This window comes from Cupriavidus sp. 01L415 (genome assembly GCF_056400065.1).
The window spans coordinates 1-101,475 of sequence record NZ_JBFTSP010000019.1 but is presented as its reverse complement, the minus strand read 5'-3'; the positions used below and the strand labels follow the sequence as shown (position 1 = coordinate 101,475).

Genomic DNA, 101,475 nt, shown 5'->3' with positions numbered 1-101,475 from the left:
CTGATACTGTGCTTCCGACTCAGCGACATGACCCCTCCAAAGCCGGACAAATACTCCTGGACCACTTGACGTTTGAACGCCTCATCGTACTTCGTCATGAAAAACACCCCAAAGGTTGGATGTATGTCCAACTTTTGGGGTGCAGTTCACAGTGCCCCCTTGTTTCATCGTTGTTCGCTCCGACTCCGCTGCGTGGACGCCGCCGCTCCAGCCCTCGCCAGAGCGACCGTGCCTCTGATCACCAGCGCCTCAGATCACCAGCCGGGCTTCCTGACGCGCGTTGGCCGCGCGCAGCTTCTGCACCCAGTCTTTCGCCGGCAGCGTCGTCGCGGCTTCCACGACCGCGGCCCTTGCCTCCACCGTTTCCCAGGACACATCGATCGCCGGCCCATTGAAGGCCATCGCGATGATATTGCCGTCGTGCACCTCCGGGAACACCAGCACGCGATTGTCGAATGCGTCGCAGATCCGCACGATGTTCTTCGGAAAACTCTCGTGGTCGCCGAACAGGTTGATCGTCATCACACCGGGCGACTTCAGCACGCGGCGGCAGGCGCGATAGAACGCCGTGGTGTCGAGCACCGGACCCCGCGCCGTGGCGTCGTACAGGTCCACCTGCAGCGCGTCCACGGATGCCGTGGTCGCGCCATCCATCACGTAGTCCCAGGCGTCCTGCTCCCGCACCGTCAGGCGGGCGTCGTCATTGCGCAGGCCGAACATGCTGCGGCCCGCCACGATCACCGCCGGATTCAACTCCACAGCAGTCACCTTCGCGCGCGCGAAATGACGATGGCAGAACTTGGTCAGCGCGGCGGCACCCAGCCCCAGCTGCACCACATGGAAGTCACCATCGGAGGGCGACTGGAACAGCAGCCACGCCATCATCTGCTGCGCGTACTCCAGTTCGATGGCATCGGGCTTGCGCAGCCGCATCGCACCCTGGACCCATTCGGTTCCGAAGTGCAGGTAGCGCACGCCGTCCATCTCGGAAAACGTCACCGGCGCGAAGCGCGGCTTCATGCGCACTTCCTTGCCGGCGTCCTTTTGAGTCGCCTTGCCGGCGCCCTTGCCGCCATCTTTGCCAGTTTCCTTGCCGCTGTGTTTGCCGGCATCCTCCCCCTCATCCCAGAGGTTGTTGCGAGAGGATTCGCGATGACCCCGTGCCGGGCGGCGCGAGGCGACTGCCTCGATCGATTTGCGTTTCAGAAGCGTCATAGAACAGAAAAAAGCGCCCAGGGCGCGGATCATTGGGCCAGCGCCGTCTGCGCGCGCTGCAGCCATTCGCGATTGTGTTCGCGGGCATGGCGCGGCCAGTGGCGGGCGTCATGAACAATTTCGGTGTAGAGCGCCCTCGCGCGTTCGCGGTCCGCGGCGTCGGGCTGAGCGGCCAGCCAGTCGGCAAACAGGCAGCGCGGCGCGGCATCGCTGGCACACGCCAGCGCCTGCTCGAACGCCGCACGCGTATCCGGGGACCCGACGGCAGCCAGCGCGCGAGCATACAGCAATGCCGGATCCGCCTGTTCCCGCGCCTGCGGCGTGGCCGCGAACAGACGCTCGAGCGTGGCCTGCGCGGCCGCATGCTGGCCTGTGGCGACCTGCGCCCGGGCCAGGCCCTGCAGCAACGCCGGATCGGAGGCAAATGGCCCGTTGGCAGCAGCCTGATAGTGTTCCAGCGCCTCAACGGCGTTGCCGGCATCGAGCAATGCCGCGCCCAGGCGCATGCGGTGATCGACCGTTGGCGCGCGATCAAACGCGTCGCGCGCCTCACGCACGGCGCGGTTCGGATCGACGATCTGCTTGATGGCGCGTGTGGCCGCCCGCGCGCCGCGCGTCTGGCGCAGGCTGGGCAGGTAGACCGCGAAGAAATACACCACGCTGCCCAGGCCGGGGAAGATAAACAGCAGCAGGAGCCAGTACATGTTCTGGTGGCTGCGCACCGCATGGATCGCGAAGAAGATCGCGACGATCACGTGCAGGCCGATGCCGCCGATGCCGAAAGAGGACATATGCAATGAACCCGGAAAAATGCCGCCGGCTCCACCGGAGCCGGTCATGGCCGCGATTGTGACAGAAGCCGGTAAGACCGCCCCCGTCGCCCTAAAGTTTTCCGGGACGGTGCCGATGACGGGGTACGCTCTCCCGTCGATCGGATTTACGCATGACAATCCTCAGCAGCGTTACCCCCCAGATCATCACGCCCAGTGACGTCACCGTAACCAGGGCCAACCGCTTCACCCAACCCGCTGATGCCGAAACCCAGGCAACCGACAGCAAGGCAGGCGACAGCCAGGGGAGCGTCACGGGCCCGGCTTCGGGCTCGGCCCGCGCCAGCGGCTCGATCACCGGCCCGTCCGGCCTCGGCCGTGCAGGCAAGGCCGGCGGCGCAGGCGCCACCGACAGCAGCAGCGAAGACAGCGAATCGGCCGTCATCAAGGCCCTGAAGCAGCAGATCGAGGCGTTGCAGAAGCAGCTCGCCGCCCAGATGCAGCAACTGCAGGCGGCGCAGAACAGCAACACTGACGACAGCGCCAAGGCCAGCACCGTGGCGGCCCTGCAAGCCGGCGTGACGGCGACGTCCGCCGCCCTGCAGGAGGCCGTCTCCAAGCTGGCCGAAGCGATTCAGGAAGCCGGCGGCAGCACCTCGGGCAATATCGTCGACACAACGGCCTGACTTGCCTCACGGCTGCGGCCATTGTATTGAGACATACCGCGGATACATACCGCGATACTCTGCCTGCCCGGCCTGCCCAGGCCAGCCGGGCGCGCCGCACCACCTGCCCCGCCCGCCTGAACAGACGGGCCGGAACCCGATGCGGCCAGTGCCTAGCGCCGCGTCTTCTGCGACCCGGGCATCTGACCCGAGTCCGCCAGGGTCGACTCGATACGGCGAATTTCCTGCCGGAGCTTTTCCAGCTGAGTGCGCGCGGCGCGGTTATCGACTTCGGCGGCCTGCACTTCCATGCGGGATGCCTGCCGGGTCTCCGTCAGGCGCTGGCGCTGCGCCTGGATCACGCTCAAGTCATTGGTGAGGGCACTGGCCCGCGCTTCCGCGTCTTGAATCGCACGATCATATTGGCGCTGCTGCGTGGCCAGCAATTGCCGCCGGATCTCATCGTCAGCCATGGCTGCGCTTTGCTTGCTGGCCGTACGGTAAGCCGACTCGGCCGCCGCCAACGAATGAAAGCGCGATACATTCCAGAGCTTGTTCTGGTAAGAGAGCCCGACGTAGCAAAGCACCTGATCATCGGCAAGCATCAGGGTCGCGCCGTAGTCGCCATTGACGCTTGCGCGCAATTCACGGACGGACTTGTCTCGCATACGCTGCTGCAGTTCAGCGACGAGGCTCGTCGAAGATGGCTCGGCCGGCGTACCGGACTCGACCGAAGTGTCGACGGCGGGCGCCGGATTGGCTTGCGCGAAAACAGCGGACGCGCCCATCGACAACTGCATCGCAATGACGCAGGCGAACAACCGGGGATGGCAAAATTTGTCAAACATGCTTTTTAGTATGTAGTGGCAGTTTGTTTGGCAAGGCAGCCAGACTGCAACAACACGGCTGCAGGAGGACGGACATCAACAACATGGCTGAAAGCAGCTGGTTCTTGATCCCGGCTCTCCACCATGGAGCGTCGGTGATCTGGGATTACGGCTACTTCCGGAAAAACTTGACCCCTGATCTTGATGCAGCCGCACAGGATAATCCATGCCGCAGGTCTTGCCGAGAATATCGCCCATCAGCGGCCAGAACCGGTTGTTATTTTGTCTAATTTGACACCACCAGGCAGTTGGCCGCGCGGATGCAGCCGTTGCAGGCGGCGCAGAACAGCGGCGCGGATGACAGCGCCAAGGCTGGCACCGTGGCCGGCCTGCAAGCCCAGGTCACCGCCACGTTGGCGGCCCTGACACGACGACCTGAGCGGCACTTCCCTCCCCTGCCCTTTGAGCCGGCTGGACCTCCACTGGCCGGCGCGTATCCCCCCTCCCGGATCGCCTGCGCCCCGAACCATCGGATGTAACAGAGCTTGATCTTCATTTAACCAATGAGTTAAATGACCTCATGCCAAATACCGGCGACCCCCTCTCCACCATCTTTGCTGCCCTGGCCGACCCGACGCGCCGCGCGATTCTTGCGCGGTTGTCCGAGGGCGACGCCCCGGTCAGCGAACTGGCGCGCCCGTTCGATATATCCGCCCCGGCCATCTCCCGGCATCTGCGTGTGCTGGCCGACGCAGGACTAATCGAGCGGGAAGTCAACGCACGCTGGCGTATCTGCCATTTGCGCCCTGGCGCATTGCGCGATGCGCATGGCTGGCTGGAGACCTATCGCCGGCTTTGGGATGGCAATCTCGACAGGCTGGTGGCCTTTGTCGAGCAGACACAAAGCGAGCCCGCTGTCACCCACCGGAAAAAGGGGATCAAGTCATGACCGAAGCTGCAACGTTTCATCTGGAGATGACCCGCCAGATCCGCGCGCCGCGCGAGCGGGTGTTTGATGCATTTACCGACCAGGCCGCCCTGGCCGTCTGGCATTGCCCGCGTGGCATGCAGGTATTGGAAGCCAGCGCCGATGCGCGCGTGGGCGGCCGCTATCGACTTGTGATGGGCGCAAAGGACGGCGAGCAACACGTTGTCGGTGGCGAGTATCAGAAGATCGATCGCGCTGACTTTCTGGCCTACACGTGGCAGTGGGAAGGGAGCGAGCCACCCGCCGGCGTGCGCACGCTCATCGAGATCACACTGACCGACAAGGATGGCGGCACGCACCTGCACATGCGCCATAGTGGCTTCCCCGACACCGCCACGCGCGATTCGCACGCCGGCGGCTGGCAATCGGTCTTCAACAACCTTAGCGACTATGTGGATGCCGAAGGCAGCGCCGGCACGCTGACCGTCTACGGCGATGCGCGCAGCACCTACGTTCGCACGGTGCGCCTGGCGCTCGAAGAGAAAGGCGTGCCCTACAAGCTCAAGCCACTTGCGCCGCACAACGACGAACTGTTGGCCCACAACCCGTTTGGCCGCATTCCGGCATTCGCCGACGGTCCGATCGAATTCTACGAAACGCGCGCCATCCTGAGCTATATCAACGACGTCTTTGGCGGCCCAAACCTGATTCCGCAAACCGGCCCCACTGCCCGCGCACGCTGCGAGCAGTGGATCAGCCTGATCAACTGCCACGGCTACGATGCGATGGTGCGCCGCTACGTGCTGCACTACGTGTTCCCGAAGGGCCAGGACGGCCAGCCTGATCGTGCCACCATCGAGGCGGCCCTGCCCGAGATCGCGAGGCAGCTCGATGCATTGGAGCAGGCATACGGCGGGCGCGATTTCCTGGTCGGGAATACGTTGTCGATGGCCGACCTGTTCTTCGCCCCGATCGTCGAGTATCTGGCGCGATTCCCGGAAAGCGCGGCGATGTTGGAAACACGGGCGAACATCCGGCGTGGTCACGCAGTCATGCGTGCGCGGCCAAGCTACGCAGCCACGCAGCCGGACTTCGGCTGAACGAACTATGCCAGGCGCGGCTTCACAGGCAGCCATGGCCGCAATGTCTGCCAGGCGCGCAGCTTTTCCGCGTACGACAATGTGTAGGCAGGGCTGCTGGAGGGAAGCATGACGATCCGATGCCGATCCGCATGATCCGAGAGCGCTTTCTTGCCGATACGCGCCGCCGTACCACCATTGAACGCGATTACCTTGAGACCGGGCAACGCTTCGATCAGACCGATCAGGTCGTTGCCCGCATGGTCGCGGATATTGCTGTCGAGGCCGCCATCGCGGCGCGCTTCGGCCACCACGTCCCACAAGCCGATCCGATGCGCAAGCAGCGCCTGCAGGCGCGCGTCGTAGTCCAGCGACGGCAGATCCACGCCGATCGTCTCGCCAACCAGGCGCCAGAACTGATTGTTGTCTTGGCTAATTTGACATCGTGTACGGGTGCGGTGGCCCTCCAAGCCAGGCGTCACAGACGCCTGGCGACTACGGCCAACTTGGCTTCAACCGATGCACCGGCACGACAAAAGGCATCAAACGATGCTATTATAGGTGCTCCAACTTGTGGAGCCGTCCATGCGTACTACCATCGCTCTCGATGACGAATTGATCGCCAAGGCTCAAGCCTATACAGGTTTGGAGGAAAAGTCGGCGCTTGTGCGTGAAGCTCTCAAAGCATTGATCCAACGTGAGGCCGGGAGGCGGCTCGCGAACCTTGGCGGTAGTCAACCCGGCATACAGGGGGCGCCGCGTCGCCGGCAGGACGTCGAATGATTCTTGTCGACACGTCAGTCTGGATAGACCACATTAACGCGTCCGATCCTTTGCTGRTTAGTTTGCTTTCCGAGGAGCGTGTCCTGGCTCATTCATTCGTGATTGGAGAGATATCGCTGGGCAGTCTACGCAACCGAGACGTTGTGCTCGGTGCTTTACTCGATCTGCCCCGGGCACCGATTGCAACGCCGGAAGAGACGTTCTATTTGATCGAACGAGAAGGGTTATTCAATCGTGGGATCGGATATGTCGATACATCACTGCTGGCATCCGCACGTCTGCATCCCGGCGTCACCATCTGGACTCGCGACAAGCGATTAAAGAAGGTTGCCGACGAACTCGACTTGGGCGCGATGCTTGAGCATTAGCCGAGGGTCGGCTACGGAGTTTCGGCATTCGACCAAGGCCAGTGTTCTTCAGACCGACCTCGCGCTTCCGTGTTCAGCCAGCTATTGGTGGCCGACAGCCCGCTCCAGAAGCGAATGTGGCAAGAGTCAGTCACTATTAGCGTCGGCCTCAGTCCCCCAGCCACCTTCGCAACTCCTGCCAGGCACGCAATTTTTCCGCGTAGGACAGGGTATGAGCCGGGCTACTGGAAGGCAACCTGACCAGGTGATGACCGCCGGCGGCCCGCCCAAGGGCCTTCAATCCAATACGTTCAGCGGTACCGCCATTGAACGCAATCACTGTCAGATTCGGTAGCGATTCGATCAATCCCACAAGATCATTGCCGGCATGATCACGGATGTTGCTGTCCAAGCTCCCATCGCGCTTCGCTTCCGCCACCACATCCCATAAGCCAATGTTGTGGGCCAGCAGCGTTTGCAGTCGTTCGGCGTATCCCATCGCGACGAGATCCTCGCCCGTAATATCGCCAACCAACCGCCAAAATTGATTCTGCTTGTGCGCGTAATACTGGCTTTGCGCGAGCGAGACCTCGCCCGGCAGGCTGCCGAGCACGAGCACGCGGGTGTGGGCATCGACGACCGGAGGAAAGCAGCGTTTGGTGGTCATTGCCGGGGCCTCATGACGGCAAAACGGGGCGGCCGTCGCCGGCCACCCCGCCCTGCCGGTGCGTCACGCCGTCAGGCCAGCAGACGGTTGACACGCTGCACATAGGCCGCCGGGTCCTCGAGCATGCCGCCTTCGGCCAGCAGGGCCTGGTCGAACAGCACGCGCACGCGGTCGCCAAACGCGTCGCCGTCCGGCACGTCACGCAGCTTTTTCACCAGTGCGTGCTCCGGATTCAGCTCCAGGATCGGCTGGGCGTCCGGCGCCTTCTGGCCGGCCTGCTTCAGCAGGCGCTGCAGATAGCCGCTCATGTCGCCGTCATCGGACACCAGGCACGACGCCGATTCCGTCAGGCGCAGCGTCACGCGCACGTCCTTGGCCTTGCCTTCCAGCACGGCCTTGGCGCGGTCGACCACTTCCTTCCAGTCGGTTTCGGCCTTTTCCTGCTCGGCCTTCTCGGCTTCATCGGCCAGGCTGCCCAGATCCAGGTCGCCACGCGCCACGGACATCAGCTCCTTGCCCTCGAACTCGCGCAGGTAGGACAGCATCCACTCGTCCACGCGCTCCGTGAGCAGCAGCACTTCGATGCCCTTCTTGCGGAACACTTCCAGATGCGGGCTCGATTTCGCCGCGGCCCAGGTGTCGGCCGTGACGTAGTAGATCTTGTCCTGCCCATCCTTCATGCGGCCCACGTACGCCGCCAGCGAGACCGATTGCCCGGCCGTGTCGTCTTGCGTCGACGCAAAGCGCAGCAGCTTCGCGATGCGTTCGGCATTGGCCTGATCCTCGCCCAGGCCTTCCTTGAGCACCTGGCCAAACTGCTCCCAGAAGGTCGCATACTTGTTGCGCTCGGCTTCGTCCTCGCTGTCAGCCAGCGATTCCAGCATCGACAGCACGCGCTTGGCGCAGCCTTCGCGAATCGCACGCACATCGCGGCTTTCCTGCAGCAGTTCACGCGACACGTTCAGCGGCAGGTCCGCCGAGTCCACCACGCCCTTGACCCAGCGCAGGTACGACGGCAGCAGCTGATCCGCATCGTCCATGATGAACACGCGCTTCACGTACAGCTTCAGGCCGGCCTTGTGATTGCGGTCCCAGAGGTCGAACGGCGCGCGCGCCGGGATGTACAGCAGCTGGGTATATTCGCTGCGCCCTTCCACGCGGTTGTGGGTCCAGGCCAGCGGCGCCTCGTGATCGTGGGCGATGTGCTGGTAGAACGCCTGGTACTGCTCGTCGGTGATATCGGACTTGGCACGCGTCCACAGGGCGCTGGCCTGGTTCACGCTTTCCCACTCGCCGGTGCGCTTGTGCGCGCTGGCCTCGGCATCCCACTCCTCCTTGGGCATGCGGATCGGCAGCGAGATATGGTCCGAGTACTTCTGGATGATGTGGCGCAGGCGGTAGGCCGACAGGAAATCGTCCTCGCCCTCGCGCAGGTGCAGCGTGATGGTGCTGCCGCGCTCGGTGCGGGTGATGGCATCCACGGAGAACTCGCCGTCGCCGGCGCTTTCCCAGCGCACGGCCTCGTCGGCGGGGAGGCCCGCGCGGCGGGTTTCCACCGTGACCTTGTCGGCAACGATAAAGGCCGAGTAGAAGCCCACGCCAAACTGGCCGATCAGCGCCGCATCCTTCTGCTGGTCACCGGACAGTTGCTGGAAGAATTCCTTGGTGCCCGACCGGGCGATGGTGCCGAGGTTGCGGATCGCCTCGTCACGGCTCATGCCGATGCCGTTGTCGGTGATCTTCAGCGTGCGGGTGGCGGCATCCGCTTCGATCCGGATGGCCAGGTCGGCGTCGTTCTCGAGCAGCGCGGGGTTCGCGATCGCCTCGAAGCGCAGCTTGTCGGTAGCGTCCGAAGCATTCGAAACCAGCTCGCGCAGGAAAATTTCCTTGTTGCTGTACAGCGAGTGGATCATCAGGTGCAGCAGTTGCTTCACTTCCGCCTGGAAGCTCATCGTCTCGTGCGGTGCGGTCATGGTTCTCCTCTTAAAAACAGGCAAACGGAACATGCCCGGCCCGTGGGTCCGGGCCGGCGTCGATGGGGCAGCAAATCGGGACTGGCCGGCGATTTTTCAAGCCCCCGGGGCGGCTGACTGGCCCGACAGGCGATCCATCTGCCCGGCCAGGAAGCGCAGCATGCCGGGGTCACTGCTGCTGGCGATGTTGAAGCGCGTCCAGCTGGACGGCATCTGCGACGGCGAGAACAGGCTGCCCGGCGCGAACAGGTAGCCTTCCTCATGCCCCGCCGTGGCGATGGCGTTGGTATCCACGCCCGTATCCGCCCACAGGTACATGCCGGCATGCTGGCCGGGGAACATGCGCAAACCCAGCCGTTCCAGCCGGTGGCGCGTCTCGTCGCGGGCGCGGTCCAGCCTGGCGCGCACCCGCTCCACGTGCTTGCGGTAGTGCCCTTCGGTCAGCACTTTGTAGACCACGCGTTCGTTGATCTCCGGAGTCGCCATGCCGGTCACCAGCTTGCTGTCGGTCAGCGTCACGGCCAGGTCCGGGCTGGCGGCGATAAACCCGACCCGCAGGTTGGCGGCGAGCGTCTTGGAGAAGCTACCCAGGTAGATCACGCGCCTCAGCTGGTCCAGGCTGGCCAGCCGCGTCGCGGCGTGGCCGGGCGGGCACAGATCGCAATAGATGTCGTCCTCGATGATCAGGAAGTCGTACTGCTCGGCCAGCTGCAGCAGCCGATGCGCGCGCGCCGCGGAGAGCGAGGTGCCGGTCGGGTTGTGCAGCACGGAATTGACGACGAAGAACCTGGGCCGGTGGGCCTGGACGATCCGCTCCAGCGCCTCCAGGTCCGGGCCGTCCGCCGTGTAGGGCACGCCGATCACGTTGGCACCCTGCGTCGCAAAGCGGGCGAACATCACGAACCAGGCCGGATCGCCAACCAGCACGGTGTCGCCGGGATGCAGGAATTCCCGGGCGATCAGGTCCAGTGCCTGGGTGATACCGGACGTCATCACGATCTGATCCGGCGTGACGCCGATCTCCAACTCCTCCAGGCGCGTCCGCAGCTGCTGGCGCAGCGGCAGGAAGCCTTGCGGCGTGCCGCTGGCGAGGAAGTGGTTGCCCGGCTGGCGGCCCAGGCTGCGCAGCGCGCCGGAAACCAGCTCGCCGTCGAGCCATTCATTGGGCAGGAAGCCCCAGCCCGGCGCCTTGTGGCTTTCTGCCGAGTGGAACATGCTGCGCAGCAGCCAGGTGACGTCGATATTGCGGATGGCATTCGAGGGCGGCGGGACGACCGCGGCGGAATGACTGACGCGCTCGCGCACATAAAAACCCGAGCCGCGCCGGGATTCCAGGTAGCCCAGCGCCACCAGCCGCTCGTAGGCCTCCACCACGGTGAAGCGCGAAATCCCTTTCTCCGTGGCCAGTTGCCGGATCGATGGCATTCGCATCCCGGCCCGGAACACGCGCTCGTCGATCCGCAATCGCGCCCATTCGGTCAGTTGCTCGACCAGCGTCATCTGGGCGGACGGAATGGGGTCCGGCAGCCGCTCATGGCCCGCCGCCGGCATCACCAGCCGCAATGCGCGTGTGCCGCCCACCGCACTGGCGTCGCCTCCGCTATTCTTGCGAGCTGGCGTCTTGGGCGGGTTTCCGTCCTCCTGGCTGCCTTCCATGTGGTGCTCCCGAAACTGTACTGAATACGATCCGCTGAACTGTATCGGTACTGTACCGCCAACCTTGACTACCATCAACCGACGATGAAGCTAGCCATTGACCACCTCGTGATTGCCGCGCCCGACCTGGATTCAGGGGTCGACTACGTGGCCGGCGTGCTCGGTGTCGCCCCGCAAAGCGGCGGCGCGCACCCGGGCATGGGCACGCACAACCGCGTAATGGGCCTGTTTGGCGGCCTGTACCTGGAAGTCATGGCGATCGACCCGGCGGCGCCGGCGCCCGACCGGCCGCGCTGGTTCGGACTGGACAGCGATCTGATGCAGCAGCGCCTGCGCGACGGCCCGTTCCTGGCGCACTGGGCGGCCCGCGTGGAGCGCCCCGCCGACCTGTCGCGCTGGCAGGCGCAATACCCGGACCGCATCGCCCCGGCCATCCCGATGACGCGCGGCGACCTGCACTGGCGGCTGACGGTGCCCGAGGACGGCAGCCTGCCCGCGTGGCGGGGTGAAGGAGCCAGCGCCGGCGACGGCCTGTTCCCCACGCTGATCCAGTGGGATGTGGCCAATCATCCGGCGGTCAGCCTGCCGCGCCAGGACATGGCGCTGCGCAGGCTGCGGGGGCGGCACCCGCATGCGGAACTGCTGCGACAGGGGCTGGCCTGGCTGGGCGCCGACCACCTGATCGAGATCGAACAGGCCGATGGCGCGCCGGGGCTCGCCGCCGAGATCGAAACGCCGACGGGCATCAAGACCCTGGGCTGAATCCCCGATACGACAACACAACAACAAGCCCCACACACCGAAGGAGCCCCCGCGATGTCCGCCACGACTCACAAGCGTTTCGACGACGACGCCTACCTCGACCACTGCAGCGCCACGGTCGTGGCCGTGAGCGAAGGCGGCATCGAGCTGGACCAGACCGTCTGCTACGCGCGCAGCGGCGGACAGGCGGGAGACACCGGCACGCTGACCTTGGCCGATGGCCGCGTGATCGTGCTGACCGACACGGTCTATGGCGACGACCGCACGCGCATCCTGCATGTGCCCGCCCCGGATGCCCCGGCTGTGCAGGCCGGCGATCGCGTGGAGGTGAGGATCGACTGGGCGCGCCGCCACAAGCTGATGCGGCTGCACACCTGCCTGCATCTGCTCGGATCCCTGATCCCGGTGCCGGTAACGGGCTGCAGCATCTCGCCGGACTCGGCCCGCATCGACTTCGACTTGCCCGAATCCACGCTCGAAAAGTCCGAACTGACCGCGCAGCTGAACGCGCTGATCGGTGCGAAGACCGAGGTGCGGATCGACCGCATCACGCCCGAACAACTGGCGGCCCAGCCGGACCTCGTGCGCACCGTGGGCGCGGCGCCGCCGGCCGGCACTTCGACCATCCGCATCATCGAGATCCCCGGCGTGGACCGCCAGCCCTGCGGCGGCACCCATGTGGCCAACACGGGCGAGATCGGCCCCGTGGCCGTGACCAAGATCGAAAAGAAAAGCCGCACCAACCGGCGCGTTGTCGTCAACTTCGCCTGAGGCGCCACCGTCATGGATAGCAGCTGGCTGACGGGCCTGTCGATGGCCCAGTTCCTCGCGTTGGTGACGCTGCTCGCCGTCGGCGCCTTCACGCCCGGCCCCAACACCACCATCGCCGCCGTGACCGGCGCCAACTTCGGCCTGCGCGCCACCCTGCCGCATTGCGTCGGCGTGGCCTTCGGCTTTGCCAGCATCGTGGCCCTGTGCGCCTCGGGCGTGGGTGCGCTGATCCTGGCCAGCCCGGTGCTGGCCACGGTGATCCACGTGATTGGCGTGGCCTACCTGCTGTGGCTCGCATGGAAGATCGCGCGCAGCACATCCCTCGCGGAAAAAACCGTGCTCAAGCCGATGAACGTCTGGCAGTCGGTCGCGCTGCAGTACGCCAATATCAAGGCGTGGATGCTGGCGCTGGCCGTGGCGGCGTCCTACATGGCCGGCGCGCCTTCGCCCGCCCAGCGTATCGCGCTGGTCAGCGCGGTGTTTGCGCTGTTCGGCTTCTGCAGCAACGGTGCCTATGGCGTGCTGGGCGCATCGCTGCGCCAGTGGCTGGCGCACGGCAATCGCGTGCGCTGGTTCAACGGCGCGATGGGCCTGGCGCTGGCGCTGACGGCGGCATGGATCGCCGTCGCTGGCCAGCCGCATTGATGTTCCGGAATTGATGATGACCTCCCGCAATCCTTCCTCCCCACCGTCCGGCGGCATGCTGCTGGGCTTTATCGGCGTGGCGATCTTCAGCCAGACGCTGCCCTTCACGCGGATGGCCGTGGCGGAGCTCGACCCCATCTTCGTCGCGCTGGCCCGCGCCGTGATCGCGGCCATGCTGGCGATCGTGCTGCTGGCCGCACGCGGCGCGCTGGCTGCGCATCGGCGGCCGCGCGGCGGCCAATGGTGGCGCCTTGCCGTGACCGCGCTCGGCGTGGTGGTGGGATTTCCGCTGTTCTCTTCGCTGGCCATGCGCGAGGTGCCGGCCGGGCACGGCGCCATCGTGATCGGCCTGTTGCCGCTGGCCACGGCCGTATTCGCGGCGTGGTTCGGCAACGAGCGCCCCTCCGCGGCGTTCTGGCTGTCGGCGATGGCCGGCAGCGCGCTGGTGGTCGGCTTTGCCCTCTGGCAAGGCGCGGGCGGCCTGCAGCATGCGGACTGGTTCCTCTTCCTGGCCGTGGTGCTCGGCGCGCTGGGCTACGCCGAAGGCGGCAAGCTATCGCGCGAGCTCGGTGGACTGGAAACCATCAGCTGGGCGCTGGTGGCCTCGCTGCCGGTGCTGGCGCCCGTGGTGGGCTGGCTGGCCTGGATGCACGCCCCCGCCATTGCCGCGGCCTCCCCGCGCGCGTGGCTCGGCATGGCCTATGTTTCGGTATTCTCGATGTTCATCGGCTTCCTGTTCTGGTACGCCGGGCTCGCAAAAGGCGGCGTGGCACGCGTAGGCCAGATACAATTGCTGCAGCCGTTCCTCACGCTGGCGGGCGGCGCCCTGATCCTGGCCGAGCCGCTCGACGCCCCCACCCTCGCTTTCGCAGTGGCGGTGATCGCCATCGTGGCCCTTGGCCGGCGCGCCGCCGTGCGCAACACCGCACCCGCCACGCCACCGGCCGCCGCCGGAGAGACGCCCCCCATCGTTCCAGGACGAATTCACTGACAGGAGAAACGCATGTCCGTCTACGACACCCTTGCCCGCCTCGGCGTGGAACTGCCCACCGCCAATGCCCCCGCCGCCGCCTATGTGATGGCGGCCACCACCGGCAACACCGTCTTCCTGTCGGGCCACATCGCCCGCAAGGATGGCAAGCCCTGGGCCGGCAAGCTCGGCAAGGACATTGACACGGAAACCGGCAAGGCCGCTGCCCGCGGCATCGCCATCGACCTGCTGGCCACGCTGCACGCCCATATCGGCGACCTGAACCGCGTCAAGCGCATCGTCAAGGTGATGAGCCTGGTGAACTCCACGTTCGAATTCACCGAGCAGCACCTGGTGACCAACGGCGCGTCCGAGTTCCTGGTCGAAGTGTTCGGCGACAAGGGCCGTCACGCCCGCAGCGCGTTTGGCGTGGCGCAGATCCCGATGGGCGCCTGCGTCGAAATCGAAATGATCGTGGAAATCGCCTGAGTCGAATCGACCGGGACATTCCGATGCGCATCGACAACCTGCCCTTTGGCACCACCGACTGGTCCGACGTCGCCCCCACCCGGCATCCCGGGGAGACCGGCGAAGCGCTCTGGCGCACACGCCAGTTTGGCGATATCCGCGTACGCATGGTCGAATACACGGCCGGCTACCTGGCGGATCATTGGTGTACCAAGGGGCATATCCTGTTCGTCCTCGACGGCGAACTCCATACCGAACTGGAAGACGGCCGCCAGTTCGTGCTCCGCGCGGGCACGAGCTACCAGGTCGCCGACCATGCCGAGCCGCACCGTTCCTCCACACCGACCGGTGCGCGGCTGTTCATCGTTGACTGAGCAGCACAACGACTCAACTCCCACAAGAGACAAATCATGAAATGGGCCATCTCCCGCCGGGCGCAGCAACTGACCAGCTCGGCCATCCGCGAAATCCTGAAAGTCACCGAGCGTCCGGAAGTCATTTCGTTCGCCGGCGGCCTGCCCTCGCCGGCGTCGTTCCCGGTAGCGGCGATGGAAGCGGCAGTGGCCCGCGTATTTGCCGATAACCCCCAGGGCGCGCTGCAGTACGCCGCCACCGAGGGTTATCTGCCGCTGCGCGAATTCGTCGCCAAACGCTACAACGTGGGCGTCGAGCGCGTGCTGATCACCACCGGTTCCCAGCAGGCGCTGGACCTGATCGCCAAGGTGATGATCGATCCGGGCAGCCCGGTGCTGGTGGAAACGCCGAGCTACCTGGGCGCGCTGCAGGCGTTCTCGCTGTTCGAACCCGAGTTCGTGTCGATCCCGACCGATGAACGCGGCCTGATCCCGGAAGCCCTGACGCCCGAGCTGACCGCCGGCGCGCGCTTCCTGTACGCGCTGCCGAACTTCCAGAACCCGACCGGCCGCCGCCTGCCGCTGGAGCGCCGCCAGTCGCTGGTCAAGCGCGCGCAGGAACTGGGCGTGCTGCTGGTGGAAGACGATCCTTACGGCGAACTGAGCTACACCGGCGACCAGTTGCCGTCGCTGCTGTCGATGAATCCGGACGGCGTGATCTACATGGGATCGTTCTCCAAGATCCTGGCGCCGGGCCTGCGCCTGGGCTTCGTGATCGCCCCGCCCGAATTGCACTTCAAGCTGTGCCAGGCCAAGCAGGCGTCCGACCTGCACACGCCGAGCTTCACCCAGCGCCTGGCGTACGAGACCGTGCGCGACGGCCTGCTGGAGCGCCACATCCCGAGCATCCGCGAGCTCTACGGCAAGCAGTGCAACGTGATGCTGGACGCCCTCAAGCGCCATATGCCGGCCGGCGTGAGCTGGAACCAGCCCGAAGGCGGCATGTTCATCTGGGTGGAGCTGCCGGAAGGCCTGGACAGCATGAAGATCCTGGAAGAAGCCGTGCGCCGCAACGTGGCCTACGTGCCGGGCGCCCCGTTCTATGCGGGCAACCCGCGCACCAACACGCTGCGCCTGGCGTTCGTGACGGTGTCGCCGGAGCGGATCGAGCAGGGCGTGACGATCCTGGGCGAGGTGTTCCGCGAGGCCATCGCGAAAGCTGCGCCGCAGCCGCGCGCGGCCTGAGGAGCGACGACAGCCATGAAGCGCGATGAGCCGCAAAGCATGCTGCGCATCTGGGGCCGGCTGTCGTCGATCAACGTCCAGAAAGTGGTCTGGTGCGCGCGCGAGCTGCACCTGGACCACGAGCGGATCGACATCGGCAATTACCAGGGCGAGCTGGACACCGAAGCCTATGTCCGCCTGAACCCCAACCGCCAGATTCCCGTGATCGAGGATTTCCGCGATACGGACGTCGCCGGCGAGCCCTTCGTGCTGTGGGAATCCAACGCCATCGTGCGCTACCTCTGCGCGCGCTACGGCGAGGGCACGCTATGGCCTTCGGACGTCAAGGCGCGAGCCTCGGCGGATCGCTGGATGGACTGGCAGACCACGGCATTCAGTCCGGCGATGGTGCAGGCGTTCCTGCAATGCGTCCGCGTGCCGGCCGAACAGCGCGACGAGGCGGTGGTTGCCAAGTCCTGCGCGCGGACCGAGCCGCTGGCCGCGATGCTCGATGCAGCCCTGGCTGGCCGCGAATTCATCGGCGGCGACCGCTTCACCATGGCCGACATCTCACTGGCATGCGCCGCGCATCGCTGGATGGGCACGCCGGTTACCCACGCGCCGCGCCCCCACCTGGAGCGCTGGCTGACGGAGATGCGGGCCCGCCCCGCCGCCACCGGCATCCTGATCCTGCCGCTGCGCTAAGAGGCGCCATGTGCCGCCACGGCGGCGCATGGTCTGCTCCAACGCATTCCCATCGCACCCCCTCGCACCCCCGGTTCTCCCCCTCTCCCGCACCGCTCTCCCGCCCGCCTGCCATGTGGCGCAGGCGCGACTGTCTGCCTCGTCAGGGTTCTTTCGAACGCTCGTTTAAAGGAGTACCCTCGCCCGATAGCGTGAGGTGCACAAGCCTGCCCCCGAGCAAACCCTGATCCCTGAATCCGGCTCACGACGACGATGACCGGATTTAAGGCGGATCGCCCGGAACCGCTCCTTACAATCCCTTTTCTGTCCGTCCGCGCGGCGATCTCGCCGCTTGCCCGGACAACAGTAGTCCGGCAGTCCAGGCCCGTCAGAGGCACGGCTGCCGCATCAACCAGAGGAGGATTCAATCGTGTGGAGTCAAGTCTATGACCCGCTCGGCAATATGGCGCTGTCCACTATTGCCGCCGGGGTTCCGGTCGCCGTGCTGCTGGCAGCGCTGGCGTTCTTTCACATGCAGGCCCACCTGGCGGCCGGTCTGGCGCTGGTCGTCGGCATCGTCGTCGCCTCGTTCGTGTTCGGCATGCCGGCGGCCATGGCCGGCAAGGCGGCTGGGCTGGGCGTGGTCTCTGGCTTGTTCCCGATCGGCTGGATCGTTCTCAACATCATCTTCCTGCACCGGCTGACCACGATAAACGGGTCATTCAAGGTGCTGCAAAACTCGATCTCCGGCGTGACCGAAGACCGTCGCCTGCAGCTGCTGCTGGTGGCGTTCAGCTTCGGCGCGTTCTTCGAGGGCGCGGCCGGCTTCGGCACGCCGGTGGCCGTGACCGGCGCCATCCTGATCGGGCTGGGATTCTCGCCGCTGGCCGCATCGGGCCTGGCGCTGATCGCCAACACCGCGCCCGTGGCCTTCGGCGCGCTGGGTGCGCCGATCATCGGCCTGTCCTCGGTGACCGGCATCGACCAGGTGCTGCTGTCCGCGATGATCGGCCGCCAGTTGCCGTTCTTCTCGGTGCTGGTGCCGTTCTGGCTGATCTGGGCGTTCGCGGGCTTCCGCGGCATGCTCGCCATCTGGCCCGCCATCCTGGTGGCCGGCGTCAGCTTTGCCATTCCGCAGTTCCTCGTATCGAACTTCCACGGCCCGTGGCTGGTGGACGTGATCTCGGCCCTGATCTCGATGGGCTGCCTGACGGCCTTCCTGAAGATCTGGCACCCGAAGGAAATCTGGACCTCCACCCGCATCCTGGGCCGCCATGACGACTCCAAGGTCGACCATCCGGAAGCGCTCGAAGCCGACGCCCGCGCCAACGCCGCATCGGCGGGCATCTCGGTGGTCAAGGCCTGGATGCCGTGGGTGATCCTGACCGTCTTCGTGTTCGTCTGGGGCATCCCCGAGTTCAAGAAGTTCATGGACGCCATCTGGCAGTTCAAATTCCCGATTCCGGGCCTCGACAAGGCCGTGATCAAGGGCCCGCCGGTGGTGCCGAAGGAGATCGCCGAAGGCGCCGTGTTCACGTTCAACGTGCTGTCGATGGCGGGCACCGGCATCTTCGTGTCGGCGATCGTGGGCGGCCTGCTGATGGGCTATTCGATCCCGCGCCTGATCAAGGAGTACTTCGAGACCATCAAGCTCGTGCGCTTCTCCCTGCTGACGATCTGCGCGATGTTCGGCATCGGCTACCTGACCCGCTACTCGGGCCTGGATGCCACGCTGGGGCTGGCGTTTGCACAGACCGGCGTGTTCTACCCGCTGTTCGGCACCATGCTGGGCTGGCTGGGCGTGGCGCTGACCGGTTCCGACACGGCGTCGAACGTGCTGTTTGGCGGCCTGCAGAAGACCACGGCCGAACAGCTGGGTCTGTCGCCGATCCTGATGTCCGCGGCCAACAGCTCGGGTGGCGTGATGGGCAAGATGATCGACGCGCAGTCCATCGTCGTCGCATCCACCGCGACCAAGTGGTACGGCCACGAGGGCGAGATCCTGCGCTATGTGTTCTGGCACTCGATCGTGCTGGCCGTGCTGGTGGGCCTGTTCGTGACGCTGCAGGCCTATGTGCCGCCGTTCACGCACATGGTCATCCACTGACGCGCATCGCAGGCGACGGGGCGTTCGTTCCATCCTCCCCCGCCTCGCAAGCCTCGCACAAGCCCCGCCTCCCGGCGGGGCTTTTTCTTTGGGCCCTGCCCCGGCCTCCGCACGCGCGTATGATGACCGGTTCACTCCCACGGACGAGATGAGGGTCGCCGCATGCCGATTCGCCGCCTGGAAAGACTGATCGATCCCTTCCGCCGGATGCCCGATACGCAACCGCCAGGCAACGTCTGGCAGTTCTATGTGCATTTCCTGCGCGAGGTGCGGGGGGTGTTTGTCGCGCTGCTGGTGGTCGGCCTGATCGGCGCGCTGATCGAGGTGGCGCTGTTCAGCTTCCTCGGCCGGCTGGTGGATCTTGCGAGGGAAGCGCCGGATGGCAACTTCTTCGTCCGTCACCGCAACGAGTTGCTGTGGATGGCCTTCGTGGCGCTGATCCTGCGTCCGGTCTTCTTCGGCCTGCACGACATCCTGGTGCATCAGGTCATCAACCCGAGCCTGGCCAACCTGATCCGCTGGCAGAACCATCGCTACGTGCTCAAGCAAAGCCTGTCGTTCTTCCAGAACGACTTTGCGGGCCGCATCGCGCAACGGATCATGCAGACGGGTTTCTCGCTGCGCGACTCGGCGGTGCAGGCCGTGGATGCCCTGTGGCACGTCATCATCTATGCCGTCAGCTCGCTGATCCTGTTTGCCGAGGCCGACTGGCGCCTGATGATCCCGCTGCTGCTGTGGATCGCGGGCTATATCGCCGCCCTCGCCTGGTTCACGCCCCGCGTGAAGGAACGCTCGGTGGTCGCCACCGATGCGCGGTCCCGCCTGATGGGCCGGATCGTCGACGGCTACACCAATATCACCACGCTCAAGCTCTTCGCCCATACGCAGCAGGAGGAAAGCTATGCTCGCGATGCCATGGCCGAGCAGACCGACAAGGTGCGGCTGGCCGGCCGCATGGTCAGCGCGATGGACGTCACGATCACCACCATGAACGGCGCGTTGATTGCCGGCACCACCGGGCTGGCGCTCTGGCTGTGGAACCAGGGCCTGGTGTCCACGGGTGCCATTGCGCTGACGACCGGGCTGGTGATTCGCATCAACAACATGTCCGGCTGGATCATGTGGGTGGTCAACGGCATCTTCGAAAACGTCGGGCAAGTGCAGGACGGCATGAAGACCATCGCCGTGCCGCGCCACGTGGTGGACCGGCCCGATGCCAGGCCGCTGGAGATCGGGCGCGGCGAGGTGACGTTCGAGAACGTGGGCTTCCACTATGGCAAGGGCGCCGGCGTCATCGAGAACGTGGGCCTCGTCGTGCGGCCCGGCGAAAAGATCGGGCTGGTGGGCCCTTCCGGCGCGGGCAAGTCAACGCTGGTCAACCTGCTGCTGCGGCTGTACGACGTGGAAACCGGCCGCATCCTGATCGACGGGCACGACGTGGCTGGCGTGACGCAGGAAAGCCTGCGCGCGCAGATCGGCATGGTCACGCAGGACACCTCGCTGCTGCACCGGTCGATCCGCGACAACCTGCTCTACGGCAAGCCGGACAGCACCGAGGCCGACCTGCATGAGGCGCTGCGGCGCGCGCGGGCCGATGACTTTATCGGCGAACTGGCCGACTCGCACGGCAACAAGGGGCTCGATGCGCTGGTGGGCGAGCGCGGCGTCAAGCTGTCGGGCGGGCAGCGCCAACGCATCGCGATTGCGCGCGTGCTGCTCAAGGATGCGCCGATCCTGATCCTGGACGAGGCCACCTCGGCGCTGGACTCCGAGGTGGAGGCGGCGATTCAGGAAAGCCTGGAGGAGCTGATGCAGGGCAAGACGGTCATCGCCATTGCTCACCGGCTGTCGACGATCGCCCGGATGGACCGGCTGGTGGTGCTGGACGGCGGGCACATCGTCGAAACCGGCACGCACGCGGAACTGCTGGCGCGCGGCGGGCTATATGCGCGACTGTGGGCGCATCAGACTGGAGGCTTCGTCGGAGTCGACTGAGAGGCGCTATCAAAATGATTCTGGCGTCGTTGCGCGGCCTTGCCGTACTACTTGTACTGTCTGCGGCCGCGCGCCTAGCCAGAACCGCTGGCGCTTCATTTTGATAGCGCCTCTAGAGGTCGTTTCAGAAAGATCCCGGCGCCGATCAAACCAAACCCAGCAAACCAGCCCCTGCGCCCAGCGCCACCAGCGCCAGCGGATGCACCTTCGTCTTCAGCATCAGGCCGATCGTCACCAGTGTCACGGCCACGGCGGTCCAGCTATGGTCGACGCTGCTGGCCAGCACCCACCCGGTCGACATCAGCAAGCCAATCGTCAGCGCCGACAGTCCGCGCTTGATCAGCCCCGGCCACCGGGCATGGGGCGAGCGCCCCGCGAAATACTCGAAGCCCAGCGCGATGAGGCTGGATGGGCCGCACATGCCGACCATCGACGCGAATGTCCCCGCCGCGCCAGCCACCTGCCAGCCGAACAACGCCACGAACAGGATGTTCGGCCCCGGCGAGGCCTGCGAGATCGCGTACAACGCGGCAAACTGCGCATCGGTCATCCAGCCGTTGGCTTCCACCAGATAGCGATGCATGTCCGGTATCACCGTCCCGCCGCCACCGACGGCCAGCAGGGACAGCATGCTGAAATGCCCCAGCAGGCTGCGCAGGACCTCGGGCGAACTCATGCGCCCTCCTTGCGGCTGGCGCGGTGCTCGAGGATCAGGGCCACCGGCACTAGCACCGCCATGACCGGCAGCAGCGGCCAGCGCATCAGGCCGATCAGCACAAAGGCGGCTACGCCGATGAAGATGGCGCGCACGGAGCGCGGCTGACTCTGCGCCAGCTTGAAGCCGGTGGAGAGCACCAGCCCCGCTGACACGGCCGTCATGCCGGCGAGCATCTGCCGTACGGCGGTCACGTCCTGATACCGCAGGTACAACGCCATCGCGCAGAGCACGACGACCATCGGCACCAGCACCAGGCCGCAGAACGCGGCCACCGCGCCGCGCAGGCCTGCAAAGCGCAGGCCCAGCATGAGTGCGAGGTTGATGACGTTCGGGCCGGGCAGGACTTGCCCGAGGCTGAGGATTTCGACGAAGTCGCGGTCATTGAGCCAGCGATTGCGCTCCACGACCGAGCGCCGGACGAACGGGAGCACACCGCCAAACCCTGACAGGCCCATGCGGGCAAATTCGAAGAACAAGGCGCGGGCGTTGGGCGGGGGAGCGAGTTCGGGCTCGGAGACTGCGGGCAGCGGCGTGGAGGACATGACGGGGCGATAAGAGGCGCCTGCGCAAATGGATGACACGCGGCGCGCGCGGGCTGCCGACATACTACGGCAAACCCACCGCCGGGCACACGGCCGGGGTCATCACGAATACGCAAGAGGGGGTCATGCCATGTGAAAGCGGCGCGCCGGGATGCCCCGGACGCGCGCTTTCCGCTCCGTGCGATGGGCCGACGATCGGTCGACGACCACTCGCCAACCACTCGCCAACCAATCACCGACCGGTCATCAACCGATCGTTACGATGCCGGCGTCAGCCTGCCGGCTCCGTCGGTACCGGCTCGATCTTCACGTCCTTCAGGCGCGGCTCGATCTGCTTGCCCTTGCGTGCGCGCTTGCCCACGTACGGCAGCAGCGTCTTGCCCGCCAGCTTCTGCGGTGGCACCTTGCCGCCACGGACGCCGGTGCCGGAGATCAGCAACCCCGGAGCACCCACGGCTACCGCCTGCGTCAGCGTCTCCTTCGGCTCCAGTTCCATCAGGATCACGCCTCGGCCACCGGCAGACAGCACCTTGACCTCATCGAGCCCGACCAGCAACAGGCGGCCGTTGGCCGAGAAGCAGGCCACATGCGTGGCCTCGTCGCCGATCGGTGCCGGCGGCAGCGCCGTGTCGCCCTCGTCGAGCGTCAGGAACGACTTGCCACCCTTCTGGCGGCCCGTCATGTCGCCAACCTTGGTGACAAAGCCGTTGCCGCTGGCCGTGGCGATCAGCATGCGTTGCTCCGCCGCACCCGCGAACGTGTGCGCAATCTGCGTGCCGGGTGCCAGGTCGATCAGCGTCGTCACCGGCACGCCGTCACCGCGGCCGCCCGGCAGGCCCGCCACCGGCACCGAGTACACGCGGCCGTTGCTGCCGAATGCCAGCAGCGTGTCCACGGTGCGGCATTCGAACGTGCCGTACAGGTTGTCGCCCGCCTTGAACGTGAACTGCTGCGACTCGTGCCCGTGGCCCTGGCGCGTGCGCACCCAGCCCTTGCCGGACACGATCACCGTCACCGGCTCGTCCACCACGCGCACCTCGGCGGCGGCGCGGCGTTCTTCCTGAATCAGCGTGCGGCGCGGGTCCTTGTCTTCCGGGCTGTACTGCTTGGCGTCCTGCTCGATCTCCTTGATGATGCGACGACGCATCATCGTCTCGGACTTCAGCAGCACGTCCAGCTCGGCCTGCTCGTCGCGCAGCTTCGCCAGCTCCTGCTCGATCCGGATCGCCTCCAGCCGCGCCAGCTGGCGCAGCCGGATTTCCAGGATGTCCTCGGCCTGGCGGTCGGACAGGCGGAACGCCTCGATCAGCGCGGGCTTGGGCTCGTCGCTCTCGCGGATGATGCGGATCACCTCTTCGATGTTCAGCAGCACCAGCATCCGGCCTTCCAGGATGTGGATGCGGTCTTCCACCTTGGTCAGCTGGAAGCGCGTGCGCCGGGTCACCGTCTCGAAGCGGAAAGCGATCCACTCGCGCAGGATCTCCTGCAGGCCCTTCTGGCGCGGCCGGCCGTCGGTGCCGATCATCACCAGGTTGATCGGCGCGCCGGATTCCAGGCTGGTGTGCGCCAGCAGCGTCTGGACGAATTCCTGCTGGCCGATGTTCTTGCTCTTGGGCTCGAACACCAGGCGCACCGGCGCATCCTTGCCCGACTCGTCGCGCACGGCGTCCAGCACGGCCAGCATCGTGGTCTTGAGCTGGGTCTGTTCCGGGGTCAGCGCCTTCTTGCCGGTGCGGATCTTCGGATTGGTGATCTCCTCGATCTCCTCGAGCACCTTCTGCGCGGACGTGCTCGGCGGCAGCTCCGTCACCACGATCTGCCACTGGCCCCGCGCCATCTCCTCCACGGTCCAGCGCGCGCGCACCTTCAGGCTGCCACGTCCGCCCTCGTAGATCTGGGCGATGTCGCTGGCCGGCGAAATGATCTGGCCGCCGCCCGGATAGTCCGGGCCGGGCATCAGCGCCAGCAGCTCGGCCAGCGAGATATTCGGATTGCGGATCATCGCCACGGTGGCCGCGGCGACTTCGCGCAGGTTGTGCGGCGGGATCTCCGTCGCCATGCCCACCGCGATGCCCGAAGCGCCATTCAGCAGCACGAACGGCAGGCGTGCCGGCAGCAGCTTCGGCTCTTCCTCCGATCCGTCATAGTTGGGCAGGAAGTCCACCGTGCCCTGCTCGATTTCATCGAGCAGCAGCCGCGAGATCGGCGTCAGGCGCGCTTCCGTGTAGCGCATGGCCGCCGCGCCGTCGCCGTCGCGCGAGCCAAAGTTGCCCTGGCCATCGATCAGCGGATAGCGCAGCGAAAAATCCTGCGCCAGGCGCACCAGCGCGTCATACGCGGACTGGTCGCCGTGCGGGTGGAACTTGCCGAGCACCTCGCCGACCACGCGGGCGGACTTCACGGGCTTGGCATCGGCGCGCAGCCCCATGGCCTGCATGGCAAACAGGATGCGGCGCTGCACCGGCTTCTGGCCATCGGCCACCTCCGGGAGGGCGCGGCCCTTGACCACGCTGACGGCGTAGTCGAGATAGGCCCGCTCCGCATAGCGCGCGAGCGTCAGCGAATCGGCCGGCTCTTCGGGTTGAAACGAAATGTCTGGTTGATCCATGGTTGGCAAGAATTCGGCATGCGGGGCGCAACTTGCGCCCCGGCGGCCGGGTAGCGTGGGTACCGCGACGAACGGGCGATCCGGTCAGCGTGGGATTCTAACGAACTGGGGCGATGGCAGGCAGTTTTGCGCGGCAGCCCCTCAGGGCATGTTGCGCCGGCCGCCAATCACCATCTTGACGCGCCCCGGCTCATGGCCGGCGCGCACCACCGAAATGCCGGCGGGCTGGTAGATGCGGTAGAACTCCATGACGGTGCTGACATACTGCCGGGTCTCGGGGAAAGGCGGAATCTGGTTGTTGTAGCGCTGCACCGCGCCCTCGCCGGCGTTGTAGGCCGCCAGCACCAGTTCCAGGTTGTCGGGAAACAGCTCCATCAGCCAGCGCAGGTATCGCACGCCGACCGAGATGTTCAGGCGTGGGTCGGCCAGCTTTTGCTCCACGGTACGGCGCTTGTCCGCGGCGATGCCGAAGCGCGCGCCCGTGTCCGGGATCACCTGCATGAGGCCGATGGCGCCCTTGGGCGACACCGCGCCGGGATTGAAGCCGCTCTCCACCGCCATCACCGCCTTGACCAGCGCCGGGTCCACGCTCTGGGCCGCGGCGATCTGGTGGATCATCGGGTCGACGGCGGCGATGTTCGGATGGTTGAGCACGTAGCGAAACAGCTTGTCGCGATCCGGGTCGGCCTTGCCCGTCGCCATCGTGGCAGTACTGCGTGGCATGGCGGCGGAGTCGAGCCTGCCGCCGTCCTTCATGAACAGCTTGTAGCGGCCGTCGAGCTTCTCGTCGGCAAAGTGGGCCACGCCCTCCTCGTCGATATAGCCGTACAGGGCGGCATGGGCCGCGCCGGCGGCGCACAGGCCGGCCAGTGCCAGCGCGAGACGCGCCGCAAGCCTTGCCAGTCGCGCCCGCATGGCGCGTCGATTGCCCGTGATCCCCATCGCTTTCTCTCCTTCGCCGACCGCCTGCCCACCCGGGGACGATCAGATATCGGCCTCCACCTCGTTGCCCTTTTCTTCCAGCCAGGTGCGGCGCTGGGATGCCTCGCCCTTGCCCATCAGCATGTTCATCATGCTCACGGTCTGCGGCAGGTCGTACTCGCCCAGCGATACCGGCAGCAGCCGGCGCGTGTCCGGATTCATCGTGGTTTCCCAGAGCTGCTCGGCATTCATTTCGCCCAAGCCCTTGAAGCGGGAAATCTGCCACGCGCCTTCCTTGACGCCGTCCTTCATCAGCTTGTCCTGGATGGCCTCCAGCTCGCCTTCGTCCAGCGCGTAGAGCTTCTGCGCCGCCTTCTTGCCGCGCGCAGGCGCATCCACACGGAACAACGGCGGGCGGGCCACGCAGACGTTGCCGTTGTCGATCAGCTTGGGGAAATGGCGGAAGAACAATGTCAGCAGTAGCACCTGGATGTGCGAGCCGTCCACGTCCGCATCGGACAGGATGCAGATCTTGCCGTAGCGCAGGTTGGACAGGTCGGGCTCGTCATCCGGGCCGTGCGGGTCCACGCCGATCGCCACCGCGATGTCGTGCACCTCGTTGTTCGCGAACAGGCGGTCGCGCTCGGTCTCCCAGGTGTTCAGCACCTTGCCGCGCAGCGGCAGGATGGCCTGGAACTCCTTGTCGCGGCCCATCTTGGCGGAGCCACCGGCGGAGTCGCCCTCCACCAGGAAGATCTCGTTGTGGTTGACGTCGGTCGATTCGCAGTCGGTCAGCTTGCCGGGCAGCACGGCCACGCCGGAGCCCTTCTTCTTTTCCACCTTCTGCGCGGCGCGCGTGCGCGCCTGGGCCTGGCGGATCACCAGTTCGGCCAGCTTCTTGCCGTAGTCCACATGGTGGTTCAGCCAGAGTTCCAGCGCGGGGCGGCTGAACGTGGACACCAGGCGCACCGCGTCGCGGCTGTTCAGGCGCTCCTTGATCTGGCCCTGGAACTGCGGGTCCAGCACCTTGGCCGACAGCACGAACGAGGCGCGCGCAAACACGTCTTCGCTCATCAGCTTCACGCCCTTGGGCTGCAGCGAGTGCATCTCGATGAAGCTCTTCACGGCCAGGAACAGGCCTTCGCGCAGGCCGGACTCATGCGTGCCGCCGGCCGGCGTGGGAATCAGGTTGACGTAGGACTCGCGCACCGGCGCGCCCTCTTCGGTCCAGGCCACCACCCACGATGCGCCTTCGCCTTCGGCAAAGCCTTCCTCGCCGGGATTTGCGTCCGGATCGGCGAAATGCTCGCCCTCGAACATCGGGATGACCAGCTCGGCGCCGCTGCCCTGGGCCAGTGCCTCCACCAGGTAGCCCTTCAGGCCCTGGTCGTACTGCCAGACCTGGCGTTCGCCGGTCTTCTCGATCTCGAGCGTGACCTTCACGCCCGGCAGCAGCACGGCCTTGCTGCGCAGCAGCCGTTGCAGTTCCGCCTGCGGGATCGTGGCGGAGTCGAAATAGCTGGCGTCCGGCCACACCTGGACCCGCGTGCCGTTCTTCTTCTCGCCGCGTTCCAGCTTGCGAGTGGCCAGCGGCCGGGTGACATCGCCGCCGGAGAACGTCAGCGTGGACAGCGAGCCATCGCGCCACACGGTGACGTCGAGCTGCGTGGACAGCGCATTGGTCACGGACACGCCCACACCATGCAGGCCGCCGGAGAACGCGTAGGCGCCGCCCTTGCCCTTGTCGAACTTGCCGCCCGCGTGCAGGCGGGTGAACACGATCTCCACCACGGGGACCTGCTCCTCCGGGTGGATGCCCACCGGGATGCCGCGGCCGTCGTCTTCCACGCTGACACTGCCGTCGCGGTGCAGCGTCACGAGGATCTCGGAGCCGTGGCCGCCGAGCGCTTCGTCGGACGCGTTATCGATCACCTCCTGCACGATATGCAGGGGGTTGTCGGTACGGGTGTACATGCCGGGCCGTTGCTTGACCGGCTCCAGGCCCTTCAGGACCCGGATGGAAGATTCGCTGTACTGACTGGTTTTGCTCGCCATGGAGTCGCTACGGATAGTGGGATCTCCCGACCGCCGACGGCCGGGCTGCGCAGCATTGTAATGGAAGGCCGGGTCGCCAATCCGATTGGCACGGCCCCAATTCGCCCGATGCTTTGCCGCCACGCCCACGGCACATTCGGGACGGCGGCCCCCGGCAGGAACGGCCGGGGCAGAGTAAACTCCACGACCACTAACCGCCGGCGCCGCCCGCCTGCCCGCGCGCCCTCGCAGGGACGCCGGCCTACGCGTCGCCGGTGTCGCCGTCATAACAATAGAGACAATCGCACCGAGCCCGACGACATGACCGACCGCAAACTTTCCCTGACCACCGTACTCGTGTGCGGCGGGCTGCTCGTAACCCTCTCAATGGGGATCCGGCATGGCTTCGGCCTGTTCAACCTGCCGATCACCCAGACGCACGGCTGGAACCGCGAGACCTTTGCCTTCGCGCTGGCATTGCAGAACCTGATGTGGGGCGTCAGCCAGCCGATCGCGGGCGCGCTGGCGGACAAGTTCGGCGCGCTGCGCATCATGGTGATCGGCGTGGCGCTCTACGTCGGCGGGCTGATCATCATGGCGCTGGCCAGCAGCGGTACGGCGTTCGCCTCCGGCGCCGGCGTAATGATCGGCATTGCGCAGGCCGGCACGACCTACAGCGTGGTCTACGGCGTGATCGGCCGCGTCGCCAGCGCGGAAAAGCGCGTCTGGGCGATGGGCATTGCCGCGGCGGCAGGCTCGTTTGGCCAGTTCCTGATGATTCCGGTGGAGCAAACGCTGATTTCCACCGTCGGCTGGCAGAACGCGCTGTTCGTCATGGCCGTGATGGCGTGCTTCATGCTGCCACTGGCCTTCACGCTGCGTGAACCGAAGTCGATGGCGGCCAGCGGCGGCCATCACCAGACCATTGGCGAGGCCGCGCGCGAGGCGTTCGGCAACCGCAACTTCCAGCTGCTGACGCTGGGCTACTTTGTCTGCGGCTTCCAGGTGGTGTTTATCGGCGTGCACCTGGCGCCGTACCTCAAGGACCGCGGCTTCACCGATCCGAAGATCGCCACCGTGGCGCTGGCGCTGATCGGCCTGTTCAACGTGTTCGGTACCTACACGGCAGGGGCGATGGGACAGCGCGTGCCAAAGCGCTACCTGCTGTCGTTCATCTACCTGGCGCGATCCGTGGTGATTGCCGGCTACCTGCTGCTGCCGCTGACCGCCGCGAGCACCTGGGTGTTTGCGGCATTGATGGGGTTGCTGTGGCTGTCCACGGTGCCGCTAACCAACGGCATCATCGCGCAGGTGTTTGGCGTGAAATACCTGTCGATGCTGTCAGGCGTGGTGTTCTTCTCGCACCAGATCGGCAGCTTCCTGGGCGCGTGGCTCGGCGGCTTCCTGTTCGACCGTACCGGCAGCTACAGCCTGGTATGGCTGATCGCGATCGGCCTGGGCGTGCTGGCCGCGCTGGTCAACCTGCCGATCCGCGAGCAGGCGCTGTCGCGCCCGCAACCGGTGGCGGTCTGACCATGATCGCGGCGCGGCAGCGTTGGCTGAAGGGACTGGGCCTGCTGGCGCTGGCGGTGGTGCTGACGCTCGGCTTCCTGGCCTACCTGCGGCCGGCGTTCATGGTCGACCTGACCAATATGGTGCTGGCGTGGTGCGGGTAAGTGGGTCCCGCCGAAGGGGCGGGGTTACTGCGCCTCGCCCTTGGTTTTAGCTTCGAGCACTTCCCAGCGTTCCAGCGCCTCCAGCAGTTCCATCTCGATCTCATCATGCCGGCTGGCCAGTTGCGCGGCCTTGCCCGGATCGGTCGCGTACAGCGAACCATCCGCAAGCTGCGCGCCGAGGGTTTTCTGCTCGGCCTCCAGCGCGTTGATGCGCTCGGGCAGGCCATCCAGTTCGCGCTGCTCCTTGTACGACAGTTTCACCGTGCGATTGGCGCCGCGGGATTCGCGCGTGGCCTGGGCCTTTGACGCCTCGGCCGGCTTCTGCTCGGCCTGCCGGGCCGCCTGCAACGCTTCGGCACGGGCCGACTGGGCCAGCCAGTCCGAATAGCCGCCCACGGATTCCCGCCACTGGCCGTCGCCCTCGGCGGCGATCGTCGATGTCACCACGTTGTCCAGGAATGCCCGGTCGTGCGAGACGAGGAACACGGTGCCGCTGTAGTCCTGCAGCAGCTCCTCCAGCAGTTCCAGCGTGTCGATGTCGAGGTCATTGGTCGGCTCGTCCAGCACCAGCACGTTGGCCGGCCGGGCGAACAGGCGCGCCAGCAGCAGGCGGTTGCGCTCGCCACCGGACAGCGACTTGACCGGCGACCGCGCGCGTTCCGGCGCAAACAGGAAGTCGCCCAGGTAGCTCATCACGTGCTTGCGCTGGCCGTTGACCTCCACCCAGTCGCTGCCCGGGCTGATGGTGTCCGCCAGCGACTTCTCCAGGTCCAGCGCCGTGCGCATCTGGTCGAAGTACGCTACCTGCAGGTTGCTGCCATTGCGCACGGTGCCGCTGTCCGCGGCCAGCTCGCCCAGGATCAGCCGCAGCAGCGTGGTCTTGCCCGCACCGTTAGGGCCGATCAGGCCGACCTTGTCGCCGCGCATGATCGTGCCGGTGAAATCGCGCACGACCACCTTGTCGCCGTACGACTTGGAGACATCGATCAGTTCCGCCACGATCTTGCCGGAGCGATCCGCCTGGGAGACCTCCAGCTTCACGTTGCCCTGCACCTCGCGGCGCGCGGCGCGCTCGTTGCGCATGGTGACCAGTCGCTGGATGCGCGCCACGCTGCGGGTCCGGCGCGCTTCCACGCCCTTGCGGATCCACACCTCTTCCTGTGCCAGCAGCTTGTCGAACTTGGCCTGCTCCACGGCCTCGGCGGCCAGCAGGTCCGCCTTGCGTGCCTGATAGGCGGCGAAATTGCCCGGGAACGACACCAGCCGGCCACGGTCGAGTTCGACGATGCGCGTCGCCACGCGATCCAGGAAGGCGCGGTCGTGGGTCACCAGCAGCACGCTGCCACGGAAGCCCAGCAGCAGGTCTTCCAGCCAGCGGATGGCTTCCACATCCAGGTGGTTGGTCGGCTCGTCGAGCAGCAGGATGTCCGGCTCCGCCACCAGCCCCTGGGCCAGCGCCACGCGCTTCTGCAAGCCGCCGGACAGCGCATCCACGTGGACGTGCGGGTCCAGCCCCAGCTTTGCCAGCGTGGACTCCACGCGGGTACGCAGCTGCCAGGCGTCGGCGGCGTCGAGTTCCGCCTGCACGCGATGGAGTTCGGCCAGCGTGGCCTCGTCGTGATGGGTTTCGAGCCTGGCGAGCGCGGCGTCGTAGCGGATCAGCAGGTCGTGGGCCTCGCCCATGCCCTGGCTGACCGCATCGAACACGGTCAGGCCCGGCTCGAATTGTGGCTCCTGCGCCACATATGCAGAAGTAACGCCACTTTGGCGCGCGATCAGCCCGTCGTCGGGCGCGGACATGCCGGCCACGATCCGCAGCAGCGACGACTTGCCCGTGCCGTTGCGGCCGATCAGGCCAACGCGTTCACCGGCTTCCAGCGAGAAATCGGTGTGGTCAAGCAATGCCACATGCCCGAAGGCAAGCTGGGCATCGGAAATGGAAAACAGGGCCATGGTGCGGAGACGGGTAACGTGCGGCGCGCGTCAGTCGGGGATCGCGGGTCGATCCCGGCGCGCAAGGCAGCCCCGAATTGTAGACGAGTCGGCGGCCCGGCCACGGGCACCGGCGCCCAAAAAAAAGAAGGGCCCGTTTGCACACGGGCCCAAGAGTCTCTCCTCGGTGCCCTGCTCGCAAGGCACGATTGAAGGATACGCATAGGCGTCGCGCACCAGAAGTCGGAGAAATCCGTAAGGGAAAGTCCCCGTCAACCGCCGGATGGGGGAACGTTGCAAGCGAGCACGACTACTATCGCGGCGGTTGTGTCTCAGCCGTTCGCCGTGGAACAATCAGCGCCATCGGATTTCTCCGAAAGCACAACAGCGGTATCAGAAGAAGGCAGTACGAGAGAGCCGGACCCATCCGGCCATCGGGTGGCTATCCGCCACCAGGGGTTTTTTCCTGACAATTTTCGGACGGGTGTCTTTCATGACCAATTCTGGCCTGCCGCGCCGTGCCTCGCTCAAGAGGCTGGCGCCTGTCGTACTTTCCCTTGCCGCCCTGCTATCCCTGCCGGCCATGCCGCCGGCGCAGGCAGCTTCCAACTCAGTGGTCCAGCGCATCCAGCAGACCGGCGCGATCCGCATCGCCCACCGCGAAAGCTCGGTGCCGTTTTCCTTCGTGGTCGACGGCAAGCCGATGGGCTACGCCGTGGACCTGTGCCTGAAGGTGGCCGAAGCGGTGCGCACACAGCTCAAGATGCCGCAATTGCGCGTGGATTGGGTGCCGGTGACGCCGGCCTCGCGCATCCCCGCCATCGTCGACGGCAAGGCCGACCTGGAGTGCGGGTCCACCACCAACAACCGCGAGCGCCGCGACCAGGTGGCATTTACCATTCCGCACTACATCGCCGGCAGCCGCATGCTGGTGAAGGCGGACTCCGGCATCCGGAAATGGAGCGACCTGCGCAGCAAGACGGTGGTGTCGACCACCGGCACCACGCCGCTGGCCATGGCTCGCAAGATGGATGAATCCGGCACCCTGAGCCTGAAGGTGGTGGAGGCGAAGGACCATGCGGAAGCGTTCGCGATGGTGGAATCCGGCCGCGCGGACGCCTTCGTGATGGATGACGTGCTGCTGTTCGGCCTGCGCGCCAATGCGAAGAATCCGGCGACGCTGGCCGTGACCGGCGAGCTGCTGACGATCGAGCCGTACGCGATCATGCTGTCGAAGCACGACGCCGAGTTCAAGAAGCTGGTGGACAAGGCGATGGTGGCAGCGATCTACGACCAGGAAACCCAGAAGCTCTACCGCAAGTGGTTCCTGGCACCGATCCCGCCGAACGGCATCACGCTCGACATCCCGATGAGCTACCTGCTGCGGGATTCGTTCAAGTTCCCGAGCGACAAGGTCGCGGACTGACCTCCCCGGGGCGGCGACCGTTCGCCCCGCCTCCCTGCTGCCGCCGCGCGGAAGCGTGTTCCGCGCCGGCGCGCGCCCGTGCGAAGATGTCGGCCACGCCGCACAGCCCCTCCCCGCACAAGACGCCATGACCGCCGCCTCCCCAAAACTGTCCGACCTGTCCGTCTCCACGACGGTGGCCGGGCTGATCGCCCTGCTGACCGGCTACACCAGCTCGCTGGTGCTGATGATCCAGGCCGGGCAGGCGGCGCATCTCAGCGACGCTCAGATTTCGTCGTGGATCTGGGCGCTGTCCATCGGGATGGGGATCACCACGCTGGGGTTGTCGCTGGCGATGCGGGCACCGGTCGTCACCGCGTGGTCCACGCCCGGCGCGGCACTGCTGATTGCCAGCCTACCAGGCGTGCCGTACCCGGAAGCTGTCGGCGCCTTCCTGCTGGCGGCGTTGCTGATGACCGCGGCAGGACTGACCGGCTGGTTCGACAAGCTCATGAAAGTGTTACCCGCCAGCATCGCCTCCGCCCTGCTGGCCGGCATCCTGTTCCGGATCAGCGTGGATGTCTTCGTGCAGGCCCAGCACCAGACCTTACTGCTGCTGGTGATGTTCGCCGCCTACCTGGTCGGGCGGCGCGGGTGGCCACGCTACGCGGTGCCGGGCGTGCTGGGGATCGGCGTGACGCTGGCCGGCGCGCTGGGCCAGCTGCACTTCGAGCACCTCCGCCTTGCCGTGACCTTGCCCGTGTGGACCACGCCGGCGTTCTCGCTGTCCGCATTCGTCAGCATTGCGGTGCCGCTGTTTATCGTCGCGCTGGCGTCGCAGAACGTCCCCGGACTGGCCGTACTGCGCGCGGACGGGTACCACGTACCGGCCAGCCCGCTGATCACTATCACGGGCGTGGCGTCCGCCATCCTGGCGCCGTTCGGGTCGCACGGCATCAACCTGGCCGCGATTACCGCCGCCATCTGCACCGGTCCGCAGGCCGACGCCGATCCGCACCGGCGCTACATGGCCGCCGTGGTTTGCGGCATTGGCTATCTGGCAATGGGCGTGATGGCGGCCAGCATCGCGGCGCTGTTCGCGGCGTTTCCGAAGGCGCTGGTGGTGGCGGTGGCCGCGTTTGCGCTGCTGGGATCGATCGCCAACGGGCTCACGGTGGCCATGCAGGCGCCGGCCGAGCGCGAATCGGCGCTGCTGACGTTCATGATCACGGCCTCGGGGATGACGCTGGCCGGCGTGGGCTCAGCGTTCTGGGGGGTGGTGGGCGGGATGCTGGCACTGGCGGTGCTCAGGCCGCGGCAATCCGCCACCTGAGCCCGGACCCCCTCCAGCACCTACAACAACAGGAAGGCCACGTCGGCGGCGCAGATCTGCGTCACCGGCACACCCTTGCGACGCTGGAACAGCACGTGTTCCAGCACGCGGTCGCGGTGTTCGGCGAAGACGGCCGGATCAAAGCTCAGCGCGGCCGTGGCGTAGTGTTCGGACAGCAACTTGTAGACGCGATGGCGGACCAGCAGCATCTCGTTGTCCGCCTGCAGGCGGGACAATTCCACGCTGTTGTCTTCCTCGAGCTGGCGCATGCCGACCACCACGCGCGCGTGCATGCCGCGATAGCGATCGATCTCCGCGTGCGCCTTGCGCAACTCCTCGCGCAGCGCCCGCACTTCCTGCATCAACTTGAGATTTTGCTGGACGCCCCGCTGAATGCGGGACGCTTCTTCCAGCGCATGATCGGCGGCGGCAATCGTGTTCTGCCACACGCCCTCGCCGGTGTCCTCGTGGTGCGCCGGGTCCGATGCGCCCTCGATTTCGGCGAAGCGCGGTTTTGGCCAGGCCGTTGCCGTCTCCAGATTGTTGCTCATACCGCTCCCCTTTATCCCTACAGCAACCTACCTGCCACCAGCTTTGTTATGGTGCCGGCATGGTCAGGCGAACACCGCGACATACCTGAGTCGCCTCTTTTGTCTTCCCGAGCGACCCTTGCGTCATGCGCATACCTGCATTCAAGACCTCAATGCGACGTAATACAACCACCGCAAGGGGGTAATCCACCTGCCTGAAACCCGCATGGTGCTTGGGCTTACGGCAATTCAGACCCGGCTTTGCAGCCCCATTTGGGGCATGCCGCCGCATAATATCGCGTCCGGAGCGCCTTACTCGCCGCTTTCGCCCCAACCCAAGTGACACGCATCAAGGTTATGAACGGATACGTACTCCTCGCCCTGGCCATCGTCGCCGAAGTCATCGCCACCAGCAGCCTGAAGGCTGCGGAGAATTTCACGCGGTTGTGGCCCAGCGTGCTGGTCGTCACTGGATATGTCGCGGCCTTCTGGCTGCTGATGCAGGTCATGAAGACCGTGCCGGTGGGGGTGGCCTACGCGATCTGGTGCGGTGCCGGCATCGTGCTGGTCACGCTGATCGCCGGCGTGCTGTACCGGCAGGTGCCGGACCTGGCCGCATGGATCGGCATCGCGCTGATCATTGCGGGCGTGGCGGTCATCCAGCTGTTCTCGAAGATGACGCACTGAGTCGTGGAATGGGGAATGGCCGGCTGCTCCGCTGGTGGCCGGTCAGCTCTTGGGCGGCAGGGTGCGGAGCAGGCGGTTGACCTGCACCAGCGTCTCGCACTCGTCGGCATTGCGCTTGCGGCGCTGGTCGATGATCTCCAGCAACGCGCGGATCTGGCCGTTCTTGACTTCGCAAGCGGCCTTGCCAGCTTCCACGCAGGCCACGTCGATCTCGCCGCGCAAGCTTTCCTGGACGATATCGATCAGCGCGGTGCAGCCGGACGTATCCGCCAATGCGGGATCAGGCGTCGCCGCCATGGCATGGGTAGCGCCAAGCATGGCAAGCGCCGGTAGCCAGCGGTGAATCGTCCTGACAGGGAGCATGTGCGCGGTGATGAAGATAGGACCGCATCCGGCGGCATCGGGCGCCCTTGCGGCGCGCAGCCGACATCATAGCGGTTTGGCCCGGCGCCGAGGCCGCGGGATGTTGGGGACCGCGCAGAACCGGCTCGGCAATTTCTTGGCGGGATGAAGTCGGGACCGGCATCTGGTGGCATCGGGCGCGCTTGCAACCCAGCCGCAAGTTCCCGCGTCCCCGCACATTGTGTGCGCCAGCCGACCAAAGCAATTTGCCCGAATTGGTAAGGTGCGGTTCCATCTCGCTTCCGGACGGCAAAGGAATGTGCACGTGATGAATCCATTCGACAGCACCATCGTTCACTTCCTGAACCAGTTCGCATTCCGCTCGGAATTCTTCGACCGCGCCGCCCTGGCCATGACCCAGTTGTATATGCTGCGCGGCGTGCCGATGATTGCCCTGCTTTGGTGGATCTGGTTTCGCGATGGCGACAGTGCGACTAAGCAGCGAGATCGGGAAATCATCGTCACGACCATTTTTGCCGGCCTTTGCGCGCTGGCTCTGGGCCGGTTTCTGGCGCACTGGGTACCGTTTCGCATTCGGCCTTTCGCAAACCGCGAGTTGGGGTTGCATTTCCCCATGTCCTCGGAAGATCGCATTCGTACCTGGAGCGCCTTCCCGAGCGACCACGCGATGCTGTGGGTAGCCGTGGCGACCGGCATCCTGCTGGCCTCCTGGCGGGCGGGTATTGTCGCGCTGGCGTACGCGCTTCTGGGCATCTGCCTGACGCGTGTTTATGTCGGACTGCATCACCCGACGGACGTGCTTGGGGGCGCCGCCATCGGCGCCTCACTGTGCCTGCTACTGAACCTGACGCCGTGCCGTCAATGGATAGCCGCGCCGGTCCTGTACGTTTCCAGGCGCTACCAGGCCCTGTTCCATATGGGCATGTTCTTACTGAGCTTTGGACTGGCGACCCATTTCGACGAGTTGCTGATGATGAGTTCGGCGCTGCTGAAGCACGCCTGAAGTCGTTGTGGCAGCGGCGAGTCTGTTGAGCGCGTGCAACACGGTGCAACCGATACGTTGCAATGCGAATTTCCACGGTCTGTCATGTGGCCGATTGGCTGGCCAGATCACCAGGTACCCAGGCTCAAAGGAACCGGTGCCAGAAGGTGCGCGGGCAATTGACGGGGAAACCGTAGGTCTTGGCAGTGAATCCGCACCGACTGACATCGCTGATGCGGTCCAAGGCGTAGGCATAGCCAAACAAGGCAACGAGAAGTAGCGCCAGGACATACGTCGGGATGGCACCACACAGGGTACGCAATAGCTTCATAGTCAGGCTCACAAAGGTTAGCTACATCGGAAAACGAAGTGCCCTACCGGTGACCCGTGCCAGTTCTCTGAGTGACTGGCTTGAAAACTAAACGCCGTGCTGGACAACCATACCAAGACTTGGCCAAAAACTGAATGCCGTGAATACCACTAGCCAATTTAAGGACCCGCGTTGAAACACGGCGTATTTCCAGGCCCGCCGACAATCGGACGCAACCAGGGCGGTTTGCAAGGCAATTGGAAATGAGAGGTTCGACCGTACGGGCATCGCCTAGGGGCACCGAGAGTCGGGGCATCGAGTGATGCCCCAGGGAAACCCCGAAAATGATGGATGCCAGCGGGTCGCGGCGAACCGTGGCGATCTCTAGCGAACCAGTTCAGACCGAAAGGCCTTGTATTGGCATGGCCGGGTGAGCGTGCAAGGGCTTCCGCGGCCTTGATGATGATCCCGGCATGAGGCTACAAGCCCGTCTTGGTGTTCTCCACGCTAGCCTTTGCGTATGCAATTGCTTCAGTCATCGCCTCTTCCTCGCTATTGAACGTGGCTTTGATCTTGTGTCGCAAGCCTGGAACAAGCTCGTTTGCGTGATCAATTCTTCGCTCGAACAATACCGATGCCTCCCAGGCCCCAGATTTCGACTTCCAGACCGTGCAGTGGCAGTAGTACTCCCCTTCTTCCACCCAGACATGGCTCGACATGGCGACCTCCCATCGTTTCGAGGAAGCCTAGCATGAGATAGGAGCGTCATCCGGACGGCCGGAGGCCACAGGCGCGGCGGGTATGTCAACGGCTCCGGCGCGTGGGAGACGAACCCGTGGGTGTGGGTGGTGGAGTTCCGGAGGGTTCAGCGTTGATCCTCAATCCACGCTTTCGCCCATGCGATGCCTGCCGCGACGGCAAATTCGAATGTTGCATAGGAGCCCAGAGGCTCAGACGCCTCCAGAACGAGATGGTTTTTTTGCACCGTGCCAAAGGCTTCGAACGAACCATCAGCCAGTTGCTTCGCAAAGCCACGAACTGTGTAGTCCTTGTAGCTCTCAATGCCCATGGTAGCCCCCTGTTTCGGAGGATCGTAGCATGCTCACCAACCACTGTTACCAAGGCGAATGCCGCGCGCTGATGCGCGACCTGATCGCCAACGGCGCGCGTGCGATGCATGAAATCAGCTCTCCACCTCATGCCAGCCGGCGAAGCTGTCGTTCGTATTGTTCTCGTATGTCCATTTCGTCCCGCACGTCGAGCAAGTAAACGACGTCTTGATAATGGCCCCTTTCCCGAATGGACGAATCTTCTCACTGCCCGTTTCAACAAGGGCGTCGTGACCCCGTTCCCCTCGCCTGTCTGGGACGATCGAAAAGCAAGCATCGCACTTCGCCATGGCCGTCTCCCAAGAATCCAAGAATGGAACGGACTAGTCCGGACTTCTTTCAATTCGAACCTTTGCATCACGTATCGCATCGGCCATCGCAAGTTCACGCGTGGGAAAGGCTCTGCCTGGGCTCTCAAATCTCGCTTGCCCATCGATGGTGTATGTCCAATGCCACGCCCCGAATGTCCACTCGGTCAATTCAAAGCTCACGTGCCGACCCATGTACATGAGGCTCTCAACCATGGCTACTCCCTCCATTGCGCCGTGACTTCAGCCCAGATCCAGCAATACGTCGATCGCCAGCTGGCCATAGTGGATAGCCGCCTGCTCAGCAGCCTCACGGGTGAAGTAGTCGCTGCGGTCGCTTGCCGGGCCGTAATCCAAGTCGTCGTCATGCTCGGCGGTGTATCGAATTGCGACGGCATAGCCCCATTTTTGACCCGGCGGCGGCTCCGTGCGCCCCAGCTCAGCAATTTCAAAGGCGATGGCGTGGATGTACATGCCGCAGTACGGCTCAATGATCCAACGCAGCTTTTCGCTCATGGACACCTCCATACTGTTCCAGGAATCCTAGCATGCCGATAAAGCCTGAGAATCGCCACCGCTACCCGGCCAACTGGAAGGAGATCCGCGCCCAGATACTCGAGCGTGCCGAGCACCGCTGGCGAGCAGTGCAAGTCGCCGAACGGAGTGCTGATCGCGCGCGGCGCCGGGCGTGACGTGGACACCTACATGACCAACGACGCCGAGGTCTTTCATGCCGGCTCCGGCGAGCACCTCGGCCGCAAGCGGATGAGCGACTACGAGGTGGGTCGGATGGTCAAGATCGTGCTCACAATCTCCCACCTGGAACACACACCGGAGAACTGTGATCCGGCGAACCTGCGCGCCTGGTGCCAGCGGTGCCACCTGCGCTACGACGCGCGGCACCACGCCGAGAATGCGCAGCGCACGCGGCGCGATCGAAAAGCCATTGGAGACCTGTTCGCATGAAACACCTGATTGAGACCACCCTCGACGGCCAGGCCGGCTGCATCCTGTCCGACTGCGAGCAATACCGATATCGCCTGTGGCGCGAGTGGGACCGCGGCCGCCCGGGCCTGGGCTTCATCATGCTCAACCCGTCGACCGCTGACCACCAGGTGAACGACCCAACCATCACCCGATGCTTGCAGCGCGCGCTTGCCGGCAAATACGGGCGCTTGGAGGTGGCAAACCTGTTCCCGCTGCGCTCGACCGACCCGGGCGGCCTGCTGACCCACCCGGCTCCGCTGGGCGACCGGGCTGACTGGAACGACGGAGGGATCATGGACGCGATCGATCGATGCTCGATGGTCATCTGCGCCTGGGGCGCGCACAAAGCGGCGCCCGACCGGGCTGCCGAGGTGCTACGCATCATCCGCAAGTGCGGCCGCGCCACGCTGCTCTACCACCTCGGTCTGAACAAGGACGGCAGCCCCAAGCATCCGTTATACGTGCCGGCTGCGACGAAACCGTCCTCGTTTGCGCTCCACCGCTAGACCTTTACATCGGTTTCCTGCTCAATCTCGACCGCTGCGTGTTTAGCCCGCGCTTTTGTGCGGTCATAGTAGGCAAGAAGTTCGAGGCCCCTCTTCGAAACAAAGCTCCTACGATATCTCACGCCAGCTATCTTCTCGTTTTCCATCAACCCGTGCGCCGCCAGCTTAGGTGCCATGTTGTGATACATGAATGCTGCGGCAGCGCTATTGTTAGATTGATTGGTAACGCCGGTGGTCAGCGGATCTCGCATCGAGATGAATAGCATCAGCAGGTTGGAGGTGAAACCTTTACCGCCGGCGGCCTCATCCGGCACCGGCGCGCGGATGTCGGAAATGGGGGTGCTGCCCAGTATGGGGAAGACGTCGTTTTCGAGCGAGGCGAGCACCTTGCCGGCGTAGACCTCGTTCCAGCTTTCCTTCTGGGTAGCAAGCGCCAGAGCTTGCGTCCGTCTGGCATTACCTCCAGAAACAGACCGCCACCATCGGCCAGCTAGTACGGCTTGTCCTTGGCCTTTGCGTTACGGAGTTTCGTGTCTGATAGCGGCTCGACGCGGATGGGCATTTTTTCGTGGCACCGAAAATCGTGGCATTACTGGCGCCACGAATGATGCCTCGAAAAATGCGGGATGCCAACGATTCGTCACGAACACTGACGAACGTCGAAAGGCTTGGAAGCCTTGATTTGTCGCGGCGCGGAGAACGTTGAAGAACGTCCGCGGCCTTGATGATGGTCCCGCCGACAGGAATCGAACCTGTATCTAGCGCTTAGGAGGCGCTCGTTCTATCCATTGAACTACGGCGAGCGGACCGTCTGCACGTTGCTTGTGCCGCGCTGGGGCGGCCAAGCCGGAAGACGGGGCGGAGTATAACAAACTCCGCCCGCGCCCGGCCTCTTCTGCCGGTTGTTTCACGTATCCCGCGGCCGGTGCCTCGCGCGCTCGCCCTGCCCTGTCCGCATCCACGATGGCAGGCGCGTCCGCTGCGGCTATCGCAGCGTTCCCAGTCGATCAGTCCGGTCATGGCAGGCTCCTTGGGGTTGTAAGGGTCAGGCGGGTAAATCAGGCGGCATGCAGGCCGGAGCCCGTGCCGGTCGACGACAGGAAGGCGCGGACCATTTGCAGCACCGTATGCACGGCGGCACGCGGGTGGCGCAGGCAGGTTTCCACTTGCTCGCTGCGGCCTTCGCCCAGCAGGCACCACGTGCAGAAGTGCTCGCAGTTGTTGGTCAGCAGGTGGTAGTGGCTTTCTCCCAGGCGGGTGCGGGCACGTTCCACGGCTTCCACGCCGATGTAGCGGGCGCAGGGTTCGGGCTTGACCGCCACGCCATGGCCGTGGGCGAACTGTTCGAGCGAGGTTTCTTCCACCGGGGCGGCGTGCAGCGTGTGGCAGAAGCCGGCGTAGTGGATCACGCGGCCGTGGCCAACGTAGATGCCGTGGTGGATGTAGCCATTGCGTTCCGTGACCAGATGCGCGCCAGGCAGATAGTCGTCGTCGGCCAGCGCGATCGGGGCGCTTTGGCGTGCGGCTTGTTGTTGGTCTTGGGCGTTCATGGCAGGTCTCGGTTCGGTGTCTGTTGGCTGCAGCCAGTGCTGCGTCGTTGCCAACCAACCGCATCAAGCGTGCCAATGACACCGATCGACGGCGCCACAAGGCTTTCCGGGGAATCCGGCCAGAATCGGGCACCGGAGTCGTCAGCGAGCATCCAACACCTTTTGGCTCACTGTGTTGGCGCCCTACCACCAGCAAGGTCCCGCCAGCAGGCTTTCACGGCGGGAACAGGCCGACGGCCGACTGGTGGGCAAAATCCACCACCGCAGGCGAGCCTGTTGGACGGCCCCCAACGCCGCAAGCGTCGCAAGCCGCATATCCCGGGCGGAATCGTGCCCGGACGCCACGTCCACGCCACCATGGCGGCGGTGGCACACCGCTTGCTCTTATCAGGCATCGCGCAATGCGCAGCCCGGGCCGGACGGCCCCGACTCAGGAGACCACCATGGCCACCCTTATCATCAAGGACCTCGACACCCACCGGGAGCTGGATTTCCGCTCGATGGCCTGCATTCGCGGCGGCGGCGCCCCGTGGGTGTTCGGCTGGATCCAGCCTTACTTGCCGTCCCGGCCCAGCGCGTCTCCCGTCGTGAACTTTTACGAGATCAATTACAGCTTCTATGCTGATCAGATGAACAACCAGTTCCAGAACATCGACGTCCACAACAACGCGCCGAATTCGACCATCACCGTCGACGCCAACCTGGACGCCCGCAACAAGGGACGGCTGGTCTGAGTCCTGCCGGTAGCCGGCGGGACTCGCTGGCTACCATTTGACGGCTGCCCCAGGGGGCGGCGCTTGCGCGGAGCCGCACCGATCCGCGCCGGAGCACAACGTGACCTGCGCATCGCAATTCCGCTGGACCTCCGCCGCCTGTACAGATGTCGGACTGGTGCGGGAACGCAATGAAGACGCCTGCCTGGATGTCCCCGAACGCGGCGTCTGGGCGGTGGCCGACGGCATGGGTGGCCATGCCGTCGGCGACTTTGCGAGCCGGGCCATCGTCCAGGCCCTGTCGGCAATGGCACCCGGGGACAGCCTGGAGTCCACGCTGGACGGCGCGCGCGCGGCCATGCAGGCGGTCAACCAGGCGCTGATCGACGAAGCCCTGCGGATGAAGGTGCGGGTGATCGGCAGCACCGTGGTGACGCTGGTGGCCTGCGAGCGCCGCTGCGGCTGCCTCTGGGCCGGCGACAGCCGGCTTTATCTATTCCGCGCGGGTCATCTGAAGCAGCTCACCCGCGACCACAGCCAGGTGGAGCGGCTCCGCGCGCGCGGGCTGATCACGGCCGAGGAAGCCAAGCACCATCCCGCGCACAACACCATCACGCGCGCCGTGGGCGCGGCATCCACGCTCGACCTTGAGCAGCTGACGCTGGAAATTGGCGACGGCGACATCTTCCTGCTTTGCAGCGACGGACTCAGCAACGAGGTCGAGGACCCCGAGATCGCAGATGTGCTGGCGGGTGGCGATGCCGAGTGGGCTGCGAAGAAGCTGGTCGAGCTAGCGCTTGCGCATGGCGGGCACGACAACGTATCCGTGGTGGTGATCCGCGCCGAGGATATCGGCGGAGGATCGGACATGACGCTGCTGAATCCGGAGGTTTGACGCCTCCGGTTTGACTTCACACGATTCCCGGATACGTTGGCGAATTTCACGCCAGGGTCTGGGGCCGACGCCTCGTTCTCCGCCGCGCTCGTTGAACGGAATGGCAGGCACGAAGTCAGGCGCCCCGCCCGGCTCACGGGCACTGCAGTGCCCCATACGTCACCATGGCCTTGAATTCGGGGCCCACGAGAATGACGATCTCAATCCCTCCCGATGGACTCCAGGTCAATACCGTGACCTGCCAGACACCGGATGTTTTGGTCAACCTCGGCAACCACACCACTTCCGAGCTGGGCGCCATCAACGCATTTTCAGCGTCGACCAACTTCGAGATTGCCCTGAACAATTGCCCCGGCGGCATCAAGGCCATCAAATACGAGGTGGATGCGGCCACCTCGATTCTGGATGCCGACAGGGCCGTCGTTGCGCTGGATGCCGCCTCCACGGCCAAGGAGGGAGTTGGCGTGCAACTTTTGGACGGCGCAGGAAACCCGCACAAGCTGGGGGTTTCCAATACGCTGAGCGGCGTCGATCCCAACGGCGGCAACTACAAAATCCCCTTGCGCGCGCGGTACTTCCGAACAGGAGCAGGCATTGGCGCCGGTAGCGCGAACACCTCCATGACTTTCACCATGTCGTACGAATAGAACGAACCAGGTGGCATTTGCCAAAAGCCAGCTACTTCCCCCCCTCCGCCTGCCGGTTGTTCCTGAAATCCTTTGAATGAATCCCGTGCTTCTTCAGCAGCATCTGCACGTGGGAGCGATTCATGTCGAAGCGGCGCGCCAGTTCGGCGACGGTGCCGCCTACCTCCTGCAAGCCGCGCTCCAAGAACGCGCGTTCGGCCTCGTCGCTGGCCGCGCGTTTTGCCTCGCTTAGCGATGTGGCGGTGCTGCTCAGGTCAGTTACCGTGGCCTTTCCTCCTGCGATGGCCACCGCCTGCAGTCCGGCGGGCTTCGGCCGGATGTCCTGCGGCAGGTGCGCGAAGTCCGCCGTATCGCCCGCCAGGCATGACAGCCGGTACATCAGGTTGCGCAGCTCGCGGATATTGCCCGGGTAGTCGTAGTGGAGCAGGAAGTCCCGCAGCCGGGGCGTCAGCTTGATGGGCCTGCGCTTGAGCAGCCCTGCCGCTTCGTCGCCAAAGTACGCCACCAGCAGCGGGATTTCGTCGCGCCGTTCGCGCAACGCCGGCAGCGTCACGTGGATCACGCTGAGCCGGTAGAACAGGTCTTCGCGGAACGTGCCCTCCTGGCTCATCCTGCGCAGGTCCTTGTTGGTCGCCGCGACGATGCGCGTGTCCACGGCAATCACCTCGTCCGACCCCACGCGCTGAATCTCGTGCGCTTCCAGCACGCGCAGCAGCTTCACCTGCCCCGTCAGCGGCAATTCGCCGATTTCGTCGAGGAAAATCGTGCCGGTATGGGCGCTTTCGAACTTGCCGCGCCGGTCGTTGGACGCGCCCGTGAACGCGCCCTTCTTGTGGCCGAACAGTTCCGACTCCAGCAAGCTGTCCGGGATGGCGCCGCAGTTGACCGAGATGAACGGCTTGTCGGTGCGCGCGCCATTGGCGTGGATCACCTTGGCCATCAGCTCCTTGCCGGTACCGCTCTCGCCGTCGATCAGCACCGGGAGGTCGGTCGGCGCCGCCTTCTCGGCAATCTCCAGCGCCTCCAGCAACTTGGGGTTGTCGCCGAACGTCCCTTCGAACACAAAGCTGCGCTCGAGCAATGCCTGCCGGCGCTCGCGCGAGGACATGTCCACGGGCTCCACCTCGGGCACTTCGGGCTCGCCCGTGGCAGACGCCGCCGCGACAAAGCGCTCCTTGTGCGACAGCCCCATCACCTCGTCGCGCAAGGTCGTGGCCTGCTTGAGCAGCTTCTCGATCTCGGGCCGCTCCAGCCGCGACGCCCAGCGCAAGGTGGAGCGCAGGATCTCGATCTTCTCCATCAGGCCGGCAAACGACACCGCGGACGTGACAGGCGTTGGGTTGTATAGCTTCATGCCGCGCTCAGCTGTTTCTGGACCAACTGGTAGTACATGCCGCGGCGCGCGAGGAGCTCCTCGTGCCGCCCCTGTTCCACGATCCCGCCTTCGTACAGCACCAGGATCGTGTCTGCCTGCATGATCGTGCTGAGCCGGTGCGCGATGATGACCGCCGTGCGGCCGCGCAGGATGTCCTGCATGTTTGCCAGGATGTTGCTCTCCGACTGCGTATCGAGTGCCGACGTGGCCTCGTCGAACACCAGCAGCCGCGGATCGTGATACAGCGCGCGGGCGATGCACAGCCGCTGGATCTGCCCGCCCGACAGCCCGATGCCTCGTTCGCCCACCACCTGCTCGTAGCCCAGCGGCAGCTTGGAGATGAACGGATGGGCGTCCGCCATCTTGGCGACTTCCTCGATCCGCCGGCGATCGGGACTGTCGTCGCCACAGGCGATGTTCTCGGCGATGCTCCCCGAGAACAGCAGGTTGGTCTGCATCACATAGCCCACCTGCGCCCGGAAGAACTCGGTGTCGATCACGCCGACGTCGTAGCCATCCACGGTCATCGATCCTTCCGTCGGCTTGTAGAAGCCCACCAGCAGCTTGGCCAGCGTGGTCTTGCCCGACCCGCTGCGCCCCACGATGGCCACCATTTCGCCCGGCCGCATGTGGAAGCTGATGTTCTCCAGCACGTAGGGCGTGTCCTCGCCGCCATAGCGGAAGTAGACGCCGTCAAAGCGGATCTCGCCCTGCAGGTCCGGCAGCATCACGCGCGACAGCACGTCCTGCGGCTTCTGCTCGGGCTCCAGGTCCAGCACGTCGCCCAGCCGCTCCATCGCCACGCCGGCATCGTTCAGCTGCCCCCACAACGACACCAGCCCCATCAGCGGCGCCAGCACGCTGCCCATGAACGCGTTGAACGCGATCAGCTGGCCGATGGTCAGCTCCCGCTCCAGCACCAGCGTGGCGCCGACCCAGAGCACGGCGATGGTCGTCGCCGCGTTGAGGACCTGGCTGACCAGGCCGACGAGGATATGGAACGACTGCGCGTGATACTGCCGATCCAGCGCCTTGGCATACTTGCGCTCCCAGCGCAGCCGCACGGGCCGCTCGATGCCCATGCCTTTCACCGTCTCCGCGCCGCCCAGCGTTTCCATCAGGTAGGCCTTGGCATCGGTCGACGCGGTGAAGACCTCGCGCGCGTAGTTCTTCACCTTCGGCGTCACCACCACGGTCAGCCCCGCGATGGGAATCACAAACGCGATCAGCAGCAACGTCAGCTTGACGTTGTAGAGGAACATGATGGTGAAGTAGATGAACACCATCAGCAGGTTCAGCGCCGTGGTCACCGTGGACTCGGTCAGGAAGGCGCGGATGGTCTGGTTTTCCTGGAAGCGCGCGAAGATGTCCCCGGTCTTGCGTTTGGCGAAGAACGACAGCGGCAGCGACAGCGTGTGCTTGAAGAAGTGCGACATCATGGCGAAGTCCATGTTGCGCACCATGAAGTTCGCCAGGTAGGCGCGAATGGTCACCATCAGCTGCGTGAAGACGTTGGAGATGACCAGCCCCAGGATCAGCAGGTGCAGCAGCCCGACGTTCTGGTGCACCACCACGCCATCCAGGATGTTCTGGATGATCAGCGGCGGCACCACGCCCAGCATCTGGATCACGAACGTCGCCAGGAACAGGTGCGCGAGGATCTTCTTGTAGGGGGCCAGGTAGCTGATGAAGCGCAGCCACGGCGACCGCGCCACGGCCAGCTGCGTCATCGTCTCGCCCGCCGTGAACAGCAGGCAGGTGCCGCTCCAGCCGCGCTCGAATTCCTCCGTGCTCATCTTGCGGAAGCCGAGGGCCGGGTCGGCCACCCAGACCCAGCGCGCGGAGATCCCGTAGACCACCACGTAGTGGTAGCCCTCCCAGTGGACGATGAACGGCAGCTCGAACCCGAGCAACGCATCGCGCGTACATTGCACGCCGCGCGCGGTAAAACCAAGCGATTCGCCGGCGCGGGCCAGGCTGTCGAGCGTGGCGCCGGCCGTGGTCACATTGGCCAGCTCCCGCAATTTTCCCAGCGTCATCGGAATGCCGTAGTGGCGGCAGATCATCGCCAGGCAGGCCGCGCCGCAATCCATCTCCTCGGCCTGCTCCACCAGTGCGAAGCGGCGGATCAGGCGTTCACCGAACTCCGGCTTGGAATGCAGGTCCAGCAGCACGGGCCGCTTGCGCCGTTCGGCCAGCTTCTTCTGCCGATGCAGCTCGCGATCCACCACGCGGATGCGCTCCTCCATCACCTCGCGCAGCCGTGCATTGCGTTCCAGGATCAACTGGACGGTTTTCTCGGGGATCACCAACAGCCGCGTGTCGGTTTCCGCGATCGCCGAGGCCACCTGCTCCTGCCGCATCACGCAGGCGCGCTCACCGAAGATGTCGCCCTGACCGAGCGTGGCAAGCTGGAACGTGTCGCCGTCGTCTTCGCGCACGATGCGCACCGTACCCTGCCGCACCACGTAGAGCCGGCGGTCATCGCGGCCATCCTGCTGCAGGATCGTCTTGCCGGCGGCCACGCGCTTCACGCCGACGCTGCGCACGGCTTCTTCCAGCTCGGTCTTGTCGAGCTTGCCACGGAGGTCGAACAACCGCGCCACAAAGCCGCCAGCCGAACTGATCGCCACATAGCTGGTGATGAACGCCAGTGCGGCGGGATTGCCCGCCACCACGGGTTCGCTCACGCTGCGCGGGATGGTGATCAGCTCCGTCTTGCCCGATGCGCGCACCGACGACTCGTGCCGGTATTCGCGCAGCAGGGCGATATCCGCGAAGACCTCGCCGGTCTTGCGCACGCCCATGCTGATTTCCTTGCCGTGCTCCTCGTTGAACACGCGGACGGAGCCCGTACGGACGATGACGATGCCGTCGGCCGGATCGCCGGCATTGCACACGGTGTCGCCAAAACCGAACGTCAGCGTCCTTGCGCTGGCCGCCAGCCGCTCGATCTCTTCGCGCGACAGCGGCGTCAGGATCTCCACGGTCGCCAGGAAATCGGCCAGCGCGGACTGGCCGGTCGGCGACGATGCGCCAGGCGACGGCGGCTCACCGGCTGCCGGCGCGCCCGCCGCGACGGTCGATGCAGATTCGCTAGCGGGCTTCGATGACATGTTCCTGCGCCCTCGCCATCAACCAGTCTTCGCGCAGCCGCCGCTTGACCTCCATCGTCACGTCGGCGTCCAGTCGGGCGGGATGCTTGGCCCGCACGAGAAAGACCTCGAAGAAGGAGCGATCCGGCGCCGGAAACGGCCCCAGCAGATCGCCCGGCTCCGCATTGAACACCTTGGCCTCAATATCGCCCTTGAGCGATCCGCGCAGCACCTTGCCGATGTCCCCGCCCTGCTCGCGCGTGTCGGCGATGGAGTGTTCGCGTGCCATCTCGGCAAAGCTGTCCGGGTCATCCTGCAGGTACGACACCAGTTCGCGCGCCTTGCCTTCCGTGTCCACCACGATATGGCTGACCTCGATGCTGTCGAACTTCGGCGAATTCAGCTGGAAGTACTCTTCCACCGCCTCGTCGTTGCAGACGCTCGCCAGCATCTTCTCCTGGTAGAGGCTGTCCGTGACGAACGCCTCGAACTCGTCCAGGGTGATGTTGAGCGCGTCGAGATAGTGGTTCATGTCCGCCGCGCGATGCAGGCCCTGCACGCGCCGGAACTGGTCGGCGCGCTCCTGGATCTCCTCTGGCGTCAGCTTGATGCCGTGGCGCCGGGCCGCGTGCGCAGTCAGCTTGTCGCGCACCAGTTGCTCGACCAGCCCTTCGAACTGGCCGGTCAGCTTCAGCACCCTCACGAATTCTTCGACGCCGATCACTTCCTCGTCGATTCGCACGATGGCTGTCATCGCCCTCTCCTCTTGCGTTGTTAGCCCGCGACCTGGCGGAACGGATCCAGCCCCAGGTCGATCAGGCGCCGCTCGCGCACCACAATTTCCGCCGTGGCAGTCATGCCGTAGCGCAGCGGGTACTTGTTGTTGGCCACGGCGTAGTAGTCCTGCGCCAGTCGCACGCGACCTTCGTAGACGGGCTGCTTGTCCGGCCCCGACGGCTTGGTGGCCGGCGAGATGTATTCGAGCGTCCCCGCGATCAGGCCGTATCGCTGGAACGGAAACGCGTTGAACTTGAGCTTGACGGGCAAGCCTTCGCGCAGGAACGCGCGATCACGCTCGGCGATCTCGATCCGCAGCATCGGCCGCGCATCCTTGGGGGCGATGCCGCCCAGCGGTGCGTTGGCCTGAACCTTGTCGCCGCGCTGCGTCGACGTGACGTCCGTGATCACACCCGACACCGGCGCGAGGATCAGCAGGAAGTTGTCCTTGTCGATGTTCTCGAACTTGATGCGTGCGGCGGCCTCTGCCACCAGCCGCGCGGTCTGCACCTGCAGCCGCAGCTTGTCTTCGGTGTTGCTGATCTCACGCATTGCCGCGTCATACTGGATCCGCAGGTTCGCCAGCTCCTGCCCGCTGCCCTCCAGTTGCGCGCTAGCCTGCGTGTATTCCTGCGATAGCCGCGCATCGAGTTCCGCCAGCCGCGATTGCGCGACGCGCAGGTTGTTCTCGGCCTCCTGCGTGGTGGCGCGTTTGGACTCCACCTGCGATTGCGACACGCCGCCGCCGGCCGGCAGCGCGAACAGCCGTGCGTAACGGTCCTGCTCCTGGCGGGCAAAGTCGCGCGCGCGGCGCGCGTTCTCGAGGTTGCTGCGCGCTTCCGCAAGCTGTGCACGCTGCTGCTCCGCCAGCCGCGTGGTGCCCTCGGCCATGCGGTTCTCGTGCTGGCGCGATGACAGCTCGATCTGCTGCTTGAGCGCCGCCGCCTTGCGCTCCATCAGCACCTTGCGCTCGGGAAACTGCTTCCACTCGCGCTCGGAGTCCTCCAGCTTCAGTTGCGCCTCCAGCGCGTTGGCGGCCGCCTCGATGGCGCCGCGCGCATTCAGGCGCGCCACGACGTCGTCCTTCGACACCGGCTGGCCCTCGGCGACATAGAGGTCGGCGAGTTCGCCATCGACGGGGGCATAGAAGCGACGCACCTCGGATTCGGGTGCCAGCGTGCCCTGCGCGCTGACGATGACATCGGCGTGCCCAAAGAACGACCAGATCAGCGCGCAGACCACCAGCGCGCATGTGGTGATGACCGTCAACATCGACAGCTTCCACGGCTCCGCGCTGAGGATGGAGATGCCCTCCGCGCTGTGATCCTCCAGCGCCTCGGTGAGCGGGCGCAGGCGGTTATCGCGGTTGTCGTCCTTCATCGCGCACCTCCCGATGCCGTCTGCGCCGGGGCGCTCGTGCCGCTGTCGCCAGCCTTGTTCGCGTCGACCTTGTTCGCGTCAGCCGTGCTGGTTGCATCGACCTTGGCTCGCTCTGCCTTGGTCGTATCAGCCTTGGTCGCTGCGTCCTTGCCAGCGCTGTCGCCGGTCCCACCGTCCTTCGACCCAAGCTCCTTGCTGCCCTCTCCAACCAGTGCGAGCTTGGCCTTGAGCACGGCCGGGTCGAGCACCATGCGCAGGTCGTTCAGCGAGCGGCGCTGCAGGTCGACCTCGGCCTGGATCTCGTCGCGCACCTTGCTCCACTGTGCCGAGTCTTCGGCCTTGAGTTGCGCGTAGATGCGCAACCCCTGCCGTGCGTCATCCTGCGCATCGGCCAGCAGCTTGGCCTGCGAGCGGAACTTGGCGGAGATGCCAGATTCCAGCCGCTGCTCGCCGGCAATCAGTCCGTTGTTGCGATACTGCCGCCAACTGGTGGCCGCACGATTGAGCAGCGCATTCGCGCGGCGCAGCGCCGCTTCGCGAATGCCGTTGACGTCAGCATCGACGGCTTTCACGTAGTAGGCGTCGGCCTCCGGATCCAGCGACGCGTAGAACGCCAGCAACTGGTCCTCATAGCCACTGCCGCCGCGCGCGGCCTTGACCGCGGCAAACTGCGCGGCCACCTGCTGCTTGTGGACGACGTCCTTTGCGACGTCGCTGGCCCACGGCCCGCTGGTGACCTGCCGCAGCGCGTCGATGGCGGCGGCGCTGTCGCCCTGGCCCCACGCCTTGGCCGCCAGCGCGTACTGCCGCTGCACATCGGCGTCCGGCAGCCGGCTCGCCAGCAGCTTCTGGTATTGCGCCTGGAACGGCGGCGTGACAAAGCTGGCCTTGCCCATCTGCGCGACCAGTGGCCCCGTGGCGCGGTCACGCAGCGCGCGGATGAGTCCCGTGTATTGCTTCAGATCGCTTTCCACACGATCGAGGCCGGCGAGCCGCGGATACTTGTCCTTGTAGTCGGCCAGCATCGACTGGAGGGCCTCGGGCTGGTCGCGCCCGAGTTCGGTGGCAATCGCCGCGTTCAGCCGGTCAATGGCGGCCAGGAAGACCGAATCGTCGTTCTGCAACTTGCGCAGGTAGCTCAGGGCCTCGGCGTAGGTATCGCGGAAGGCGGGCACGTAGTTGGCGATGCGGCCCAGCGCTCGCTGGTGCGATGCCGTATCGGCATCCCAGCGCGAGACCAGCGCGCGAATCTTGCCCTCGTCGGCGTACATCCGAATCGGCGCGKCGGCGCCGCCGCGCCCCACGACGAAGCGCTCCAGGTTGCCTACCCAGTCGAGTTCGTCGATCAGCCCGCGCCCGTCGGCGTTGTGGCGGCTATGCGCGCGCATGTCGGCCACCACCGCGTCCGCGCCGCTGAAGTCTTTCGCCTGCAGCCGGGCCGTCCACGGCGGCACGTAGGCGTGCATCAGCGCCTCCGTGCCGAGGGCCTGGTACTGCGCGCTGTCCGGGTGGCGGCTCAGGTAGTCGTCGGCGACGGCCGCGGCCCGCACGTACTGCCCTTCCTGCATCAGGTCCTTGAGCGTCCGGTCTGCCGCGCCGCGCCAGTACAGGTAGCCTCCGCCGACAGCCACCAGGATCGCGCCCACCGCAGCCCAGCGGCCCACGCGCTCCAGTTGCTTGCGGTCCTGGAGGCCGAAGCTGCGGGCCGCTTCCGACAGCAGCATGGCCACCTTGCCGCGTGGCGCCGGCTTGTGTGCGGCATGTTGCGCGGCGTCGGGCATTTCCTCCGGATTGACCTCGTCCTCCTGCGCGGCGCTGTAGTCCATGCAGAAGATATCGAGGAAGGAATCGGCCGCGCCGACGAACGTGGTCTTGTCGGCATCGCCGTCCGCCGGCAGCGCAGCCGGCGTGTCCATGCCGCCTGGGGCAACACCGGGGCCAGCGGATCCACCCGCGCCACCCACACCAGTTGCGCCGGCCGCGGTCTGCGGTGGCGATTCCGGCGGTGGCTCGAAGATCATTGACTTCGTCGCCGTGATATCGGCATCGGCCTCGCGCTCGATATCCACGCGATACACGAAGTGGCTGCCGCCTAGCGCGATCACATCGCCCGGCTCCAGCCGGATCGACTGGTCGTCCAGCTTCACGCCATTGACGAAGGTGCCGTTGGTGCTGCCAAGGTCTTCGATCCACGGCGCGCCGGCCTTGATGTAGATATGGGCATGGCGGCGCGACAGGTAGTTGACCTGGTGCGGATAGTCGTTCTTGTAGCGCGCAAAGGTATCGTCGGCCTTGCTGAAGAGAAACGGAAACCCGGTGACGATAACCGGTTGTAGCCCCAGGTCCTCGCGCACGGGCGCCAGCGTGACGGCCACGCGCGGCGCCTCCGGCGTCGGCGGGCGCGGATACAGCCGCACGCGATACGACAACGCCGCGCCAAAGCTGACCTCGTCACCATCGCGCAGCACGGCGGGCTGCTGCGCCACCGTGTCGCCGTTGACGCGCGTGCCGTTCTTGCTGCCCAGGTCCGCCACGTAGACCGCGCCATCCTCCGAGAAGATGCGCGCGTGGCGGCGCGAAAGTACCGAGATCGCCTCCGAGGGATACGCGACGAACGGGGCCTCGCCGCGACCGATGGCGAACAGGTCTTCGCCAATGCGGATCTCGCCCAGCTCGGGACGCGATACGGGCATCAGCAGGACGTCGAAGGCCTGACCCGCACTCACCGGCATTTCCATGATCAGGGCATCGTCGCGCGTCATGTTTCAACGGAACCAACAGTCGGGCCTGTGGCGCAGCGCAGTGTGTCGGTCTGCTGGCAGCCGACGAAGAGACGGCAGGTCACGGGTAAGAACATAGTAGGCCACGCATTACGGGAGTCAATCCGCTGCGCCGCAGCGTTGCGCAAACGCATGGCGCAGGCGGGTTTCAAGGTTGAAACGCTTTGGTCGCGAGAGCGCCTAAGGCGCCGCGTTCGCGCTGGTCTTGAGGCCGTAGCCGCCCGGTGCGTTGCGCACATCGGCCGACGGCCATCCGCCGCCCAGTGCCTTGTAAAGCGTGACGGTATCGGACAGGATTTGTTGGTGGACCGCCAACAACGCCAGTTGCGCCTGCAGCAGCGAACGCTCGGTCTCGAAGACCTCCAGCTGCGATGCAATGCCTTCCTTGGCCTGGGCCTCGATCTGGCTGGAGACCACGCGGAGCTGGTCCACCTGCTGCTGCAGCTCGATGCGCTGCTTCTTGTGTGCGTCCACGTTCACGAGCGAGCTTTCCACTTCCTCGAAAGCGGTCATCACGGTGCGGCCGTACTCGTTCTCGACCACGCCGATATTGGCCTCGGTGGTCTTCACGCGGGCCCGCACGTTGGGGTCCAGCATCGGCAGGTTGATGCTGGGCATGAAGCCGAACGTGAACGACTTGAGCAAATCGGACAGCGCGAAGCTGGCAGTGCCCCCGCGTGCGGTGAGGCTGACGCTGGGCAGTTGCGCCAGCCGGGCCTGGCCGACCAGGTTGTACGCAGCCAGCACGCGGTATTCGGCGGCCACGATGTCCGGGCGCCGCGCGAGCAGCTGCGACGGCAGCCCGGCCGGCACCACCGGCAGCTTCACGCGGTCCTGCAGCCGGCCCGGCGGCACCTTGAAGTCGCCCGCGGGCGCGCCGACGAGCGTGGCCAGTGCGTTCTCGCCCACGTCGCGAGAACGGCGCAACTCGATCAGGTCCTTGTTCAGGCGGTTGATTTCCGCCTGTTGCTGCATCACGCGGATCTGCGGCAGCAGACCATTGGCCAGCATTGCCTTGTAGGTCGTCAGGATCTGGTTGTTGCGTTCGATCGTGTGGCGCTGCTGCGCGATCTGCTCGTCGAGCTGCAGGATCGTGAAGTACGTGACGGAGACATCGGACACCAGCGAAAGGTAGCCGGCGCGCCAGTCGGCTTCCGTGGCGCGGAATTCCGCGGTCTGGGCCTGTACGCCTTTCTCCACCTTGCCCCAGATGTCGATATCCCAGTTGACCGTGCCGCCCAGGTTATAGGTGCGCGACACCGGCTGGCCGGTGGTCTTCGAGATGTCCACGCCGGCGCCGATGTCAAACACCGGCAGTGCGCCCGCCTTGGCCTCGGCAATCTGCGCGTTCGCCACGCGAATGCGCGCCGCCAGCACCTTGATGTCGTAGTTGCCGGACAACGCCCGGGCCACCAGTTGGTCGAGGTATGGGTCCTGGAAACCTTGCCACCAGTTGGGGACGATGGTTTCCGTGGGCGACACGCTCACCGATTCCTCACGCGACCACGACGCCTTGGCTGGCGTTTCTGGACGCTTGTACTCGGGTGGCCGGAAATCGGCGCAGCCGGCGAGCAGCGTGGCACATAGCGCAGCCCCCAGGGCCAGACGCGGGGTCAGGCGGCGGACGGCGATGGCAGGGAGGAAAGCGATCACGATGACATCCTGCTTGGAACGCCATCGGACCCTGACTGCAAGTCCCGGCGCTCGATCTGTATTGTGGTGCGCGGCGAAGCGAGCTCCAACCTCAAAATGCGCGAAGTCGAAGGATCAAAAAAAGCGCCGGGGCGGAGGTGTCCCGGCGCAAGCTCCCCGTGCGGTTTGAGGCGCCGCGCGCGGCGGCGCCCTACCGTTCTGAACCGGCGTTATCAGTAGATGTTGTTGTGTGCATCTTGCGACGTATGCACATCGTTCTTCATATGGTCCTGGAAGGCCGAACCATTGCCGAAGTAGCTGGCGACCTGCTGCATTTGCTGGTTGCTCTGGTTGATCGTGGTGGTCTTCTCGAACGACAGCTTCACCGGCGTGTAGATCGAGGTGTAGGGGGCGAAGAGGCCCAGGCCGCCGCGAACAGCGCGCAGGCCTTTGGCGTCGAGGGTTTCGGTCGAGGACAGGTCGATGATGGTCAGGGTGCTCATGGCAGTCTCCAGGGTGTGCGAAGTGGGGTGATCGTCGGTCAGGCGGTGCGCGGGTCAGGCGGCGTGGCCGTACACGTTGTTGGTGGCCGTTTGCGACGTGTGCACGTCGTTTTTCATGTGGTCCTGGAAGGCCGAGCCATTGCCGAAGTAGCTGGCGACCTCTTGCATTTGCTGGTTGCTCTGGTTGATCGTGGTGGTCTTGTCGAACGACAGCTTGAACGGGCTGTAGACCGAGGTGTACGGGGCGAAGAGGCCCAGGCCGCCGGTAACGGCGCTCATCTTCTTGGCGTCCAGGGTTTCGGCGGAGGTCAGGTCCTTGATGGTCAGCGTGGTCATTTCAATCTCCTTGAGAGGAAGGTCAGGCTTTGGTTGGTTGAGCATCGGGTTGGTGTCGCGCTCGGTTGGGATATCGCAGGGAGCGTGCCAGCGCCGGCCAGCGCGACGAAAAAAAGTCGCCAAGCCTTGTCGGACAAGGGGTTGCGGACGATGGCACGATGCCGCGCGCCGTACCGGGGTGGCATGGGCGGGCAGAGAGTGACGGGGGTTGGCCGACAGATGTCAGCGGGTGTGTTGGCGGCGCGGCGACACATGTCCATGCCGGGCGCCAGCTGGCAAAAACAGGCGAAAAAAAACGGCGCACATCGCTGCGCGCCGTGTCGGAGGTGGGCGGACCGCCCCGCCCTACCTCACATAGATCGTGATTTTCTTGGAATAGACCGGCGGATTCGTCGGCACGTGCTTCTCGTCGCCCATCAGCAGTTGCAACGTATGCTTGCCCGGCGCCAGTTCAATCGTGGTCTCGGTCTCCCCGGCGCCGAAGTGCAGGTGATTGCGATCGTTGGGGATCTCTTTGTCCATCGGCGGCAGGTCCACGTCGATCAGCAAGTGATGGTGGCCCGTGTTCGGATACCTGACGTCCTTGGGCGCCACGCCCATGTTGCGCAGCCCGAACCAGACCTTGACCGGCTTGCCGGCCGGCAACGTCTGATTGTTGTTTGGATAGCCGATATAGAGATAGGCGTTCTTCGGCGCCGGCGTGGGTCCGCTTGCAGCGGCGGGAGCTGCGGCGGGCGCGGCGGGTGCGGCGGCGGGCGCGGAAGCATCCGCGGCCCAGGCTGTGCCAGCAAGCCCCGCAGCCAGCGCGCTGGCTGCAAGCAGGGTGACGACGGCGGTGACGGACTTGGTCATGGCTTCTCTCCCCTACGCGCGACGAACTCCCGAACGAGCGCGGAACGTGCGCAATGTGCGTCAGCGCACGGTGATCGTGATCTTCTTGGAGTAGATGGGCGGATCGAACGGCACGTGCTTGCTGTCACCCAGCAACAACTGCAGCGTGTGCTTGCCCGGCGGCAGCTCGATGCGCGCGTCCGTCTCGCCCGCGCCAAAGTGCAGGTGGTTGCGATCGTTGGGGATCTCCTTATCCATCGCCGGCAGGTCCACATCGATCAGCAAGTGATGGTGGCCGCAGTTGGGACGTTCGATACCCTTCGGGCAAACGCCCATGCCTTTCAGCCCCATGCGCACCCAGAGCTTGCCGCCTTCGATGACGGTGCCGTCCGCGGGCCAGATGATGTAGACCTCGGCGTTCTTTGGGGCGGGTGTGGGATTGGCCAGGGTGGCGTACGCGGCCACGGACATGGCCGCCAGCGCGCGGAGCAAGGATCGTCTGGACATACGCGGCTCCTCCCGGAGAACTGTCCACGCGCTCCCTTCCCGTGCGGGACGGCAAGCGAGGTGAGCAGGCAGCGGTTCTTGATTGGTGTTGTCTGTCGTGCAATGCGCTCGGCGATGTGTCCTCAAGCGTAGGTCGGAAGCCTGGAAAAAGCGAACCCGGCACGACGCCACCACGGGTTGCGGAGACCTTTCACGCCACACGTGCTGTGCTATCTTGGAACGAGCCGGTACCGCGTCACGGCAACTCCACACCGCGCGTTGCGCCGAACCCAGGGGCCTGAATATGTGGCGGAAACTCCTCGTCGTGTCATTGGTCGGGATTGGAGCGCTGCAAGCGGGGGCCGTGCTCGTCGGCGCCCGCCCCCTCGGTGCCTGCTTCCTCGGCACCTGCTTCATTGCACCGGCCGCCGCCGGCATCCTGCCCAAGAACAGCGACGAGCAATATGAGTTGTCGTTCTGGGATTCCATCAAGAACAGCAATTACGCGAGCGACTACGAGGCCTATCTGAAGGCCTACCCCAACGGCCGCTTCGCGGCGCTGGCCAAGGCACGTATCGAGCGCATCCGCGCCGCTGGCCCCGCCACGCCGGCGGCCCCGGCCGCAAAGCCCGAGCCGAAGGCGGAGTCGAAGCCGGCGCCCGCTCCCACCCAGCCACCTCCCGCTGCACGCACAACGCCCCCGCCAAGTGCTCCGGCACCCGCGCCGGCCCAGCCACGTTCGCGCACGGGCGGTCCCATCGCGCAGGGCACCGTCACGTATCCCACCGAAGGCAAGGAGGCCGCCAGCAACGGCGGCGCGAAGCCGTCCGAGGTCAAGGGTGGCGAGATCCGGGACTGCCCGGCGTGCCCCGTGCTGATCAGCCTGAATCCGGGCAGTTTCACGATGGGCAGCGCCACGAGCGATCCCGCCGAGCGGCCTCCGCATCGCGTCAACATCCCCCAGTCGTTTGCGATCGGCAAATACGAAGTGACGAACGAGCAATGGAATGCCTGCGCCGACGCCAACGCCTGCCCACGCATCGGCACCAATCCGGCGGACGCGAAGAACGCACCGGTGCGTGACGTGAGCTGGGACGACGCGCAGCAGTACCTGGCATGGTTGTCCAAGACCACCGGCAAGACCTACCGGCTGCCGAGCGAAGCCGAGTGGGAATACGCGGCGCGCGGCGGCACGGCGTCGGCGTATTGGTGGGGCGACCAGATGCGCAAGGGCAACGCCAACTGCAAGGACTGTGGCGACCCGTGGAGCGACGCCGCGCCGGCCAACGTGGGATCGTTCGCGGCCAATCCCTATGGGCTCCATGACATGAATGGCAGCGTCTGGGAATGGGTGGCCGATTGCTGGCACAGCTCGTACAAGAACGCACCGGTCGACGGCCGCGTCTGGGACGAAGCCGCCTGCACCGCGCGCGTGATTCGCGGGGGGTCATGGCGCGAAGGCGCGAACTACATGGTGTCTTCCACGCGCTTCAAATACAGCACGAGCGTGCGGCAATCGCAGAACGGCTTCCGCGTGGCACGGGACATGAAGTAGAAAGAAGCAGGAACGAAGACGCGCGCCAGCTAGCGCGCCCGGGTCGAGATCTGCACGAGGTCCGCGCTGATGCGGTCCTGGCCGTACTTGCCAGCCATCTGCGCCAGCGGCCGCTCCAGCGCGCGCAGGTATTCCTGGCGTGTCTCAAATTCCGGCCGGCGCGCCTCGAACAACGGCGCCGGCGTGGTCAGCAGGACCACCAGTTCCGTGCCGAATGGCTTGGACACCACCCAGTCGCCGCTGTCGCCGATCGTCGCGCTATAGCCGGCGGGGGCCTGGTTGCCCTGGATGCGCTTGCTGGGAACCAGGTGCGCCACCTTGCCGTCCACGACGAAGTAATCGACATAGACGTAGGAATCGTGCGCCGGCGTGGTGAGGTCCAGCACCAGGGGCGTACCCTCGGTGAGCTGGGTGCCATTGCCGCGCGTGCGCAGCACGGCTGTGCCTGGCTTGTGGCCCGACCAGTACGGCGCGACCGCCTTCACCACGTCGCATTTGTCGGCGCTGAGCGGCTGGGCATCGAACTTCAATGACTTCACGCCGGGGATGGCGGCAAGGCGGTCGCGCAGCGTCTGCGCGCCGGCTTCCGAGACATAGCCGCTGACCTGCAAGGCATTGCCATCGACGTTCGCCGTCAGCAACGAGCATGGCGCGGCGGCCAGCACCGGCGCAACCGCCTGCAGCGTCAGCTTCGGCTCGGGCTTCGGTTCCGGTTTGGCTTCGGCCTTGGCTTCCACTTTCGGCGCGGGCTTCGCCTCCGGCCCGGATTCGGGCCCCGCTTCGGGCTTCGACCCCGCCACGCTTCCCGGCGAGGCCGCGCTCTCAGGCGCGCTTGCCTGCGTGGCCTCCCTTGGCGTTTCGCCCAGGTGCCAGACGTAATAGCCCAGCCCCGCCACGATGGCCGCCCCGGCCGCGACACCGCCCAGCACCATCGGCAGCTTCGACGTACCGTGCTGTGGCTCGGCGCCGAGCCCCTCGAGGAACTTCGTCACCGTGGGGGTGCGCGTGGCGCGGTCCAGCGACAGCGCCTGCCGCAGCGTCTTCCACTGGACGCGGTTGAGCGACTTAGGCGGCGCCGGCTTCAGGTTCGATGCGCGCGCCTGGTTGGCGGACAAGCGGTCGTACGGATGCCGGCCCGTCATCAGTTCGTAGGTGACGCAAGCCAGCGCATAGATATCGTCACGCGGATCGGGCTCGCGGTGCTCGAACATTTCCGGGCTCGCATAGGCGGGCGTCATGCCGCCCAGCGATCCCGGATCGAACACGGTCTGGTCGGCGTCGTCGGTCGGTTGCACGAAGCCGCGCGCGATACCGAAGTCGATCACCTTCACTTCGCCGCGATCGGTCAGGAAGACGTTGGCCGGCTTGAAGTCGCAATGGACAAAGCCGCGCTCGTGCGCATAGGCCAGCGCGCGGCCCATGCCGAGGATGATCGGCATCGCCTTGGCGTAGGGCATGCCGGTGAAGTCCGGCGCGCGCAGCACGCGGCTCAGCGGCTTGCCGGACAGGTATTCCATGGTCAGGAAGACCGTGGGGCCGTCGCGATCGAAGTCGTACACCGTGACGATATTCCGGTGCGCCAGCTGCTGCGCCTTGCGCGCTTCGCGCTGCAACGCCATCAGGGACTTCGGGTGCGCGCTGAACTGCAGATTGAGCACCTTGATCGCGATATAGGGCTTGCGGTCGGATGCCTCCAGCTTGCGCAGGTCGAGCGCCTTGTAGACCGTGCCCATGCCGCCCACACCCAGGCATTCCTCCAGCACGAAGCGGCCATTGAGCGTGTCGCCAACCCCCTTGGTGGGCCCCGATGCGATGTATCCGCCCGTGATGCTGCTACCTGTATTGGCGCCACCGGTATTGCTGCCCGTATTGCCACCGATCGTGTTGCCGCCACCGGGCGGGCGATAGGTCGGCGATGCGGGCGCGGACGGTCCGCTGCGGTCAGCCGGATCGGCCTCCACGCGGGTTTCCTCGCCGATGGGATCGAACTGTGTGGCCACGCGGGATTCGATGCGCCGCATTACCTCGGCATAGACGCCGGGTGGCAGCGGGAACCGCGTGTGCTCTTCACTGAGCACGCGGGCCAGCTGGCTGGAATGCGTATGGTCTTCCTGCAGGGCCATATCGACCGACGCAAGGAATTCGTCACGCGAGAGGCCCCCGCGCTGGAAGTTGCGTATCAGGTCGGTCAGGCTAGACATCAGATGCAATCCCGACGAGTGGTTGCGGACCGGGCGAAACCGTTGCGTCACGAACCATCGCCCACGATGGATACTAGTGCGCACTCAGGCCATTCGCAAACCCCGACTCACCCGGGTGGTTGCCTGGCCACCAACACCCACCGCCAATCTGTTGGCGACAGCCCGTCAGTCCCGCCCCACTTGGCATGGCGCGCACCGCCTCCGCCCCTCTCCTTTCTACCCGCCAGCCCAATCCCGACAAGGCTTTGCGACTCTTTTTCGTCGCGCTGGCCGGCGCTGGCACGCTCCCTGCGATATCTCAACCGAGCGCGACACCAACCCGATGCTCAACCAACCAAAGCCTGACCTTCCTCTCAAGGAGATTGAAATGACCACGCTGACCATCAAGGACCTGACCTCCGCCGAAACCCTGGACGCCAAGAAGATGAGCGCCGTTACCGGCGGCCTCGGCCTCTTCGCACCCTACACCTCGGTCTACAGCCCCGTGAAGCTGTCGTTCGACAAGACCACGACGATCAACCAGAGCAACCAGCAAATGCAGCAAGTCGCCAGCTACTTCGGCAATGGTTCGGCCTTCCAGGACCACATGAAGAACGACGTGCATACGTCGCAAACGGCCACCAACAACGTGTACGGCCACGCCGCCTGACCCGCGCACAGCCCGCCTGACCGACGATCACCCTACTTCGCACACCCTGGAGACTGCCATGAGCACCCTGACCATCATCGACCTGTCCTCGACCGAAACCCTCGACGCCAAAGGCCTGCGCGCTGTTCGCGGCGGCCTGGGCCTCTTCGCCCCCTACACCTCGGTCTACAGCCCCGTGAAGCTGTCGTTCGAGAAGACCACCACGATCAACCAGAGCAACCAGCAAATGCAGCAGGTCGCCAGCTACTTCGGCAATGGTTCGGCCTTCCAGGACCACATGAAGAACGACGTGCATACGTCCCAGACGGCCACGAACAACATCTACTGATACGGCAACACGGGGGCGCCACCACCCGGCGCCCCGCCGATACCCAGCATCGAACCCAAGGAGTCCACCATGTCATCGATCATCGTCCGCGACCTTGCCGCCAGCAAGGACCTCGACCGCAAATCCCTGTGCGCCATCCGCGGCGGCACAGACTGGCTGAACAAGGTTGCCAACGTCGGCCCGCTGGCCAACGTCAACATCAACATCAATCAGAGCGTCCAGCAGTTCCAGCAAGTCAACGTGGCCGCGCTCAACAACAACACGCTGATTGGCGCCGACCTCGGCCACGTCAAGATCGGCGTGAACCCCTCGCAATGGGGCGGCAACTGGGCGGCGGCCTGACCGGCCGGCGTCCGGGGGCGGTCCCGCCACAATCGCGGGACCGCTCGCCTATACTGAATCGGGCCCGCGCCTGCCCCGGCGCTGCCCGGCCGGCCCCTAGCAGGACCGCCACGGCAAGGCCCGCATGCTGGAGAACGCCATGGCAGTGATCGTCATCAAGGATTTGTCGGAGAACGTCGACCTCGACCGCGAGGCCATGACCGCCATCACAGGCGGCGCACGTACTTCCGGCAGTCAGCATGGATTCGCACGCCGACGCGCGCAGCTCGCGCGCCTCATCCAGTATCCGGGGGGTATTCCCGGCGAGCCACAGGTTGCAGGGCAGGAACGGGTGAGCGGCAAGCTGCCGCGCAAATGACCGCGCGGCATAGGCCTGCCGACCAATAGAAAAGAAAAGCCCGCCAAGCAATTGGCGGGCTTTGGTTGCGGACGGGCCCGGACCTCCTGGGTCAGCGTCGCCGGCGAATTCCGGTCATTCCTGTGCCAAGCACGCTTCCCATGATTCCGCCCATGACGCGGACGCCCATCCGGACCACCCGGATAGTCGGAGGAAACCTGGCAGTGGCATCAATGACCGCAATGCCGGGGGCGAGCGGCAAGCGAACCTTGCCGTAGGCAGATCATCGGATTCGTAGGTGTCCGCCCCATGCGGGCATGCAATGCTCGCGCTCTGAGTATAGGCAGGGAGCCCCCGCTTTCAAGACGCCCCGCGCCGCCCGACAATCGGAAAATGCCTGAAATTGCCCGGAAAGCGGCGTGGTTGACACATTCGCTTACTTTTCGCGCTGCAACATAATAATCGTTGTTCTGTTATACTCCGGCCCGTGAGTTTCGCACTGTGAGATCCGCTCCGCGCCCCCGGCACCACGCCATGGCGTATCCGCTGCCTCCCAAGCTCTGCTCCCTGCCTCTGTCTCCTCTTAAGCCGTTTCTGATGACAGGTGTTGGCCAGAACGCTCCGCTCACCTGACGTCGCCTCGTCTCCGATCCTGATGAACAGCCTGAATCTCTGCGCTGTTTGCCTGCCAGGGAACAACGGCCGGTTGATGCACTGACCTGTCGCCCCTGCCTGCCGCCGTATTGCCAGCTGAGTCTGTCGTACGGCCTACCGATTGGCGCCGAAGCCTTTTTTAAAGACTTTGCACTGCGCCCGCCCCTTTGCGCACACATGCCCTGGGGTGCCATGCATTTTTATACCTACGACATGACCCAGCACGATTTCCGTGCGGAGCAATCTTTTGCCTCCGCCAGCGATTCTTTTGCCCCCGCTACCGACGCAACCGCCACGCCCGCTGCCGCCACGAGCCCGCTTGACAAGCTCGACGCCATGCTTAACGGCGACGCCGCGCCGGCCGTGACCGAAGCGACGGAAAATGGCTTCGCACACCTTGGCCTGGACGCTGCCATCCTGCGCGCCCTTTCCGAAGTGAACTACAACACGCCGACGCCCGTCCAGGCGCAGGCCATCCCCGCCTTCCTGGCCGGCCGCGACCTGCTGGTATCCAGCCAGACCGGTTCGGGCAAGACCGCGGCGTTCATGCTGCCCGCGATCCAGCGCATTTCCGAGAAGCCGGCCCCGAACCGTCCGCGTGCCGACGAACCCGTCAAGCGCATGAAGGGCAAGCGCCCCCGTCCGGCTCCGGCCCAGCCGTCGCTGCTGGTGCTGACGCCGACGCGCGAACTGGCCCTGCAAGTGACCGAGGCCGCCGCCAAGTACGGCCGCCACCTGCGCCGCATCGTGTGCGCTAGCATCCTGGGCGGCATGCCCTACCCGAAGCAGCTGGCCATGCTGGCCAAGATGCCGGACATCCTGGTTGCTACGCCGGGCCGTCTGCTCGACCACATCGACGCTGGCCGCATCGACCTGTCCGCGCTGGACATGCTGGTGTTCGACGAAGCCGACCGCATGCTGGACATGGGCTTTGCCGATGACATCGACGCGATCGTTGCCGCCACGCCGGCCACGCGCCAGACGCTGATGTTCTCCGCAACGCTCGACGCCCGCATCGCCCAACTGGCTTCGCGCCAGCTGCGCGACCCGCAACGCATCGAGATCGCCGCCGCGCGCGCCGACCAGAGCCACATCGAACAGCGCCTGCACTTCACCGACGACATGTCGCACAAGGAGCGTCTGCTGGACCACCTGCTGCGCGACGCCACGCTCAAGCAAGCCATCGTCTTCACCGCCACCAAGCGCGATGCGGATTCGCTGGCCGAGCGCCTGTCGGACACCGGCTTCTCCGCCGGCGCGCTGCATGGCGACATGACCCAGGGCGCGCGCAACCGCACCCTGACGGCCCTGCGCCGCGGCAATCTGCGCGTGCTGGTGGCCACGGACGTGGCCGCTCGCGGCATCGACGTGCCGGACATCACCCACGTGGTGAACTTCGACCTGCCGAAGCAAGCCGAGGACTACGTGCACCGTATCGGCCGTACCGGTCGTGCCGGCCGCTCGGGTATCGCCATCAACCTGGTGAACCACGGCGACATGTTCCAGTGGAAGCGCATCGAGCGCTTCACCAACAACCGCCTGGACGCATCGGTGATCGAAGGCCTGGAGCCGCGCCGTACGCCCAAGCCGCGCTCGAACTTCGGCGGCAAGCCGGGCGGCCGTGATGGCTTCCGCGGCAACAGTGGTGGTGGCTATCGTGGCAACAATGGCGGCGGCTACCGTGGCAACACCGGCGGCAGCGGCGAACGCACCTTTGGCGATCGCAAGTTTGGCGGCGGCGAAAGCCGTGGCTTCGGCGACCGTGGTGGCTTTGGCGATCGTGGCGGCTTCGGCAACCGCGAAGGCGGCCGCACCTTCGGCGACGACAACCGTGGCTTCGGTGACCGTGGCAATGCTGGCTTCGGCGACCGTGGCAATGGCGGCAATGGTGGCTATCGCGGCCAGACGCAAGGCCAGGGCCAAGGCCAGCAACGCGGCTTCGGCGGCGAGCGCAGCGCCGGCGATCGTGGTGGTTTCGGCAACCGCGACGGCGCGCGTGGCTTTGGCAACCGTGAAGGCGGCCAGGGCGCCCAGGGCGGTCAGCGCGATGGCAACCGCGGCTTCGGCGATCGTGGCGAGCGCACCTTCGGCAACCGCGAAGGCTACGGCGCCCAGCGCAACAGCCGTTCGCGCTACGAGCGCTAATCGCCAGGCAGCATAGACAAAGGGCACCCTCGGGTGCCCTTTTCTTTTGCCTGCAGCCTTGTCAGCAAGATTGACATCGGTGCCCGGCGCAGCGGGATTTACAGTGGAAAGCCGCCCGCGCCACTAGCCGAAATAGCCGCCGCCGCGTTCCTCGATGTCCGCTGCCGGTGACCGCCGCCCGCCAGCTCAGACCGCGCAGGACCGGAAGCCCACAAACGAGACATCGTCCTCCGGCAGCAATGCCATACGCGCCCGCGTATGCCGCTGACGCGCCGGACTTGCGAACGACACGCCTCGCACCGCCTGATGGGTGCCGAAGCGCCCCACAATCTCGGCATCCGCCGGCTGCGCGACAAACCCTGCGTAGGGCTCGTACGGCGTGGCGGTCCATTCTCGCAACGCGCCCCAGTTCAGGCCGCGATTCTGCGTGGCCGCGAGCTCCCATTCCACTTCCTGAGGCAGCCGTCGCCCGGCCCACACGCACCACGCTTGCGCCTCGAACAACGTCACGTGGCGCACGGGCTCGTCCGGATTGAGCGTACGCTCCGCACCGAAGCGAGAGACCATCCACGTCCGGTTGACCGGATGACGGGACCAGTAGCGCGGCGCCGAGCGCTCCTGCGTCATCAGCCACTGGCGGCCGGCAGCCGACCACCATGCGGGATGCTCGTAGCCGCGGTCTTCCACGAACTCCAGGAACTGCGCGTTGGTGACCAGCGCCGCGTCCATTTCGAACGCCGGCACATAGGTCGGCTGCGGCGGCACTTCATCGGGCAGCGCGAAGCCATCGGCATCGGACCAGCCCTGCATGAAGCGGCCGCCCGGGAAATGCAGCGTGCCGGCGTTGACCACCGAGACCGACGGCCCCACCGATGCGGGCTCCGCTGGCACCATGCCCAGCGACTGCAGCAGCGTGGCGATGGTTTCGCCCTGCGCGTCTTCATGGAACAGCGCGCGACGGAAGGGATAGAGCGTGGCGTCGCCGTCGTCCGGTAGCAGCGCGATGCGACGCAGCAGGCCGTCGAGCACCTGCGCGGCGTATTGCTTGACGCGCCCGACATCAGGCAGCGCGATCTCCCAGCGCTCGTCCGGTCCGATACGCTCCGGGTCGAACCATTCATCCGCACCGTCGAGCAGCGATGGCTCGCTGGCCACCGGCAGCCGCAGGCCGCCCCGTTCGAGGTGTCTCACACCGCGCAGGCACCACCATTCGGCATGCCATGCAATATGACCGAGCGTCCACAACGGAGGATTGCAGTCGTACTGGCGCGTCACGGTCCAGCCGCGCCGCGTCTGGCCAAATGCGGCCAGCCAGGCAAGCGTGCGGTTGCGCGACTCCACCAGTGCCTGCGCCAGCCCCTCGCGCGGCAGGCGGCGCGCATCGGCCCACGATGCCTTGCCGCCTGTGAAGTGAAGATCGGGAAGCATGGAGAAGCCGCTCATCGAAGATTCCGTGAGAGAGGGTGGAAGGGAAGCCGGGGTCACCGGCTGCGCGCATTATGACACCTGCGCGACGATGGCCTCTTCCCCCTGCCGGCCCTGCGGACTCTCCGTGCCGGCTCAGCCCCGCGCGTGAAATACTGCGAACCACCCTTGCGGATCCGTCCAGCAGACCGGGTCCGTGAAGCCGGCCGATTCCAGCAGCAGCGAAAAATCCCCAGGCCGGTACTTGTACGAATCCTCGGTGTGGATCCGGTCGCCGGCGGCAAAGCGACGCTCGCCACCGGGCCAGCGCACGGTCACGTCACGCGTGGCCTCCAGATGCATCTGGATGCGCGACGCCTGCCTGTCGAAGCTGGCCGCGTGACGCCAGTCCTCGAGCGCGAAGTCACTGCCGACGATGCGATTGAGGTTGCGCAGCACATTGCGGTTAAAGGCCGCGGTCACACCCAGTGCATCGTCATAGGCGGCCACGAGCGTGTCGGCATCCTTGTAAAGATCCACGCCGATCAGCACGCCGTCGCCGCGCCCCGCTGCCGCGCGCAGACGCTGAAGCAGGCCCAGCGCGTCTACCGGCGCGAAGTTACCGATGCTGGAACCGGGATAGAAGAACAGCTTGCGGCCGCGCCTGACGCGGTTGGGCAAATCGAGCGGACCGCAAAGATCGGCCCCCAGCCCGAGCATCGGAATTTGCGGGTTCTGCTGCTGCAGGCACGACAGCGTGCCGCGCAGAAACTCCACCGAGATATCGAGCGCCACGTACTGCGCCGGCTGCAGGCTCGGGAACAGGCGCGATGCCTTCTCGCAATTGCCTGCGCCCAGGTCGATCAGCACGCAGCCGCTGCCGGCGCGGGCGGCGATGGCCTGCGCCGCGCTAGCGAAGATCGACGCCTCCGTGCGGGTCGGGTAGTACTCGGGCAGGTCCGTGATGGCTTCGAACAGGCGCGAGCCCAGCACATCGTAGAAAAACTTGGGGCTGATGCCCGGTTCGGGCCGTGTCAGTCCCGCCACGATCTCGGCCCGCAGCGCACCGCTGTCCTCGTGGTATTGCTGCACGAACTCCGGCTGCGGCGCTGTTCCGGCGGCCGGCGCATAACCGTTGCCAACGACGATGCCGGCGGTCGGCTCGGGCGTCAGTTCCAGGGAGGCGTCGTGGTGGTTGTGATTGGGTTGGTTTCGGGGGCGGGATGGGTTCAGCGGTGTCGTAACGGCCGGCATGACGTTTCCTTGTTGTCGATGGGCACTACGTGAATCCCCAATGACCGCCCGCGGCTGCGTCGGGCGGCTGGCGGCGGGGTGCATTCCTGTCCTGTCCGAAGCACACCGGCCGGCGCCAATCCAACTAGCATAGGAGGATAAATTTATGCGTGCAGGATGCTTTGCATCGGCTTACAAACTCCCCCGGGCCTCATCGCAACGTCATTTGTTTCATACATTTGAACGCGATGATGGCGATGCAACATTTCTTCTCGCACTTCGCTTATAATCCGCCCCAGCGCGACCGCCACCCGATATTGCGGCAGTCGCGTCCCTTCAAAGGGGAGTAGCTTGGGGGCCCATGCCCTTAGCACAATCGTCATTCCGAGACGCTCGCTCGTCTCCGGTTGTGCTGACCCTGGCGCGCATTCCGCGCCAGTGTGTCGAGCAAGACCTTTGCAACCTGGTTTCACGGTTTGCAAAGGACGCCCCAAACCTCCGGTGCTCCGCGATCCCAGGCGAAACAAAAGCCCCTTGCAGGCCAGATCGGCCCGCAGCTATTCGCACTTGAGGAGAGTTCATGGAGTGGTTCACCGATTTGTTCACGATGCAGTTCCTGACGGCGCTGCTGGCGATCGTCGTCATCGATCTGGTCCTGGCTGGCGACAATGCCATCGTGATCGCCCTGGCGGCACGCAGCCTGCCCCAGCACCTGCAGAAGAAAGCCATCATCTGGGGTACCGTAGGTGCCGTGGTCGTACGCTCGGCAATGACCGTCGGCGTGGTCTGGCTGCTCAAGATCCCCGGGCTGCTGCTCATCGGCGGCGTGGCGCTGGTCTGGATCGCCTACAAGCTGCTGGCGGCCGAGGAAGACGGTGACGAGCACGGCGCGGGCGCCAGCACGCTGGTCGGCGCGATGAAGACCATCATCATCGCCGACGCCGTCATGGGCGTGGACAACGTGCTGGCCGTGGCCGGTGCCGCGCACGGCAGCTTCCTGCTGGTGGTGCTGGGCCTGCTGATCAGCATCCCGATCGTGGTCTGGGGCTCGAGCCTGGTCCTCAAGCTGATGGGCCGCTTCCCGGTCATCATCTACCTGGGTGCCGGCGTGCTGGCCTTCACGGCGGTGAAAATGATCGTCAGCGAGCCGCTGGTGAAGGAATTCTTCGCCAGCCAGCCCGTGATCTACTGGGGCCTGTATGTGCTGATCGTCGGCGGTGTGCTGGGCGCCGGCTACCTGACGCAGAAGCGTCGCACGCCGGCCACGCAGGAAAGCCACTGATGCCGGACTGCCAAGCAGTCCGCATGACGCAACAGCCGCCCTTCGGGGCGGTTTTTGCTTTTCGGGCAAGGTCTGTCTTTCAGGCTAAAATCCCCGCTTGCGGCCCAAGCGCCAACATCACTTTCCCCCATCCGCGCCGATGAAACAGTACCTCGACTTCATGCGCCATGTGTACGAGCATGGCACCGAAAAGGCCGATCGCACCGGCACCGGCACGCGCTCGGTGTTTGGCTACCAGATGCGCTTCGATCTGAACGAAGGCTTCCCGGTGGTCACCACCAAGAAGCTGCACCTGAAGTCGATCATCCATGAACTGCTGTGGTTCCTCCAGGGCTCGACCAACGTCAAGTACCTGCAGGACAACGGCGTGACGATCTGGGACGAGTGGGCCGACGCCAACGGTGAACTGGGCCCTGTCTATGGCTACCAGTGGCGCGCATGGCCGACACCCGACGGCAAGCACGTCGACCAGATCGCCGACCTGATCCAGCAGATCCGTAACAACCCCGATTCGCGCCGGCTGATCGTCTCCGCCTGGAACGTCGGCGAGATTCCGCAGATGAAGCTGCCGCCCTGCCACGCGTTCTTCCAGTTCTACGTGGCCGACGGCAAGCTGTCGTGCCAGTTGTACCAGCGCAGCGCCGATATCTTCCTGGGCGTGCCGTTCAACATCGCCAGCTACGCACTGCTGACGCACATGATCGCGCAGCAGACCAACCTGGGCGTGGGCGACTTTGTCTGGACCGGCGGCGACTGCCACGTCTACAGCAACCACTTCGAGCAGGTGGAAACCCAGCTCGCGCGCACGCCGATGAAGCTGCCGACGCTGCAAATCAAGCGCAAGCCGGACAGCATCTTCGACTACAAGTACGAGGACTTCGAACTGGTCGGCTACGAATCGCACCCCGCGATCAAGGCGCCGGTGGCCGTATGACGCTGCTGACCCTGATCGTGGCGCGGGCCCGCAATGGCACCATCGGCCGGGACAACACCCTGCCCTGGCGCCTGCCCGAGGACCTGCAGCACTTCAAGCGCACCACCATGGGCGCGCCGGTGATCATGGGCCGCAAGACCTGGGATTCGATTGGCCGGCCGCTGCCGGGCCGCCGCAACATCGTGGTGAGCCGCAACCAGGACCTGAAGCTGGAAGGCGCCGAAGTGGCGGCATCGCTCGAAGATGCGCAGCGCCTGTGCGTCGGCGTGGAGCAGGTGTTCCTGATCGGTGGCGCGCAACTGTACGCGGAAGCGCTGCCGAGCGCTGACCGGCTGATCGTGACCGAGATCGATGCCGACATTGCCGGTGACGCGTTCTTCCCTGCGGTGGACCGTGCGCGATGGCTGGAGGCGGCGCGGGAGACGCATCACTCGGCGGCCAACGGCTTCGACTACGCGTTCGTGACCTACGAGCGGCCGCCCTCGGGCGAGGAATAAGCGAAAGCCAGTCACTCGCAGGCGCCCCAAAAAACAAACGGCACGGTTCACACCGTGCCGTTTCTGTTTGTCGTCCCGCAGCCTAGTTGCCGGCGATCGTCATCTGCTCGATCAGGATCGAACCGGTTTCCTTGGTGCCGCGCACCAGCGCGTCGGCACCCACGGCCACGATCTGCTTGAACATCTCCACCATGCTGCCGGCAATCGTGATCTCTTCCACCGGATACTGGATCACGCCGTTTTCCACCCAGTAACCCGACGCGCCGCGCGAATAGTCGCCCGTCACGTAGTTGACGCCCTGCCCCATCAGCTCCGTCACCAGCAGGCCAGTGCCCATTTTCTTCAGCATGCCGGCGAAATCATCGCCTGGCTGCGTCAGCGTGCTGCTCAGCGTCAGGTTGTGCGAGCCGCCCGCGTTGCCGGTGGTCTGCATGCCCAGTTTGCGTGCCGAGTACGTCGACAGGAAATAGCCTTCCACCACGCCGTCGCGCACCACGTCGCGCTCGTGCGTGCGCACGCCCTCTTCGTCAAACGGCGCGCTGCCCATGGCACCCGGTACGTGCGGCTGCTCGTGGATCTGGATGTGCGGGGCAAATGCGGCCTTGCCCAGCGAGTCATAGAGGAACGTGGACTTGCGATACAGCGCGCCACCCGAGACCGCCTGGACGAAGGCGCCCAGCAGGCCGGCCGCCAGCGGGGCTTCGAACAGCACCGGGCACTTGCGCGTGGTCAGCTTGCGCGCGTTCAGGCGCGCAAGCGCGCGCTCCGCGGCGTAGCGGCCGATGTCTTCCGGCGCGGCCAGTGTCAGCGGCGACCGCTTGGACGAATACCAGTCGTCGCGCTGCATGCCGCCGCCCGAACCGGCGATCGGCGCGCAGGAGATGAAATGGCGCGAATACGGATAGCCGCCCGAGAAGCCGCGCGAGGTGGCCAGCACGAACTGCGAATGCTGGGCCGATACGCTCGCGCCGTCACTGTTGCGGATCTTGGGCGACACGGCAAAGGCGGCGGCTTCGGCGCGACGGGCGATGTCGATGGCCTCCTCGGCATCCACGGTCCACGGGTGGAACAGGTCCAGGTCCTGCGGATCGCGCTCCAGCAGCTCTTCCTCGGCCAGTCCCGCACAATCGTCCTCGGCGGTGAAGCGGGCGATGTTGTACGCCGCCTCGGCCGTGGCGCGCAGTGCCGCCGGTGAAAAGTCCGACGTACTGGCATTGCCGCGGCGCTTGCCGATCATGACCGTCACGCCCACGACCTTGTCGCGGTTCTGCTCGATTGTCTCCACCTGGCCCTTGCGTACCGTCACCGACAGGCCGCTGCCTTCGGATATTTCGGTGGCGGCGTCCGTCGCCCCCAACTCGCGTGCCACGCGCAGCACATCGGCCGCCATGGCCCTGAGCTGATCCTGGGAATAGGTGAAATGCGCGGTCGGTTCGGCAATCTGGTCCATGTGGGCGGGCGTCATCAAAAGTCCAAACGGGAATCATAGCAAGATAAAATGCCGCCTATGACGCGAAATACCCGTAGCACCTCCAATTCTCATTTCCCGGGCGGATTTGCCCCGGAGCCGGACGACGACCTGCCGAAGAGCAAGTCGCAGAAAAAGCGCGACATGACGGCGCTGCAAGACCTGGGCGCCGAACTGGAAGCCCTGCCGCGCGACCGGCTGGCCCGCGTGCCGATGCCCGAAGCCCTGGCCGATGCCATCGGCCAGGCCCGCAAGATCACCAGCCATGAAGGCAAGCGGCGCCAGATGCAATTCGTCGGCAAAGTCATGCGCGGGCTGGACGACGATGAGGTGGATGCCATCCGCGCCGCGCTGGAGGGCTTCAAGGGCACCAGCAAGGCGGAAACCGCCCGCCTTCACCTGATCGAACGCTGGCGCGAACTGTTGCTGGCCGACGACGCGGCGCTGACCAAGTTCCTTGGCGAGCACCCGGGCGTGGACGTCCAGTCGGTGCGTAACATCATCCGCAATGCCCGCAAGGAAAGGGAACAGGCTCGACCGCCCAAGTACTTCCGGGAGCTGTTCCAGGCCATCAAGACCGCGCTGGAAGATACCGATGCCGGCGCGTCCCCTGAATCCGCCCCTGCACCGGAGCCCGAGGCATGACCCAGCCGCTGAACGCACCCGTTTCCCGCAACCATCCCGACGAGCTGGTGGTCGGTTTCGTATCGATTTCCGACCGGGCGTCGTCCGGCACCTACCAGGACGAGGGCATCCCCGCCCTGCGCAACTGGTTCGGCCGTACGCTGACGTCGCCCTGGCAAGGCGTGGAACGGCTGATTCCGGATGAAAAGGCGCTGATCTCGCGCACGCTGATCGAACTGGTGGACGTGGCGGGGTGCGACCTCGTGCTGACCACGGGCGGCACCGGCCCGGCGCGCCGCGATGTGACGCCGGAGGCCACGCTGGCCGTGGGAACCAAGGAAATGCCGGGGTTCGGAGAGCAGATGCGGCAGGTCAGCCTGCACTTCGTGCCGACCGCGATCCTGTCGCGCCAGGTGGCGGTGATCCGCGAGACACCGAGCCGCGCCGCGCTGATCGTCAACCTGCCGGGCCAGCCACGCGCGATCCGCGAGACGCTGGAAGGCCTGCGCGATGCCGACGGCAAGTCGATCATTCAGGGGGTATTTGCCGCGGTGCCCTATTGCATCGACCTGATCGGCGGCCCCTACATCGAGACCGACGAAGCCGTGGTCAAGGCCTGGCGCCCCAAGAACGCGGTGCGCACCCGGCCGGCCGCCTGACGGCCGTGATCACCTGAGGCCGAGGTAGAGTCCCAGCGGGATGAAAACCACGGCCGCGATATTGCCCAGCAGCACGATGGAGGCCACCTGATCCGGCTCCTGCCGGAAGTGGTCGGCCACCAGGAAATTCAGCACCGCCGGTGGCAGTGCCGCGAAGACGAACAGCAGCCCGCGCTGCAGGTCGCTCATCGGCACCCACCAGGCCAGCGGCAACGCCACCGCGATGCCGGCCAGCGGGCACACCGCGGCGCCCAGCATCCCCATCCCCCAGTTGCGCAGGCTCACGTCTTTCATCCGCACGCCCAGCGCAAACAGCATCAGCGGCACCGTGGCGTCGCCAAGCAGCTTGATCGATTCATAGACCGGTTGCGGCAGCGTGAACACCGGCCGCGCCAGCGACAGGGCCACGCCGGCCACCGTCGCCAGCACCATCGGGTTGCGCGCGATCTGCGCCATCGACGCGTGCCGGTTGACGATCTTCATGCCGATCGTGAAGTGCATCAGGTTGGATGCCGCGAACAACGCCACGGCTGGCGCCAGCCCGGCCGGGCCGAACGCGAAGACCGACAGCGGCAAGCCCATGTTGCCGCAGTTGTTGAACATCATCGGCGGCACGAAGGTACGCGGGTCGGCCTTGGTCAGCCGCGCGACGATCCAGGCCAGGATGCCGGAGCCGATCACCACCGCCACGGCGCAGGCCAGCAGCACGAGCTGGTCGGCCAGCACGAATTCCTTGCTGACAAACGCCGAAACCACCAGCAACGGCGCGATCACGTCCAGCGTCGCGCGATTGATGCCCGCCATGTCCGGATGGGCGCGCCGCCCGTACAGCCACCCCACCAGGATGATCAGGATGACCGGGGTGATGATCGAGACGATACGGGTGAACATGGCGGGATGCGGGCGGCAGGAGGGCAGACGGCGTGGCGGCCCCGGCTTCCGGGGCTGCCCGCCGGGTTATTGTTCGATGCTTCGCTTGTGCCTCACGCGGCGGGCGCGTCCGGTGCGGCCGGAGCCGCGGCGGCAGCCTCGGCCGCCGACGACCTGATGAAATGCGTGCGGTAGTAGCGCAGTTCTTCCACGGATTCCAGGATGTCCGCCAGCGCCGTGTGCAGCTGCCGCTTGATGAAACCCTTGTGGATGGCCGGTTCCCAGCGCTTGCAGAGTTCCTTCAGCGTGGACACGTCCAGGTTGCGGTAGTGGAAGAACGACTCCAGCTTGGGCATATGGCGCGCCATGAAGCGGCGGTCCTGGCAGATCGAGTTGCCGCACATCGGCGACTTGCCGGCCGGCACCCAGCGCTTCAGGAAAGCCAGCAGTTCGGCTTCGGCCTGGGCTTCGGTCAGCGTGGAGGCCTTGACCTTGTCGATCAGGCCCGAGCGGCCGTGGGTGCCCTTGTTCCAGTTGTCCATGGCGTCCAGCACGCTATCTGGCTGGTGGATCACCAGCACCGGCCCCTCGGTCAGGATATTCAGCTCGGCGTCGGTGACCACCACCGCCACTTCGATGATGCGGTCGGTGTCCGGCTGCAGACCGGTCATTTCCATGTCCAACCAGACCAGGTTGTTTTCACTTTTTACGGAGGTGGCGGCGGGGCTTGTCATCTGGCGGTACGGCTCGATATGGGGTACGGAAGGGGAAATCGCGAACCAGCGCGAATTCAGCGCAATCGTCCGGGCAGGCACCCGGCGCGAACAACTTATAATTCTCGCATATCCGCCCCGGATGGCCGCCCGCGCACATTGCGAGAAGCCAGCCGGGCATCGTTTGCGCGCCGTGGCCGGCGCGGTCCCCGACAAGGCCTTGCCGATGTTCACAGTGATCTTTCTTGCCGCCCTGGTCGTCATGGTGCTGACCAAGCTCTGGCTCGCCGCCCGCCAGGTCCGCCATGTGGCGCGCCACCGCGGCGCCGTGCCCGCCCGCTTTGCCGACACCATCACGCTGCCCGCCCACCAGAAAGCGGCCGACTACACGATTGCCCGCACGCGGCTGTCGATGCTCGAGGTGCTGGCCGGCGCCGCCGTGCTGATCGGCTTCACCATGCTCGGCGGCCTGCACTTGCTGAACCAGTTCTGGCTGCGCATATTCGACGGTGGCGGCTATTTCTACGGGGTGGCGCTGATTGCCAGCGTCGCGCTGATCGGCGGACTGATCGACCTGCCCTTTTCGCTCTACGGCCAGTTCGGCATTGAACAACGCTTCGGCTTCAACAAGATGACCTTCGGCCTGTGGCTGGCGGACCTGATCAAGATGATGGCCGTGGCCTGCGTTCTGGGCCTGCCGCTGCTGCTGGCTGTGCTTTGGCTGATGGAGCGGGCCGGCCCCTACTGGTGGGTCTGGACCTGGCTGTTGTGGATGGCGTTCAGCCTGTTGTTGCAGGTGATCGTGCCGACGTTCATTGCTCCGCTGTTCAACAAATTCGAGCCGCTGGCCGACGAAGGCCTGCGGCAGCGCATCGAGGCGCTGCTGCGCAAGTGCGGCTTTGCCAGCAAGGGGTTGTTCGTGATGGACGGCAGCAAGCGCAGCGCCCACGGCAATGCCTATTTCACCGGCTTTGGCGCCGCCAAGCGCATCGTCTTCTTCGACACCCTGCTCTCGCGGCTCGATGGCGAGGAGGTGGAGGCCGTGCTGGCGCACGAACTGGGCCATTTCAAGCGCCGCCACGTGGCCAAGATGATTGCGGTCACGTTTGCGCTGTCGCTGGTGTTCCTGGCCCTGCTGGGCTGGCTGGCCACGCGGTCCTGGTTCTATACGGGCCTGGGCGTGCTGCCGAACTTCGGCACCAGCAACCACGCGCTGGCGCTGGTGCTGTTCTTCCTGACGCTGCCGGTGTTCACGTTCATCCTGGGGCCGCTGGCCAGCCAGTCGTCGCGCCGGCACGAATTCGAGGCTGACGAATTCGCCGCCCACCAGACCAACGCCAGCCACCTGGTATCGGCACTGGTGAAGCTCTACAAGGACAACGCGTCCACGCTCACGCCAGACCCGCTCTATAGCGCGTTCTATTACTCGCATCCGCCCGCTGCCCAGCGGATCGATCGCCTGCTGGCGCACGCATGAGCCGCAACGCACGCCATCACAACGCCGGCAAGGGCACCGGCGTCAATACCGAATCGGCACTGATCATCGCAGCGCATGGCCGCCACTACGTGGTGGAACTGGGCGACGGCACGCGCCTGCATGCCTTCCCGCGCGGCAAGAAGAGCGATTGCGCTGTCGGCGATCACGTGCGCGTGGAATCCGCCGCGGCGGACCAGTGCGTGATCACCGCCGTCGACGCGCGCAAGAATCTGCTGCATCGCTCGGACCAGTTCAAATCCAAGCTGCTGGCGGCCAATATCGATCAGGTCATCATTGTGCTGGCCACCGAGCCGAGCTTCTCCGAGGATCTGCTGGGCCGCGCCCTGGTGTCCGCCGAGGCGCTGGAGATCCGGCCGCTGGTCATCCTCAACAAGACCGACCTGACCGGCCGGCTCGATGACGCACGACGCAGGCTGAAGCTCTACCAGGACCTGGGCTACGACACGCTGGAGCTATCCGTCCACGGTCGCCCGGAGGAGGCCCTGGCAGCGCTGCAACCGCGCACGGCTGGGGTGTCGAGCATCCTGATCGGCCAGTCCGGCATGGGCAAGTCGTCGCTGCTGAATCTGTTGATCCCGGGCGTGGAAGCGCAGACGCGCGAAATCTCGGCCAAGCTCGATTCCGGCAAACACACCACGACGTTCACGCGGCTGTATCACCTGCCGGCGGGCTGGGCCACCCTTGACGGCCGCCCCGGCTATCTGATCGACTCGCCGGGCTTCCAGGAATTCGGCCTGCACCACCTGAGCGAAGGCATGCTGGAGCGCGCGTTCCCAGAGTTTCGTCCACGCCTGACCGAATGCCGGTTCTACAACTGCCACCATGTGAACGAGCCCGGCTGCGGCGTGCTGTCAGCGATCGATGGCGGCGCGATCTCCGAACGCAGGCACCAGCTCTATACGCAGTTGCTGCACGAGTCCCGGCAGCAAAAACCCTGGTAGTCCGTGGTAAGGTTGGTGCACCTGCCTGAAAGTTCGCGCCATCATGAAACTGCTGCTGAGGACGCCGTCGCTGGTGCATGCCGCGCACTGCGAAAACCTGCTGCGGGCCGCGGGAATCCGGGCCGAATTGCGGAATACGTGGCTCGCCGGCGCGACCGGCGATATCCCGTTCCAGGAAAGCGCTCCACAGGTGTGGATTGTCGACGATGCCGCCGAGGCCGACGCATGGGCCGTGCTAAATGCCGCCGCCAACCCCGCACCGGGGCCACGCTGGCAATGCCGTCACTGCAAGGAATGGCACGAGTCCCAATTTTCGGCATGCTGGCGTTGCGGCGCGCAGCACGAATAAAAAAAAGCGCCACGTGGCGCTTTTCTATTGAAGCGATCGCTGGATCGGCTGCCTGGATGACTAGCCCACCCAAAGCGCCAGCGAGATCATCGCCAGCAGCAGCATCCACAGGATGACGGCACGCCAGACCAGGCCGACAGCCGATTGCAGCGTGCGCACGCCGGGGTCCGCGCCGAATTCCGGGGGCACCGGTTCCGAGGAATCCGCCATGCCCGGGGCATAGTCCACGCCCGCCAGGCTGGTGCGCAGCATCACGCTGGAATCGTCCTCGGCCAGCGGCGCTCCGAGCCGGACACCCAGCGCCCCGCCGCCGCTCGCCAGCAGGATGCCATTGACTGCATCGTTCCATTTGCGGGCGTGATTGCGCCACGCATAGACCGCATCCTCGAAATTCCCGACGATGGCAAACCCGATTGCGGTCAGCCGCGACGGCACCCAATCCAGCACGTAGAACGCCTGCGCGGCAAAGCAGCCCAGCGCCGGGCTGCGTTCGTTGGATGGGGTATTCCATTGGCGGCTCAGGAACTCGGCGGTGCGGTACAGCACCACCCCGCCGGGCCCGATGGGCACCAGGAACCAGAAGAACACGCCGAAGACGTGGCGGTGCACGGCAATGATCGCAGCTTCCAGCGTGTGGCGGACAATCTCGCTGACCGGCATCTCCACGGTATCCAGCCCGGTCCACTCGTGCAGGAGCGCGCGCGCCGTGTGTGGGTCGTCGCGGTTCAGCGCCTCGTGGATATCGGTGAAATAGTGGCTGAACTGGCGGAAGCCCAGGGTCAGGTACAACAGCAACACGTTCCAGGCGAGCGTCAGCGCCACGCTGATCGATGCGAGCAGATAGTGCACGACCACGGCGGCCAGCATCAGCGGCACCACCACGGTCAGCCACGCCAGCGCGGCATCTCGCGGGCGGCCCGTGTCGAAGGCGTGTTCGGCACGATCGCCCAGTACGCGCACGATGTCGTAGATGGGGTTATTCCGGCCCAGGGCACGGAATTGTTCGGCGATCAGCGCCAGGAGAATAGAAACAAAGGTCATCTCGTGACAGAAGCAGGGGCAGCGGCGAAGTGCCGCGCCGGTCGCATAGCGGTATTGTCAGACGATAGCATAGCGTCACGCCGTGTCGGCATTGCAAAAGACCTGTAAGCGGTCGTAAGCAAAAAAAAGCCCGCCGGGTTGCCGACGGGCTTTGGTCGTCCCCGGCCACTGGCGACCGGGGACGGATAGCACTTGCCAAACGCATCAAGGCAGGTCGAAAACCAGCACCTCGGCATCGCTGCCCTGCGACAGGCTGATCGCATCGACATCTTCCACCCGGGCGGCATCGCCGGCCTCGAGCGCCCGGCCGTTCACCGACACGCGGCCGCGGGCCACATGGACATAGGCGCGGCGGCCCGGGGCGAGGTTCAGCGTGGCGGATTCGTCGCCATCGATCAGCCCGGCGAAAATCCGGGTGTCCTGATGCACGACCACGGAGCCCTCGGCGCCATCGGGACTGGCCACCAGGCGCAGCTGGCCCCGCTTGTCGGCCACCTCGAAGCGGCGTTCCTCGTAGCCCGGCTCGATCCCGAGCTGGTTCGGCATGATCCAGATTTGCAGGAAGTGCGTCGTATCGTGCGCCGCATGGTTGTATTCCGAGTGCCGCACACCCGTGCCGGCGCTCATGCGCTGCACGTCGCCGGGGCGGATCACGCTTCCGTTACCCATGCTGTCTTTGTGGGCCAGCTCGCCTTCCAGCACGTAGCTGATGATCTCCATGTCACGGTGGCCGTGCGTGCCAAAGCCCATGCCCGGCGCCACGCGATCCTCATTGATCACACGCAGCGGCCCGAACTGGATATGGTTCGGATCGTAGTAATCGGCAAAGGAGAAGCTGTGGTATGACTTCAGCCAGCCATGGTCCGCATAACCGCGCTCTCCAGACTTACGGATTTCAATCATTTTGATGGCCCTCCTTGTGGCCTCTGCACTGCCCCTCCGGCCTACCATTCGGGCTCGGGCTTGGGTCAGTGGCGTTTCGATGCTAGGCAGTTTAGGGGCGCAGGAGTATATTGGCGGGCACCGCGTTAGAAGCACTCGTTCAGAATTTCTGAATATGCCACTCTCCCTAGAATCCCTTGAAGTCCTTGATGCCATCGAGCGCAAGGGCAGCTTTGCCGCCGCCGCCCACGAGATGGGCAAGGTGCCCTCCGCCCTGACCTACGTGGTCCGCAAACTGGAAGAGGACCTGGACGTCCTGCTGTTCGACCGAAGGCGCCACCGGGCCGAGCTGACGCCGGCAGGCCGCGCGCTGTTGGACGAGGGCCGCCACCTGCTGCACGCGGCCGACGACCTGGCGCGCCGCGTCAAGCGGCTGGCCACGGGCTGGGAGGCCAACCTCAATATCGTCGTGGATGATCTGGTCAATTTCCGCGCCCTCCTGCCGGTGATCCAGGACTTCTATGCCGAGAACACCGCCACGCGGCTGCGGTTTTCGAAAGAGGTGCTCGGCGGTGCGTGGGACGCGCTGGTCAGCAACCGGGCGGACCTGATCATCGGCGGCGCCTACGAAGCCCCGAGCACGCAGGGCTTCCAGGTGCGGCCGCTCGGCGCCATGCCATTCGTGTTCGCCGTGGCCGCTCACCATCCGCTGGCGACGGAGGAAGGTCCGCTGACGACGATGCAGATTGCCAAGCACCGCATCGTGGCCGTCGGCGACACCTCTCGCAACCTGCCCGCGCGCACCCACGGCGTGCTCGCAGGGCAGGACGTGCTGGTGGTACCGACCATGCGCGACAAGCTCGAAGCGCAGATTCGCGGCCTGGGTTGCGGCTGGCTGCCGGCACCGATGGCACAGCCTTATATCGAAAGCGGCGTGCTGCAGGCACGCGAGACCGTCGAAATCCGCGCACCGGGCAACTTCAAGGTGGCCTGGCGCACCAGCACGCGCGGCAAGGCGCTGCAATGGTGGACGACCAAGCTGGAGGATCCCCGCCTGGCGCAGGCGCTGGTGCTCCAACCGGTGGGGCAATCCGACTGACCTGGCGGCGTCGTATGTCGCAAATGCCCACGCCGCGCTCCCCGTCGCACCTTCCGACACGCTATCGCGGCCGCTTCGCGCCCTCGCCTACCGGCCCGCTGCACCTCGGCTCGCTGGTCACGGCGCTGGCCACCTGGCTGGACGCCCGCGCACATGGCGGCGACTGGCTCGTGCGAATCGAGGACATCGACTATCCGCGCTGCGTGAGCGGTGCGGACGCCGACATCCTGCGGACGCTGGAGACCCTCGGCATGCATCCCGACGAGCCGCCGGTCTGGCAGAGCCGCCGCGAAGCGCTCTACGCCGAAGCGCTGCATCGGCTCGATGCCAACGGCCAGCTCTACCCGTGCGGGTGCTCGCGCAAGGAGATTGCCGATTCGCTCGTGCATGTGCGGGAGCGCCATCAGACGCTCGGCTATCCGGGTACCTGCCGCAACGGCCTGCACGGCAAGCTGCCGCGCGCATGGCGCGTACGCGTGCCCGATGGCCCGGCAGCGACGATCTGCTTCGACGACCGCTGGCAGGGCCGCCAGTGCCAGGATCTGGAAACGGAGTTGGGGGATTTCGTCCTGCGCCGGGCCGATGGCCTGTGGGCCTACCAGTTGGCGGTGGTGGTCGATGACGCCGCGCAGGGCATCACGCATATCGTGCGGGGTGCCGACCTGCTGGATTCCACGCCGCGGCAAATCCATCTGCAACATCTGCTGGGGCTGCCGACACCCGCCTACCTGCACGTGCCGGTGGTGGTGAATGCCGTCGGCGAGAAACTCAGCAAGCAAAGCGGCGCACAGGCAATCGACACCTCCGCGCCGCTGGAAGCGCTGCGTGCGGCGGGCGCACACCTGGGCATCGTCAACGGCGAATCGACCATTCCCGAGTGGCTGGCGGCGGCGACCGAACAATGGTCGATGTTGCTTCGCCAGCCACAGGCCCCTCGCTGACATCCGACAGAAAAAGAAAAGGCACCCGAGGGTGCCTTTCTAGCATCGTCGAGCCAGTCGGCTCAGACCATCACGACTTGCGCGGTGCGCCGCCCAGCAGTGCGGCGACGGGCCGCTTGGGCAACTGACGGCCACGGGCGAGCGCGGCGGCCAGTTGTTCCTCGGCCGGCTGCGTCTGCGCATGGCTGCTCGACGGCTCATATGGACGCGAGAAGAACGGGTCGTCCGACGGACGGAACGCCTGGCGGTTGTTCGACTCCGTGCGACGGCGGCGGCCTTCGCCATCACCCTCGCCAGCTTCGCGCGTCCGGCGCACGTCGGTGCGTTGGCGGCGACGATCGGCATCCTCGCTGCGCGCACGCTCGCCGGTCGGGTCAAAACCCTCCAGCGTGCTGCGCGGAATGCTGCGCTTGATCAGCTTCTCGATATCGGCCAGCAGGCGTTCGTCGCCGCCCGGCACGAAGATCGACAGCGCGTCGCCGCTGGCGCCGGCTCGGCCCGTACGGCCGATGCGGTGCACGTAGTCTTCCGCGCTATAAGGCAGGTCAAAGTTGATCACGCACGGCATGTCGGGGATATCGAGGCCACGGGCCGCCACATCAGTGGCCACCAGCGCGTCGATCGAGCCGTTCTTGAAGCCGTCGAGCGTCTGCATGCGCTCGGTCTGCGTCTTGTCGCCGTGGATCGCGGCGGCGTTGATGCCTTCGCGCTCCAGGTGCCGTGCCAGGCGTGAGCAGCCGATCTTGCTGTTCACGAACACGATGCACTGGCGGGAGGTTCCATTCGTGGCACGCTGCTTGAGCAGGTGCACCACGGCGGCCTGCTTGTGGCCGTCCTCGACGGAATAGACGGTCTGGCGCACGTTCTCGTTGGTCGAGTTGCTGCGCGCCACTTCGATCGTCACCGGCTCCTTCAGGTAGCTGGAGGCGAGTCGCTTGATTTCGGTCGAGAAGGTCGCGGAGAACAGCAGCGTCTGACGTTGTGCCGGCAGCAGGTTAATGATGCGCTGCAGGTCCGGCAGGAAACCCATGTCGAGCATGCGGTCCGCCTCATCCAGCACCAGCATCTGCACTTGCGACAGGTTCACCGACTTCTGCTGCACGTGGTCCAGCAGGCGACCCGGCGTGGCGACCAGGATTTCCACGCCGCGGCGCAGCGCATCGGTCTGCGGGTTCATGTCCACGCCGCCAAACACCACGGTGCTGCGCAGGTCCGTATGCTTGGCGTAGCGGGCGACGTTGTCGTAGACCTGATCCGCCAGTTCGCGCGTGGGCGTCAGCATCAGCGCGCGCACCGGGTGACGCGCCGGCGAAGCACTGGCATTCGCCATCGGCAGCAGGCGCTGGATGATGGGCAGTGCAAAGCCGGCGGTCTTGCCGGTGCCGGTCTGTGCGGCGCCCATCACGTCCTTGCCCAGCAGCACCACGGGAATGGCTTGCGCCTGGATCGGCGTCGGCTTGGTATAGCCCTGGTCGGACAAGGCGCGCAGGATGCGCGGATCCAGCCCGAAGCTCTCGAACGTCTGCTCTGCTGCTGGGGTCTGGTCTGGGGTGGTCGTCATCGTCATGGTTTCGGTGTCGTTGCGGGAGGCGATGCCAGCGCAAACGGACACGCGTCTCGAACTGATCGGCAAGTGCGCCGGCCGGCCGGAGTGGCAGGCGGGGCCGGGGTTTCCGGCCTGAAGCGGCGTCAGGCGATCAATTGCCTAGAAAATCAAAGACTTGGATTCTACCATCAGTGCCCGGACGCGGACATGGCAGGCGACAGTATCCCCACATGGGATTTCAACGGCGTGTCACAAATGGCGGCCACCATGTCGCGCGCCGGACAAGTGCCGGCAGGGTCCCACCGATGACCCCCCAACCACAACAATCCCTGGTGCCGAACCCACTTGCGAGCCGCCCCATGACGACCGCCCCGCTTTTTCCCCAAGCCCCGTCCGACCTGGCGCGCCGCCACTTCCTGCGCACGTCGAGCCGCTTCCTGGGCCTCGGGGTCGGCATGAGCGCCCTCGGCCCCGCGCTGGCCGGCGCCAGCCAGCCGGCCACCCGGCCCGCCGCCCCTGCTGTCATGGCCTCCGGCCGGCCCGGCTTGCCCGACGGCATCCAACTGGGCGATCCCTCCGACGACGGCCTGGTGGTCTGGGCCCGTGCCGACCGCCAGGCACGCATGGTGGTCGAATACGCCACCGATGCGAGTTTTCGCAATGCCGCACGCATTTCCGGCCCGCTGGCCGGCAGCGAGGCCGATTTCACGGCCCGCACGCTGCTGACCGGCCTGTCGCCGGGACAGTCTTATTTCGTCCGCGTAGCGTTTGAAAACCCGGCCGAGCGCCGCGGCCTGGGCCCGTGGATGGACGGCAGTTTCCGCACCCCGGCGCTGACCGCCGACCGCCCCGTGCGCTTCGTCTGGTCCGGCGACACCGTCGGCCAGGGTTGGGGCATCAACCCGGAGCTCGGCGGCATGCGCATCTACGACGCCATGCGCCGCCGCAATCCGGACTTCTTCCTGCACAGCGGCGACACGATCTATGCCGACAGCCCGATCACGGCCGAGCAAAAGGCCGAAGGCGGCCGCATCTGGAAGAACCTCGTCACGGACGAAGTCAGCAAGGTTGCCGAGACGCTGAAGGAATTCCGCGGCCGTCACCGCTACAACATGATGGACGACAACGTGCGCCAGTTCGCGCGCCACGTGCCCCAGATCTGGCAATGGGACGACCACGAGGTGACCAACAACTGGTCGGCGTCGAAGGATCTTTCGGGCGATGCCCGCTATACGGAGAAAGATGTGCGTGTGCTGGTGGCACGCGGCCAGCGCGCGTTCCTGGAAAATGCGCCGATGCGCTGGCACCGCCAGGGCATGGACGAGCGCGTGCATCGCAAGATCGCGTACGGCCCGTTGCTCGATGTATTCGTGCTCGACATGCGCAGCTTCCGCGGCCCCAACGGCTACAACCGCGAGACGGTCGAGGGCGCCAACACGGCCTTCCTGGGCAACGCGCAGCTGGAATGGCTGATGGCGGAACTGATGGCGTCGCGCGCCACGTGGAAGGTGATTGCCGCGGACATGCCGATTGGCCTGGGCGTGCCCGATGGCAAGGACGCCGAGGGCCGCGCTAAATGGGAGGCCATCGCCAATGGCGACGGTCCGGCGCTGGGCCGGGAGCTGGAAACCGCGCGCCTGCTGACGCGCATCCGTCAGGCGGGACTGAAGAACGTGGTCTGGGTGACGGCCGACGTCCACTACTGCGCAGCGCACCACTATGCGCCGGAGCGCGCCGTGTACAAGGACTTTGATCCGTTCTGGGAATTCGTGGCCGGCCCGCTCAACGCCGGCAGCTTCGGGCCGAACCCGCTGGATAACACGTTCGGTCCGCGGATCGTGTTCCAGCGCGCGCCGACCGCCCAGAACATGTCGCCGTTCGCCGGCTTCCAGTTCTTTGGCGAGGTGAACATCGACCCGGCATCGCGGGCTCTGACCGTGGACCTGCGCGACCTGAACGGGGTGTCGCAGTTCAGCCAGACGCTCCAGGCCCAGGCGTGATGCCGGCACCAGCCGCCAACACCCTCACCTGCATGCGGGCGGGGGTGTTGGCGGTCGGGATCGCCGCAGCTCAGTCGCCGCGGATGCCGTTGTCCTGGATCACCTTGCCCCACTTCGCGTAGTCATTGCGCATGCGGGTGGCCAGTTGGTCCGGCGGCATGAAGGACGCCACCGTACCCGCGCCCAACATCTTCTGCTGCACGGTCGGGTCGGCCAGTGCGGCGCGCAGCTCGGCGGACAGCTTCGCGACCACCTCCTTCGGTGTGCCGGCCGGCGCCAGCAAGCCGCCCCACGACGCAGCATCGAATCCCGGAAAGCCTTGCTCCGCCACCGTTTTCACCTCGGGCGTGAAGCTGACGCGGCTGGCCGATCCCACCGCGATCGGACGCAGCTTGCCGGCCTTGATATGCGGCAACGCGGCAATCATGTCCGCGAACATCATGGGCACCTGCCCCGCCAGCAGGTCGGACATCGCCGGCGCGCTGCCCTTGTAGGGCACGTGCTGAACGTCGAAGTGCCCCAGGCTCTTCAGCAATTCGGTCGACAGGTGCCCGAAGCTGCCATTGCCGGCGCTCGTGTAGTTGAACTGGCCGGGCTTCGCCTTCACCCTGGCGATGTACTGCTGCAGGTCCGTCACGTCCGGCAGCGATTGCGGATTCACCACCATCACGATCGGCAGTTCGTAGGCGGCACCGATCGGCGTGAAGTCCTTGAAGATGTCGTAGCCCTTGCGCGCGATCAGGTGCGGCGCCAGCAGCGTGGGCGTGGCCAGCATCAGCAGCGTGTAGCCATCCGGCGCGGCCTTGGCCACCGCCTCGGCGCCGATCGTGCCCGACGCACCCGGGCGGTTGTCGATCACCACGGTCTGCTTCAGGGACTCGCCCATCTTCTGGCCGATGATGCGCGCGGCGGTGTCCGTGGGGCCGCCGGCCGGGAACGGCACGACCAGCCGGATCGGCTTGTCGGGGTAGCCTTGCTGCGCCAGCGCGGGCGCGGCGGCAAACGGCAGCATGGCTGCCAGGGCAATCGTGGAAAACGTGAGACGACGACGTTGGTGTTGCACAGTCCTTCCTCCAATGGGCCGGTCAGCGCCGGCTTGCTTTTGATTTTCTGAGTGTCTGAGCGGTCAGGGCAGTCAGAGCGTCATGACGCCGGGCCGAAACAGGCGCGCGTCCATCTCGCGCAGGTCGTCCGCCACGGCCACCGGCGTGGCGCACTGATCCAGCACGTCGCGCTGCAGGTCCATGCCGGGGGCGATTTCCACCAGCGTGAGGCGCGGCTCGCCGCCGGCATCGGGACGCATCTCGAACACGGCGCGCTCGGTCACGTAGAGCACCGGCACACCGAGCGACGCGACGTACGGACCGTTGAAGCTCAGGTGCGAGACCTCGGGCACGATCTTCTTCACGCGGCCCTCGCGCACGATCTGCAGGCGATCGCCTTCCGCGCGGATTTCCAGCCCACCGGCCGTCAGCGTGCCCATGAACACCACGGCGCGCGCGCTTTGGGTGATATTGATGAAGCCGCCCACGCCCGCGATCAGCGCGCCCTCGCCTTCGCCAAATTTGCTGACGTTGACGTTGCCGTGGCCATCCAGCTCCGCCAGGCCAAGAATCGCCAGGTCGATGCCGCCACCCTCGTAGAAATCGAACTGCGCCGGCTGGTCGACCACCGCCTCGGGATAGGCCGATGCACCGAAGCTCAATCCGTCGGCGGGCGTGCCGCCAATCGGGCCCGCTTCCACGGTCAGCGTGAAGCCATCGAGTCCGGCCTGATGCGCCAGCGCGCCCACGGCGGCGGGCATGCCCACGCCGAGATTCACCACGCGCGGCTGGCGACGCGCCAACTCCATGACGGCGCGACGCTGGACGATGGTCCGCGCATCGAGGGTCGCCGCCGCGGCGGGCAGCGCTTCGGCCTCGCGCGCGTGCTCGGCTGCCGACGCCGCCTCGCCACGCCACGGCGTCACGTAGGCCTCGTTGTAGGCCTCGGCAAACGTCATCTGGTGGTGCGCGGGCTGCTCGCTGACGACCACGTAGTCGACCAGGATTCCCGGCACGTGGATGGCCTGCAGGTTCTGGTGATAGTCGACGAGCGATTCGACTTGCGCGATCACGATGCCGCCCGAGTTGTGCGCGGCTTGCGCCATCGCCAGCAACTCATGGTGAAAGGCCTCGCGATGCGTGCTCAGGTTGCCGCGCGTGTCGGCCGCCGTGCAGCGAATCAGTGCGCAGTCGATGCGGAAGCTCGGATAGAACAGATACTCGTCGCCGCGGAAATCGACGGCTTCCACCCAATTGGCGTGGCCCGCCGTGATGGCATCCCGCGCACGCTGGTTCACGGCGCCGCCGTGGTAACGCGGATCTTGTGCCGTACGCGGATCGACAAAAGTATGCAGGCCGATCTTGGTCATCACTCCCGGCTTGCCGCCGGCAATCGCGCGATAGAGGTGGGTCAGCACGCCCTGCGGCAGGTTGAAGCCCTCGCATTCCTCATTCATGGCCAGCGTGGCCAGACGCGTGGCAGAGCGCCAGTGACCGCCGACGATGGCCTTCGTCATGCCGGCATTGCCGAAGTGGTTCACGCCGCGCGCGCCGCGATCGCCCTGCCCCGCCGAGTAGACCAGCGTCAGGTCGCGCGGCAGCCCATGCTGCAGGAAACGCTGCTCGAGCGCCTCGGTCACGCCCTCGGCATGGCCGGCACCGACAAACCCCGCGCTGGCCACGGTCCAGCCGCTTTGAACGAGTTCCGCCGCCTGCCGGGTGGTGATCACCTTCATTGCTGTCTCCAGTTTTCCTCTTTGTCGTGGTTTCTACCGACCCACGTTTTCCGAACATTTGTTCGCAAAACGCCTATCATACGGATCGACCGCCCGGACGCAAGTCCGGTCTGACCCGCAGAAGCCCCTTAAGCTGAACGCTCGGTTCGACCCCGGTACAACCCAATTCGACCGCCCAACGCCATCGATATGGCTGTCTCGACACGCCGATCCGCCATGCCGCGCACCGAAACCCCGCCCGCCGACCTCCCCGACACGCCCAGGAAAGAGGAACTGCTCGATTCCCTGACGAAGGGGCTGGCCCTGCTGCGCCTCTACGCGAGCGGCGTGGAGCGGCTGACGATGCAGGAGGCAGCCGAGCAACTCGATGTGACGCGCGCCGCCGCACGCCGGCTGCTGCTGACGCTGGAACACAACGGCTACCTCGCGCAGGAAGGCCGGCAGTTCGCGCTGACCCCCAAGGTGATGGACCTGGGCTACGCGTACTTTGCCTCGATGAACCTGCCGCAACTGGCGCGGCCGTACCTCCAGGCACTATGCGCCGAGGTGAACGAAAGCTGCTCGATCGGCATGCTCGACCGGGATTCCGTGGTCCTGGTGGCGCGTGAGGAACCCAGCCAGATGCTCCGCGTGGACATGGCCATCGGCCGCAGGATGCCGGCCTATGCGCATTCGCTGGGCCGGGTGTTGCTGGCCGGGCTGGACGACGACGCCCGCGCCACCTACCTGGCCGGTGCCGAACTCAGGAAACTCACGCCGTTCACGATCAGTTCCCGCCCGGCTTTGGCGCGCAAGCTGGAGCAGGTCAGGGCCGAAGGGTTCTGCACGCTGATCAGTGAACTGGTTGACGGATTCGCCGGCATCTCGGTGCCGCTGCGCGACCAGGACGGCAAGACCGTGGCGGGGCTCGGCCTGAGCATGGTGCTGGGGAGTCGCGACCAGGCCTACCTGGAGCGGCACTATCTGCCGCCGCTGCGCCGTGCCGCCGCAAACATCGAGGCAATCCTGAAGGCGCGCTGACCGGACTCGGCCCCTCGCAATCGCACTTCGCCTGCAGGCATCGGCCGGCACTGCGCCGGCGACTCGAAAAGGAAAAAGCCCCGCAGGCCGGGGAAGGTCGCGGGGCTGAAGTGGTAGCGGGGCAAGGATCCTGTCACCCCGGGCATATCTTGCAAGAACCGTCTTACCCCCACATCACCCGAATGTGGGGCATTTGGTGGGGTATCGCACGCTGACAATCATGCGTGCGGAAATGCCGTGAAGACCGGAAAGCGCTCTATGGCCGCCGCAAATGCCGCCAGCGCGGGATGCTGATCCGCGGCAATCCTTCCGGGGAGCAAGTCCTGCGTGAAGGTCCAGACCACGGCAGTCGTGAGGTCCGCCTGACTCAGCGCGGCCGCATCGGCGGGCACTCTCGTGGCGGCGATTTCCTGCTCCAGCAGCGCGTAGGCACGGGCGAGCTGGCCGTCGACGCGATCCATCCACGGCTGGTGCACCTTCTCCGGTGGACGCAGGTTGTGCTCGTAGACGTCCTGCACGGCCTTTTCGCAGGCTGCCAGCGCAAGCCCAAGAATGCGCAGCGCCCGCTGGCGCGCGTCGATCGTGGCCGGCATCAGGCTGCGCCCGGCCAGCGTCTCCGCATAGTCGATGATCAGCGTGGAATCCATCAGCACGACACCGTTGTCGCAAACGAGCGATGGCGCCTTCACGACCGGATTGATCGACCGGAACTGATCAAAGGTGCGGAACACCGACACCGACTCATGCGAAAACGGCAAGTCCAGCAGCGTCAGCGTGATCGCCGCGCGGCGCACGTATGGGGAATCCAGCATGCCAATCAGTCTCATCTCGTGCACTCCTGTGTGAGGTGTTCGGGAACATCCGATATCGCATATGATCCTTCGCGCATGTCTGAAAGCCAAAGGGCGGTCATCGGAAATTGCCTGCCGGCACCGATGATTCATCGGCGCGCGGCAATGCGCAAGCAAGGCAGCCGGCAGAACGAGAGGGGCGGATGAAACTGGACAAGAAGGACCGATTGATCATCGAGGCGCTGCAGACCGATGCGCGCCAGAGCCTGGCGGCTATCGGCAAGCGCATCGGCCTGTCCCAACCGGCCATGAGCGAACGTGTGCGAAAACTGGAAGACGCCGGCGTCATCGAAGGCTACGGCGCACGCATCAACCTGCGCGCGCTGGGGATCGGGCTGGAAGCCATCATTCACGTGGAAACCGACCACGCCGGCATCCGCAAATACGTCAGGCTGTTCGAGGAGATGCCGGAGGTCCTGGGGGCCGACCGCGTCACCGGCCAGTACTGCTTCATCGTGCGCTGCGCGATCCCGCAACCGTCCGATCTCGAACGCGTGGTGGACACCCTGGCCGCGCACGGGGCGGTAACTACCTCGCTCGTCCTGTCGAGTCCGGTCAGGAAGACTGTGACGATCGGCGCGGCGAAGGGCGCCGATCGCTGAGCCGCCGATGCTGCCCATTCGGCAACTGCGGCAACTGCGGCAACTGGAGCGGCTTCGGCATCATTTTTTGCTCGATTCAATCATTTTTCTGACTGAACTAGTCAAACATAACGAGTTGTCCTACACTTCGCTCCACGAATGATCGAATCGATCAATCGCCTGCTCAAAAAACCCACAGGTAGCCGCACCCACACGCGGCAGGAGACGAAGATGCAGATTCATATCAAGCGCGCCATCGAGCGCGTACCGGGCGGCATGATGATCGTGCCGCTGCTGATCGGTTCGCTGGTGGCCACGTTCGCGCCCGAGGGCCCCAAGTTCTTCGGGTCGTTCACCAACGCCCTCTTCACCGGCGCCCTGCCGGTCCTCGCGGTCTTCTACGTCTGCATGGGCGCCAGCATCAACATCAAGGCCACGCCGTACATCGTCAAGAAAGGCGGCGTACTGTTTGCCACCAAGGTGGGCACGGCGATGCTGCTGGGTGTGATCCTGGGCCACTTCCTCGGTGAAGCGCCGATCAGCGCCGGCATGTTCGCCGGCCTGTCCACGCTGGCCGTGGTGGCCGCGATGAACGACACCAACGGCGGCCTCTACATGGCGCTGATGGGCCAGTACGGCAAGCCGGAAGACGTGGGCGCGTACAGCATCATGTCGCTGGAGTCCGGCCCGTTCCTGACGATGATCACGCTGGGCGTGGCCGGCCTCTCCGCCTTTCCGTGGCCGACGCTGGTCGGGAGTATCCTGCCGTTGCTGCTGGGCATGTTGCTGGGCAACCTGGACCGCGAGATGCGCGACTTCCTGAGCAAGGCCGTTCCCGTGATGATCCCCTTCTTCGCGCTGGCACTGGGCGCCGGCCTGGACCTGCACAAGGTGTGGCAGGCCGGCATGCTGGGCTTGGGCCTCGGCATTGCCGTGGTCGTGATCACCGGCTTCGCGCTGTACATCGCCGACCGTCTGAGCGGCGGCACGGGTGTGGCGGGCGTAGCGGCGGCCAGTACCGCCGGCAATGCCGCGGCGGTGCCGACACTGGTGGCCGCGGCCAATCCGGCCTACTCGGAAGCCGCCAAGAGCGCAACGATCCTGGTGGCCGCCTGCGTGGTCGTCACGGCCGTGCTGACCCCGCTGGTCACCGCCTGGGTGGCACGCCGCGTAGCCAGCAAGACCGACGCCACGATGGCCAGAAACGGGACCACGGCATGAGCTGGCTGATCATCGCCGATGACCTGTCCGGCGCCGCCGACTGCGCCATTGGCTTTGCCGCCCACGGTGCCCGCACCGTCGTGACGCTGGAGGCGACGGCCTCGGCCGACATCGCCGATGCCGATGTCGTGGCCGCCGACGTCGACAGCCGCCGCATGACCCCGCAGGACGCCGCGGCGCGCAATCTCGACGCCTGGCATCGCAGCCACGGTGCCGGCCGACGCCTGTACAAGAAGATCGATTCGACGCTGCGCGGCAACTGGGCCGCGGAGACTGGCGCATTGCAGCCGCTGGCCGGGCTGGCGATCGTCGCCCCCGCCTTTCCGGCGACGGGACGCACCACGCGCAACGGTTGCATGCTGATCAACGGGCAGCCGCTCGAGGGCTCCGACATCTGGCAGCTGGAAGGCCTGACCGGGCGCGCCGACATGGTCGCGCTGCTGGCCGCGCAAGGGCTGCGCGCCGCGCTGGTGCCGCTGGATACGGTCCGTGCCGGCGCATCCGCCGTGCAGGCGATGCTGACCACGTTCGCGGGACAAGGCGTGCAGGCAGTTGTCTGCGACGCCGACGTCGAACAGGATCTGATGACGCTGGCCGAGGCCTCCACACGCATCGAAGCACCCGCCTTCTGGGTCGGCTCCGGTGGCCTCGCCCGGGCGCTGTCGGCGCTATCGACAATTGGGGCGGTTGCGCCGGCGGCTGGCGACAAAGCAGCCGAAGCGCTCCATCACGACGGCCCGGTGCTGACGCTCGTCGGCAGCCTCTCAGGAGTATCGGGCCGGCAGGCCGCCTGCCTGTGCGAACAGGGCCGCATCGCATCGCTGGTAGTACCGCCGCAGGCGCTGCGCGATGGCCCCGGCCACGCTGGCTGGGACGTTGCCCAGCAATCGGTTGCAGAATGCCTGCTTGCCGGGCGCGACCTGCTCGTCAGCATCGGCCGCGATGACGCGTTCGACCCCGCCGAGGGTCCGCGCCTCTCCGCCGCACTCGCGCAACTGGTGCTGCCTTACTTCGATCGCGTCGGAGGCCTGATCGCCACCGGCGGCGAAACCGCACGGGCGATGCTCGCCGCGGCCGGCATCACCGCCCTGACGTTGCGGCGCGAGATCGAGCCGGGCGTGCCCCTGTCCATCACCCGCGACACGCCTACACGACGCGTGGCCACCAAGGCCGGCGCATTCGGCACGGACGCGGCGCTGTGGCTGGCGTGGCAAGCCATGCGGCAAGACTGAATTTCCAGCGCCGTTGTTTATGAAGACGGCGCGCAGTGACAACACCCGAAACGGGACACAGACAAATGAACGACTACCTTCCAGTCATCGGCATCACCATGGGTGACGCCACGGGCATCGGTCCCGAAGTCATCGTCAAGAGCCTGGCGCATGAAACGGTCTACGCGCAATGCCGCCCGCTCGTGATTGGCGACGCCCGCCGGCTGGAGCACGCGGGCAAGCTGGTGCAATCGGCGCTGAAGGTGCGTGCCATCCAGTCGCCCGATGAAGCCCGCTTCGAACCCGGCACGATCGACTGCATCGACCTCGGCCTGATCCCCGAAGACCTGCCTTTTGGCAAGCTCTCCGCCGTGGCGGGCGACGCCGCATTCCGCTACATCGAACGCGCCGTGGCACTGACCCGCGAAGAGAAGATCGATGCGATCTGCACCGCGCCGCTGAACAAGGAAGCCCTGCACGCGGGCGGCCACAAGTTCCCCGGCCATACCGAGATGCTCGCGCATCTGACCGGCACGCCGGAGGTATCGATGATGCTGGTGGCTCCCAAGCTGCGCGTGATCCACGTGACGACGCACATCGGCCTGATGGACGCCATCCGCAAGATCGAACCAGGCCTCGTGCAGCGCACGATCGAGCGCGGCCAGGTAACGCTGCAGCGCGCCGGCATCGCCGCGCCGCGCATCGGCGTGTGCGGCATCAACCCGCACGCTGGCGAGAACGGCTTGTTCGGCCAGGGCGAGGAAGAGCAGAAGATCATCCCGGCGGTGGAAGCGCTGCGCGCCCGCGGCTGGGACGTGGAAGGCCCGCTGCCCGCCGACACGCTGTTCTATCGCGCCGGGCGAGGCGACTTCGACCTCGTCGTGGCGATGTATCACGACCAGGGTCACGGCCCGGTCAAGGTGCTGGGTCTGGAAGCCGGCGTGAACATTACCGTGGGCCTGCCGGTGATCCGCACGTCCGTCGACCACGGCACTGCGTTCGATATCGCCGGCAAGGGTATCGCCGACGAGCGCAGCCTGCTGGAAGCGCTGCGCCAGGGCGCGGAACTGGCGACGCGCCGCGCCTGATACCGCCACCGCTGCTGTAAGATCGGGGATCGATTTCGATCCCCTTTTCATTTGCCCCTGCCATGAAAGCCGCCGACCGCCGCCGCGCCATTCTCGAACTCGTGTTGTCGGGCGAGGATGCCAATGTCGAACGGCTGACCGGTAGCCTGGGCGTGTCCGAGGCCACCGTGCGGCGCGACCTGACCGCTCTCGCCCGCGAAGGTCGCATCGTTCGGACCTATGGCGGCGCGGCGGCACTGATGCAGGTGGGCGGCCACGAACCCGAAGCCTCACTCGAGGAACGCAAGGTCCTGCAGCGCGAGCAGAAGGAAGCCATCGCCCGGATGGCAGCATCCTTTGTGCAGGATGGCGACGCAGTGCTGCTGGACAGCGGCACCACCGCCACTGCTCTCGCCCGCCTGCTGGCCGCGCGCGAGGATCTTCACGTCTACACCACCAACCTGCTGGCCGTGACGGCGCTTGTCGGCCTGCCCAAGATCCGCGTCACGCTGATCGGCGGCGACGTACGTCCGTCGAGCATGGGCACCTTTGGTCCGCTGGCGCAGGTGGCGCTGTCGCGCATCAGCGTCGACAAGGCATTCCTCGGCGCCGACGGTGTGGTTGCCGGCGTGGGCCTCTGCGAAGCCAGCGCGGAGCAAGCCTACCTGAAGGAATGCATCATCCGGCAGGCTGCCGATATCTTCGTGCTGGTGGATTCGACCAAGCTGGGCCGCGCGCGGCAGCAACACTGGACGCCGTTGGAGCGAGCCTGGACGCTGGTGACGGATGCCAGCGCCACCGCCGCGCAACTCGAGCCGTTCCGGGGGTTGAAGCAGGTGAAAGTGGCCGTGGCCGATTGATGGATGAGGGCTGGCTGACGACTGGCGCCGGCGTTGCCGGGATACGCGACATTGGCTCGCGTCGGCATCGGCATTCGCTTTTCCCCTCGCTCCAGGACAACTAGGACTGCTGGAGCGATGGCAGCAGTGAGGGACTCGGCAGCCGTGGCGAGAAGCGCTTGTGATCGATCTCCCCACCCCGGGCAACCAGGATGGTCGCTTCGGGAATCTCCTCCCACACCCCCTGCACTTCAATCAGCGGTTCGGAAAGAACCAGGAAAGCGTCGTCGCCAGCGGCGATGATGCGCGGGTCCTCTGGATAGAGCGCGCGCAGTTGCCGGAACGAGGTGCTATGGAACAGCGTCCGCGAGTCCGCCTCGCTTGAATAACGCACCGCGACGATCTGCTGCCCGTCCGTGACGCAGACGGTCATGTTGAGCGGAAATTGCACGTCGTGCCGATGTCCGACATCCTCGATCAGGCCGGCCATCTGCTCCAACGCGCCGCACGGGTCGCGCTCCAGGCCAAAAGTCAGGGCCAGGAAAAACATCACCTCGGAATCGGTCGACCCCTCTATCCAGCGAAACAGATGCGGCGCCACCGCCATCATCAAGTCGCGGCGAATGACGGGGTAATCGCGAATCAGCCCATTGTGGACAAACAGCCAGCGGCCGAAGCGAAACGGATGGCAATTGGTCTCCTGGGTAGGCGTTCCAGTTGCCGCCCGCACATGCGCAACGAACAGCGGCGCCCTCACTGCCCGGGCGGCTTCGCGAAGATTGGTATCGCTCCAGGCTGGATGGAGACAACGATAGCGAAACGGCACCTCCGAGTGGCGACCATACCAACCGACACCAAATCCGTCGCCATTGGTGGTGGTATGGCCGAGCCGCGAATTCAGGCTTTGGTCGATCAGTGAGTGTTCCGGCTGGAACAGCACCGTTTCCAGCGGAACGGATTTGCCCGAGTAGGCCAGCCAGCGGCACATGATGCTTTCCCTCCACATGTCTTACGCGGACGCATCCCATGCGAATCGGTCCGACTCGACAGGTGACGCCGGAGATTCGCCGAACGCGGCTCTCCAGGCGGAGTCGTATCGGCTTCGCCATTTTGGTCGCGCCCGCATTGACGTGCACGTCGCACTACAAATAAACCGTAGCCCAAAGATCGCCCGGGCGCAGGGGAAATGTCCAGGTTCGGTGGAAAGATGGGGCCCGCGACTGTAGGCCCATGGCGCGATTTCCGCCGCTGGCCATTGCCAGGGCGTTGAGCCCGGGAGATTCGTGACGCCTGCACCCTGTCGCCCGACGACGCACGACACGCGCAAAGAAAAAAGGGTTTGCGGCATTACCCGCAAACCCTTTCGGTACATGGTGGGCCTCCCGTGAGTCGAACACGGCACCAACGGATTATGAGTCCGGCAACTTTGGTATTTATTACTGTTGAGGCACATTGACACCGTGACATAAAACCCCATGAAAACAGCATGTTAGCGCGCCATGCGGCGCATTCGCCATTGACCAAAGGGGAGGCTTTGCCATACGATCGTCTTACATATCCCTTACATGGTGACCTCCCCCGACAAGGTGGCGACGCATGGCACGAGTCAATTTCACGGGCAAGCGGGTCGACGCACATCACTGCCCTCAGGGCAAGGCACAAGCCTTCCTGTGGGACGCGGCATCCCCCGGGCTGGGGCTGCGCGCGACCGCCAGCGGCGCGAAAGCGTACATCTTCCAGGGCGAGATTCACGGCCGCACCGTGCGCCTGACGATCGGCGACCCGCGCAGCTGGAGCATCGAGCAGGCACAGGAGGAAGCGCGCCGCCTGCAACGGCTGATCGATGACGGCAGGGACCCGCGCGTCGTCAGGGCCGAAGCACACGCCGCGCTGGCGGCAAAAGCCGCGACCGAGGCGCTGCAGGCCGTTACCGTCGGCGAAGCATGGGCGGTCTATCTGGAAGACCGTCGCCCGCACTGGGGCGAGCGCCACTACCGGGACCACCTCGCGAAGGCACAGGCCGGCGGCACAGCAGCGATCCGGGGCACCCGGGGCCGGGGCGTGACGATTGCGGGGCCGCTCCATCCCCTTATGTCGCTGAAGCTGCGCGACCTGAACCCGCCGACCATCGAGGCATGGGCGACCCGCGAAGCAAACGCGCGGCCGACGTCCGCACGGCTGGCGTGGCGGCTGCTGAAGGGCTTTCTTTCTTGGTGCGCCGAGCAGCCGGCCTATGCACCGGTGGTCACCAGCAACCCGGCCAAGACTAAGAAGACGCGCGAGACGCTGGGCCCGGCGGGCGTGAAGCGGGACGCCCTGCAGCGCGCCCAGCTGGCCGACTGGTTCGCCGCCGTACAGGGGCTCGGCAATCCGGTCATCGCCGCCTATCTGCAGACGCTGCTGCTGACGGGCGCCCGGCCCGGCGAAGTGCTGGCGATGCAGTGGGAGGACGTCAACACCCGGTGGAAAGGCCTGACCATCCGGGACAAGATCGAGGGCGAACGCACGATTCCGCTGACGCCGTACGTCGCGCAGTTGCTGGCCGCCCTGCCCCGCCGCTCGGCGTGGGTATTTTCCAGCGCCGTCACCGTCCCCGGCAAGGCGCCCCAGCCGATCAGCAAACCCCACCAGATGCACGAGCGTGCGTGCGCGGTCGCGGGCATCGACGGCCTGACCCTGCAGGGCCTGCGCCGCTCGTTCAAGAGCCTGACCGAGTGGCTGGAATGCCCGGCCGGTGTCGTCGCCCAGATCATGGGACACAAGCCGAGCGCGACGGCCGAGAAACACTACACCGTGCGTCCGCTCGACCTGCTACGCGTACACCATGAGCGCATCGAGGCATGGATGCTGGAACAGGCCGGCATCCCGTTCGACCCCGCGCAGGCACGACCGGCACTGAAGGCGGTGTAAGTGCCCTGGCGTGCGTGGGACGGAAGACTCTCCACCGAAGCACCGCCCTTCTGTTCACCATGGCGAGCAGCACTTGCCACCATGGTGCCAAGCCGCACTCGCCCGGCGCGACTGCATTCCGCCCTGTTACAGCACCGAAAAAAAAGCGCAGATCCACCCCGATGCATCCTGACCTCGAACGGCATAATGGGCTCGCCCGCCCACATCGACGGATGGAAAAATCGCCCCCCCTCACCGGCCTGGCAGGGTAATGAACTGAAGGCGAAGCACGAACGACACGAAGGGTGTGAACGATGCAACATCAAGACCACTGGATTGGCCACCCGACCGCCGCGCGCCGACTCACTGACGACGGCGTCCTGTACCGCGATCCCGAAAATCAGTCGCTGGCGATCCTGCTTGGCGCCTTCCCCGCCGAAGAACAGTTGTTTCGTGGCGCCAATCTCTGGGAAGTCGACCGATTTGTGGAAGGACTGGAAGCCAGCGCCGACCCGATGGCACCAGAGATGCGCGCAACGCTCGATAAGGTGCGAAAGCTCGGCAAACAAGGAAACTGGCCCGAGTGTCGTCTACAGGCCAAGACCATTAATACCGCCATGTACGCCAGACGGGAGTTGGAAAATTCAACCCGACGGGCCGACATACTTCAGGAACTTCTGCAGCAGGCGCTTCAGCCATCAATGGAAGTTGCCGTGCCGACTGCCGAAGCCAGCCAGACTGGCGCCAAGGCTGCCCAGCCCGATGCCGGTCTGACCAAGCGCGAACGCCAGATTCGGGCCATCGAGGCGACAGCAGACGCCATGAATTTTCCACGCCTGGACGTCCCCGTCGGCGGCAAGGCGGCCATCAAGGACGGCTGCAAGGCACGCTACCTCGACCTGTTTGGCGCGGGCGACGACCCGTTTCTCGACGCATGGAAAGAAGCCTCGAAGACCGGGCGGGTCGGGATGACCGACCGCGACAAGTTCGCCCGGAGGTAGGGGAAAAATACCCCACCTCCCCACTCTTGCGACCCCACTAGCACCCCACCCGAAACTATCAACGCCGAGACATGAAGCCGAACGCGGCGGGAGTCTTGCAGCGACGATAGCGAATATCGGCACGTTATCGACGCTCCAAGCCCCCGCCAAATGCGGCCGGATTGGACGTTGATAATGAACCGTACCTCCCCCCCTGCGCTACTCGAAGTCCATCACGCACCAGGCATTCCGCCTGGCCTCGCCGCGCTCGCAAACGGCCGCGATGCGCTCCCCACGACCGAAGCTGCGCACGCTCTGAACCGCAAGGAACAGACGCTGCGCAAGTGGGCCTGCCGCGAGAATGGCCCGATTCGCCCCGTCCGCATCAACGGCCGCCTCGGCTGGCGCGTCGCAGACATCGCCACGCTGCTGAACGGGGGCCAATAATGAAAAAGTCCGGCCGCCTGGAAGCTGAACCGGACTTCTTCGAGACCATCGAAGCTGTCCCCAATATTACTACGCGCCTGAAGTTTGCGGGTACTGACGACCCGCAATGCCTGCGCGTCATCTACGCCCTCCTCGATCGTCCGCTGTCCGTCGAACATGAGGAATTCGCCTCGGATTGCGGCATGGACCCGGCCGCCATTGCAATGCTGCGCGACCTTGGTCTGGGCGAGAAGGGCCTGCCGTGCATGATAGTGCCTGCCTTTGACCGCGATGGACTGCCGGTCCTGCAACGCGTCTACCTGCTGACGCCGGCTGGGCGCCGCGCCGTTCGTGCGTGGCAGCGCAAGCGCGACAAGGAGGCGGCATGATGCACGGCCTCGATGAAATCGAGCGCGCCCGCACCGCCCTCTTCGCCTGCGATGCCGGCTGTTCCCGCGACCAATGGGTGCGCATCGGCATGGCAGCAAAGGCCGCGGGCGTCGCGTTCGATGACTTTCGCTTGTGGAGCGAGGATGCACCGAACTACCACAGCGAACAGGACTGCCTGAGTGCGTGGAAGTCGTTTGGCGATGGCGCGGTAAAGGCCGCGACGCTGTATCACGCGGCGCGTAAGGCCGGCTGGCACGACCCGACCAAACCGCATCAGAACGGCACGCAGGCCGCCCGCGTGCCGCTCCTCTCGCCCACGGGCAACCCCAAGCCGCCAGGCGCTCAGACGCCCCGTATTGCCCTGTCCGCCGTCTTTGACAGCTACCCGCCCGCCGCAATCGAGCATCCCTACATCGCAGCCAAGCGCGGCGTCCCGGATGGGCTGCGCGTCGTCCCGCCGGACAGCCAGCTTGTCATCAAGGGAAAGTCCGTCGCCGGCTACCTGGCTGTTCCGGTTCGCTCGCTGGATGGCGAACTGCTGACGGTGCAATATATCCCGCCTGGCGGTGGCGACAAGCTGAATGCGCCCGGCGCCTCGTTTGACGATGGCGTTTTCGTGATCGGCGACATCAGTGCCGACGGTCGCCTCTATGTTTGCGAAGGCATCGGGCAGGCGTGGGCGGTGGCCCGGGCCGACTATCACGCCGCTGCTGTCGTCACGTTTGGCGCGGGCCGCTTTCGTCGCGTCGCGGAGATGCTGCGCACGCGGCTTCCCCGAGCATCCCTTGTGTTCATCGCCGACCGTGGCAAAGAACCGCAGGCCGAGGCTATCGTCCGCGAGGTGGGCGGCACATGGGTCGAGTTGCAGGCAGACAAGCCGACCAACTACGACTGCAACGATTTCGAGGCCGACCACGGCAGCGAAGCGCTGGCGGAGTTGCTGCAGGCGGCCAAGACGACGCCAATGCGCTACCGGCTGCAATCCGCCGCCGACCTGATGAGCGCACCGCCGCTGCGCTGGCTGGTGCGCGGCGTGGTGCCAGCCGACGGGCTCGCCGCTCTGTTCGGGCCGTCCGGGTCGGGTAAATCGTTCCTGGCATTCGACCTGTGCGCTGCCATTGCCAACGGAAGCGAATGGTTCGGACACCGCGTGACTGCCGCGCCAGTCACCTACGTCTGCCTCGAAGGCGAAGCAGGCTTCAGCAAACGCGCGAAGGCATGGAGCCTCCAGCACCAGCGCGGCGTGCCGGACGGGATGCGCTTCATCACGCAACATCTCGACCTGCGCCAGCCGGGCGACATTACCGACCTTGCCGCCGCAGTCCTGGCAGGTGGGGGGCGTGACGGCCTGCTCGTGATCGATACCCTGAACCGCGCCGCGCCCGGCGTCGATGAAAACTCCAGCAAGGACATGGGCGAACTTATCGCCGGCGCGAAGGAACTGCGGCAGCGCATCGGTGGCGTTGTTCTGCTGGTGCACCACACTGGCAAAAACGAGAAGAAGGGTTTGCGCGGCCATAGCAGCCTGTACGCCGCGCTGGATGCAGCCATTGAAGTGTCGGGGATCGATGATCCCCGCGAGTGGTCGATTGCCAAAAGCAAGGACGACGAGAGCGGCGCTCGAACCGCCTTCCGGCTGCAGGTGGTAGAGCTTGGTGATGATGAATACGGCGACCCAACGACGTCTTGCACCGTGACGCCTGACGACAGCGTCGCCAAAAAGCAAAACATAAAGCTGCCCCAAGGCGGCAATCAGCGCATCGCGTTGGACGTGCTGGGCAAGCTCTTGCGCGAGTCCCGCGATTTCGGCAAGGGCGACGCTCCGCCGACCCATCCCTGCGCCGAACTGGAGGCTGCCGTGCTGGAGGTAGCGCGCCACTTGACCGAGGTGGACCCGAAGCGCCGTACCGAACGCGCCAAGGAAGCAATCAAGGGCTTGGTCGCGCGCGGCACGCACGGAATCACTGACGGCTGGCTCTGGCGCAAATGACGCTCAACAACCGTTCCCAGAGCCCTTCCCGAAAATCCCCGCCCCTAAAAGGCTGAGCTTTACCCACAAGCTTGGCTCGCTATCCCGAATTAAAGATACGGAACATCTCTGTGATTTCGTGCAAGACGAGGAAGCCTCGCCAGATGACGGTAGCGCCGGGCGGAGGATCGTTGCGGCGATTCAGGTAGCCGCCAAGGGT

At 65.6% G+C, this 101,475-nt stretch carries 98 protein-coding genes and 2 tRNA genes; 55 read left to right on the top strand and 45 right to left on the bottom strand.

Annotated elements, in window-relative coordinates; all coding sequences use genetic code 11:
• Window positions 1-249 precede the first annotated feature (249 nt).
• Complete coding sequence (locus AC1DOX_RS22580; RefSeq protein WP_441617513.1) at window positions 250-1,215, bottom strand: class I SAM-dependent methyltransferase; 966 nt, start codon at window positions 1,213-1,215, stop codon at window positions 250-252.
• 29 nt (window positions 1,216-1,244) lie between these two features.
• On the bottom strand, window positions 1,245-2,006 hold the full coding sequence (locus AC1DOX_RS22575; protein ID WP_441617511.1) for a tetratricopeptide repeat protein: 762 nt from the start codon (window positions 2,004-2,006) through the stop codon (window positions 1,245-1,247).
• A 152-nt stretch (window positions 2,007-2,158) separates the two neighbouring features.
• Between AC1DOX_RS22575 and AC1DOX_RS22570 the strand changes: the two genes are divergently transcribed.
• Window positions 2,159-2,671 carry a hypothetical protein gene (locus tag AC1DOX_RS22570; RefSeq protein ID WP_441617509.1) on the top strand — a complete coding sequence of 171 codons (513 nt, stop codon included), beginning with the start codon at window positions 2,159-2,161 and terminating at the stop codon, window positions 2,669-2,671.
• A gap of 152 nt (window positions 2,672-2,823) precedes the next feature.
• On the opposite strand, the gene AC1DOX_RS22565 is transcribed toward AC1DOX_RS22570, so the two are convergent.
• Window positions 2,824-3,438, bottom strand: coding sequence for a DUF2968 domain-containing protein (locus AC1DOX_RS22565; protein WP_441617529.1), 615 nt, complete (start codon window positions 3,436-3,438; stop codon window positions 2,824-2,826).
• A gap of 619 nt (window positions 3,439-4,057) precedes the next feature.
• Between AC1DOX_RS22565 and AC1DOX_RS22560 the strand changes: the two genes are divergently transcribed.
• On the top strand, window positions 4,058-4,426 hold the full coding sequence (locus tag AC1DOX_RS22560) for an ArsR/SmtB family transcription factor (protein ID WP_092134618.1): 369 nt from the start codon (window positions 4,058-4,060) through the stop codon (window positions 4,424-4,426).
• Window positions 4,423-5,505 carry an SRPBCC domain-containing protein gene (locus AC1DOX_RS22555; protein ID WP_441617506.1) on the top strand — a complete coding sequence of 361 codons (1,083 nt, stop codon included), beginning with the start codon at window positions 4,423-4,425 and terminating at the stop codon, window positions 5,503-5,505. The genes AC1DOX_RS22560 and AC1DOX_RS22555 overlap by 4 nt, the downstream gene beginning before the upstream one ends.
• A 5-nt stretch (window positions 5,506-5,510) precedes the next feature.
• Here the strand turns inward: AC1DOX_RS22555 and AC1DOX_RS22550 are convergent, their stop codons facing one another.
• Window positions 5,511-5,966, bottom strand: a complete 456-nt coding sequence (locus AC1DOX_RS22550; RefSeq protein WP_441617504.1) for a DNA-deoxyinosine glycosylase — start codon at window positions 5,964-5,966, stop codon at window positions 5,511-5,513.
• Between the two features lie 103 nt (window positions 5,967-6,069).
• Between AC1DOX_RS22550 and AC1DOX_RS22545 the strand changes: the two genes are divergently transcribed.
• The gene (locus tag AC1DOX_RS22545) at window positions 6,070-6,267 is read left to right on the top strand and encodes a type II toxin-antitoxin system VapB family antitoxin (protein ID WP_081651297.1); all 198 of its coding nucleotides are present in this window, start codon (window positions 6,070-6,072) and stop codon (window positions 6,265-6,267) included.
• Window positions 6,264-6,635 carry a type II toxin-antitoxin system VapC family toxin gene (locus AC1DOX_RS22540; RefSeq protein WP_477114061.1) on the top strand — a complete coding sequence of 124 codons (372 nt, stop codon included), beginning with the start codon at window positions 6,264-6,266 and terminating at the stop codon, window positions 6,633-6,635. The genes AC1DOX_RS22545 and AC1DOX_RS22540 overlap by 4 nt, the downstream gene beginning before the upstream one ends.
• Before the next feature lie 148 nt (window positions 6,636-6,783).
• Here AC1DOX_RS22540 and AC1DOX_RS22535 read toward each other — a convergent pair whose 3' ends face one another.
• The 3 genes from AC1DOX_RS22535 to AC1DOX_RS22525 all read right to left on the bottom strand — a co-directional run bounded on the left by AC1DOX_RS22535 (window position 6,784) and on the right by AC1DOX_RS22525 (window position 10,910).
• Window positions 6,784-7,281 carry a DNA-deoxyinosine glycosylase gene (locus AC1DOX_RS22535; RefSeq protein ID WP_441617500.1) on the bottom strand — a complete coding sequence of 166 codons (498 nt, stop codon included), beginning with the start codon at window positions 7,279-7,281 and terminating at the stop codon, window positions 6,784-6,786.
• Window positions 7,282-7,352: 71 nt separating this feature from the next.
• Window positions 7,353-9,254, bottom strand: coding sequence for a molecular chaperone HtpG (gene htpG / locus AC1DOX_RS22530; protein ID WP_477101429.1), 1,902 nt, complete (start codon window positions 9,252-9,254; stop codon window positions 7,353-7,355).
• 96 nt (window positions 9,255-9,350) lie between these two features.
• Window positions 9,351-10,910 (bottom strand): aminotransferase-like domain-containing protein, encoded by a 1,560-nt coding sequence (locus AC1DOX_RS22525; protein WP_441617496.1) that lies wholly within the window; start codon window positions 10,908-10,910, stop codon window positions 9,351-9,353.
• An 84-nt stretch (window positions 10,911-10,994) separates the two neighbouring features.
• On the opposite strand from AC1DOX_RS22525, the gene AC1DOX_RS22520 reads away from it, so the two are divergent.
• The 10 genes from AC1DOX_RS22520 (at window position 10,995) to AC1DOX_RS22475 (ending at window position 20,889) form a co-directional block, all read left to right on the top strand.
• The gene (locus tag AC1DOX_RS22520; protein ID WP_441617494.1) at window positions 10,995-11,672 is read left to right on the top strand and encodes a VOC family protein; all 678 of its coding nucleotides are present in this window, start codon (window positions 10,995-10,997) and stop codon (window positions 11,670-11,672) included.
• Window positions 11,673-11,726: 54 nt separating this feature from the next.
• Window positions 11,727-12,443: an alanyl-tRNA editing protein gene (locus AC1DOX_RS22515; RefSeq protein WP_441617492.1), complete on the top strand. Its 717-nt coding sequence runs from the start codon at window positions 11,727-11,729 to the stop codon at window positions 12,441-12,443.
• A gap of 12 nt (window positions 12,444-12,455) precedes the next feature.
• Window positions 12,456-13,088, top strand: a complete 633-nt coding sequence (locus tag AC1DOX_RS22510; protein ID WP_441617490.1) for a LysE family translocator — start codon at window positions 12,456-12,458, stop codon at window positions 13,086-13,088.
• A 16-nt stretch (window positions 13,089-13,104) separates the two neighbouring features.
• Window positions 13,105-14,079: a DMT family transporter gene (locus tag AC1DOX_RS22505; protein WP_477101428.1), complete on the top strand. Its 975-nt coding sequence runs from the start codon at window positions 13,105-13,107 to the stop codon at window positions 14,077-14,079.
• A 12-nt stretch (window positions 14,080-14,091) separates the two neighbouring features.
• The gene (locus AC1DOX_RS22500; RefSeq protein ID WP_441617486.1) at window positions 14,092-14,547 is read left to right on the top strand and encodes a RidA family protein; all 456 of its coding nucleotides are present in this window, start codon (window positions 14,092-14,094) and stop codon (window positions 14,545-14,547) included.
• 23 nt (window positions 14,548-14,570) lie between these two features.
• Window positions 14,571-14,900: a DHCW motif cupin fold protein gene (locus AC1DOX_RS22495; RefSeq protein WP_092134634.1), complete on the top strand. Its 330-nt coding sequence runs from the start codon at window positions 14,571-14,573 to the stop codon at window positions 14,898-14,900.
• Window positions 14,901-14,936: 36 nt separating this feature from the next.
• The gene (locus AC1DOX_RS22490; protein ID WP_441617484.1) at window positions 14,937-16,124 is read left to right on the top strand and encodes an aminotransferase-like domain-containing protein; all 1,188 of its coding nucleotides are present in this window, start codon (window positions 14,937-14,939) and stop codon (window positions 16,122-16,124) included.
• A 39-nt stretch (window positions 16,125-16,163) separates the two neighbouring features.
• Window positions 16,164-16,808, top strand: coding sequence for a glutathione S-transferase family protein (locus AC1DOX_RS22485; RefSeq protein WP_092135420.1), 645 nt, complete (start codon window positions 16,164-16,166; stop codon window positions 16,806-16,808).
• Between the two features lie 409 nt (window positions 16,809-17,217).
• On the top strand, window positions 17,218-18,894 hold the full coding sequence (locus tag AC1DOX_RS22480; RefSeq protein WP_441617482.1) for an L-lactate permease: 1,677 nt from the start codon (window positions 17,218-17,220) through the stop codon (window positions 18,892-18,894).
• 162 nt (window positions 18,895-19,056) lie between these two features.
• Window positions 19,057-20,889: an ABC transporter ATP-binding protein gene (locus AC1DOX_RS22475; protein WP_441617480.1), complete on the top strand. Its 1,833-nt coding sequence runs from the start codon at window positions 19,057-19,059 to the stop codon at window positions 20,887-20,889.
• Between the two features lie 145 nt (window positions 20,890-21,034).
• Here AC1DOX_RS22475 and AC1DOX_RS22470 read toward each other — a convergent pair whose 3' ends face one another.
• The 5 genes from AC1DOX_RS22470 to AC1DOX_RS22450 all read right to left on the bottom strand — a co-directional run bounded on the left by AC1DOX_RS22470 (window position 21,035) and on the right by AC1DOX_RS22450 (window position 27,733).
• Entirely contained in the window at window positions 21,035-21,565 is a 531-nt protein-coding gene (locus tag AC1DOX_RS22470; RefSeq protein WP_092134640.1) for a chromate transporter, read from the bottom strand.
• Window positions 21,562-22,149: a chromate transporter gene (locus tag AC1DOX_RS22465; protein WP_441617478.1), complete on the bottom strand. Its 588-nt coding sequence runs from the start codon at window positions 22,147-22,149 to the stop codon at window positions 21,562-21,564. Before AC1DOX_RS22465 ends, AC1DOX_RS22470 begins: the two co-directional genes overlap by 4 nt.
• Window positions 22,150-22,420: 271 nt before the next feature.
• On the bottom strand, window positions 22,421-24,757 hold the full coding sequence (parC, locus tag AC1DOX_RS22460) for a DNA topoisomerase IV subunit A (RefSeq protein WP_441617476.1): 2,337 nt from the start codon (window positions 24,755-24,757) through the stop codon (window positions 22,421-22,423).
• A 141-nt stretch (window positions 24,758-24,898) separates the two neighbouring features.
• Entirely contained in the window at window positions 24,899-25,699 is an 801-nt protein-coding gene (locus tag AC1DOX_RS22455) for a lytic transglycosylase domain-containing protein (protein ID WP_441617474.1), read from the bottom strand.
• A 42-nt stretch (window positions 25,700-25,741) separates the two neighbouring features.
• A complete protein-coding gene (locus AC1DOX_RS22450; protein WP_092134645.1) occupies window positions 25,742-27,733 on the bottom strand; it encodes a DNA topoisomerase IV subunit B in 1,992 nt (663 codons plus the stop codon).
• A 300-nt stretch (window positions 27,734-28,033) separates the two neighbouring features.
• On the opposite strand from AC1DOX_RS22450, the gene AC1DOX_RS22445 reads away from it, so the two are divergent.
• Entirely contained in the window at window positions 28,034-29,245 is a 1,212-nt protein-coding gene (locus AC1DOX_RS22445; protein WP_092134646.1) for an MFS transporter, read from the top strand.
• 2 nt (window positions 29,246-29,247) lie between these two features.
• On the top strand, window positions 29,248-29,388 hold the full coding sequence (locus tag AC1DOX_RS22440) for a hypothetical protein (RefSeq protein ID WP_441617472.1): 141 nt from the start codon (window positions 29,248-29,250) through the stop codon (window positions 29,386-29,388).
• 24 nt (window positions 29,389-29,412) lie between these two features.
• Here AC1DOX_RS22440 and AC1DOX_RS22435 read toward each other — a convergent pair whose 3' ends face one another.
• Window positions 29,413-31,341, bottom strand: a complete 1,929-nt coding sequence (locus tag AC1DOX_RS22435) for an ATP-binding cassette domain-containing protein (RefSeq protein ID WP_441617470.1) — start codon at window positions 31,339-31,341, stop codon at window positions 29,413-29,415.
• Between the two features lie 472 nt (window positions 31,342-31,813).
• On the opposite strand from AC1DOX_RS22435, the gene AC1DOX_RS22430 reads away from it, so the two are divergent.
• Together AC1DOX_RS22430 and AC1DOX_RS22425 are read left to right on the top strand one after the other, a co-directional pair.
• Window positions 31,814-32,746: an amino acid ABC transporter substrate-binding protein gene (locus AC1DOX_RS22430; RefSeq protein WP_441617468.1), complete on the top strand. Its 933-nt coding sequence runs from the start codon at window positions 31,814-31,816 to the stop codon at window positions 32,744-32,746.
• A 127-nt stretch (window positions 32,747-32,873) separates the two neighbouring features.
• Complete coding sequence (locus tag AC1DOX_RS22425; protein ID WP_441617466.1) at window positions 32,874-34,058, top strand: benzoate/H(+) symporter BenE family transporter; 1,185 nt, start codon at window positions 32,874-32,876, stop codon at window positions 34,056-34,058.
• A 20-nt stretch (window positions 34,059-34,078) separates the two neighbouring features.
• Here the strand turns inward: AC1DOX_RS22425 and AC1DOX_RS22420 are convergent, their stop codons facing one another.
• A complete protein-coding gene (locus AC1DOX_RS22420) occupies window positions 34,079-34,609 on the bottom strand; it encodes a hypothetical protein (RefSeq protein ID WP_441617464.1) in 531 nt (176 codons plus the stop codon).
• 336 nt (window positions 34,610-34,945) lie between these two features.
• Here AC1DOX_RS22420 and AC1DOX_RS22415 point away from each other — a divergent pair, with 336 nt between their 5' ends.
• Complete coding sequence (locus AC1DOX_RS22415; protein ID WP_092134654.1) at window positions 34,946-35,275, top strand: DMT family transporter; 330 nt, start codon at window positions 34,946-34,948, stop codon at window positions 35,273-35,275.
• A gap of 42 nt (window positions 35,276-35,317) precedes the next feature.
• On the opposite strand, the gene AC1DOX_RS22410 is transcribed toward AC1DOX_RS22415, so the two are convergent.
• Window positions 35,318-35,593: a hypothetical protein gene (locus AC1DOX_RS22410; RefSeq protein ID WP_441617462.1), complete on the bottom strand. Its 276-nt coding sequence runs from the start codon at window positions 35,591-35,593 to the stop codon at window positions 35,318-35,320.
• A 352-nt stretch (window positions 35,594-35,945) separates the two neighbouring features.
• Between AC1DOX_RS22410 and AC1DOX_RS22405 the strand changes: the two genes are divergently transcribed.
• Window positions 35,946-36,641 (top strand): phosphatase PAP2 family protein, encoded by a 696-nt coding sequence (locus tag AC1DOX_RS22405; protein WP_441617460.1) that lies wholly within the window; start codon window positions 35,946-35,948, stop codon window positions 36,639-36,641.
• Between the two features lie 768 nt (window positions 36,642-37,409).
• Here the strand turns inward: AC1DOX_RS22405 and AC1DOX_RS22400 are convergent.
• Together AC1DOX_RS22400 and AC1DOX_RS22395 are read right to left on the bottom strand one after the other, a co-directional pair.
• Window positions 37,410-37,649, bottom strand: coding sequence for a hypothetical protein (locus tag AC1DOX_RS22400; RefSeq protein WP_441617458.1), 240 nt, complete (start codon window positions 37,647-37,649; stop codon window positions 37,410-37,412).
• Window positions 37,650-37,795: 146 nt separating this feature from the next.
• Entirely contained in the window at window positions 37,796-37,999 is a 204-nt protein-coding gene (locus AC1DOX_RS22395) for a hypothetical protein (RefSeq protein ID WP_441617456.1), read from the bottom strand.
• A gap of 29 nt (window positions 38,000-38,028) precedes the next feature.
• Between AC1DOX_RS22395 and AC1DOX_RS22390 the strand changes: the two genes are divergently transcribed.
• On the top strand, window positions 38,029-38,199 hold the full coding sequence (locus tag AC1DOX_RS22390; RefSeq protein WP_441617454.1) for a hypothetical protein: 171 nt from the start codon (window positions 38,029-38,031) through the stop codon (window positions 38,197-38,199).
• A 391-nt stretch (window positions 38,200-38,590) separates the two neighbouring features.
• Here the strand turns inward: AC1DOX_RS22390 and AC1DOX_RS22385 are convergent, their stop codons facing one another.
• The gene (locus tag AC1DOX_RS22385; RefSeq protein WP_441617452.1) at window positions 38,591-38,863 is read right to left on the bottom strand and encodes a hypothetical protein; all 273 of its coding nucleotides are present in this window, start codon (window positions 38,861-38,863) and stop codon (window positions 38,591-38,593) included.
• A 105-nt stretch (window positions 38,864-38,968) separates the two neighbouring features.
• Between AC1DOX_RS22385 and AC1DOX_RS22380 the strand changes: the two genes are divergently transcribed.
• Together AC1DOX_RS22380 and AC1DOX_RS22375 are read left to right on the top strand one after the other, a co-directional pair.
• A complete protein-coding gene (locus AC1DOX_RS22380) occupies window positions 38,969-39,313 on the top strand; it encodes a hypothetical protein (protein WP_441617450.1) in 345 nt (114 codons plus the stop codon).
• Window positions 39,310-39,840, top strand: coding sequence for a DUF1643 domain-containing protein (locus tag AC1DOX_RS22375; RefSeq protein WP_441617448.1), 531 nt, complete (start codon window positions 39,310-39,312; stop codon window positions 39,838-39,840). Before AC1DOX_RS22380 ends, AC1DOX_RS22375 begins: the two co-directional genes overlap by 4 nt.
• Here AC1DOX_RS22375 and AC1DOX_RS22370 read toward each other — a convergent pair.
• The 3 genes from AC1DOX_RS22370 to AC1DOX_RS22360 all read right to left on the bottom strand — a co-directional run bounded on the left by AC1DOX_RS22370 (window position 39,837) and on the right by AC1DOX_RS22360 (window position 41,390).
• Window positions 39,837-40,226 (bottom strand): hypothetical protein, encoded by a 390-nt coding sequence (locus tag AC1DOX_RS22370; protein WP_441617446.1) that lies wholly within the window; start codon window positions 40,224-40,226, stop codon window positions 39,837-39,839. The genes AC1DOX_RS22375 and AC1DOX_RS22370 overlap by 4 nt on opposite strands.
• 342 nt (window positions 40,227-40,568) lie before the next feature.
• Window positions 40,569-40,643, bottom strand: a tRNA-Arg gene (locus AC1DOX_RS22365).
• A gap of 255 nt (window positions 40,644-40,898) precedes the next feature.
• Window positions 40,899-41,390, bottom strand: a complete 492-nt coding sequence (locus AC1DOX_RS22360; protein ID WP_441617444.1) for a lecithin retinol acyltransferase family protein — start codon at window positions 41,388-41,390, stop codon at window positions 40,899-40,901.
• Between the two features lie 443 nt (window positions 41,391-41,833).
• On the opposite strand from AC1DOX_RS22360, the gene AC1DOX_RS22355 reads away from it, so the two are divergent.
• From AC1DOX_RS22355 to AC1DOX_RS22345, 3 genes are all read left to right on the top strand, one after another.
• Complete coding sequence (locus AC1DOX_RS22355) at window positions 41,834-42,124, top strand: hypothetical protein (protein WP_092134662.1); 291 nt, start codon at window positions 41,834-41,836, stop codon at window positions 42,122-42,124.
• A 100-nt stretch (window positions 42,125-42,224) separates the two neighbouring features.
• Window positions 42,225-42,998 (top strand): PP2C family protein-serine/threonine phosphatase, encoded by a 774-nt coding sequence (locus AC1DOX_RS22350; protein ID WP_441617442.1) that lies wholly within the window; start codon window positions 42,225-42,227, stop codon window positions 42,996-42,998.
• Between the two features lie 191 nt (window positions 42,999-43,189).
• Window positions 43,190-43,645 (top strand): fimbrial protein, encoded by a 456-nt coding sequence (locus AC1DOX_RS22345; RefSeq protein ID WP_441617440.1) that lies wholly within the window; start codon window positions 43,190-43,192, stop codon window positions 43,643-43,645.
• Between the two features lie 31 nt (window positions 43,646-43,676).
• Here AC1DOX_RS22345 and AC1DOX_RS22340 read toward each other — a convergent pair whose 3' ends face one another.
• The 10 genes from AC1DOX_RS22340 to AC1DOX_RS22295 form a co-directional block, all read right to left on the bottom strand.
• The gene (locus AC1DOX_RS22340) at window positions 43,677-44,999 is read right to left on the bottom strand and encodes a sigma-54 interaction domain-containing protein (RefSeq protein ID WP_092134665.1); all 1,323 of its coding nucleotides are present in this window, start codon (window positions 44,997-44,999) and stop codon (window positions 43,677-43,679) included.
• Window positions 44,996-48,136 carry a peptidase domain-containing ABC transporter gene (locus AC1DOX_RS22335; RefSeq protein ID WP_255371076.1) on the bottom strand — a complete coding sequence of 1,047 codons (3,141 nt, stop codon included), beginning with the start codon at window positions 48,134-48,136 and terminating at the stop codon, window positions 44,996-44,998. Before AC1DOX_RS22335 ends, AC1DOX_RS22340 begins: the two co-directional genes overlap by 4 nt.
• Complete coding sequence (locus AC1DOX_RS22330; RefSeq protein WP_441617438.1) at window positions 48,117-48,869, bottom strand: peptidylprolyl isomerase; 753 nt, start codon at window positions 48,867-48,869, stop codon at window positions 48,117-48,119. The genes AC1DOX_RS22335 and AC1DOX_RS22330 overlap by 20 nt, the downstream gene beginning before the upstream one ends.
• A gap of 20 nt (window positions 48,870-48,889) precedes the next feature.
• The gene (locus AC1DOX_RS22325; RefSeq protein WP_441617436.1) at window positions 48,890-50,272 is read right to left on the bottom strand and encodes an HlyD family secretion protein; all 1,383 of its coding nucleotides are present in this window, start codon (window positions 50,270-50,272) and stop codon (window positions 48,890-48,892) included.
• The gene (locus AC1DOX_RS22320; protein ID WP_441617434.1) at window positions 50,269-53,034 is read right to left on the bottom strand and encodes an FHA domain-containing protein; all 2,766 of its coding nucleotides are present in this window, start codon (window positions 53,032-53,034) and stop codon (window positions 50,269-50,271) included. Before AC1DOX_RS22320 ends, AC1DOX_RS22325 begins: the two co-directional genes overlap by 4 nt.
• A gap of 198 nt (window positions 53,035-53,232) precedes the next feature.
• Entirely contained in the window at window positions 53,233-54,702 is a 1,470-nt protein-coding gene (locus AC1DOX_RS22315; protein WP_441617527.1) for an efflux transporter outer membrane subunit, read from the bottom strand.
• A gap of 215 nt (window positions 54,703-54,917) precedes the next feature.
• Window positions 54,918-55,187, bottom strand: a complete 270-nt coding sequence (locus AC1DOX_RS22310; protein ID WP_441617432.1) for a hypothetical protein — start codon at window positions 55,185-55,187, stop codon at window positions 54,918-54,920.
• A gap of 54 nt (window positions 55,188-55,241) precedes the next feature.
• Window positions 55,242-55,523, bottom strand: a complete 282-nt coding sequence (locus AC1DOX_RS22305) for a hypothetical protein (RefSeq protein WP_441617430.1) — start codon at window positions 55,521-55,523, stop codon at window positions 55,242-55,244.
• A gap of 345 nt (window positions 55,524-55,868) precedes the next feature.
• Complete coding sequence (locus AC1DOX_RS22300; RefSeq protein WP_092134674.1) at window positions 55,869-56,375, bottom strand: DUF4399 domain-containing protein; 507 nt, start codon at window positions 56,373-56,375, stop codon at window positions 55,869-55,871.
• Window positions 56,376-56,435: 60 nt separating this feature from the next.
• A complete protein-coding gene (locus tag AC1DOX_RS22295) occupies window positions 56,436-56,861 on the bottom strand; it encodes a DUF4399 domain-containing protein (protein ID WP_092134676.1) in 426 nt (141 codons plus the stop codon).
• A gap of 283 nt (window positions 56,862-57,144) precedes the next feature.
• Here AC1DOX_RS22295 and AC1DOX_RS22290 point away from each other — a divergent pair, with 283 nt between their 5' ends.
• On the top strand, window positions 57,145-58,395 hold the full coding sequence (locus AC1DOX_RS22290) for a formylglycine-generating enzyme family protein (protein ID WP_441617427.1): 1,251 nt from the start codon (window positions 57,145-57,147) through the stop codon (window positions 58,393-58,395).
• Between the two features lie 29 nt (window positions 58,396-58,424).
• On the opposite strand, the gene AC1DOX_RS22285 is transcribed toward AC1DOX_RS22290, so the two are convergent.
• On the bottom strand, window positions 58,425-60,596 hold the full coding sequence (locus AC1DOX_RS22285; protein ID WP_441617422.1) for a protein kinase domain-containing protein: 2,172 nt from the start codon (window positions 60,594-60,596) through the stop codon (window positions 58,425-58,427).
• Between the two features lie 367 nt (window positions 60,597-60,963).
• Here AC1DOX_RS22285 and AC1DOX_RS22280 point away from each other — a divergent pair, with 367 nt between their 5' ends.
• The 5 genes from AC1DOX_RS22280 to AC1DOX_RS22260 all read left to right on the top strand — a co-directional run bounded on the left by AC1DOX_RS22280 (window position 60,964) and on the right by AC1DOX_RS22260 (window position 65,051).
• Window positions 60,964-61,245 carry a hypothetical protein gene (locus tag AC1DOX_RS22280; protein ID WP_092134680.1) on the top strand — a complete coding sequence of 94 codons (282 nt, stop codon included), beginning with the start codon at window positions 60,964-60,966 and terminating at the stop codon, window positions 61,243-61,245.
• A 58-nt stretch (window positions 61,246-61,303) separates the two neighbouring features.
• A complete protein-coding gene (locus AC1DOX_RS22275) occupies window positions 61,304-61,573 on the top strand; it encodes a hypothetical protein (RefSeq protein ID WP_441617420.1) in 270 nt (89 codons plus the stop codon).
• 69 nt (window positions 61,574-61,642) lie between these two features.
• Window positions 61,643-61,915, top strand: a complete 273-nt coding sequence (locus AC1DOX_RS22270) for a hypothetical protein (RefSeq protein ID WP_092134683.1) — start codon at window positions 61,643-61,645, stop codon at window positions 61,913-61,915.
• A 139-nt stretch (window positions 61,916-62,054) separates the two neighbouring features.
• A complete protein-coding gene (locus AC1DOX_RS22265) occupies window positions 62,055-62,273 on the top strand; it encodes a hypothetical protein (RefSeq protein ID WP_092135429.1) in 219 nt (72 codons plus the stop codon).
• A gap of 846 nt (window positions 62,274-63,119) precedes the next feature.
• The gene (locus AC1DOX_RS22260) at window positions 63,120-65,051 is read left to right on the top strand and encodes a DEAD/DEAH box helicase (RefSeq protein WP_441617525.1); all 1,932 of its coding nucleotides are present in this window, start codon (window positions 63,120-63,122) and stop codon (window positions 65,049-65,051) included.
• 186 nt (window positions 65,052-65,237) lie between these two features.
• On the opposite strand, the gene AC1DOX_RS22255 is transcribed toward AC1DOX_RS22260, so the two are convergent.
• Entirely contained in the window at window positions 65,238-66,494 is a 1,257-nt protein-coding gene (locus AC1DOX_RS22255; RefSeq protein WP_441617417.1) for an SUMF1/EgtB/PvdO family nonheme iron enzyme, read from the bottom strand.
• Window positions 66,495-66,611: 117 nt separating this feature from the next.
• Window positions 66,612-67,709 (bottom strand): L-histidine N(alpha)-methyltransferase, encoded by a 1,098-nt coding sequence (gene egtD / locus AC1DOX_RS22250; RefSeq protein ID WP_441617415.1) that lies wholly within the window; start codon window positions 67,707-67,709, stop codon window positions 66,612-66,614.
• A gap of 559 nt (window positions 67,710-68,268) precedes the next feature.
• Between egtD and AC1DOX_RS22245 the strand changes: the two genes are divergently transcribed.
• The 3 genes from AC1DOX_RS22245 to AC1DOX_RS22235 all read left to right on the top strand — a co-directional run bounded on the left by AC1DOX_RS22245 (window position 68,269) and on the right by AC1DOX_RS22235 (window position 70,401).
• The gene (locus tag AC1DOX_RS22245) at window positions 68,269-68,970 is read left to right on the top strand and encodes a TerC family protein (protein ID WP_441617413.1); all 702 of its coding nucleotides are present in this window, start codon (window positions 68,269-68,271) and stop codon (window positions 68,968-68,970) included.
• Between the two features lie 139 nt (window positions 68,971-69,109).
• Entirely contained in the window at window positions 69,110-69,904 is a 795-nt protein-coding gene (locus AC1DOX_RS22240) for a thymidylate synthase (protein WP_092134689.1), read from the top strand.
• Entirely contained in the window at window positions 69,901-70,401 is a 501-nt protein-coding gene (locus tag AC1DOX_RS22235) for a dihydrofolate reductase (protein WP_092134691.1), read from the top strand. Before AC1DOX_RS22240 ends, AC1DOX_RS22235 begins: the two co-directional genes overlap by 4 nt.
• Window positions 70,402-70,483: 82 nt before the next feature.
• On the opposite strand, the gene pmbA is transcribed toward AC1DOX_RS22235, so the two are convergent.
• Window positions 70,484-71,851 (bottom strand): metalloprotease PmbA, encoded by a 1,368-nt coding sequence (pmbA, locus tag AC1DOX_RS22230; RefSeq protein WP_092135432.1) that lies wholly within the window; start codon window positions 71,849-71,851, stop codon window positions 70,484-70,486.
• A gap of 57 nt (window positions 71,852-71,908) precedes the next feature.
• On the opposite strand from pmbA, the gene yjgA reads away from it, so the two are divergent.
• The gene (yjgA, locus tag AC1DOX_RS22225) at window positions 71,909-72,514 is read left to right on the top strand and encodes a ribosome biogenesis factor YjgA (RefSeq protein ID WP_304441178.1); all 606 of its coding nucleotides are present in this window, start codon (window positions 71,909-71,911) and stop codon (window positions 72,512-72,514) included.
• Window positions 72,511-73,152, top strand: a complete 642-nt coding sequence (mog, locus tag AC1DOX_RS22220; RefSeq protein ID WP_441617410.1) for a molybdopterin adenylyltransferase — start codon at window positions 72,511-72,513, stop codon at window positions 73,150-73,152. Before yjgA ends, mog begins: the two co-directional genes overlap by 4 nt.
• A gap of 9 nt (window positions 73,153-73,161) precedes the next feature.
• Here mog and AC1DOX_RS22215 read toward each other — a convergent pair whose 3' ends face one another.
• Entirely contained in the window at window positions 73,162-74,043 is an 882-nt protein-coding gene (locus AC1DOX_RS22215; protein ID WP_441617408.1) for an AEC family transporter, read from the bottom strand.
• Window positions 74,044-74,135: 92 nt separating this feature from the next.
• Complete coding sequence (gene orn, locus AC1DOX_RS22210) at window positions 74,136-74,756, bottom strand: oligoribonuclease (RefSeq protein WP_441617406.1); 621 nt, start codon at window positions 74,754-74,756, stop codon at window positions 74,136-74,138.
• Between the two features lie 205 nt (window positions 74,757-74,961).
• On the opposite strand from orn, the gene AC1DOX_RS22205 reads away from it, so the two are divergent.
• The 3 genes from AC1DOX_RS22205 to AC1DOX_RS22195 are packed head-to-tail and all read left to right on the top strand — an operon-like array spanning window position 74,962 to window position 77,523.
• On the top strand, window positions 74,962-76,212 hold the full coding sequence (locus AC1DOX_RS22205; RefSeq protein WP_441617522.1) for a M48 family metallopeptidase: 1,251 nt from the start codon (window positions 74,962-74,964) through the stop codon (window positions 76,210-76,212).
• Window positions 76,209-77,174, top strand: coding sequence for a ribosome small subunit-dependent GTPase A (gene rsgA, locus AC1DOX_RS22200; RefSeq protein WP_441617404.1), 966 nt, complete (start codon window positions 76,209-76,211; stop codon window positions 77,172-77,174). The genes AC1DOX_RS22205 and rsgA overlap by 4 nt, the downstream gene beginning before the upstream one ends.
• Before the next feature lie 43 nt (window positions 77,175-77,217).
• The gene (locus AC1DOX_RS22195; RefSeq protein ID WP_441617402.1) at window positions 77,218-77,523 is read left to right on the top strand and encodes a putative signal transducing protein; all 306 of its coding nucleotides are present in this window, start codon (window positions 77,218-77,220) and stop codon (window positions 77,521-77,523) included.
• Window positions 77,524-77,583: 60 nt separating this feature from the next.
• On the opposite strand, the gene AC1DOX_RS22190 is transcribed toward AC1DOX_RS22195, so the two are convergent.
• On the bottom strand, window positions 77,584-78,564 hold the full coding sequence (locus AC1DOX_RS22190) for a CobD/CbiB family protein (RefSeq protein ID WP_092134700.1): 981 nt from the start codon (window positions 78,562-78,564) through the stop codon (window positions 77,584-77,586).
• 204 nt (window positions 78,565-78,768) lie between these two features.
• Window positions 78,769-79,467: a pirin family protein gene (locus AC1DOX_RS22185; protein ID WP_441617400.1), complete on the bottom strand. Its 699-nt coding sequence runs from the start codon at window positions 79,465-79,467 to the stop codon at window positions 78,769-78,771.
• 154 nt (window positions 79,468-79,621) lie between these two features.
• Here AC1DOX_RS22185 and AC1DOX_RS22180 point away from each other — a divergent pair, with 154 nt between their 5' ends.
• Both AC1DOX_RS22180 and gluQRS read left to right on the top strand, forming a co-directional pair.
• Complete coding sequence (locus AC1DOX_RS22180; RefSeq protein WP_092134704.1) at window positions 79,622-80,545, top strand: LysR family transcriptional regulator; 924 nt, start codon at window positions 79,622-79,624, stop codon at window positions 80,543-80,545.
• A gap of 14 nt (window positions 80,546-80,559) precedes the next feature.
• Window positions 80,560-81,486, top strand: coding sequence for a tRNA glutamyl-Q(34) synthetase GluQRS (gluQRS, locus tag AC1DOX_RS22175; RefSeq protein WP_441617397.1), 927 nt, complete (start codon window positions 80,560-80,562; stop codon window positions 81,484-81,486).
• Between the two features lie 70 nt (window positions 81,487-81,556).
• Here gluQRS and AC1DOX_RS22170 read toward each other — a convergent pair whose 3' ends face one another.
• Window positions 81,557-83,053 (bottom strand): DEAD/DEAH box helicase, encoded by a 1,497-nt coding sequence (locus AC1DOX_RS22170; protein WP_176860866.1) that lies wholly within the window; start codon window positions 83,051-83,053, stop codon window positions 81,557-81,559.
• A 338-nt stretch (window positions 83,054-83,391) separates the two neighbouring features.
• Between AC1DOX_RS22170 and AC1DOX_RS22165 the strand changes: the two genes are divergently transcribed.
• Window positions 83,392-85,032, top strand: coding sequence for an alkaline phosphatase D family protein (locus AC1DOX_RS22165; RefSeq protein WP_441617395.1), 1,641 nt, complete (start codon window positions 83,392-83,394; stop codon window positions 85,030-85,032).
• A 70-nt stretch (window positions 85,033-85,102) separates the two neighbouring features.
• Here the strand turns inward: AC1DOX_RS22165 and AC1DOX_RS22160 are convergent, their stop codons facing one another.
• Together AC1DOX_RS22160 and AC1DOX_RS22155 are read right to left on the bottom strand one after the other, a co-directional pair.
• Window positions 85,103-86,044: a tripartite tricarboxylate transporter substrate binding protein gene (locus AC1DOX_RS22160; protein WP_441617520.1), complete on the bottom strand. Its 942-nt coding sequence runs from the start codon at window positions 86,042-86,044 to the stop codon at window positions 85,103-85,105.
• Between the two features lie 123 nt (window positions 86,045-86,167).
• Window positions 86,168-87,811 (bottom strand): acyl CoA:acetate/3-ketoacid CoA transferase, encoded by a 1,644-nt coding sequence (locus AC1DOX_RS22155; RefSeq protein WP_441617393.1) that lies wholly within the window; start codon window positions 87,809-87,811, stop codon window positions 86,168-86,170.
• A 216-nt stretch (window positions 87,812-88,027) separates the two neighbouring features.
• On the opposite strand from AC1DOX_RS22155, the gene AC1DOX_RS22150 reads away from it, so the two are divergent.
• Window positions 88,028-88,831, top strand: a complete 804-nt coding sequence (locus AC1DOX_RS22150; protein ID WP_441617391.1) for an IclR family transcriptional regulator domain-containing protein — start codon at window positions 88,028-88,030, stop codon at window positions 88,829-88,831.
• A gap of 218 nt (window positions 88,832-89,049) precedes the next feature.
• Here AC1DOX_RS22150 and AC1DOX_RS22145 read toward each other — a convergent pair whose 3' ends face one another.
• Complete coding sequence (locus AC1DOX_RS22145; RefSeq protein ID WP_441617389.1) at window positions 89,050-89,658, bottom strand: glutathione S-transferase family protein; 609 nt, start codon at window positions 89,656-89,658, stop codon at window positions 89,050-89,052.
• Window positions 89,659-89,825: 167 nt separating this feature from the next.
• On the opposite strand from AC1DOX_RS22145, the gene AC1DOX_RS22140 reads away from it, so the two are divergent.
• From AC1DOX_RS22140 to AC1DOX_RS22120, 5 genes are all read left to right on the top strand, one after another.
• On the top strand, window positions 89,826-90,284 hold the full coding sequence (locus AC1DOX_RS22140) for an Lrp/AsnC family transcriptional regulator (protein ID WP_441617388.1): 459 nt from the start codon (window positions 89,826-89,828) through the stop codon (window positions 90,282-90,284).
• A 210-nt stretch (window positions 90,285-90,494) separates the two neighbouring features.
• Window positions 90,495-91,484 carry a 2-keto-3-deoxygluconate permease gene (locus tag AC1DOX_RS22135; protein WP_441617386.1) on the top strand — a complete coding sequence of 330 codons (990 nt, stop codon included), beginning with the start codon at window positions 90,495-90,497 and terminating at the stop codon, window positions 91,482-91,484.
• A complete protein-coding gene (locus AC1DOX_RS22130) occupies window positions 91,481-92,716 on the top strand; it encodes a four-carbon acid sugar kinase family protein (RefSeq protein ID WP_441617384.1) in 1,236 nt (411 codons plus the stop codon). Before AC1DOX_RS22135 ends, AC1DOX_RS22130 begins: the two co-directional genes overlap by 4 nt.
• 65 nt (window positions 92,717-92,781) lie before the next feature.
• Complete coding sequence (gene pdxA, locus AC1DOX_RS22125; RefSeq protein WP_441617382.1) at window positions 92,782-93,783, top strand: 4-hydroxythreonine-4-phosphate dehydrogenase PdxA; 1,002 nt, start codon at window positions 92,782-92,784, stop codon at window positions 93,781-93,783.
• 62 nt (window positions 93,784-93,845) lie between these two features.
• Window positions 93,846-94,622 carry a DeoR/GlpR family DNA-binding transcription regulator gene (locus AC1DOX_RS22120; protein WP_441617380.1) on the top strand — a complete coding sequence of 259 codons (777 nt, stop codon included), beginning with the start codon at window positions 93,846-93,848 and terminating at the stop codon, window positions 94,620-94,622.
• 100 nt (window positions 94,623-94,722) lie between these two features.
• Here AC1DOX_RS22120 and AC1DOX_RS22115 read toward each other — a convergent pair whose 3' ends face one another.
• Together AC1DOX_RS22115 and AC1DOX_RS22110 are read right to left on the bottom strand one after the other, a co-directional pair.
• Window positions 94,723-95,589: a class II glutamine amidotransferase gene (locus tag AC1DOX_RS22115; RefSeq protein ID WP_441617378.1), complete on the bottom strand. Its 867-nt coding sequence runs from the start codon at window positions 95,587-95,589 to the stop codon at window positions 94,723-94,725.
• A gap of 383 nt (window positions 95,590-95,972) precedes the next feature.
• Window positions 95,973-96,052 (bottom strand) — tRNA-Ser (locus tag AC1DOX_RS22110).
• 145 nt (window positions 96,053-96,197) lie between these two features.
• On the opposite strand from AC1DOX_RS22110, the gene AC1DOX_RS22105 reads away from it, so the two are divergent.
• From AC1DOX_RS22105 to AC1DOX_RS22085, 5 genes are all read left to right on the top strand, one after another.
• Complete coding sequence (locus AC1DOX_RS22105; RefSeq protein WP_477114060.1) at window positions 96,198-97,511, top strand: tyrosine-type recombinase/integrase; 1,314 nt, start codon at window positions 96,198-96,200, stop codon at window positions 97,509-97,511.
• Between the two features lie 293 nt (window positions 97,512-97,804).
• A complete protein-coding gene (locus AC1DOX_RS22100; protein WP_477114059.1) occupies window positions 97,805-98,491 on the top strand; it encodes a hypothetical protein in 687 nt (228 codons plus the stop codon).
• A gap of 174 nt (window positions 98,492-98,665) precedes the next feature.
• The gene (locus AC1DOX_RS22095; RefSeq protein WP_477114058.1) at window positions 98,666-98,917 is read left to right on the top strand and encodes a DNA-binding protein; all 252 of its coding nucleotides are present in this window, start codon (window positions 98,666-98,668) and stop codon (window positions 98,915-98,917) included.
• Window positions 98,917-99,285, top strand: a complete 369-nt coding sequence (locus AC1DOX_RS22090; protein WP_477114057.1) for a hypothetical protein — start codon at window positions 98,917-98,919, stop codon at window positions 99,283-99,285. Before AC1DOX_RS22095 ends, AC1DOX_RS22090 begins: the two co-directional genes overlap by 1 nt.
• Window positions 99,282-101,276, top strand: a complete 1,995-nt coding sequence (locus AC1DOX_RS22085) for an AAA family ATPase (RefSeq protein WP_477114056.1) — start codon at window positions 99,282-99,284, stop codon at window positions 101,274-101,276. The genes AC1DOX_RS22090 and AC1DOX_RS22085 overlap by 4 nt, the downstream gene beginning before the upstream one ends.
• The last annotated feature ends 199 nt before the right edge of the window (window positions 101,277-101,475 follow it).

What these genes read in the sequence shown, in the direction of transcription:
- AC1DOX_RS22085 (WP_477114056.1), top strand. Translation starts at nt 99,282, where the DNA reads ATGATGCACGGCCTCGATGAAATCGAGCGCGCCCGCACCGCCCTCTTC.
- AC1DOX_RS22155 (WP_441617393.1), bottom strand. Translation starts at nt 87,811, where the DNA reads ATGAAGGTGATCACCACCCGGCAGGCGGCGGAACTCGTTCAAAGCGGC.
- AC1DOX_RS22240 (WP_092134689.1), top strand. Translation starts at nt 69,110, where the DNA reads ATGAAACAGTACCTCGACTTCATGCGCCATGTGTACGAGCATGGCACC.
- AC1DOX_RS22275 (WP_441617420.1), top strand. Translation starts at nt 61,304, where the DNA reads ATGAGCACCCTGACCATCATCGACCTGTCCTCGACCGAAACCCTCGAC.
- AC1DOX_RS22215 (WP_441617408.1), bottom strand. Translation starts at nt 74,043, where the DNA reads ATGTTCACCCGTATCGTCTCGATCATCACCCCGGTCATCCTGATCATC.
- AC1DOX_RS22165 (WP_441617395.1), top strand. Translation starts at nt 83,392, where the DNA reads ATGACGACCGCCCCGCTTTTTCCCCAAGCCCCGTCCGACCTGGCGCGC.
- AC1DOX_RS22190 (WP_092134700.1), bottom strand. Translation starts at nt 78,564, where the DNA reads ATGACCTTTGTTTCTATTCTCCTGGCGCTGATCGCCGAACAATTCCGT.
- AC1DOX_RS22340 (WP_092134665.1), bottom strand. Translation starts at nt 44,999, where the DNA reads ATGAAGCTATACAACCCAACGCCTGTCACGTCCGCGGTGTCGTTTGCC.
- AC1DOX_RS22425 (WP_441617466.1), top strand. Translation starts at nt 32,874, where the DNA reads ATGACCGCCGCCTCCCCAAAACTGTCCGACCTGTCCGTCTCCACGACG.
- AC1DOX_RS22500 (WP_441617486.1), top strand. Translation starts at nt 14,092, where the DNA reads ATGTCCGTCTACGACACCCTTGCCCGCCTCGGCGTGGAACTGCCCACC.
- orn (WP_441617406.1), bottom strand. Translation starts at nt 74,756, where the DNA reads ATGACAAGCCCCGCCGCCACCTCCGTAAAAAGTGAAAACAACCTGGTC.
- AC1DOX_RS22485 (WP_092135420.1), top strand. Translation starts at nt 16,164, where the DNA reads ATGCTGCGCATCTGGGGCCGGCTGTCGTCGATCAACGTCCAGAAAGTG.
- AC1DOX_RS22260 (WP_441617525.1), top strand. Translation starts at nt 63,120, where the DNA reads ATGACCCAGCACGATTTCCGTGCGGAGCAATCTTTTGCCTCCGCCAGC.
- htpG (WP_477101429.1), bottom strand. Translation starts at nt 9,254, where the DNA reads ATGACCGCACCGCACGAGACGATGAGCTTCCAGGCGGAAGTGAAGCAA.
- AC1DOX_RS22095 (WP_477114058.1), top strand. Translation starts at nt 98,666, where the DNA reads ATGAACCGTACCTCCCCCCCTGCGCTACTCGAAGTCCATCACGCACCA.
- AC1DOX_RS22475 (WP_441617480.1), top strand. Translation starts at nt 19,057, where the DNA reads ATGCCGATTCGCCGCCTGGAAAGACTGATCGATCCCTTCCGCCGGATG.
- AC1DOX_RS22140 (WP_441617388.1), top strand. Translation starts at nt 89,826, where the DNA reads ATGAAACTGGACAAGAAGGACCGATTGATCATCGAGGCGCTGCAGACC.
- pmbA (WP_092135432.1), bottom strand. Translation starts at nt 71,851, where the DNA reads ATGGACCAGATTGCCGAACCGACCGCGCATTTCACCTATTCCCAGGAT.
- AC1DOX_RS22535 (WP_441617500.1), bottom strand. Translation starts at nt 7,281, where the DNA reads ATGACCACCAAACGCTGCTTTCCTCCGGTCGTCGATGCCCACACCCGC.
- AC1DOX_RS22560 (WP_092134618.1), top strand. Translation starts at nt 4,058, where the DNA reads ATGCCAAATACCGGCGACCCCCTCTCCACCATCTTTGCTGCCCTGGCC.
- parC (WP_441617476.1), bottom strand. Translation starts at nt 24,757, where the DNA reads ATGGATCAACCAGACATTTCGTTTCAACCCGAAGAGCCGGCCGATTCG.
- AC1DOX_RS22490 (WP_441617484.1), top strand. Translation starts at nt 14,937, where the DNA reads ATGAAATGGGCCATCTCCCGCCGGGCGCAGCAACTGACCAGCTCGGCC.
- AC1DOX_RS22495 (WP_092134634.1), top strand. Translation starts at nt 14,571, where the DNA reads ATGCGCATCGACAACCTGCCCTTTGGCACCACCGACTGGTCCGACGTC.
- AC1DOX_RS22435 (WP_441617470.1), bottom strand. Translation starts at nt 31,341, where the DNA reads ATGGCCCTGTTTTCCATTTCCGATGCCCAGCTTGCCTTCGGGCATGTG.
- AC1DOX_RS22280 (WP_092134680.1), top strand. Translation starts at nt 60,964, where the DNA reads ATGACCACGCTGACCATCAAGGACCTGACCTCCGCCGAAACCCTGGAC.
- AC1DOX_RS22455 (WP_441617474.1), bottom strand. Translation starts at nt 25,699, where the DNA reads ATGGGGATCACGGGCAATCGACGCGCCATGCGGGCGCGACTGGCAAGG.
- AC1DOX_RS22255 (WP_441617417.1), bottom strand. Translation starts at nt 66,494, where the DNA reads ATGAGCGGCTTCTCCATGCTTCCCGATCTTCACTTCACAGGCGGCAAG.
- AC1DOX_RS22555 (WP_441617506.1), top strand. Translation starts at nt 4,423, where the DNA reads ATGACCGAAGCTGCAACGTTTCATCTGGAGATGACCCGCCAGATCCGC.
- AC1DOX_RS22515 (WP_441617492.1), top strand. Translation starts at nt 11,727, where the DNA reads ATGTCCGCCACGACTCACAAGCGTTTCGACGACGACGCCTACCTCGAC.
- AC1DOX_RS22440 (WP_441617472.1), top strand. Translation starts at nt 29,248, where the DNA reads ATGATCGCGGCGCGGCAGCGTTGGCTGAAGGGACTGGGCCTGCTGGCG.
- AC1DOX_RS22270 (WP_092134683.1), top strand. Translation starts at nt 61,643, where the DNA reads ATGTCATCGATCATCGTCCGCGACCTTGCCGCCAGCAAGGACCTCGAC.
- AC1DOX_RS22415 (WP_092134654.1), top strand. Translation starts at nt 34,946, where the DNA reads ATGAACGGATACGTACTCCTCGCCCTGGCCATCGTCGCCGAAGTCATC.
- AC1DOX_RS22265 (WP_092135429.1), top strand. Translation starts at nt 62,055, where the DNA reads ATGGCAGTGATCGTCATCAAGGATTTGTCGGAGAACGTCGACCTCGAC.
- AC1DOX_RS22430 (WP_441617468.1), top strand. Translation starts at nt 31,814, where the DNA reads ATGACCAATTCTGGCCTGCCGCGCCGTGCCTCGCTCAAGAGGCTGGCG.
- AC1DOX_RS22170 (WP_176860866.1), bottom strand. Translation starts at nt 83,053, where the DNA reads ATGACGATGACGACCACCCCAGACCAGACCCCAGCAGCAGAGCAGACG.
- AC1DOX_RS22205 (WP_441617522.1), top strand. Translation starts at nt 74,962, where the DNA reads ATGTTCACAGTGATCTTTCTTGCCGCCCTGGTCGTCATGGTGCTGACC.
- AC1DOX_RS22090 (WP_477114057.1), top strand. Translation starts at nt 98,917, where the DNA reads ATGAAAAAGTCCGGCCGCCTGGAAGCTGAACCGGACTTCTTCGAGACC.
- AC1DOX_RS22195 (WP_441617402.1), top strand. Translation starts at nt 77,218, where the DNA reads ATGAAACTGCTGCTGAGGACGCCGTCGCTGGTGCATGCCGCGCACTGC.
- AC1DOX_RS22505 (WP_477101428.1), top strand. Translation starts at nt 13,105, where the DNA reads ATGACCTCCCGCAATCCTTCCTCCCCACCGTCCGGCGGCATGCTGCTG.
- AC1DOX_RS22130 (WP_441617384.1), top strand. Translation starts at nt 91,481, where the DNA reads ATGAGCTGGCTGATCATCGCCGATGACCTGTCCGGCGCCGCCGACTGC.
- AC1DOX_RS22185 (WP_441617400.1), bottom strand. Translation starts at nt 79,467, where the DNA reads ATGATTGAAATCCGTAAGTCTGGAGAGCGCGGTTATGCGGACCATGGC.
- AC1DOX_RS22565 (WP_441617529.1), bottom strand. Translation starts at nt 3,438, where the DNA reads ATGGGCGCGTCCGCTGTTTTCGCGCAAGCCAATCCGGCGCCCGCCGTC.
- AC1DOX_RS22390 (WP_441617454.1), top strand. Translation starts at nt 38,029, where the DNA reads ATGCTCACCAACCACTGTTACCAAGGCGAATGCCGCGCGCTGATGCGC.
- egtD (WP_441617415.1), bottom strand. Translation starts at nt 67,709, where the DNA reads ATGCCGGCCGTTACGACACCGCTGAACCCATCCCGCCCCCGAAACCAA.
- AC1DOX_RS22345 (WP_441617440.1), top strand. Translation starts at nt 43,190, where the DNA reads ATGACGATCTCAATCCCTCCCGATGGACTCCAGGTCAATACCGTGACC.
- AC1DOX_RS22450 (WP_092134645.1), bottom strand. Translation starts at nt 27,733, where the DNA reads ATGGCGAGCAAAACCAGTCAGTACAGCGAATCTTCCATCCGGGTCCTG.
- pdxA (WP_441617382.1), top strand. Translation starts at nt 92,782, where the DNA reads ATGAACGACTACCTTCCAGTCATCGGCATCACCATGGGTGACGCCACG.
- AC1DOX_RS22445 (WP_092134646.1), top strand. Translation starts at nt 28,034, where the DNA reads ATGACCGACCGCAAACTTTCCCTGACCACCGTACTCGTGTGCGGCGGG.
- AC1DOX_RS22375 (WP_441617448.1), top strand. Translation starts at nt 39,310, where the DNA reads ATGAAACACCTGATTGAGACCACCCTCGACGGCCAGGCCGGCTGCATC.
- AC1DOX_RS22115 (WP_441617378.1), bottom strand. Translation starts at nt 95,589, where the DNA reads ATGTGCCGCTGGCTGGCCTACTCGGGCAAATCCGTTCCGCTGGAAACG.
- AC1DOX_RS22465 (WP_441617478.1), bottom strand. Translation starts at nt 22,149, where the DNA reads ATGTCCTCCACGCCGCTGCCCGCAGTCTCCGAGCCCGAACTCGCTCCC.
- AC1DOX_RS22570 (WP_441617509.1), top strand. Translation starts at nt 2,159, where the DNA reads ATGACAATCCTCAGCAGCGTTACCCCCCAGATCATCACGCCCAGTGAC.
- AC1DOX_RS22150 (WP_441617391.1), top strand. Translation starts at nt 88,028, where the DNA reads ATGCCGCGCACCGAAACCCCGCCCGCCGACCTCCCCGACACGCCCAGG.
- AC1DOX_RS22385 (WP_441617452.1), bottom strand. Translation starts at nt 38,863, where the DNA reads ATGAGCGAAAAGCTGCGTTGGATCATTGAGCCGTACTGCGGCATGTAC.
- AC1DOX_RS22310 (WP_441617432.1), bottom strand. Translation starts at nt 55,187, where the DNA reads ATGAGCACCCTGACCATCATCGACCTGTCCTCGACCGAAACCCTCGAC.
- AC1DOX_RS22470 (WP_092134640.1), bottom strand. Translation starts at nt 21,565, where the DNA reads ATGAGTTCGCCCGAGGTCCTGCGCAGCCTGCTGGGGCATTTCAGCATG.
- AC1DOX_RS22330 (WP_441617438.1), bottom strand. Translation starts at nt 48,869, where the DNA reads ATGACAGCCATCGTGCGAATCGACGAGGAAGTGATCGGCGTCGAAGAA.
- AC1DOX_RS22575 (WP_441617511.1), bottom strand. Translation starts at nt 2,006, where the DNA reads ATGTCCTCTTTCGGCATCGGCGGCATCGGCCTGCACGTGATCGTCGCG.
- AC1DOX_RS22360 (WP_441617444.1), bottom strand. Translation starts at nt 41,390, where the DNA reads ATGAACGCCCAAGACCAACAACAAGCCGCACGCCAAAGCGCCCCGATC.
- yjgA (WP_304441178.1), top strand. Translation starts at nt 71,909, where the DNA reads ATGACGCGAAATACCCGTAGCACCTCCAATTCTCATTTCCCGGGCGGA.
- AC1DOX_RS22420 (WP_441617464.1), bottom strand. Translation starts at nt 34,609, where the DNA reads ATGAGCAACAATCTGGAGACGGCAACGGCCTGGCCAAAACCGCGCTTC.
- AC1DOX_RS22405 (WP_441617460.1), top strand. Translation starts at nt 35,946, where the DNA reads ATGAATCCATTCGACAGCACCATCGTTCACTTCCTGAACCAGTTCGCA.
- mog (WP_441617410.1), top strand. Translation starts at nt 72,511, where the DNA reads ATGACCCAGCCGCTGAACGCACCCGTTTCCCGCAACCATCCCGACGAG.
- rsgA (WP_441617404.1), top strand. Translation starts at nt 76,209, where the DNA reads ATGAGCCGCAACGCACGCCATCACAACGCCGGCAAGGGCACCGGCGTC.
- AC1DOX_RS22160 (WP_441617520.1), bottom strand. Translation starts at nt 86,044, where the DNA reads ATGCTGCCGTTTGCCGCCGCGCCCGCGCTGGCGCAGCAAGGCTACCCC.
- AC1DOX_RS22305 (WP_441617430.1), bottom strand. Translation starts at nt 55,523, where the DNA reads ATGACCACGCTGACCATCAAGGACCTGACCTCCGCCGAAACCCTGGAC.
- AC1DOX_RS22400 (WP_441617458.1), bottom strand. Translation starts at nt 37,649, where the DNA reads ATGTCGAGCCATGTCTGGGTGGAAGAAGGGGAGTACTACTGCCACTGC.
- AC1DOX_RS22285 (WP_441617422.1), bottom strand. Translation starts at nt 60,596, where the DNA reads ATGTCTAGCCTGACCGACCTGATACGCAACTTCCAGCGCGGGGGCCTC.
- AC1DOX_RS22145 (WP_441617389.1), bottom strand. Translation starts at nt 89,658, where the DNA reads ATGAGACTGATTGGCATGCTGGATTCCCCATACGTGCGCCGCGCGGCG.
- AC1DOX_RS22100 (WP_477114059.1), top strand. Translation starts at nt 97,805, where the DNA reads ATGCAACATCAAGACCACTGGATTGGCCACCCGACCGCCGCGCGCCGA.
- AC1DOX_RS22525 (WP_441617496.1), bottom strand. Translation starts at nt 10,910, where the DNA reads ATGGAAGGCAGCCAGGAGGACGGAAACCCGCCCAAGACGCCAGCTCGC.
- AC1DOX_RS22135 (WP_441617386.1), top strand. Translation starts at nt 90,495, where the DNA reads ATGCAGATTCATATCAAGCGCGCCATCGAGCGCGTACCGGGCGGCATG.
- AC1DOX_RS22395 (WP_441617456.1), bottom strand. Translation starts at nt 37,999, where the DNA reads ATGGGCATTGAGAGCTACAAGGACTACACAGTTCGTGGCTTTGCGAAG.
- AC1DOX_RS22235 (WP_092134691.1), top strand. Translation starts at nt 69,901, where the DNA reads ATGACGCTGCTGACCCTGATCGTGGCGCGGGCCCGCAATGGCACCATC.
- AC1DOX_RS22510 (WP_441617490.1), top strand. Translation starts at nt 12,456, where the DNA reads ATGGATAGCAGCTGGCTGACGGGCCTGTCGATGGCCCAGTTCCTCGCG.
- AC1DOX_RS22290 (WP_441617427.1), top strand. Translation starts at nt 57,145, where the DNA reads ATGTGGCGGAAACTCCTCGTCGTGTCATTGGTCGGGATTGGAGCGCTG.
- AC1DOX_RS22180 (WP_092134704.1), top strand. Translation starts at nt 79,622, where the DNA reads ATGCCACTCTCCCTAGAATCCCTTGAAGTCCTTGATGCCATCGAGCGC.
- AC1DOX_RS22545 (WP_081651297.1), top strand. Translation starts at nt 6,070, where the DNA reads ATGCGTACTACCATCGCTCTCGATGACGAATTGATCGCCAAGGCTCAA.
- AC1DOX_RS22335 (WP_255371076.1), bottom strand. Translation starts at nt 48,136, where the DNA reads ATGTCATCGAAGCCCGCTAGCGAATCTGCATCGACCGTCGCGGCGGGC.
- AC1DOX_RS22355 (WP_092134662.1), top strand. Translation starts at nt 41,834, where the DNA reads ATGGCCACCCTTATCATCAAGGACCTCGACACCCACCGGGAGCTGGAT.
- AC1DOX_RS22325 (WP_441617436.1), bottom strand. Translation starts at nt 50,272, where the DNA reads ATGAAGGACGACAACCGCGATAACCGCCTGCGCCCGCTCACCGAGGCG.
- AC1DOX_RS22410 (WP_441617462.1), bottom strand. Translation starts at nt 35,593, where the DNA reads ATGCTTGGCGCTACCCATGCCATGGCGGCGACGCCTGATCCCGCATTG.
- AC1DOX_RS22520 (WP_441617494.1), top strand. Translation starts at nt 10,995, where the DNA reads ATGAAGCTAGCCATTGACCACCTCGTGATTGCCGCGCCCGACCTGGAT.
- AC1DOX_RS22295 (WP_092134676.1), bottom strand. Translation starts at nt 56,861, where the DNA reads ATGTCCAGACGATCCTTGCTCCGCGCGCTGGCGGCCATGTCCGTGGCC.
- gluQRS (WP_441617397.1), top strand. Translation starts at nt 80,560, where the DNA reads ATGTCGCAAATGCCCACGCCGCGCTCCCCGTCGCACCTTCCGACACGC.
- AC1DOX_RS22245 (WP_441617413.1), top strand. Translation starts at nt 68,269, where the DNA reads ATGGAGTGGTTCACCGATTTGTTCACGATGCAGTTCCTGACGGCGCTG.
- AC1DOX_RS22580 (WP_441617513.1), bottom strand. Translation starts at nt 1,215, where the DNA reads ATGACGCTTCTGAAACGCAAATCGATCGAGGCAGTCGCCTCGCGCCGC.
- AC1DOX_RS22120 (WP_441617380.1), top strand. Translation starts at nt 93,846, where the DNA reads ATGAAAGCCGCCGACCGCCGCCGCGCCATTCTCGAACTCGTGTTGTCG.
- AC1DOX_RS22300 (WP_092134674.1), bottom strand. Translation starts at nt 56,375, where the DNA reads ATGACCAAGTCCGTCACCGCCGTCGTCACCCTGCTTGCAGCCAGCGCG.
- AC1DOX_RS22105 (WP_477114060.1), top strand. Translation starts at nt 96,198, where the DNA reads ATGGCACGAGTCAATTTCACGGGCAAGCGGGTCGACGCACATCACTGC.